The sequence below is a fragment of the Thermococcus sp. Bubb.Bath genome, from assembly GCF_012027595.1.
GTDB lineage: Archaea > Methanobacteriota_B > Thermococci > Thermococcales > Thermococcaceae > Thermococcus.
Map to the genome: position 1 here is coordinate 1 of NZ_SNUR01000006.1, position 88035 is coordinate 88035.

Genomic DNA, 88035 nt, shown 5'->3' on the forward strand with positions numbered 1-88035 from the left:
TGCTCAGTGTTTTGGGCATTCTTGTGAAAAGAGCATCTCTTGATAAAACTTTGCAGGCAAAGTTTCTTTGGTAGAGCCTCAGTGCTACCCCCCATTACAAACCACGTATCTCCGCCTCAACGTCGGGGTCGCTCAAGAGAATGAGTATCAGAGTGGAGAGCACGAACAGGGTTGCACCCTGGATTATAACCCCCAGCATCATCCAGAGGAGGGCGAACAGCATGTCGAGGAATGCCAGGTACTTCGACGGACTTATGCTCCACTCTCTCCCACCGAGTATCCCCCATGCAAGGAGCAGGTGAAGGGAGCCGATGAAAACGCCGCCGGCAACCTGGAGGTTGTCCCCCCAAGATATAGCGGCTATCCCGAGGAAGTACGCCGCCACAAAAACAAATGAAAGGGTGATGAGGCCCTTCGCCCTCATCAGGCGCCCTCCACTGGGAGTTTCATCTTGAACGACACTAAGGGGAGAAGTATACCCAAGAGGGCCATGGCGAGGTAAATCACCATTCCTGTGCTGAACCCGCTAACCAGGACGAACATGACGTTCGGTGCGACGGCGTTGGCGCTGTTAGAGATGAGTCCAAGCGCGAAGCTGGCCTCCGGATAAATCTCCTTTGGATAAGTTGCTGGAGCAGTTGTCCAGAAAGCTGGGCCAGTTCCTTGGACTATTCCCGCTATGACGAAGCCCAGGAGGGCCAGCGCGTACTCGCTTCCAGTTACACCCTTCCAGACCACGAGAAGGCCGAGGAAGGTAGCGGCATAGGAAAGCGTCATGACGCTGACTATCGCCTTGAAGAGTCCCCTGTTGGAAGTGTTCCTCACAGAGAGACGGTAGCCGAGGTAGCCCATGATGATTGACCAGAGACCCATCGAGACTTCGAGGGCCCTGACGAGATTGTCGTTCTGGGCGTCGGTGAAGCTGGCATGGTTGAGCGTGAAGGAGCCGAACGTGAAGATTATCCAGAGAGCCGGGAAGAAAGTGAAGCCAAAGATCCAAGTGAACGGCATCTTCCAGACACTGGCCCCGCTTGATGAGTTCTTCTCCTTCGGTATTTCGAAGTCCTCAACGAGGGCCCACCATATAGCCAGCATAACGTACATAACCACCGCGGAGAGCAGGAAAGTGTTCCTGACGGCTGACCAGGAGGCGTTGCTCCCACCGGCCAACTTAGCCAGGCTTATGCCATAGAGGCCGCCCCAGAATATTCCGGAGAGTATTATACCCTTTGCAAAGGGTCTCTCCGCTAGGAACAGCCTAGCTATCTGGTTGCTGAAAACGGCTATGAGGGCAACGATGAACCCCTGGAAAAAGCGCAGGGCGACGACGAGCCACCAGTTCCCCACGAAGGGTATCAAGAACTGAGGGATTGCCGCGAAGCTCACTATCAGGCCCACGCTCCTTTTGAACGAGCCTTTGAAGAGGCTGGTACCCCCAAGCAGGAACGCGACGAACAGGCCGACAACGTAAGCGTCCTGCTGGTAGGCGAGTGCACTTTCAGCTATCCCGTAGTGCGCTACAACGGCGTCCTTAAACTTCTCAAGCATGTGCATGGTTCCGAATCCTGACGCAACAACGAGCATGTTAATTAAGACGGTACCCCACCTGTTGCTCCCCATGTGTTTCCCTCCCAATCCTCAGAGTTTTTCAAGTGCTTTCTTCATCCTCTCAAGTGCCTCAAGCAGGAGCTCCTTTCTGGTGGCGTAGCTTATCCTTATCCAGCCCTCACCGCCCTTTCCAAAGGCGGTTCCCGGGATAACGACGACTCCGGAATTTTCGAGGAGCCAGTTCGCAAAATCCTCACTGGCCATGTCGAGCTCTGGATCGATCTTGGCCCATATGTAGAAGGCTCCCTTCGGCTTGAATGCCTCAACGTGCGGAACGTCCTTCAGCCCCTTCAGAACGAGCTTTCTCCTCTCCGCGTAGGTGTCCCTCATTACCTTAAGGGCATCCCAGCTGCGCTTGTCGCGGAGGGCCGTGATTCCCGCTATCTGGATGAAGGAGGTGACGTTTCCGATGACATAGGCGTGGAGTTTTATCATATCCTTTATGACCTGACTGGGGGCTATAGCGAACCCAAGCCTCCATCCAGTCATCGCAAAGGTCTTGGAGAAGCTGTTTGCGAGTATCGTATTGTCAGGCGCATACTTTATCATCGGGTGGTGCTTTGCTCCCTCATAGAGGAAGTGCTCGTAGGGCTCGTCGCTGAGGATGTATATGTTGTAGTCCTCGGCTATGTCTGCTATCGCCCTCGCCGTCTTCTTGTCTATCGTGGCCCCGGTTGGATTGTTGGGGTAGTTCATCACGAGCATCCTGGTCCTCTTCGTTACCATCTCAACGAGCTCGTCCGGATCGATGCGGAACTCGTTCTCCTCGCGGAGTGGAATACGGAGGATTCCCGCCTCTGACATCTTGGCATCTTCAACGTAGCATACGAAAGCTGGATCCGGGATTATAACGTCATCCCCCTGCTCGAGAAGGGACTCAAAGGCCAGATACGTCGCCTCGTAAGCCCCCGCGGTGACTATGATGTTTGATGGATCCACATCTACGTTATAAAAATCCTTATAATATTCGGCTATAGCCTCGCGGAACTCCGGTATTCCAGCGTTTGGGGTGTAGTGAGTGTAACCCTCATACATGGCCCTCGTGGCAGCTTCCTTTATCACATCCGGAGTGTCGAAGTCAGGCTCCCCGATTCCCAAGGAGATAACGTCCTCCATCGTCCTTGCCTTCTCAAAAAGCTCCCTAATCTTGGAGCGCTGAAGGAGGTTTATCCTCCCGGCCATGAAGTATTTGCGCTTTTTATACCGCATGAGCATCACCCCTGACATCCCAGAACTGCATAGGAGACTCTTATAAAGTTAACCTGAATGAGGATGGGAATGAATTTGGTAATATTCTCTTTTATCCTATAAAACTTCGGTTAGGGCCGATTTTTCAAAAAGACTTTTTGAAACCTCTTTACTGCAGTGAACCGCCTTCTCCTCCTCCAGACCGTGTTCCTTCAGGAAAGCCTCCGCTTCCTCGACCCTCCCGAACACCACGAGATAGTTGAGACCTTGAGCAACGCCATACTTCTTTATCGCCTCCTTAATCTGTAGGGTTCCAGCCAATCTCAGGAGGAACTCCCCACCGAGGGTTTTTGCGTGGTTGGTTCCCCTCTCAAAGGCCCTCTTTACCAGTACCGCCGCATGAACGACTGCCTCATAACAGGGGGCCCTAACCACCTGCACGTTCCCACCGAGGCTTTTGATAAGCCTTTCTGGCTTCTCAACTTTAACTGCCCCTACCACTATGCCTTCAATGACCTCCTCCATTCTACCACCCGTTCCAATTTTAGGGTGGGAGTTATAACCTTTGTTGTACATTCACCTCCTATTCTAAAAATTCTTTTGATTTTATAAAAATTTTCAAAATTTTTTTGAAAAAGATATTTTTATGATATTATTTCAGAGGCGCAAAGTATTTAACTACTTAATGCACTAACTAAAGTAGCGACCCACTGGACTGGGTGATACAGGGAATGACAAAGATGCGCATCGTGAGCGTGCAGCTCCCCCAGAGCTTTGTGAACGCGATGGACCAGCTGGTCAGGCGGGGAGTGTACCCAAACCGTAGCGAAGTTATAAGGACCGCAATCAGAGAGTTCCTCAAGAAAGAGATGCACTTTGAAGTCCAGGATGACGAGGTTCCCGAATATGTGATAAGGTGAAAAGGCCACCCGTATAGAGGAGAGGGGGTATAAGAATGGTGTTTAAGCTCCTGGAGCAGGCTGGAATTAAGCTGGACTTGGACGAAGGGCCGAAGGTAGAGAAGAGGGAGGATCTCACCGGCGATGAGTTCGACGAGGATTTCATTAAAATCGCTATCGTTGGTGTTGGTGGATCCGGCAACAATACTATAACAAGGCTTTACGAGTTGGGCGTTGAGGGTGCAGAGTTAATAGCAATGAACACCGATGCCCAGCACCTCGCGAGGATAAAAGCCCACAAGAAGCTTCTTCTGGGGAGGGAAATAACGCAGGGTAAGGGCTCTGGCGGCGACCCGGAGGTTGGCTATCGTGCTGCCGAAGCCAGCGCCCACGAGATATCCGAGACCATAGGGGATGTTGACCTCGTTTTCATAACCGCCGGAATGGGCAACGGTACCGGAACCGGTGCTGCCCCTGTGGTTGCGAAGGTCATAAAGGAGCGCGCCAGGCACAGCGGGCGCTTCAGAGAGCCCCTGGTTGTCAGCGTCGTTACCTTCCCGTTCAAGACCGAAGGGACCATAAGGGTGGATAAGGCCAAGGCTGGAATAAAGGCACTCCTGCATTACTCTGACACGGTTATCATAATCGAGAACGACAAGCTCCTCAAGCTCGTGCCAAACCTCCCGATAAACGCCGCCTTCCGCTTTGCCGACGAGATAATAGCCAGGATGGTCAAGGGCATAACCGAGACCATAAAGCTCCCCTCGATGGTGAACATCGACTTCGCTGACGTTTACAGCGTCATGAAGGATGGCGGAGCGGCCCTCATAGGCATCGGAGAGAGCGACTCCAAGAACAGGGCGGTTGAGGCCGTTAAGGCTGCCCTTGAGAACAAGATGCTTGATGTGAAGTTCGGAAGCGGCAACAAGGCCCTGGTCCACTTCACCGTCGGCCCCGACGTCAATCTCGGCGAAATAAATGAGGCCATGGAGATCGTTTATAACAACCTTGGGACGAAGTCTGAGATCAAGTGGGGCGCGAGGGTCGACGAGGACATGGGTAAAGTCGTCCGCGCCATGGTTATAATGACCGGTGTGGAGAGCCCCCACATAATAGGAGGAGAGGCCGCAGCCCTTCAGACGAAGGCAAACGTCGTCGTCCCAAAGAGGTCCGCACCGCTCCCGTTCGAGAAGAAGTCCTCTGCAGATTTTGACGACATCTACAAGATTCTATCAAGGCAGGAAGAGCCCAAAAAGGTAGCAGGGAACGACGAACGCAGAAAGCGCATCGAAGAACTCTTCGCCGACATAGAGTTCTGAGCCTTTTGTCTATTTAAAAATTTCTTTCCATAACTTTTAAATGCATCGAGGATGACGGTTAGTGGGTGATAGAATGGCAGTTGTAATCAGCGTTGCCAACCAGAAGGGCGGCGTTGGAAAGACAACTCTCACGCTGAACCTTGGATACGGACTCGCCCGAATGGGCAAGAAGGTTCTTCTCATAGACGTTGACCCCCAGTTCAACCTGACCTTCGGCCTCATAGGAATGGAAGTCATGAACTATGATAACAGCAACGTCGGCACCATAATGACCCGCGAGAGCGATATTGAGGACACTATAGTAGAGGTCTCGGAGAACCTTCACATAATCCCCAGCCACCTCAACCTCTCCGCCAAGGAGATAGAGATAATAAACGCGTACAACAGGGAGAGGAGGTTACAAAAGGCTATCTCCCCGATTCTCCCGGACTATGACTACGTTCTCATTGACAATCCTCCCAGTATGGGCATATTTCTCGTTAACTCGCTCACAGCCTCAGACTACGTCCTCATACCCCTTGAGCTCAGTTACTTCGGAGTTATAGGGATGCAGCTCATGTTCAACCTCATGGCGATGATAAGGGAGGAGACCAACGAGAACCTTTCCCTCATGGGATTGGTTCCGAACAAGTTCACCCGACAGACTAAAGTCCCGAAAACGAGGCTCAAGGAGCTCAAGGACGCTTACCCGGATGCTCCGATTCTGACGACGATACCGAAGGCCGTTGCCCTTGAGAAGGCACAGGGTGAGGGGTTGAGCATATTCGATTATGAGCCGGAAGGTAGGGCCGCCAGGGCCTTTGAGAAGCTTACCAGAGAGGTGATTTCAATTGTCGAAGGAGAGTAAGGGCAAAATTCCGAAGCTTTTTGCCGGTTCGGTTAACGACCTGACCAAGCCTTCAAAGCCCAAGAAGGAGAAGGAGAGGGAAGACCTCAAGCACCAAAAGAAGCAGAAGACCCTCTACATAAGCCTCGACATCAACAAAAAGCTCATCGAGCTCTACGGCGACGAAGGAAGGAGGCAGAGCATAATCGTGGAAGATGCCGTGAACCTCTACTACTATCTCCGCCAGGCCCTCGGGGAAAAGAAGTTTGACGAGCTTATGAGCGCGGTCAGAAAGGAGGATCCGGAGTTTCTAAGGGAGTACCTGGGGAAGTTCCGCCTCTGATTTTTCCCTCACTCGCAGAACTCCTCGACTATGCGCTGGAGGATTTTGCTCGTCTTAGCCCTGTCCTTCTTGTAAAGGTATGGGATTCTAATGACCTCCGCATCTATCCCGTTCTTCCGGAGCTCCTCCTTGAGGCGGTCGCAGTTGAAGGTCTGGTCGGGCCCAATCGCCACTATATCCGGGTCTATCTGCCTGACGAGCTCGTAGTCGATGGCGTTGGGGGAACCCACGTAAACCTCGTCGACGTATCTGATGGCCCTCAGGAGCTCTGCCCGGTCCTCAGCGGTGTTTACTGGCTTCCTGCCCTTGTTTCGCTCGACCGTGGCGTCGTTGGCAACTATCACCACTAACTCGTCCCCCAGGCTCTTTGCCTGCTTCAAAAAGTGTATGTGGCCGACGTGGAGGATGTCGAAGACTCCCCCCACGAGAACCCTAATTCTATCCTTTTTTCCTTTTCCGGATTCTTCCACCATTTCAGCCCACCGTGAGCTCCCATATCCTGTCCTTGGCGTGGTGAATGTTCTTCACAGCCTTCCCTTTCGGTTTTTCCTTCATGGCCTTCCCGTTCATAAGGGCGATGCCTATAGCGAGAGGCCTACCGTAGTCCTCCTCGACCACAAAGACGAAGTCCCCCTCCTTTATGTTTTCATCGGTATCGGTTATTCCAGCAGCCATAACGTCCGCCCCCTTGAGCACGAAGGGAACGGCCCCCGCATCGACCACGACGCGTCTCGGCCACTTCCGCAGGTCTTCCTCGTTGGAGAGCTCGTAGAGGGCTATCACAAGCGGAAAGACAAGTCCTTTCCGCCTTATGAAGAACGGTTTACCGTTCACGAGGAGAATTTCGGTGGTTTTATCGAACTCCGCCACATCCACCCTGTCCTTCTTGCTGACCATCCTGACCGCTATCTCCTCACCGAATACTTCGGCCATCTCCCTGGCTATCTCCTTTATTTCCTTTTTACTGAGGGGATGTTTGACCTTCAGCTCCACTCTCTCAACCCCCTAATCTCTTCGTATATCTTCTTCGCCGCTTCCCGCGGATTCTCACTCCCGTAGATCGCGCGCCCGACGATTATGTAATCTGCACCCGCGTTGAGGGCTTCCCTGGCGCTTCCACCCTGTGCTCCAACTCCTGGAGTGATAACCTTAATTCCAGGCCCGAGCTTCGAGCGGATGTACCTTACCCGCTCCGGTCTCGTTGCTGGGGCTATGACACCGAAAGGTTCAAGCTCATTGGCCAGTTCGATCAGTTTGTCCACGACAGGCTGAATGAACTCCTTAGCTCCGGGATGGCTCATCTCGACAACGATGATGGTTTTTCCAAGCTTCATAACGGCTCTGACACTGTCCCTTCCGACGAAACCATGGGTGATTATGTAGTCTGCTCCAGCCTCAAAGACCTTACCCGCTATCAGCCTGTTCGTGTTAGGAATGTCGGCGAGCTTCAGGTCGGCTATGATCGGAAGTCCGGTTCTTTCCTTCAGCTCGGTAATGATTTCCAAACCGGAGCCTATAATCAGCGGCCAGTTTACCTTGATAGCCCGGAGATAGTCCGAGGTCTCCTTAGCTATTTTAAGTGCCCTCTCTCGCTCGTAGACGTCGAGGGCAAGGATAAGTCTGCTCTCCCCCATGTCCTCACCTCATTATCCTGAGAAGATCCTCCGGGAGGGAGTCTCCCTTCAGTGCTATAGCAACATGGTATGCGCTCTTCATGGCGGCGGCTTGGTTCTCTGCCCACGTCACCACGATGACATCCCCCTCTGAGAAATCCAGGAGGCTCTCCAGCCTGTCGGCCAGTTCGGGCATGGTCTCCCGTAAGGGCCTCCCGTCCTCAGGGAAGGCTGGCTCACCATTCTTAACAGTCAGTATCATAGCTCCCCTCGCTAGGAATCTTATCGCCTCATCCCTGAGCTCTATGCTCTTAAATTCCCCAGGTTTTCTCACCACGAGGGCGTACGCGGGAAGACCCTCTATCTTCCCCACACCCTGGACTTCCGAGAACTCCTCCAACAGTTTCTCAACCAGTTCCAATCCTCTCTCACTCAAAGAGTGCCCCCTTTGGGTGGACTGGATCAGCTCGAGTCCGTTGAGCTTCCTTAGAAGTGTCCGAATGCTCCCTTCCCCCAGGTCGAGCATCTCTGCAAGGGCCTTCCTCCCCATCGGCTCCTTGAGAATAAACAGCGCCGCAACGGCATCTTCAACGGTGAATTCAGGATAAGCTCCCCTCTTCCAGCTCATCGACTTCCCTCCAAGAAAACTAAGGGTAGGGAGAATTAAAAGTTTGTGGAGAAAAGGGGGGGAAATTCAGAGCCACTTGGGCTCCAGTCCAGCCCACATCCTGGCCTTCTCGTGGGCGATTATCCTCGGTATGTTCGGCCTCTCATTCGGTCCAGGGTTCTTCATGTAGAAGGCGTTGACATCGTAGACCGTTCCGAACTCCTTCTTCTCAACGGCCATCTTTCCAAGCCTTACGAGGTCGACGAGCAGGCCAGCAAGGGCGGGACTGTCGTTTATCCTGCCGGTTATGACGAGCTCATCATGGGCCCCGTTGAAGCTGACGTACTCGATGTGCATGGCGATGAACTTCTTGTCGCTGAGCGGTTCAAGGAAGCCGGTCGGCTTGATGTAGTGTGGAGCGTCGTAGCCGAGGAGATCTTTAACGATTGAGCTCTTCGTGAACTCCTTACTCTTGTTCCTCTCCTTGTCGGTGAGTGCTAAGAAGTCGTTGTTGCCGCCGATGTTGAACTGGGCCACGTCCAGAACGTAGCGGTTCCTCTGGGCAAGGTGGCTGAGGACGTCGGCGGTGAGCGGCGTGGCACCGGTGGCACCGTCGTCGCCGAAGACGACGAGGTTGCTCTCCTTCGCGAGCTCAACGAAGACCGGGCTGTTAGCGATGAGGGTTGGAATGGCGTTCACGAAGGCCGCTCCGCCAACTTCCTTGGCGTACTTGGCTGCTGCATAAACGTAAACCTGGGTGGCGGTGAGCTTCTCGCGGTCGTCTTCTTCTATGGCCTTCTCAAGCTCCTCCCTGCTCTGGAACATGTGGAAGGCTTCAGTGGTGCAGACGTTCACAAAGACGTCCGGTTTGAGCTCCTTCCACTCGCCGATAAGGTGCTCAACAGCTTCCTTAAGCGTCATCTCGTCGTCGAGGCCGGTGGCCTTAATCGGGAGGTTCCTAAGGCTCCTTAGGTGAATTCCCTTTCTCACGGTTATCCCCTTGAGGCTCTCCGGGGCCTCGGGGTCGTATCTCCTGACGACATCATAGAGATCCTTTCCGACCTTAGAAGCGTCGACGTCGTAAGAACCGACGATCTCAACCTCCCGTATCTTAATCGGGAGCTCGTCGGCCATTGGGACGCCGTAGGGCTCCATCTTTCCGGCCTTTACCTTCTCAAGACCGCTCGCAAAAATGCTGGCAACGAATCCCTGTCCGAGTATAACAACCCTAACCATTTCATCCACCTCCTGTGTTGGTCTAAAATATTTCATGACAGTTAAATAGTTTTCGCTTGCAAAACTTTCTTCGAGATGAAATATGCTACCAAGAAAACACGGATGTTAGTTAGCAAGGCCAGCGTGAGGAAAAGGGCTTTTATGGAAGCGTCCACTGGGTAGAGGAGGAACATCATGGTCAGAAACATCCTCTCATCCCGCTTTCCTGGCAGTTTTCTAAGGGTAGATACCTCAGCATAGGCGTCCCTGCAGAAGGCCCCCTTAAATCTCTCTGTTGAGTAGCTGACCATGACCGAGCCAAGAAGAGCGAGGAGTGCCACTAGGTACCACACCGGATCTTTCAGAGACGCGTACGCGAGAAGCGCAAGGAAAGAGCCGTCAACGTAGCGGTCGAGGAGGGAGTCTATGTAACCGCCCAATCTGCTCGCTCTCAGCTGAGCCCTTGCCAGCTCCCCGTCAACGCCGTCTAGGATGGAGCTGAGCTGGTAGAGTATTCCTGCCAAGGGGAGGTTAACTAGCGCCAGCAGAGCTGAGAAGATTCCCAACAGGAACGTCACCACTGTCATCTGGTTGGGTGTAACTCTCTCAACGAGCCTCTCACTTATCCACGTTGAAACCTTCCTGTTCAGGTGCCTGCTGATGAAGCCGTCTCCCGTTCCTTTCACGGCCGTTTTAACGAGCATTCTTCTTGCTCTCTTGATGTCCTTTGGAGTATCGACGTCCATCCAGTCGAGGCCGTCAACGAAAGTCACCGGGACTTTTGCGCGCTCAATAACTTCACTGAGTGAGTAATCACCATTTTTCTCCATCTCAAGAGTTTCCGTGATCTCAAATATCCCCTCGTCGAGCACGAAGAAGCCGGTATCAGCGGCGTCCCAGTCATTGAAGTTCTTCCCGATTTTCCAGACCCTTCCGTCCTTTACCCGAACTTTTGTGGCCTCATCAACCTCAATCCACGTGGGTTCTCTGTCAGCTATGAGACCATTTCCCTTCACAGCCTTTTCAATGAAGGCCACACTGTAAACATGGTCGCCCGCCACGAGGACGAACCTGCCAGAGACCCTCTCCTTAGCAAGTTGGAGAGAGTGACCGTTCCCCTTCCCCGGCTCCGGGTTTATGATGAGCTCAGCGTCGAAGCCGTGCTTCTCTATGAACTCCTGATAAAAGGGCGCATACCTCTCGTTTGTGACGATTACAAAGCGCCCGACCCCGGTCTCCTGGAGTAACCTTATCGTCCTGTACAGAATCTCCCTTCCCGCTACCATGACCAGGCCCTTAGGTTTTCCACCCATCCTCGTCCCGAAGCCAGCGGCGAGAATTACTGCCGTCTCTGGTGCCATTCCCATCACCTTTTTAAGCGTGGTTCTAAGTCTGGTAATGTTAAGGTGGCTATGATTTGAAGCTTTCGGGTGAGAAAAATGCGCGTTGCAGTCCTCTATTCAGGCGGGAAAGACTCGAACTATGCCCTCTACTGGGCGCTCAAGCAGGGGTTTGAGGTGGGGTACCTCGTGTCAATGGTGAGCGAGAGCGAAGAGAGCTACATGTACCACGTTCCAAACATCCACCTTACTGAGCTCCAGGCGAGGGCTGTTGGAATACCCCTCGTCAAGGGCTTCACTTCCGGAGAGAAGGAGAAGGAAGTCGAGGATATGAAGGCCGTCCTTGAAGGACTGAAAATTGAGGGTGTCGTTGCCGGTGCACTGGCCAGCGAGTACCAGAAGCAGAGGGTGGATAAGGTGGCGAAAGAGCTCGGAATAGAGAGCTTCGCCCCCGCCTGGCACCGCGATCCGGTTGAATACATGAGGGAAATAATTGGCATTTTCGACGTTGTGGTTGTTGGAACGGCGGCCTATGGCCTTGACGAGAGCTGGCTTGGGAGAAAAATAGATGAAAAGGCTCTGGAAGAACTGATAAGGCTTAATGAGAAGTACAGGGTTCACGTTGCCGGCGAAGGTGGTGAGTTCGAGACCTTCGTAAGGGACGCGCCGTTCTTCAGGGCGAGGGTTATCTTCGACGAGGTCGAGAAGAAGTGGAACGAGTGCAACTACTCCGGTGTGCTTGAAGTTAAGAGGGCGCACCTGGAGTGGAAGCCCTAAACTCTTTCTTTGTTCTGTTCTTCAATGTCAATCTTTCTTATGACTGCCTTTCCGTTTTCCTCCAACCATTTGAGCAGCTCCACGGCAAACTCGAACTTCTTCCTCTTAGTTTCCCAGACTGGTGAGTGTTCCCTGAGGAAAGGCTTGCTCCATTTGCCCACGATATCACCGAAATCAAAGCCAACGAGGAGTATCTCCTTAGCCCCAAGCTCTTCCGCGAGGAAAGCTGCCCTATCCCCATCTGTAAAACCACCGAAGTTGTAGACGATGTCGAGCGGCTCTACCTGAGTAGTTCCAAGTATTCTGGAAAAGAAAGGCACGTATGAAGTCAGCTTATCAATGTTGTCCCCGTGAGCATGGATAACCATAAAAGCCCCCCTATCGTTGGCTATCTTCAAACCGGGAACCCTACCATCGAGGTCAGTGACAACAATGTCGGGAATGAAGTCGTTCTCAAGGAGGGCGGAGGTAGCGCCGTCAGCCGCTATGAGTGTTCCGTCGGAGAAGTCAAACTCTCTCAAAGCAGTCCCAAGGCTCGGTCCAGCCCCGAAGACGTAAACTTTCCTCCCGACGACCATCTCAAGCTCCTCACGGAGGATATAGTCGTCTCCTTTCAGCAGAAGCGCACGAAGTATTTGGGCGGCTTTTCTGTCCTCCTCTATTGAATAGCCCATCTCCCTCACTATCCTCCGGTAGAACGGCTCCCACTCTTCCCACTTCATGTGCCTCACTTCTCCCGGAATATTAAACCCTTTTCTTCGGACTTTATGTCCTTTGACGAATTTTAATTCACATTGAACAGATGACAAGACCACTGTAGAAAGATTTAAATGCATGCATGAACTTAATAATACACTGGTGAAAACTATGAAAAGGCGGTATCTGCCAGTAGTTTTAGTGTTTTTGGTCGTTTTTTCTGTAGTGGCCAGCGGCTGCCTCGGTGGAGGTGGCACCTCGTCAACTACATCAAGCCCCTCGCAGGGGACAAGTAGCTCCCCCCAGGTTGCGGCCCAGCTGATAATAGGAGTGACAGACAAGGTTACCGACCTCGATCCGGCCAACGCCTACGACTTCTACACCTGGGAGGTTCTCAACAACGTGATGGAGGGCCTTGTGAAATACAAGCCTGGGACCCTGGAGATAGAACCCGGCCTCGCCAAGAGTTGGGATGTCAACAACGACTCAACTGTCTGGACCTTCCACCTGCGGCAGGGGCTTAAGTTCGACGACGGAACCCCGTTCACAGCGCGGGATGTGGTTAGGAGCATCAACAGGGTTATGACCATAAAGGGGGACCCCTCCTGGCTTGTAACCAGCTTCGTTGACCACGTCGAAGCCAAGGACAACTACACCGTCGTCTTCTACCTCAAGCACCCAACGGCCTACTTCCTCTCCCTCTTAACGACCCCGCCGTACTTCCCGGTGAGCCCGAAGTATGACAACGATAAAATAGACAGCGACGCTACTTACGGAGGAATCGGCCCGTACAAGATAACCAAATGGGTCCGCGACCAGGAGCTCGTCCTCGAGGCCAACCCCTACTACTACGGCTCCAAACCCAAGACTAAGATGATAATAGTCAAGTTCTACAACGACGCCTCGACCATGAGGTTGGCCCTCCAGAACGGCGAGATCGACATAGCTTGGAGAACCCTGAGGCCGACTGACATAAAGAGCCTCGAGCAGGATAAAAATGTAAAGGTCATAGAGGTTCCTGGAGCGTTCATAAGATATATATGCCTAAACACCAAGATCAACCCGACGAAGAACATCAAGGTCAGGCAGGCCCTCGCGGCGGCCGTTAACAGGTCTGAAATAGCCAGCGTTGTCTTCCAGGACACCGTTGAGCCGCTCTACAGCCTCATTCCAAACGGGATGTGGAGCCACAAGGACGTCTTCAAGGATGTTTACGGCGACGCCAACCTCGACCTCGCCAAGAAGCTCCTCAGCGAAGCCGGTTACTCCGAGAGCAATCCACTCCAGATAACGCTCTGGTACACGCCGACTCACTACGGTGACACAGAGGCCTCACTCGCCCAGGTTCTCAAGAGCGAGTGGGAGAAGACGGGTATGATCAAAGTCGAGATAAAGAGCGCCGAGTGGAACACCTACACCGACTACGCCAGGAAGGGCCAGATGATGGTCTACCTTCTCGGCTGGTACCCGGACTACCTTGATCCGGATGACTACACCACCCCGTTCCTTGACGGAGACGCCAACGGCTGGGCTGGAACCGGCTACAACAACACCCAGATGAACACCATACTCAGGAAGGCCCAGACTATAACGGACCAGACCCAGAGGGCAAGCCTGTACGAGCAGGCCCAGGACATCCTGGCCCAGGACGTTCCATACATACCGCTGATCCAGGGCAAGCTCTTCGTCGTGACCCAGAAGAACGTTGAGGGCGTTACCATCGGACCGGACATGATATTCCACTACAACACCGTCTACAAGACGGGATGATTTCTCTTTTGTTTTCCTTTTTGTCTGTTGTATCGAACTAAAGGGGTGATTAACTTGGCCAGGGGATTGGGTCGCTACATAGTAATAAGGGCCCTTATGATAATCCCAATGATACTCATCCTCTATACGATAGTTTTCCTATTCCTCCGCGTTCTCCCCGGAAATCCGATTCTGGCCGTTGTGGGAACCAAAAACATCCCACCCGAGCAACTCCACCACTTGGAGCACATGGCCGGTCTCGATAAACCGCTCTACGTCCAGTACTTCGACTATCTCTGGAAGATGCTCCACGGTAACCTCGGCGTTACCCTCGCCTCGCCGATGGGCAAGCCCGTTTCGAGTTACATAGCCCTCCGCCTTCCGGCGACTATAGAGCTCACGATCTTCGCCTTCACAGTGAGCGTTCTCCTGGGCCTTGCCACAGGCGTTTGGGGAGCCGTTAGGAAGGGAACGAAGATAGATACTAGTATGAGGGTATACAGCATAGTCGCCTACACCCTCTTCATACCGTGGTTTGGAATGATGCTCCAGTACCTCTTCGGGGTCAAACTCCACTGGCTACCCACATCCGGAAGGATTGACCCGGGCATAACCTCGTTCCACTCCATAACCGGCCTTTATCTCCTTGACAGCCTGGTTGAAGGGAACTGGGCGGCTTTCGTGAGCGTGGCCGAACACCTCATCCTGCCCAGTTTAACCCTCGGAATAGTGCTCAGCGGAGCCTACACCCGTCTCGTCAGGAACAACATGATCGACGTCCTCAGTCAGGACTTCATACGCTCCTACAAGGCGAGGGGAGTCCCGGACCGGAAAGTCCTCCGGTACGCCCTCAAGAATGCGTTTATCCCCGTTGTGACGCTCATGGGCCTCCAGTTCGCGATACTCCTCGGCGGTGCGGTCCTTACCGAGACCACCTTCAACTGGCCGGGAATGGGCACCTTCATCATGGACAGGATTAACTACCGCGACTACAACTCTATCCAAGGTGCGGTGATAGTCTTCGCCCTCTTCGTCGGCCTGATCAGCCTTATCGTGGACATAATCTACGCAATCCTCGATCCGAGGGTGGAGTACTGAGGAGGGATAAGAATGAGAGTTATCGACTACCTGCTGAAACCGCTCAGGGAAAGGAAACCCGGCAGGGGGCTTCTCATATTCGGTCTCATTGTAGTCTTCACTGTCATACTACTGGCCCTCCTAGCCCCAGTGATATCCCCATACAATCCGACGGAGATAGGACCGGACGTCTTCTCGCCCCCAAGCTGGAAGCACCCGATGGGAACCAACAACCTGGGTCAGGATGTCTTCTCCAGGATAATCTGGGGCTCCAGGATAATCCTCTACGTAGTGGCAGTGGCCACCACACTTTCAATAGTCATTGGGGTGCCCCTCGGCCTCCTCTCCGGATACTACGGCGGAAAAACCGATAGAACCCTCAGCATGATAATGGACAGCATCTACTCCTTCCCGTCCCTCATCCTGGCCATAGTGATAGCCGTTGTCCTCGGCCCCAGTCCCATCAACACCGCGGTGGCAATAAGCTTCGTCTACGTACCGACCTATTTCAGGATGGTGCGCGGTCAGACGCTCAGTCTCAAGGGCCAGCTCTTCGTCGAGGCCGCCAAGGCCATAGGGACCAAGAACAGAGAGATAATGCGCAAGTACATCCTGCCCAACGTCATGCCGACCGTTCTGGTCGTGTTCACCCTCAGCGTTGCGGATGCCATCCTAACGGAGGCAGGTTTGAGCTTCCTCGGTCTTTCAGTGACCCCGCCGACTCCCGACTGGGGATACGACCTCCACGTCGGCCAGCCCTTCCTCCTCGACGGTTACTGGTGGCTTGCCTTCTTCCCGGGGATAATGATCATGCTCCTGGCCATGGGGTTTGCCATGATAGGCGAGGCCATCAACGAGAGGCTTTCCCTTGGAACGAGGTGAGGAGAATGTTGCTAGAAGTCAAAAACCTGAGCGTTTACTACTACACCCTCTCCGGTGTCGTCAGGGGCGCTGAAAACGTCTCCTTCAGCGTCAAGGAGGGAGAGTGGATAACCTTCGTCGGAGAGAGCGGAAGCGGCAAATCAACGGTGGCCCACGCGGTCATGAACATCGTCCCGTCGCCGGGGAGGATCGTCTCGGGGGAGGTTATCTTCAACGGGAAGAATCTGCTGGATATGGATAAGGAAGAGCTCCGGCAGATCCGCGGGAAGGAGCTCAGCATGGTCTTTCAGGACCCGATGACGAGCCTTGACCCCCTGAGAAAGGTCGGCGACCAGATAGTGGAGACGATGACGGTTCACGGCGTTCCCGAGGAGGAGGCTAAGGAGCAGGCAAAGGAACTCCTTGAAAAGGTGAACCTGCCCGCGGACAGGCTCGACTACTACCCCCACCAGCTCTCCGGAGGGCAGAGGCAGAGAATAAGCATAGCGATGGCCATGGCCTTCAAGCCCAAGCTCATTATAGCAGATGAGCCTACAACCGCCCTCGACGTCATAGTCCAGGACGCGATAATGGACCTGATAGACGAGATGAAGGCGGAGGGGACGAGCATCTATTTCGTCACCCACGATATCTCATTGGCGGCGGAGAGGAGCGATAGAATAGCTGTCATGTACGCGGGAAAGCTTGTGGAGATAGGAACGACGGAACAGATAATCGAGAACCCCCTCCATCCCTACACGAGGGGATTGGTTCAGAGCGTTCCAGATCTATGGAAAGAAGGGGAGGTAAAACCCATAGAGGGCTACCCGCCGGACTTAAGGAGCCCTCCCAGCGGCTGCCGCTTCCACCCGCGCTGTCCAGTGTTCAAGGAGAAAGCAGAGCTAAAAGGCCTGTGCAATGCCGTTGAACCGGAGCTTATAGAGGTTGAACCGGGACACCTCGTCGCCTGCCACCTCCACGGGGGTGCGAGAAATGAGTGAACCGCTCCTGTCGGTCAGGAACCTCAAGAAGTACTTCCCGATAAAGCAGGGCCTCCTCGAGTCGTTCAGAAAGAAGGAACAGCGCTATGTAATGGCCGTTGACGGGATAACCTTCGATATAGCCCGCGGCGAGGTTCTCGCCCTCATAGGCGAGAGCGGCTGTGGAAAAACGACCGCGGGAAGGACCATCCTGAGGCTCATAGAACCAACTAGTGGGAGGATAATCTTCGATGGGACGGACATAACAAAGCTCTCCCAGGAGGAGCTCAGGCCCTTCAGGAGGAGAATGCAGATAATCTTCCAGGATCCGTACTCAAGTTTAAGCCCGAGGATGAAAATAGGCGACGCGATAGCGCACCCGCTCCTCGTCCACGGGCTCGCCACAAAGGAGGATACAAAGGAAGCCGCCTTACAGATGCTCAAGCGCGTCGGCCTGACTCCCGAGGACGAGTTTTACGACCGCTATCCGCACCACCTAAGCGGCGGCCAGAGGCAGCGTGTGGTGATAGCGAGGGCAATGATACTCAAGCCGAAGTTCGTGGTTGCAGACGAAGCCGTCTCGATGATAGACGTCTCAATGCGTGCCTCTATACTGGAGCTTCTGGAGTCCTTCAGGAAGGAGTACAACCTCAGCCAGCTCTTCATAACCCACGACATAGCCGTCGGAAAGCTCATAGCGGACAGAATTGCCGTCATGTACCTCGGGAGGATAGTCGAGATAGGCCCAACGAAGGAAGTCCTGAAGAACCCCGCCCACCCCTACACGGCGGCCCTCATAGAAGCAGTTCCATCTATAGCCAGGCGGAAGAAGGAGAAGAAATTCAGAATAACTGGTGAAGTTCCGAACGCCGCCCACATACCGCCGGGATGTCGCTTCCACCCAAGATGCCCATTCGCGGACGAGAAGTGCAGGAGCGAGGAGCCGAAGCTGGTTGAGGTTTCTCACAACCACTTCGTGGCCTGCCACTACCCGCTCGGGTGAGACCTTTTCGTTTTAATTTTCCTTCTCCGATTTTCCGAGTCTAAGCTTCCTGTCGATTTTAAGCATCTCTCTCCACTGCCTTCCGGGCCAGTAGATTTGACCGCATTTCTTGCAGACGTAGAACTCATCGTAGCGCTCGTAAACACTCCCCGGAACTTTGTCCTTAACGTATTCTTTAGGAACCCGTTCTATCGGCCCGTTGCACTTGGGACAGCGAGCATTCGCCGGAAAGAGCTCCTTGAACCCAATCCCAAACTTTTTCAGCTCCTCGACCTGGCCCTCAAGGGAGTTCGAGGAGAGAAGAAAGACCTCTACCCCTGCCGTCCTGGCCCTCTGAGCGAGTCCACCATCGCGAGTTATAATTACCCTTCCCTCCTCGAGGGCCCTCTTAATGATGTCATCATCGTCCACTACCCCGTAGAGGGTGTCGTAGCCGTAGAGGCGGAGCCAGCGTGCTAGGCGGCCGAGCATCATGTCGGCGATGAACTTCATAGCAATCGCTGAGAGTTTAGTAATTAAGTTAAAGTGTCTTCCGGTGGGAACGCTTATAAATCGGTTGTATTTTACAGTCATAAAACATCTTGATGCCTGGTGATGGAGATGCTCGTCTACTTTATCGGCACGGGCGGGAGCGAGGGAATTCCAGCTCACCTCTGCACCTGCTCAACGTGCAATGAAGCCCGGAAGTTCGGCTTCGCCCAGAGAAAACCCTCGACGCTCGCAGTAATCACCGAAAACCGGAAGGCCGTTCTCTTCGACGTTGGGACTGATATAAGGGACTTCCTCAACGTTCCGCTTGAGGCGATCTTCCTGACCCACTGGCACCACGACCATATCTACGGTCTCTACAAGCTCCGCTGGATGGCGATGGAGACACCTCTCTACGCGCCGGAGGGGCACGCAGATGCCCTAATCCTCAACGACCCGAAGAACCTGCGGCCAAAGACGCTGAAGCCCGGCGATACTTTAAGAATGGACACGCTGAAGATAACGGCCATAAGACTCGACCATGAGGTAGAGACACTCGGCTACCTCATCGAGGAGGACGGGAAGAGCGTGGCCCTGCTCTACGACACGAAGGGCCTCCCCGGGGAGACCTGGGAGTTTCTGAGGGAGAAAGCACCGCTGAGGCTCGCTATTGTCGATGCCACTTATCCGCCCGGCTTCGACGATCCTAACCACAACAACGTGAACGAGGCCGCTCAGATAGGTCTCCAGCTGGCAGAGAGAACCGTTTTAAGCCACATCTCCCACAAGAACCTGCCATTCCTTGAGCTCGTCGAATACGTGAGGAAAAGATGGGGAAATAAAGTCCTCGTTGCCTACGACGGGATGGTGTTTTACGTCTGAGAGCGGAATTTCTCGAAGTCCTTTAAGTCCCAGACCAGATATCCCTCTTCCCTCAGGGTTTTCTTTCCAGTTATCCCCCTTGCAATGAGTCCGTAGCTCCCCTCCCAACCATCCAGCCCCACTAGTCCCGACTTTCTCATGAGGTCTTTCAAAATTCCCCGCGCTTCCCTCTCCCTCAGCTCCTTCCACTTCACCTCAATGAAAAGGGACTTCCTCTCCTTTTCATTAAGGGCTATGAGATCTATCTCCTCACCCTTGTGCCACCACCGGCCAATTTTTGTGAACCTAAACGGAAGCCCGCTAGTTTTGTTTAGCTCGATCAAAAACTGTCTTGCAACCTCTTCAAAGGCCTTCCCGACGTAGGCGTTGAACTCCTCCCAGTCCATCTCGAACGTTCCGATTTCCATCCTTCCCCTGTTTGGTTTTACAAAGCGGAACCAGAACTCAAAGAAGCGGTCGTTGAGATAATAACGCGCCTTTCTGCTCCTCTCACTCTCAGTTATTGGAACTTCCCGTCTCACTAGATCTAGGGAGATGAGCGTTCTCAAGTACTTGGGCATGTCCTTTGCGTCTATTCCCGCCCAGTTCGCAATCTCACTCACCCTGTGCTTCCCGCTCGCCATCGCTTCGAGTATCAAATAGTAGCGGTGAACATCTCCAAGTTCCTCCCGGAGAATGAACTCCGGCTCCTCATAAAGGATTGAAGTTGGTGAAAACGCAGTCTCCAAAAGCTCCCTCCTGAAGTTCTCTCCGTGGAAGAGCCTGAAGTACATCGGAACGCCGCCGGTAACTGAGTAAATCTGAACCACCGTCTCAAGGGGCCTATCGCTGAAGTATTCCGCCACGTGGAAGAAGCCGAGAGGTTTCAGCTTCAGCTGGGCCGTTCTCCTTCCATAGAGGGGGTTAGTGTAGCCCATCAGGCCCTCCATCAGACCCACAAGGGAGCCGCTCAGTATCAAAAAGAACCTATCATCGAGTATTTCATCTATTATTGCCTGGAACACGGCCGAGGTGTTTTTGTCCGCCAGGAGCAGGTACGAAAACTCATCTATTACGACCACCAGCCTCTCGGGAGCCTTCAGTTTTATTAACTCAAAGGCTCTTCTGAAGTCCCTGACTTCGAGATCGGGAAGGTCGAGCCTTTCAGCGGCTTCTTTGTAGAAGCGCCTCGCGTTGGCCTCCAGTCCGCCCCTGTCGGCCAGAAAGTATATTGCATCCTTCCCGGCAATAAACCGCTTTATCAGTTCGGTCTTCCCAACGCGCCGACGTCCGTAGATTATCAGCACCTCTTTTTTGTCGGAGCGGTGGAGCCTCTCCAAGAAAGCCAGTTCATTTTTACGGTTAACAAACATTATCTTCACCAGGATAATCTTTGTTAGTATAAAATTTAAAGGTTTTGAGCATCAGGTAGGAGTAGGGTAAACGGCAAGAACGACCATGGAGGTCGTTTCTGTGTTCGTGTCTCCGTTAGGGATTATCCCCCCATTTTCAATGCGATATCCGGTTCTTATCCCGCCGTTGGGGGCCTGGAGGCGGGAGATTGCCTCCATACACCCATCAAAGACTTTTTCTCCTTCCCTCGGTTTTCCCAAAATTCTGTGGAGGTAAACGAAGAGGGCACACTTGTAAGTCTGATAAACGCCTTTGAATGCTTTATCCCGAAAGCCGTTTCCGTCCCACATGCCGATAAGGGAGCGGTAAAACTGCATTGCTTTGGTTCTATCCCTATTTAGGGTCTCGTTAAGGGCCGCGTAGGCTAACAGGTCTGCGTAGTCCTGCCAGTCGTCCATCCTGCAGGAGAGGTTCGCCCGCTCATATTTTATGGTGAACTCCGAGTGGAACTTTTGGGAGTAGATCTTCCCAAGAACTTCCGTTTCAGAGCAGAAAAACCCCTTTATTGGCCGTCCTAATAAAACATCAGCCTTCCCGTTCCAGCCGCCAGAGTAGTTCTCGTCAAGGTTTTCCTTGATCCTTTTCCCGAGCGGCGAACCGAGGAGGGTCAGTGCTCTCGCCGCCAGCAGGTTGTCGTTGGCGACATAGATGGTCTCGTTATCGGGGTAAGCCGTTACCGCCGCCCTCAGCAGCCCCGCCTCCGGAACGTACTGCGACTCGAGGAAGGTCCTAAGAGCAGAAGCGTTTACAGTAAGTTTCTCCTGTTTGCTCTTCCAATGATAAGTTATGAATGATGTTGAGATTAGTAACACGACAACAATGAACACAATGGACGCTTTAATTGACCATTTCATGGTACAGGGTCAGTGAAAAGACCTAAAACTTTTTCTGGAGAGCAACAACATTCAATAGGTGTGGTTCAATGCGCGTCCTCGAGCTGGCGAAGAGACGAAAGACCGTCAGGCGGTTCCTACCGGATAGACCGCCAAAAGAAGACATCCTGAATGCGATTAAAGCAGCCAAGGAAGCCCCCTCCGGGATGAACGCTCAGCCCTGGAAGTTCGTGGTTGTTGATGACGACTGGCTGAAGGCCAAAATCCGTGAAGTCTGCGAGAGGGAAGAGGAGAAGTTCTACTCAAAAACTAAAGGTGACCTGATGGCCTGGCTGAACTCGGAGGGCTTTAAGCCGGAGAAGCCGTTCTTGAGCGAGGCACCGTGCCTAATTCTCGTCTTCGGCCACACGAAGGCCCCTTACTGGCTCCAGTCAACGTGGATAGCCGTCGGCTACCTCCTGCTCGCACTCGAAGAGCTCGGCCTCGGGACTGTAACCTACACGCCACCCAATCCAAAACCCGTGGAGGAAGTCCTAAACGCCCCCGATGGGTACAAGCTCCAGACGGTACTGCCAGTTGGATATCCAGCGGATCCAAAGCCAAAATACGAGAGAAAGAAGCTGGAGGATGTGGTGAGCTTCAACGGCTTTTAAAGCCTCTTCGAGAGTATCCTTGACTTTTTGGTGGCGGCGTCTATAGCCTTCATCACGGCCGTCCTTACCCGACCTTCTTCAAGCTCGAAAATCCCATCTATCGTCGTTCCACCGGGGGTTATAACCCACTCCCTGACCTCGGCGGGATGCTTATCCGTCTCCATGAGGAGTTTTGCGGTTCCGAGGAGGGTCTGGAGGGAGGCTATCCTCGCAACTTCCCTTGGCAGGCCAACTCTCAAACCACCGTAGATCATGGCCTCAAGGAAGACCGCAACGTAGGCCGGTCCAGAACCGCTGAGTCCAGTTATGGCGTCCATGTGCTCCTCCTCGACATGGATACATTTTCCAAAGGAGGAGAAGAGGGTCTCCACAAGTTCAACATCCTTTCCATTGAGGTCAGTTGAATAGGCTGTAAATGATTCCTTCACGAGAACGGCTATGTTAGGCATCGCCCTAACGACCCTGGAACCCGGCGCGAGCCTTTTGAGGTGGTCAAGCCCTATTCCGGCTGCGAGCGACACAAGAAGCTTCCCCTTGAGGTTCCTCCCTATTTCCCCGAGAACCTGGGAAACCTTGTTGGGCTTAACGGCCAGAAACACGACCTCCGCCCATTCGCTCGCCCTGATGTTGTCGTCGGTAACCTCAACGCCGTATTCCTCAAGCCACTTAGCCTTCTCTACTTTCCTCCTGGTGGCCACCACCTCGTGACCGGCCTCGCTCAGGGCCTTCGCAACGGCGCTCCCAATGGTTCCCGCACCTATAACAGCCACCTTCATAGCTATCACTCGGGATGGTATGATGTCAGTGCAAATAAGACTTCCCCAGTTTCAGACATCACCATGACGAAAATTTGAGTATTTTCTGATTATTTTTGTCGTTTTGACAGAAAAGTATCGAGCTCTTTTAAAACTCCCATCTGCTCCCATGTCTCTACTGCCCCCGGACGGAGTGAGCGAACCCTCATCAGTGCCTTTCTCAAAGACAGCCCCTTTGAGTACATGAGCCACGCGACCGCCACCGTTCCGCTCCTCCCCAGGCCGCCCATGCAGTGGATTAGAACTTTTTTGCCAACATTAACCCGCTTCTCAATCCAGAGGAGAATTTTGAGGAGCTGCTCAAGGGACGGGGCCGTGAAGTCTGCTATCGGGCTGTGGAGGACTTCTACACCCCTCTTTTTCCACTCATCAATCGAATAAGGAAGCTCGTACTTTCCAACGAGAACCACCACCGCATCGAAGTCCTCAGCAACCTCGTCGAGCTCCTTCTCCGTCGGCATCCGTGAGAAGGCTACATTATTATCCACGAACTTGGCGGAAAGCCACATCTCACCACACCCTCGTCCCAACAGGCACCTCTTCGGGAACCGGTAGGAGGTAGACTTTTCCTTCCTCCGTTTCCGCAACGATGAGCATTCCCCAGCTCTCGACTCCGGAGAGCTTCTTCGGCTTCAGGTTAAGGACGAAGACGAACTTCTTTCCCTCAAGCTCTTCCGGTGAGTACTGGTCGGCTATGCCCGTTATTATCGTCCGCTCTTCCTTGCCTAAGTCAACGTCGAGCTTGATGAGCTTCTTCGTCCTCTTCAGCTTCTCGGCCCTCTTAACGAGGCCGACGCGGAGGTCAAACTTCCAGAATTCATCAACGTCGTAGAGCTTCATAAGACCACCGGAAAAAGTTGGGAGAGGGGATATTTTAGGGTTGCCCATCCCAGAGGAGGATTTCATCTCCCCTGCTCTCGGCAACCAAGATCCCATCATTCTCAAAGACCCACGCGCCGCCGGGCGGGAAGCTGTTAACGATGAACGTCCTAACTCCAAGGGCCCTAACACGCTCGGACATGGCCTCGATGTCCTCTTCGTTTAGTTCTCCGTATTCGGGCGAATACTCCATGGGCACGAGGAGGATGTCCGGCTTTTTCCTCCGCACCCACTTGGCTATGCGCTTGTTGTATAGGTCGCCGCAGATGATGATTGAAACCTTTCCAAACTCCGTTCTGACAGTCCTCACCGTGTTGCCAGTGCAGAACTTGTAGGGCTCCTGGAACTTGCGGTGCTTTAGAAGGATTTCTCCGCTCCGCCCGATGAGCAGGGCGGAATTGTAGACGCAGTTCTTGTAGGGCTCAAGAAGGCCGAAGACTATGTAAACACCGTTCTCTCTTGCCAGCTCGCTCACCCTCTCGACAATTTCATCGTAAAGCCTCGCTCCAGAGAAGTCCCACTCCTCAAAGCCGGTGAGGCAGTACTCCGGAAAAATGAGGAAATCTGGGTTGTATTCTAAGGCCTCGATGAAACGTCTTTTGAACTCCTCCCAGTTGGCCTTGAAGTTCCCATCCTCAACCCTCATCGGGATTAGCACTACCTTCATTTTAGCTCCTCCGAAAGGTTAAAGAGTTCTTCCGCCAGGCTTTCGGGGATTTCATTGGGTTTCTGATATCTTAAAAGCTCCCCAAAGCATTCCTGAATGCGCTCGAGGCTTTTAAGATTCCTTTTCACCATTTCCTGCATTTGCGGAGGTTTGTCGTTTAAGGCAGCGGTGAAAAAGCCAGCAATGTTATATGCGGCCGTGTGGATGAAATAGTATTTCCTCTCCCCCGTCTGCTCATACAGGTTGAAAAATATTTTTCCAAGAAAGATGGAATGCTCATCATAGAGAACCAGCTGAGACCAAAGGTAATCACTGGAAGCATTTGCTTTGATGGAACCATTAAGAGAGTCTGCCATGTCCGAGAGGAAAACTTGAGATCTGGTGGAATCAACGTATATACTTTCAAGAAGTCGCTCATTCTTTCTCCCGCACTCCCACCACCCGTAGGTGGAAGCGACGAGGGCAAGGGCCAGTATAAGTGCAACTATCTTAAGGACATCTTTCTTCCCCACCATAAATCACCTGCTTACTACTACTGACAAAAACTTTAAAACTTTTTGTCCACAAAAACGCTTAGCTAAAACTGGAGGTCCTGAAATGAAGACGTACTCCTTCGGCGTCGAGACGGTTCCGGTCGCTTTAGCTGACGATCTGCTCATCGGGAGCGTCCACGATGGAAGGAACTACAGAATCATGCTGGCGAGGATGACGGGCGAAGAAGTACTCGAAACCCGCTTTCTGGGTGAGAAAAACGACTGGGAAGGGCACTCAATAGCGCGGATCGAGGGCGGCTACATGATAGGGGGCGCCGTTGAGGGGGAAGCAACTCCCGAGGGGGGCAAAGGGTGGAAGGCCTACGTCGCGAGGCTTGATGAGGAGTTAAACGTCCTCTGGGAGCGAAAGATCGAGACAAGGGGCAACGAGTGCGTTTACTCAATCCTTCCGGTAGGAGATTCAATCTTCATAGCCGGTGAGAGTGGAAGGACTGGAAACAGGGGCTTCTTCGTGGGAATGCTCTCAATGGACGGTGAGCTGCTGTGGCTGAAGGACTTTGGGGGCTGGGAGGACGTTGTAACGGCATCTCTCCTTTTAGGGGAAAGACCCAGACTTGTAGGGAGTGTCAAAGATAGGTACTGGAAAGTCGTCGCCTTCGACTTCGATTCCGATGGGAACTTAGCAGGTCATGAGACCATCACAGAAGGAGGGATATCTTTAACCGCGGTCCTCTGGAACGGTAAGCTTCTCCTGGCTGGCTATTCTGATGAAGACCTCTGGATCTGGGGCGGGGAGTGGGAGGTAACCCTCCTCAACGGGGCCGCCACTTCGCTCCTACCGCTTGAGGACGGCATCCTCGTCGGAGGAGAGGTTGGGAGAACTGCTCTCCTTATGGAACTCGACTCCAGCGGGGAAATTCTCTGGAAAAAGCCCCTCTGGGAGCGTGGCTGGGTGGAGGTTTTGACTTGGGAGATTGGGGCGGGTGTAAAAGGAGAGGACGAAAAGACGGTTATGGCCGTCGAAGCGATAGAAAAATAAACCCCAGTCCTCTAAAACGCCGGGAGGGATTTGATATGGATTTAATCAAGAAGTTCAAGCTCCTAATAGCCTTGATAAACACGGGCTTCCTTGGAAACCTGCTCGTTATCTACTTCCTCTCCAAAGGTTTCAGCTACGCCCAGATAGGCCTTGAGACCTCAGTGGGGGTTTTAGGAGCTTTCCTCTTCGAGGTCCCCACGGGGGTCGTCGGCGACAAAATAAGCAGGAAGCTGAGCGTCCTCATAGGCTTCACTATACACGCCCTCGGAACGGTTGTTCTTCTCTTCCTCAGGAACTTTCCTATGCTCCTCTTATATGTGCTCATCTCCTCCCTGGGCGCCGCCTTTGTCAGCGGGAGCTTTGAAGCGTGGCTTTTCGACGACCTGAAGCACATCGGCAGGGAAAAGGAATACAGGAAGGTAATGAGGGACGCGAAGAGCATAACCATCCCCCTCTTGGCAACGGCGCTGGTAACCGGTGCCTTTCTGGCGCAGTTCTACGGCTTCACCCTGCCCCTCGTCCTGAGCCTCATCGTTGAGCTTTCGGCGGTGGTATTAATCATCTCAATCCCGGAGTACGAGTTCAAGAAAACGGAGAAGGCTTATCTGGGTCACGCTCTCTCTTCACTAGGGGAGCTCTTTCAGCCGAGGCTCTTCTGGCTCATCCTCCTTTCGATCGTCGTGAGCATGCAGGCCAACCAGTTCAGGAAGTTCTTCGAGCCTTACCTTGGGGAGGTACTCGCAAGAAGTCTCAGAACTACGCTCATGGGCACCCTGGGGCTCTTAGGTGTGGTCGAGGTCACCGTTAGGACGGTTCCAAGGCTCATCGGCGTCCGCCTCCGCGACCCCTGGAGCAGGCGGGCGTACTCATTGGCTCCCCTTCTCCTTCCTATACTAACAGTTCTATCCGTGGTTTACACCAACCCTCTCTGGATAGTCATCCTCGGAATAACCCTCACAATCCTAACGGCGGCCTTCGGCTTCAACCTGAACGTGGAGTTCCAGCACAGGATACCGAGCGAGAAGAGGGCTACCCTGCTTTCCCTTGACAAGATGCTCGCGGGCCTTGTGATGGCGGTTTTCTACGCCGTCTACGGCTTTGCTGTGGACAAACTGGGCCTGCCGGAGGCAAGGCTGACGTTCGCCGTGGTACTGCTGGTGCTTGGTGCCGGCTTCAAGGCGGGGGAAGTCATGGGATTCCTGGGGGAGCACCTGAGATTGAGTCATCTGGAGGAGGGAAGCTGAAGCATACCCTGATTTCTTTTTTCCATTTTCATAATTAATCTCAAATCTTTGGAAAATCCAATACTGTTATATCTTCGCATTATTGTGAGACGTTACATACTGCCCTGGATTGGGAGAAAACCTTTTCTGATGCACATCACAGATAGTTATATGGGGTAGCTCGAAACGCCCGACATAGTCGTGACCGGAAGGGGAGGTGCAGGGAAAACAACTACCACGAGCAACTTAGGGGTATACTTTTCTGGAAGGGGCATTGATACCCTCCTTATCGACGGCGACCTATTCCTCCCCAAACTATCGCTTCACTTTGGTATTGATAATCCCGCAGTGAACGTCCACTCAATTCTACGGAATCCTCGAATAAACCCTTTTGATGCCATTTACAGGGACCCCAGGACGGGAGTCCATCTCGTACCTGGGAGCCCCAACATTTACGACGTCCTCCACCTCGATCACAGTCATCTTGTGGAGATTGTCTCAGAATACTCGAAGAGCTACAACGTTGTTATTGTGGACTCCCCGGTAGGGATACCCTTCGACGCCCTTCCCACGTTTAACATTATGGAATACCAGATTGTAGTTCTGGAGCTTGAGAGATCCCCAATTTACAGCCTCAAAGTGATGCTTGAGAACGAGTTGTTGAAGCTAAAGGCAATAGGGGACGAGTTCGGGCTCAAAGTGGGGGTAGTCATAAACAAAGTTCGAGAGGCACGGAGGGATATAGATGATGTTGTGGACTTCATTGAAGAAGTCGTTGGAGTCCCCGTCCTGGGTGTCGTGGCTCTGGACGACCACGTTCCCCTCGCCATCAACTATGGCATGCCCGTTCTTGCAAAGTTCCCCCGCGCCCAGGCGTCAAAGGACTTTAGGGCACTGGGTGAGAACGTGTATCAATGGCTCTTCAAGGGCGAGGGAGGAAGTGAGAAGAGAAGAAAATTAAGGCACTTTCTTTATGACCTCTCTGACGTCCTACATCGCATCACTCACTGGAGTTGAAGGAGAGAAGCTCTGATACCCTAATGAGTGGAACAAAGGAGTACCCTTTTTTGGTTATGGCCCTTTCTGCGCCTTCTTCCCTGTCCACTACCACGGATATCGCGGCTATCTCTCCACCAAGGGACTCGATAATGCCTGCAGCCTTTAAGACGCTTCCACCCGTGGTCGTCACGTCCTCAACGAGGAGAACCCTTTCCCCAGGCTTTACCTCCCCCTCTATCTGACTTCCGGTTCCGTGTCCCTTGGGCTTTTTCCTGACTATAACCAGGGGCTTTCCGGTTTCAAGGGCGAGCGCAGTTGCTATCGGGACTGCCCCAAGCTCCGGGCCGGCAACGCGGTCGAACTCTATTCCAGCTTCTTCTATCCTCTCGGTCATGAGCTTCGCTATAAGCTTCAGAGCCTTTGGATTGGTGGTGAGCTTTTTTACGTTGATATAATAATCACTCTCCTTCCCTGAGGTCAGGACGAAGCGGCCAAATAGTATAGCACCCTCATTGAAGAAGGACTTTATCAGCATCTCCCTTTTTCCCGTTTCCATTTCAGAATTCATGGCAACATTCCTCCAGTCAACGGTTCAAATCAACACTAAAAGGGCAAAAAGGAGAGGGTTTAAAAAAATAGCGGCCTCACTCGGAGGCCTCTTTCTCCTCGACGAGCTTTTTAAAGGCCTCTCCCGCATCTGAGAAGCTCTTGAAGAGCTTGAGCATCTCCATCGGGAGCGGCAGGACGATAACGTTGCTCTTATCACTGGCCACGTCGCTGATGGTCTGGAGGGTTCTGAGCTGGAGCGCCATCGGGTGCTGGGACACTATCTCGGCTGCATCGCGGAGCTTCTCAGCGGCCTGTCTCTCGGCTTCTGCCAGAGTTATCCTTGCCCTCCTCTCACGCTCGGCCTCCGCCTGCTTGGCCATAGCCCTCTGCATTCCAGCGGGAAGCTCGACGTCCTTTATCTCGACGGTGGACACCTTTATGCCCCAGGGGTCGGTAGCCTCGTCAATTATCTTCTGGAGCTCCATGTTAAGCTTCTCCCTCTCGCTCAGGAGCTCGTCGAGGTGAGCCTGACCTATAACGCTCCTCAACGTTGTCTGGGCTATCTGACTCGTGGCCATTATGTAGTTTGCAACCCGAGTGACGGCCTTTACCGGGTCGACAACACGGAAGTAGACTACTGCATTCACCTTAACCGGAACGTTGTCCTTTGTGATAGTCTCCTGAACTGGAACGTCGAGAACGCGCGTACGCAGGTCAACGATGTATGCTTTTTCGAACACCGGTATGATAAAGAACAGCCCGGGTCCCCTTGCACCGACGACTCTACCAAGCCTGAATATCACTGCCCTCTCGTACTCCTTCACTATCTTTATGGCACTTGCCAGAATTATCAAAACAAAAAGCAAAATTGTTCCAAGAACTATAGTTCCAATTCCCATACATCACACCTCCTTTCTTTCAGGTTCCCCGAAGGAGGGTTCATTGTTATTCTCCCCCTCTCTTTCGACTATGAGAGTGAGCCCCCTCATTCCAACGACCTTAATCCTCTCCCCGGGTTTTATGGGCTCCCCGTTCCTGCTCTCCGCCTTCCACAGCTCCCCGTGTACCTTAACCATTCCCTCAGGGTTCAGCTCCTGAACAACCTTTCCAACCTCACCTATCATCTCCTCCTTTCCGGTCTGGACTTTCTTGCGTCTGTCCCTAACTATCGTCGCAACGCCGAAGGCAAAGAACAGGCCAAGGAGGACTGCGATTAGGATTATGACCAGGCGCAGGTTTGAGAAAGTAGATTCTTTGATGAGATACTCATTGCTGCTTCCGAAGAGCAGGATACCCCCAAGTATCATGGTAATCACCCCCGCAACGGTGAACAGGCCAAACGTCGGTGTTAGTGCCTCAGCTATGAAGAAGATCACCGCGAGGAATATCAGCACAAGACCAGCGCTGTTGTATCCAAAGTAGCCCAGCCCTATAATGCCCAGAACCAGGAGAATGGCTCCAACTGTCTCAGGAACGTGCCAGCCGGGCGTTATAAAGCCAAATATTAGGCCAAGGATACCTATGTTGAGAAGAACGTAGGCCACCGTTGGATCTGAGATGTACCTGATGACATCGTCCTTGAGAGAGGGGCCCACAGTGATTATTCTGGTGTCCGTGAAGTTGAGGGTTACGTAGCCCTTCCCGGCCACGGGAATCTTGGTTCTCATCCCGTTGGCCTTTTGAAGGAGTTCGTCGACGTTGCTGGCGGTTATCTCGATTACATGGTCTTTGAGAGCTTCCTCTGGGGTTAAGCTCAGGTCCTCCGTTATGAAGAGCTCCGCCGCAGTTTCGTTCCTTCCGCTGGCCTCCGCGAGGCTCCTGATGTAGGCGATGTAGAAGTTCCTGATCTTCTGGGGCGCCTTTATTATGCTCCCGTTCGACGCGTAGCCGAGTATCGGCTCGCAGGCGCCTATGCTAGTTGCCGGGGCCATCGCTATGAGGTGGGATCCCAGTGCTATGTACGTCCCGGCCGATGCCGCGATGGCGCCCCTTGGGTAGACGTAGATTATCACCGGAACTTTTGACTCCTGAATCCTCTGGATTATTTCCTGCATCGCGTCCCCCTGGCCTCCGGGAGTATCAATCTCAATGATGAGGGCTTCAGCGTTGTTCTCCTCGGCGAGGGAGATGTACCTGGAGAACTGGTCAACGGAGTAGCTCGTTATCACCCCCTCGAACTTGGCCACGTATACCTTCCTTCCCCCACCATCGGACGAGCTCACCGGGAGGGCCAGAACTGTAAACAGAAGGAAAATTGAGAGGATTATTAAGAGGGAGCGCTTCATGGTTATCCCTAACACCATGTACTCATTAGAGTTTAAAAACCTTCATCTTTTGGTGTGTTTCCCTGACTTCGAAAATGGTTTATACTTTTCAACATACAGTATCCGGGGCAGGAGATGAGGGAAATAGCAAAGAAATACAAGGCGTCGAGAAGAAAAGAGAGACTTTTCTGGGCGTGGAAGCTCGTTCGGAGTGCCGCCTCGCTCCCGGATGCACCGCGCTTCTGGGAGGAAGTTAAGAGCCAAGGAGTCAAAGAGGAGGACGTTAAGGACGCCCTGCGCTTTTTGGAGGAGATGGGAGAACTAAAGATTAAGCGCTCTGTTGACGGAAGAAGGCTCTACGTTTCCACGCTCAAGGGGATCCGCAGGAACCCCTCAACCCTCGACAGATGGATTAGAACAGCTAAACCTCAAGCCCCGTAAGCATTGCGTACTCCTTCTCGTTCCATACGTCCTTGTCAGTTACTAGGTACACCCTGCCGCCGTTGAGCATGGCGTAGTCTCTGACCGTATGGAGGAACTTCAGCAGGGCCCTAAACCCGTTGTAGAGGGCCAAGTATTCCGGGCAGGTTATAACTACGGCCCGCTTCGGGTTCTCCCTCAGGCTTTTCACTATCTCCTCAAGTATTCGAGGGAACTCCCCGGGGTCGATGAAGCCCGGGGCTGAGCTCACAAAAAGGGGACTCCACGCTGGAGGCACTCTCACGCCGGGCCTTCCCACCAGAAAAGCATCCTCCTCTCTTACCTTCCCCGGGGAGCTCACTATCTGGAAGTTGTCTCTAGCTGGTAGGCGGGGATAATCCTGAATCGCCCCAACGATCGCACCAGTGACCAGAGACAGTAGCACCTTCACAGCGTTCATAGCCATCGATCTTTAATGCGAAAGTGGGATATAAATCCCTTTTTTGTAAGTGGTTGTGTAGGTGCATATGCAGCCCTCGGATTCCTGGACTGATCATCACGGCTCAGCCGGTTGATCCATCGCCATCAGGCATGGAAGAAAATGGGAATGAACTTAAAAACCTTCAGAACAGCTCTTCAAGCTTTACATCTATCTTGTCCGGGTTGAACGGAAGGACGTGCCTTGTGGTCTTGGGTGAATAGACCTCACCGCGCTTGACGAGCTCCATAACCTCTTCCTTGCTCGGGGACTTTCTGATGAAGACGTAGTCTATCTCGCCCCTGTTCATGTCCTCCCTCGCATCTTCCTTGAGGCCGTAGTAGATGAGCTCAATCTTGCCCTCGACGCTCATCTCGTCGAGGACTTTGCTGACCTTCTTCTGCTCGTCAAGACCGCCGGGAACGGCGAAGCTCTTCTCTCCAACTAGGGCGAAGGCTATCTCGCCCCTCTCTGCTTTCTCCTCCGCTTCTGGGTCCTCGATGACATCAAGACCCTCCACATTAAGCCTCTCAACCACCTCGTTGAGGTCGCCCTTGAAGGCCGGGTACCAGGTGTAGACTTTCACATCGTCGCTGAAGTAGTCGAGAATGACTGACGGGGCCTTCTTGGCTCCGAGCTTCTGGAGACCGGCCCAGCGGTGGTGACCGTCGACGATGAGGTAGGTATCCTCGCCGGGAACCTTCGCGAGGAGCATGGGCTTCCAGAAGATTCCGGAGCCGGTGACGCTCTCGATGAACGCTTCAAGCTCCTTCTGAACGAGCTGCTCGTGGGGCTTCATCTTGTCAAGCTCGATAAAAACGTAATCAACCTTCTTCGTGGGTATGTCGTACTTCGGAACCTTTTCAACTCCCATTCTTGACCCTCCGTAATCTTAAACCTGCAGACGGGAATCGAAACGAGGGGATAAAAGGCTTTCCATTGAGGACATGGTGAAATTAAATGCCATTGAAGAACATTTCCGTCCATCCCAGCAAAGGTTAAAACACCGGGAGTATAGAGCAGAAACGATGAGGAACGTCGCTGACCTGCCCCTCCACGGCGGTCACGTTCCACCGTGGCTCGCCCGAAGGATGAGGAAATTAACGCGCTTAGTCCTCCTTCTCGCGGTGGACGAGTACGGCACAAAGGGTCTCCTCGAGAGGCTCTCTGATCCTGTGTGGTTTCAAGCATTTAACAACGTCATAGGCATGGACTGGGACTCATCGGGCTCGACAACGGTAACTGCAGGAATGATAAAGGAGGCCCTCTGGAAGGAAGAGCTCGGCGTTAAAGCAGCCGGCGGAAAGGGAAAGAAGAGTCGCGCAACCCCTGAGGAGCTGAAGACTATATCAGAGCTCCACGACCTCAACCCGGAGCCGTACGTAAGGACTTCCCGTTTAGTTGCGAAAGTTGACACGGTAGCGCTTCAGACGGGCTACCAGCTCTACCACCACGTCTTTTTCTTGGACGAGGAGGGGAACTAGGCGGTCATCCAGCAAGGAATGAATGAGCGGGAAAGGCTCGCAAGGCGCTTTCACTGGTTCGATGCCGAGACTTTCACCCTCGATCCCCACAAAGCAATCGCGGGCTTGCAGAGGGAGTTCGCGCTCAATACCGTCTCAAAGGAAGCCAAGGGGTACCAGAAGACGCTTCTTGACGTTGTCCAAGAGAGCCCGGTGAAAATCAAGAGGGACCTTGAAAGTCTAAAAGCCATCGTAAAGGGCTACCGTCCGCTCGTTTACTACAAACCGCGGGAGCCGTGGGAGAAAGACGTCATAAAGCGCTACAAGAGCCTTGGACGGTTAGAGCTCAACAAGAGGGCCCTTGAGTTCGCCAGGGAGCTGAGCGTTAGCAACTACGAAGAGTTTCTGCTTTTGAAGGGCCTCGGGCCGAGCACGTTCAGAGCACTCTCACTGGTTCTTGAGTTGGTTTACGACGTCCACCCAAGCTGGAAAGACCCGGTTACTCACCCGCCGGACCCCTTTAAGTTCACCTACGCCATCGGAGGAAAGGACAGAGTTCCGTTCCCGATAGACAAACCAGCTTACGATGAGCTGATCTCGTTCCTAGAGGAGCTCATGTCGAGGCATCCTGACGAGAGAACACTTGTGAGGAACGTAACAAAGATAACGAAGAACTGGAAGTTTCCGGAAGGGGAGAAGAGGGCAACTTAGAGATATCCCATTCTCTGTGACCCATATCCATGTGGTATTCTCAGTAGGTTCTACCCGTTTTTGTCCAGTAATGCTTTTAAACGATTAGGCTGCCCTAGAAATGAAATTAAATTAGGATGAAAAAATCGCCACATGAGGTGATGTCCATGTTCCGGAAAGTACTGTTTCCAACGGATTTCAGCGAAGGCGCCTACAAGGCCGCCAAACGCTTTGAGAAGACGAACGAGGCCAGGGTCGGTGAGGTCGTCCTGCTCCACGTCGTAGACGAGGGGACCATCGAAGACCTCATGAACGGCTACTCCCTTCTCTACGATAGTGAAGAGGTTGAGCTAAAGGACGTCGAGGAGAAGCTAAAGGAGAAGGTCATGGAAAAGCTCCAGGCCAAAGTGGAGGACGTCAAGAGGGTCTTCAAGACCGAAAACGTCAAGCCCGTTGTGAGGTCCGGAATCCCCTGGGAGGAGATAGCCAAAGTGGCAGAGGAAGAGGATGTCTCGCTCATACTCTTACCCACCCATGGGAAGCTCGGCTTCTCCAAGGAGCTCCTCGGTTCAACGGCCATGCGCGTCGTAAAGAAGACCTTCCGGCCCGTTCTGCTCCTCAAGCCAAAGTGCAGGTGCGGAGGTGAAGAGGAATGAACTGGCTAAAGCTGAAGAACCACCTTGACAAATACCTCCCGGTTTATGTTATCCTTGCCATGATAGCGGGCTTCTACGTTGGAAAGAACGTCAACCTCAAGCCATACCACGAGACGCTTAAGACCCTTAATATGCTCGTCGTCATCAGTATGATTTACCCGATGATGATTAATCTGCGCCTCGGCGAGCTCAAGAACAGTGCGAAACTTGGAAAGCAGCTGGCCATAGCGCTGGCGATGGGACTGGTTATCTCACCCCTCATTATGTACGGCGCGATATGGCTCACAGAGTTGTTCCGCCCAGTAAACCACATGCTCGCTCTCGGTCTCCTCCTGGCCACTGTTGTTCCGTGCTCCTCGATGAGCATAGCATACACCGGCTTCACCAAGGGCAACCTTGAACTGGCAACCATAGTCGTTGCCCTTAGCTTCACGCTGGCAATAGTCACCGTCCCCGGATGGCTTAAAGTCTTCGCTTCCAGCTACCACGTCAGCATCTCAGTCTGGCTCCTTGTCAAGACCATTCTCATAGTCGTCATAACCCCAATGATACTCGGAGTTCTAACGAGATGGTACCTCCTCAACAAGCTCGGCCCGGAGGGCTTCCTGAGGATAAAGCCGGCCTTTCCGGCCATCTCGCTTCTCGGCATGTACACGATAGTCTTTCTCATCTTCATGGAGAAGGCCAAGATGATAGCCAGCAAACCGAGCATAGTTGCCCTCGCCCTTGTCCCACTGACCCTCTACTACCTCATCGCCCTCCTCTTCATGACCCTGACGGATAGGGCAATAGGGATACCCTACAAGGACCATATGGCAATGACCTTTACCTCCGTTGGAAAAAACGAGGGGACGGCAATGGCAATAGCGCTCGCAGCCGGAACCGGACTAATGGCCATCGGCCCTGCAGTTACTCCAATCATCCAGCTACCCTTTCTCGTCGGCTACGTGAAGGCATGGAGGGGGATAGCTCACTTCTGGAAGTGCAAGGTTGAGGAAAAGGAGGTGCCCACAGCAGCATGAGCTTCTCCATTTACACCCTTAACTTTTTTACGTCTTCTGCGAAATCTAAATGCTAGGTGATAGAAATGCAGATTCTCCTCATCCTCCCCCCAACCGACAGCGCGATAAAGAAAGTTGTTGGAACGACCGGCCCACCCCTGGGACTCGCTTACCTGGCATCGATGGTTCGCGGAGACCATGACGTCAGGATTATCGATGGCATAGCCGAGGAGCTTACCTTCGAGGACGTCATGAGGATACTGAAGAAGTACGACCCCGATGTCGTGGGCATAACCGCGACAACCTCTGCAATGTACGATGCCTACGCAGTCGCAAAAATAGCGAAGAACCTCAACGAAAACGTCTTCGTCGTCATGGGCGGACCCCATGTCACCTTCACCCCGGAGCTCACCATGAGGGAGTGCCCGTGCATTGACGCGGTGGTTAGGGGAGAGGGGGAGCTAACCTTTAAAGAGCTCGTTGATGCCCTCGACAAGGGGAGGCCACTCAAGGGAATACTCGGCCTCTCCTACCAGGATAAGGAAGCGGGCAAGATAAGGAACGAGCCCCCAAGGCCCCTCATACAGAACGTTGATGAAATTCCAATTCCCACCTACGACCTGCTTCCGATGGACAGATACCGGGCCGACGGAACCCCCTTTGGAACGATAATGACGAGCAGGGGATGCCCGTTCAACTGTGCTTTCTGCTCTTCCTCCCTTCAGTTCGGCAAGAGGTGGCGCGGGCACAGCGTTGAGCGCGTCATCGAGGAACTGTCGATACTGCGCAACGAGTACGGGAGAAGGGAGATAGAGTTCCTCGATGATACCTTCACGCTCAACAAGGTCAGGGCTGTTAAGATAGCGGAGGCGATAAAGCGGGAGGGGCTGGATATAACATGGACGGCCTCATCGAGGGTCAACACCTTCAACGAGAAGGTCGCGAAGGCCATGAAGGAAGGCGGATGCCACACCGTCTACTTCGGAATCGAATCGGGCTCGCAGAGAACCCTGGACTTCATAGGAAAGGGCATAACTCCCCAGCAGTCGCTCGATGCCGTCAAACTGGCCAAGAAAATGGGACTTCATGCACTGGGTTCCTTCATAATAGGCTTCCCGGAGGAAACGAGGGAGGAGATAGAGCGGACGATAAAGTTCGCCAAGAAAGTTGGGGTTGACTTCGCCCAGTTCACGGTGGCAACACCATACCCTGGGACAAGGCTCTGGCAGTACGCCATCCAGAACAACCTCCTCCTGACGAGGAACTGGAGGAAGTACACCACGATTGACCCGGTGATGAAGCTGAAGTACTTCACGCCGGAGCAGATAGCCAAACTCCTAAGGAAGGCTTACCTCTCCTTCTACCTCCGCCCGAAGGTTCTCCTCAGGGATATCATAGAGAGGCACGGCTTCATCTTCAGACGGGCCATAAGGGGAGTCCTCAACATCTACTACGGGGCAAAAAGGAATAAGGATGCCGGGAGGGTCCCACTCAAGACGGTTTCCTTTGACTAAGCCTCAGCCTTTGCCTTCTCACGTACCTCTGGAGTGACCTCTCCCATCGTTTTTTTATCGCAGCCCATCTCGAGCATTTCGGTTACTGCATCAAAATTGGAGCGGAACTTAATCAAGTTCTCCATAACAACGAAGAACCGACGAAGAACTGAAAAAGGGCGGGAAAAGGGAAGGCTTCAGAGCCTCTTCCCAACCTCATAGCCCTCGTGAACAGCGCTGGCGATGTTCCTGACGGATTTTGCATCACCTATTATGTGGTAGTCGATTCCGTCTATGACGAAGGGAACGTAGGGGCGCATGCCGAAGGCTCCCACTATGACGTCACACTCTATCATCTCCTTCTCTCCAGTCTCGGTGTTCTCCACTATCGCGTAGCCCTCTCCTGCGCTCACGAAGCGTCTGTTTACGATTATTGGGATTCCCTTCTCCTCAAGCTCCCTTAAGAGGTAGCCGCGGGTGATCCTCTCGACGTTCGGAAGGATGGCTGGGCTGCGCTTGATGATCTTTATCCTGTTGTTGAACTGGGAAAGGTAGACGGCCGTCTCAACGCCAACCAGGCCGCCGCCTCCGATGAGAACGTTCTTGTTCTCTACCTTGACCTCCCCCGTGAGGATTCTGTCAAAGGGCGTTATCAACCCGCGCTCCCCGCTGCATGGAAGGAACGGCTTCGCCCCGGTGGCTATAACGACCGCATCGGGCTTTACCGCCAGGATGTCCTCCTTCGCCGCCTTCCCCTCGTGGAGATGAACGTTCGGGAGCTCGCTCAGGACGTTGTGGTAGTACTCTATGAGCCAGCCTATCTTGTCCTTCCCCGGCGGGACCTTGGCGAGAACGAGCTGGCCGCCGAAGGTCTCGTAGAACAGGTGAACCTCGTGGCCCCTAAGAGCAGCAACCCTCGCCGCCTCGAGCCCACCGGGTCCGGCGCCTATGACAGCAACCACGCGCTTCTCAGGGGCGGGCGTTATCTCCTCCTCGTTTCCGACGTTCGGGTTCGCACCGCACCTTATCGGCCCCTTTTCGTCGTGGACAGCTTTGATACACTCGCTGCAACCGATGCATCTCCGTATCAGATGCTCCTTCCCCTCAGCGACCTTCTTCACCCAGTCGGGGTCTGCTATGAGCGTCCTCCCGAGGACGACCAGGTCGGCCTGCGTCTCAAGAACCCTCTCCGCAACGGCCGGCTCCCGTATCATTCCGACAGCTGCAACTGGAACCGGAAGCGGGCGGATTTTCTCCGCGAGGTAGGCGCGCCAGGCCTGCGGATAGTGCATTGGCTCAAGGCGCTTCTCCTTCGGCCCCAGACCAATGTCCGCCTGTATCATATCGTAGCCGGCTTTCGCCAGCTCCAGCGCTATCTCCCTACCCATTGTTAAGTTTATTCCTCCTTCGAGGAAGTCATCAACGGCCAGCCTTATCGTTACCGGGAAGTCCCAGCCGCACTCCTCGGCTATCCTCTTCCTGATGACCTTTGCAAAGCGCGTTCTCTGCCCCCACTCGTCGTCACGGTGGTTGGTCAGCGGTGAGAGGAACTGGTTCACGAGGAGCCCATGGGCAGCCTGTATCTCCACCATGTCGAAACCGGTTTCCATCGCCAGCCTGGCGGAGTAAGCGTATTTTTCAACCAATTCCTCTATCTTCTCGGGGGAGAGGTAGTCAACGCCGTCCTTCTTCCAGCCCTCATGGGCGAGCTCTATGGAGAGCTTAACTCCCTCATGTTTGTGAACTTCAAATGTAAGCCATTCCCAGTCCTTGAGGACAGCCTTCGAGTCGATCCTTGGCTGGAATGGCATGTGCTTGCCCTCTGGGAAGTCTATCGACGTGTTCTCAATGATTATAAGGCCAACCCCTCCTCTTGCCCTCCTCTCGTAGTGTTTAATGAACTTCTCGGTCAGGCGGCCGTTCTCAAGGGCGAAGTTCGTCGATATGGGTGGAAAAATGGCCCTGTTCATGAGCTGGACCTTTCCTATGTTTATCGGCTCGAATAATTTTGGATAATCGTCCTTCATTAGGCTCACCGAACAAGAGGAGTCGGAGGGGCTTATAAACATTGGTTCGATTGAATTGGGATTGACATGAAAAATTTTTGAAAAATTAAAAAGAGAATAAGAAAAACACGAGGATGAACCCCGGTAACCTCACAGTAGGTACCCGGGAAATGCCCGCAAAAGGTTTAAACATGTGAAAATAGATTTATCCCTGTGGTAACGATGAAGGCAATAGAAGCAGTTAATCTGACCAAATACTACGGGTCCTTTCTTGCCGTTGACAACGTGAGCTTTGATGTCAAGGAGAACGAGATTTTCGGCTTCCTCGGGCCCAACGGGGCCGGGAAGACCACCACCATAAGGATGCTCACGGGCGTTCTAAAGCCAAGCTCAGGTGAAGTGAGAGTTCTTGGTTACAACATGCTCAACGAGGGCGAGAAGGTAAAAGCGAGGGAGAGAACGGGTATAGTCCCAGAGCTGGCCAATCCCTACGTGGATTTGACCGCCATGCAAAACCTAAGGCTCATGGGTGAGCTGTACGGGATGCCAGGGCGGGAGATAGAGAAGCGCTCAATTGAGCTCCTCAAGCTCTTCGACCTCTACGAGAAGAGGAATACCAAGGTGAGGGGCTTCTCAAAGGGCATGCGGCAGCGCCTGATTCTCGCGATGGCGATGATAGCCGACCCGGAGCTCTACTTCCTTGACGAGCCAACGAGCGGGCTCGACGTTATCAGCGCGCGTATGATAAAGGATATAATTCGGGAGGAGAGAAAGAACGGAAAGACAATCTTTGTTACGAGCCACAACATGGCCGATGTGAACGAGCTCTGCAACAGGGTGGCGATAATAAGGCGGGGAAAGCTGATAGCGATAGACACGCCTGAGAGGCTCAAAACATTGAGCAAAAAATACCTCTTCGTCGAGGTGAGCCTTGAGCCCATGCCCAAGGAAATTCGGATCTCCAGCGCGTCGAGGATCGAGAGGAAAGGAGACAAGCTAAAAATCCAAACGGAAGATCCTAACGCGACGGTAAAGGAGCTCGTCCGCTATGCTGAGGAAAAGGGGCTGAGGATAGTGAGCCTGAAGACGCTGACGCCCTCCCTTGAGGACGTTTTCGTCGAGCTGGTGGGTGGTAAAAATGAACGCAATTGACCAGTTCAGGCGTTCCTTTGCGATAGCGAAGAAGGACATGCTCATATTCTACCTCAAGGGTCCGGTCGTGATAATGGGATTGCTCTTCCCGTTCTTCCTGTTCCTGGCCTTTGTAATCGGAAGGAACCTGGGCGGGGAGACCCTCTTCGCCGGACTTATGGGAATGACCGTCTTTTTCACCTCAACCGCCGTTGGACCGACGATAATCCCATGGGAGTGCCGCGGAAGGACCTTCGAGAGGCTGATAACTGCCCCTGTCTCGCTCGCCACGGTCCTCCTAGGTGACTTTCAGGCTTCGTTCTACTTTGGGTTCGGTGTTTCCCTGGCAGTCTCGATACCGACGATGCTCTACCTTGGAATACGCCCAGGTTTTGCCCTCTTCCTTGGGGCCACACTCCTCGCTCTGGCATGCTTCTCGGCAATGACCATACTGATGTCCTCATATCCCCCCACGGATGTTCCAGCCGACGTCATGATGCTCTCCTCTCTCGTCAAGTTCTCGCTCCTCTTCATAAGCGGCATCTTCGTCCCATTGGATAAGCTACCGACCTACGGAAGGGCCCTCTCCTTCGTATCGCCGCTGACCTACTACGTGGACGCGATAAGGCACTCCCTTGGGGGAGGATACCTACCAGTCTGGCTCGATCTGGTGATGCTGACCCTATTTGCGGTTGCCTTCTTTTTAACTGGGTCCTGGGTACATACCAAAGTGCTTGAGAAGAGGTTCACGTGAGGTTCGGACTTTTATGGGAATGAGCTGGTACCAGCATGAAGTACTCCCTGAACTGCCGTTAAAGTTAAGGTGGGATACGGTAACTACCGGTGGTGGGTTACATGCCCCTTAAAATTGAGAACGTCGTGACCTCCATTGATCTTCATGGTCCGATAGATATCGAGCGGGTCCCCAGGGAGCTTGACCCCGTCCGTTATGATCCATCTGTCTTCCCTGGGGCGGCGTACAGGATGGGCTCATTCGGGGTTACTTTCCTGATATTCAACTCCGGAAAACTCGTCTGTACGGGGGCCAAAAGTGTCGAAACGGTAAAACAGGCTACGGCGGAGCTTAAACAGACACTCGAAGGGATGGGGATGAAGTTCAAGGGCGAGCCGGAGATAACCGTTCAGAACGTCGTGGCAGCGGGGGACATCGGCCTCGGACGGGTGGAACTCGAAGAGGTGGCGCTAACGCTGCCCAACGTGGAGTATGAGCCGGAAATATTTCCAGGAGTGGTTTACAGGGTCAGAAACTCCAGAATGACCGTACTCATCTTTAACAGCGGAAAAGTCGTGGTCTCGGGGGCCAAAGACGAGAACGACATTACAAGGGCGGTTGAAGAGCTTAAAAAGGACCTCTACAAGTATGAACTTCTGGAAGAAGACGACGAGTGGTAAAAAATCTAGAGATCCTTGGACTGCAGTAATTGGGAAATTTATAATCTTTCCCCATGTCTGCGTTTCCTGCAAGAGACGGAAGCTCATCAGGATCAGGGTCTGACAGGGAGGCACAGTAAAATGAAACGCCTTAAAAACTTCATCAGACGTGAGTGGTTCCTTACCGTTCTCCTGCTTCTCTACTCCATCCTGGTTATCTCCGATAGCAATCTCCTAAAAAGGACCCCCAACCTGATTGACTGGGAGAGCCTCTCCCTGATAACTTCTCTGATCATGGCATCAAAAGGCCTTGAGCTCTCTGGGATTTTCTCAAAACTCGGTCCCCACATTATAAGGGCCGCCAATCACTCCGAAAGGCGTCTCGTGATTCTGTTCATCCTGACAATCTCACTTTCCTCCGCTGTGATTATGAACGATACCGCCATGCTGGTCTTCATTCCCCTTGTCTCAATCACGTTGGAGATGGCGGGGGTGAACACGGCAAGAGCGGTAACACTCTCAGCCATTGCGGCCAACGTGGGCTCCTCTCTTACGCCAGTGGGAAACCCCCAGAACGTCATAATCTGGCATCACTATTCCCTAGGCTTCTTCGAGTTTATTCGCACGTTATTACCGTATGTAACCCTCTGGCTCGCCCTCCTTCTGGCTTTTACAATGACCGTCAGGGATAGGAAGCTCTCCATTGAAACTGTTCCTGATACTGTGCTGAAGAAAGATCTCCTCGCCGTTTCGCTTATCTCGCTGGTTATTGATGTATCCCTGGCGGAGGTAGGGAAGCCATTGGTCGCGTTCCTATTCACTCTCATTGCGTTTTTGGCCCTGGGAAGGGAAACGCTCCTGAAATTCGACTGGGCGCTCGTTCTAATCTTTGCCTTCATATTCGTTGATTTCAATGAACTTGCCCTCATGTTGCAGCGGGCGGGCTTAAACCTCCCGACTTCTGGGGTTTTGCTGTTCTTGGCCTCCGCTGGTTTAAGCCAGCTCGTCAGCAACGTCCCGGCCACCGTCTTTCTGTCCTCAGCCAACCCGAAGTGGCTTCCACTAGCACTGGGAGTCAATGTAGGCGGGACGGGTAGCATCGTTGGCTCCCTGGCAAATCTCATCGCCATTAGAATAGCTGGAGTCAGAATCCGGGAATTCCATCGCTACTCCATCCCGTACTTCATCTTAGCTCTACTTCTTTCCCTGCTTCTCTTTTTGTTGTGATTTTGATGAGGGAAAGTATAAATGTATAAAAACCTCCGGAATAGCCCACGTCACGGTCCAGCTTGAGGCCGGGAGATGTGAGGACAAAAGCACAATCTGTGGTGAGAAAGGTGATTAGGGTTGCAGTTCCAACTTTGGAGGGCGGACTCGAGGATAGGGTTCATGAAAGCCTCGTTAGGGCGGAGACTTTCACGCTGGTGGATTTAGGGAACGGGGAAGTAAAAAACGTGGAAATCGTTGAAAACCCATACAGAAAAGAACCCTACGGCGCAGGCTCCAAGGTAGCCCTGTTTCTGGTTAACATGAGAGTGAACGTTCTTCTAACTCCGATGGACTGCCCGAAGGGGAAGGCGATACTGGAAATAGGCAAGGTCAGGATAATCAAAGTAGAGGCAGGGAAAAAGGTTAGAGACGCCCTGAATACCCTCATGGGTTGAACACGCTCTCTGCCCCGTTTGTGCTCTCTTCCTTCTTCGTCAGGGGCTTCGTTATTTCGAAGGCTTTTCTTATGACTCCATGCTCCACGACGAGCTTTTTGACGTACTCCTTCGGCGGGAACTCAATGGCGTTGCAGGGGCAGACCATTGAGCATGTGTTACATCCCACGAGACAGTTGTAGGGCCTCGCAACGACGGGCTTCCCCTCCTCAGTGTCCCAGTCAAAGACCCTTCTCCCGCAGGTAACAAAGCAGAGCCCGCAGCGGGCACAGACACTGTAGTTTATCTTTGGATACCACTCTACCTCTTTTCTGTCAACGCCCCACCATGGGATAACGCTCAAATCCTTAACCTCCCTCCCCAAGGCGTCCTTTCCTATGACGGGGGTCTTAACATCGGCCATTTCGCTCACCCCAGCTAATGCTAAATTACCTTCATTTAAAATCTTTTTCATATGTATTGGTTTCCAACCAAGGGTTTTGGGCAGAACTGTCCAGAAAATTTTAAATTTCTTTCATATGAGGTTCTCTTGATGCCTATGCTGTGCTTGAGGAACATCACCTACGGAGTGAACGGCAGGAAAATAATAGAGAGAGTTAACATGCGCTTTAAGGATGGCATGAGCTGCTCCATCCTAAGCTCCAATGGGGCAGAAAAATCGACTCTCGCTTACATCATAAAGGGGGTTGCAAAGCCCAGTGGTGGCAAAGTCCTGCTCGATGAGAATGATATAACCAAGCTAGGCGTAACGGAACGGGCAAAACCTGGAATCACGCTCCTCTGGCAGGAACCGACACACTACGACGGGATAACCGTTGGTGAATACATAACCCTGGGTGGAAAGATCAAAGCGGACAAAAACGAGATTAGAGAGGCCCTTGATCTAGTCGGGCTTCCCTACGAACTTTACGCTCACCGCTTCGTTGACAAGAGCCTAAGCGGGGGCGAACGTTGTGAACGAGGCCTACGGCCTTGGGGACTACGCGAAGGGACACGTTGAGTGCCACGAGATAGTTAAGGGGAACGCCGACGTCCAGACCATCCCGCTCCTGAGGGTGAAGAACGACAAGGCCGAGCTCACCCATGAGGCCTCGGTAGGTAGGATAAATGAGGCCCAGCTCATGAAGCTTATGACGATAAGGATTAACTGAAGAAGAAGCAGCGGAGCTGATAATAAAAGGACTGCTGGGTGGATGAAAGAGATGTAGTTCCAGAAAAAAGAATTAGGAAAATTCAGAGGCGGTAGGCCTTAACTCCCTGAGCTGCTGAGGCAGGAGAGAGAAGCTTCTCTCCCCTCACCTCGACGGCATTGTAGTAGCCGGGCACATAGAGGGCCGGGCCGCGCATGATGACGCTCTCGTCCACCCAGTTGACCTCGCTGATGCCTTTAGGCTTCCCTTCCTTCACAATCTGCTCCCATACATTCTTATTGAGTACACATCCGGGGTCGTCTCCGAGAAGGTCGAGGGTGTAGTGGTATGCCCTCGCGCGGCAGCCTCCGCAGATGTTTCTGTAGGGGCACGTCCTGCAGTTGCCTGTGAAGTTGTTCCTGTCCCTCAGTAGGTTGAATATTTTGCTGTTCTCCCATATTTCCTTGAAGTCTCTGGTTCTCACGTTCCCAACCGGCAAGGGCAGGAAGACGCAGGGGACAACGGTTCCGTCCGGCTCTATTCCAGAGTATATTCTACCGGCACCACATCCACCAATGAACTCAGCGAGGGTCTTCACGGCGCTGTTCTCTCCGATGTAGAAGTGGGCGGGGGTTACGTTCTTACCCTGCGACTCTTGGAGGGTCACAGGGGCATACTGCGGGGCCGTCGTCAGGACCTCCAGTTTCCTCTTCTTCATTTCGTGATAGAGTACCCTCATGTACTCATCGCGCTCCTCTGGGGTCAGGTCAACCTTAACCATCTCCTCTGCCCTTCCCGTTGGTACGAGGTTGAAGAAGATGACGCGCTTCACGCCGATGTTCTCGGCCAGGTCGAGAATGTCGTCAATCTCGCCGTAGGTGTCTTTGTCCATAACCACTGCCATCCCATGGCTGATGCCCAGCTCCACAGCGTTCTCAAGGGCTTTTGTGGCGTGCTCCCAAGCACCGGGAATCCCGCGGAACTCATCGTGCTTCTCGGGCTTTGCCGAATCAACGCTCACCTCGACGTACTTCAAGCCGAGGTCAACCGCCTTCTTGAGGTTCTCCATGTTTGCAAAAGTCCAGCCGTTTGTTGCCACTGAAGTGTGTATCCCCCTGCTCGCGAGCTCCTTGACGATGCGGTAGAAGTCCGGGTGTATAGTTGGCTCGCCACCACTAATGGCCACAGCCGCAACTCCCGCTTTATCTAGCTGTTCAACGAGGTTCAGCTTCTCCTCCAGCGAGAGCTCGCTCGGAAGGGGCCTGTCCGCCCTCTGGTAGCAGTGCTTGCACCTGAAGTTACACATATTGGTGAAGTTCCAGACTATGAGGAACGGTCCCGCCAGCCTCTGTGGAACAGTTACCCCGTACTTTGCTATTCCCTCCAGAACGACCCAGATACCGCGCCTTATGTGCGGATCCCTCAGCAGGGCCTCCTTCACTGCTTCCTCGTCACCATGGGCGAGCTTTATGCCGAGTTTTAGAAGAACCTTGAGGACATCCGCCTGAAAGCGTATCATCATCGGCTCGTTGAGGCTCTCGCCGGCGTAGACACTGAGGGCCCAGTAGAGGGCTGGAAGTTCTCTACCGTTTATGTTGTACTTCTTCAGAGTAGGCCGTATCAGGGCCCTCGCCAGGGGGTTCCCGAGTATTAACTTGAACGCGGTGAGAGCAGTGCCAAGCTGGTTCCCTCCAGACTCCTTAATTTCGGCCTCAACGCCCTCTCCAGCACTCATTTTCACCACCAGTAAGAGTTGGTGGTAATCACGTATAAAGTTTTCGTTTATGTTAGAAATTTTTGATATTTTTAATATATTCGAAATAACCGAAAAGTTTAAATAGTTAAAGGTGAAGTGTAGAATGAAAACCCTCTGGAGGTGACCAAGAATGGCCTCTGCGAAAACCGGCCTCTGGACCGCCCTCTGCGGTGCCTGTTTGATCTTGATAGATGGTATAGTCGTTCTGGCCAACAAAGCCTTCTACGGATGGCACTACGGGAGCTACACAACAGTCGGCTGGGTTGAGATAATCCTCAGCCTTATCATGATGGGCCTAGCTTACTACTACAAGAAGAGCCCATCCGCAGTCGGATGGAGTATCGTCATCCTGGCCTTCATAACGATGCCCTTCGATGGCGGCTTCTGGACCATCGGTGCATGGATTGCCGTGATTGGCGGTGCCATCATAGCCACTGCCAAGGAGTGATTCCTTCGATTTTCAAACCCCTTTCGTTTTCTTTCTTTGGGAAGATCTTATAAAGGGGTGTCCTACGGTTAATCCGGGGGACTAGAATGACCGGGAAAGCTAGTGACAAAGCGGAGTTCATAGAGATCGTGGAAAGAATGCTTGCACGGTGGGGCTATGGCTCCACTGAGTCCAGGGTTTATGCCGCTCTCCTCTTCCACGGGAAGCCAATGACAATATCCGAACTCGCAGAGGAAACCGGGCTCAGCAGATCCTCGGTTTCAATAGCCCTCAGCAAGCTTACAAGGGAGTACTTCGTCACCTGCAAGAGGAGGGGCAGGGTAAAGTACTTCACCGCCATTCCAATATTCCTCGAGAAGTTCCTTAAGATACCCAAAGATACTCTAGAACGGGAGATAGAGCCGCTGAAGATTATCGTTGAGAGGCTCGTGGATGAAGCAGATGAGGGCAGAAAGCGCCAGCTTGAGGGGATCAAGAAGGAACTCGACGTTCTTGGGTGCATGCTCAGAAAGATAATAGAACTAGAGGAAAAAGAGAGCGGATACATCAGCTCTTCCCGCTCCTCTTAAGGCTCACCATTTTTATTATAGTTGCCAGCCAGATTGCCAGAAGGGGCCAGAGAAGGAGAAAACCAAAGTGGGACATGAGCTTCAGCTCAAACGTGCCTCCCAGGTCTTTTGTGGCGTTCACAAAAGCCCCCAGCGGGAAGATAAAGGCCCACCACGAGCCACTGTATGGAAGGCTCAAGTTCCTAACGTAGTGGAGGGTCATCGCCGTTGCCATTACCAGCCACCAGAAGCCGAGCCCCCAGAGAAAAAAAGCGAACACCATGAAGGGCTCTTTTGGTATTGATATTGTAGAATTCTCTATCAGGGCGAAGAGGGCCGTTATGCTCGCTCCAATGGGGCCGAGGTTCATCCAGATTAGGGGGGCCATCTGGGGAGGCATTAGCTCGTGCCTGATGAAGCGCAGTGTGACAACGGCGTAGAGCACAAGGTAAAGGAAGAAGCCCGCTCCCCAGCCGAGGTAGTTAACTATGACTGTTAATTCCTGGATATAACCCATCGTCATTCTCATGAAGGCCGCTCCAAAGGGAATTATCACTAGGGCAACTGGGGGGATGTACCAGGCAGGGGAGAGATGCCTGAGGTCAACCTCACCCGCTATGAACACCTCGTAGGACATCCAGAACGCGAATATGAACGTCAGAACAAGTCCCCAAAGCCACAGATACCATGCAAGGGTCTGGTTTTTCAGTATCACCAACGCCTGCGCGGAGAGAACTATGGTGGCAGCTCCGCTTGTACCGTAGAAGTGCCCCTTGGAAGGGTGCCTGAGGTCTTCCAAGGATTCCTTCTGGTAGAGCACCCACCTTAAAAGCCATGGAATGAGCAGGACGAAGTACAGGATGAAGTTTAAGTAAGTCAGCCCAATTCCAATTTCTCTTAACCAGCCTAAGTATCCTGCATAACGGTATGACGCTATGGCCACTGCTCCTGTCCCCATGACGCTGGCAAAGGCTGCTGGGTTGAACTCTCTCAGCTTTTCCATGAACTTCCCTCCACCTGTTTTTTCTTTCATTCACAGATTTTAGGTAGGCTTAAAAAAGTTTTGTGACTGAAATAAGCCAATGTTTCAAAAACTTTTTAAATGAGCACCATTTCATTCGGTGAGACAAGTAAAATGAGGTGAGCCTAATGGACTACATAACCATTGGCATTATAGCGTTCATTCTGAGCGTCGTCTTTTCCATCGGTGGGGTCGGAAGCGCGATAGCCATAGTCCCGACTATGACGTGGCTCGGGATACCGCTCATGGTGGCGAAGCCTACGGGCCTTTTCATAAACACCCTCTCCATGCTCTCGGCAACGATTAAAAACATCAAACACGGCAAGCTCGACCACCGCTTCGGCCTTCCAATACTGATTATGGCGACAGTTTTTGCTCCCCTCGGTGCCTACTCAGGGAAGTTCATACCCAAAGAATACGTCCTTTGGGTCTTCATCGCATTCCTCCTGTACTCTGGCACAATGATGATCTTCTTCAAGCCGAGGTCGAGGGATGGAAACGGGAACCACATTGTCGAGGGCTCTCTAATTGGAAGTCTGGCCGGATTTCTCGGAGGCCTACTTGGCGTTGGGGGAGGGGGTATAATCAGTCCGACCCTCATAATGCTCGGTTACGAGCCGAAGAAAGTGGCCGCGACAACCGCTCTAGTGGTCTTCTTCTCGTCGCTGAGCGGCTTCTTAACTTACTGGGGTATGGGCGCTCTCGACTGGAAGCTCCTCGGGGTTGTTTCCATCTCTGCGATAGCGGGCGGCTGGCTCGGGACCCATCTCATGCACTTCAAGATGAGCTCGGAGCAGGTGAAGAAAGTAATTGGTATTATCCTCTACCTGATAGCACTGAAGATGGTTCTCAAGGTTCTTTAAATTGTCAGACCCTTCAGTATTTTCATCATTCAATCTTGCACCGTATCTAAAATCCTGTTTAGGGCCACAGGCAGCAAAAGAACATCAAAAGTTGCCAAAAACAAAACAATGGGGGCAATCAACCCTCACGGTGCCCTTCCTTCTCTTTCTCCCGCTCTATCCTCTCCTTCCAGTATGGATCGACCCTGAGAACCTGCTCTATGAAGGCCCTGACAACGTCCCCAACCTTTCCATAGGCACCGGTTACGACCGTTATCCCAAACTGGTTGAAGTATTCCATCGCCTTCCTTCCCATCCCGTAAACGATAACAACCTCCACCCCGTTCTCCTGCATGAAGTTCGGTAGATCGCCAGAGCTGTGCTCCTCAAAGGGAACTGGGAGGACTTCAACTCCCCTTATCTCATTATCTTCTACGTCCACAAAGGTGAAGTACTTGGCCCTTCCAAAGTGTCCACTTATGGGACTTTCAAGTCCGAGGTTTTCATCAACCGGGAGCGCGATCCTCATGATATCACCACTATCTCTGAAAGTTTTTTCAGATATAAACTTTGTGCATATGCACGCCTTCACTCCTTGAATATCTCCCAATCACAAGGTTCATGCTACCTTTCAGCTCAGCCCCGAATGCACACCAAACTGCCCTGGGGAACGTTGAGCTCCCTTGATATCGGCCTGCACTTCGCCTTGAGGAGGTAGAAAACCCTGCCATCTTTTATTTCGCTCAGCGTCTCGAAGTTGCCCTGACCCTTCGCGATTATCACATCAGCCCCCTCAAAGACAGCCTTGAACTCGTCTGAGACTATGTTAATCGGGACTCCTACAATCCTTGTGCCCGTTGAGATTACCTCCCCAAGCTCTTCAAAGCCAGCATTCTTTAGGTCTTCAACTGTGGCATCGTTTATTATCGGTCCTTCCTTGCCAGCTATGTAGACTTTGAAATGCGGAAATACCTCTTTAAGCTTTTTCAGGAATAGCCTGTCAAAGTATATCTCCCCACAGTTGTCCGTGAGGTAGAGAAGGCTCTTAGCGTTTTTGAGGGCATTGAAGAGCTCCTCAGAATGGTCGATGTAAAGCTCCTCTTTGAGCATTGTCCTAACGTCCTCCTCAATCTTCTCAGGGGAGTAGCCAACCGCAAAGTCTATCACGTTTCCAATGATTGCGAGCTTCAGGGCAGTTTTGAGGTCGAGTTCCTCCTTTTCGAGTTCTTCCACCACTCTCTCCGCGAGCTTGCTGGAGAGCTCCTTGTACCCCTTAAACGGGTCGTCATTGTCTATAACCCCGTAAACGCCGAGGAAGACCTCGCTCCCAAAAATCGCTGGAACGGAGTCCTCACGGATGTTTGCCATCAGCTTCGCCGCCTCGATAACTCCCCGCTTTCTCAGTTCAAGGTCATCGGTCCCCATCTCAACTATTCTTTGGCATTGGTCTGCAGCACAGGCAAAGCACTCGTAGTGAATCTTCATGCCCATCCCCCTTTGAGTTATTACTGCAGATTAAACGGGTTTTGCTTTAACTGTTGGCGTATCAACTTTGCCCCTTAACGCATATTAACCGAAGAAACTTTGCCATGCAAAGTTTTATCAAAGGTTGTGGTTCTTGTTTGTGTGATTTTTGAGTGAGTTTTCCTTAGAAATTTGCCGTTTCTTCGTGGATTCTGGCTTTTAGTGAGTTTGTTTGAGCGAGTTTGCTTTGTAATCGACGCCCAAAGGGCGTCAAGGAGAGAGAAACTCCTTTAAAAAAGCCAGTGCTTGTTGAATTCTGTATCAGGAGAGCTTTTTAGAATGAAAATCCGCGTAGAAAGGCCATTTTAAAGGAACCACGAGCCTTGATCAAACTCAATGGGACTATCGTCCCGTGCGTTGAAGCGAAGCTTCAACGTCGCGTAGGCGAAGTTTGTTATGGTGCGGTGGCCGGGATTCGAACCCGGGTTACCGGCTTGGGAGGCCGGTGTCCTAGACCAGGCTAGACTACCACCGCGCGAAGGGTGTATCGAGAACTACGTTTAAAAATTTTGCGCAGGGGAGGGTCCTGCCGCAACGACCTGGATGTACATTGATGTCCTCCATGGCATCTTTTCGCTCAAAAACTCCTTCTTAAACTTTTCGTAACCTCTATAAACCCCTCACCGCAGTCCGACCACGAAAAGCTTATATAGGTGAACCCAGACCGGGGGGTAGTGGCAATCATTCTGAAAAACTGTAAGGGGGCATTTCTCGGTGGCGGCGAAGAAAGAATTTAACGTGTTCATGCATGAGCTGGTGCCGGAACATAGGATACTCGGCGAGGAGGAGAGGGAGGAGCTCCTCAAGAAATATCGTATCAAGCTCTCTCAGCTTCCGCAGATACTCGCTTCTGACCCGGCGGCCGTTGAGCTTGAGGCCAAACCCGGTGATGTGATCGAAATCAAGAGAAAGAGTCCCACCGCGGGCGTTTACTACTACTACCGCCTCGTGGTCGAAGGATGATTCTGAGGTGAGAACATGAGTGTTAGAGGACCTACCGTCGTTGATGTTACTCCGGACGACCTCTGGCTCGTTATGGAGTCATACTGGAAGGAAATGGGTCTTGTGCGGCAGCACCTTGACTCTTACAATGCATTTATCGATCACGGCCTCCAGGAGGTCATAGACGAGTTCGGCGGCGTGAAGCCCGACATACCAAACTTCGAGGTTAAGTTCGGTAAAATACGCATCGGGGAACCCATCTTTCAGGAAGCCCAGGGACAGAGGAGGCCCCTTTATCCGATGGATGCAAGGATAAGAAACCTGACTTATTCAGCGCCCCTGTTCCTTGAGCTCATTCCAGTTATCAACGGCATAGAACAGGAGCCCACTGAGGTCAGGGTTGGGGAGCTTCCGATAATGCTCAAGTCCAAGGTCTGCAGGCTTAATGGCCTCAGCGATAAGGAGCTTGAGGAGCTCGGCGAAGACCCCAAGGATCCCGGTGGATACTTCATTATAAACGGTTCTGAGAGGGTTATAGTCTCTATCGAGGACCTCGCCCCGAACAAGGCCCTAGTTGAGCGCGATGAGAGGCAGAACAGGATATTGGCTAAGGTATTCTCATACAGGCACGGTTACCGCGCCCTTATCACAGTTGAGAGGAAGAAAGACGGCCTGCTCTACGTTAACATTCCTAACGTTCCTAAACCTGTTAAGTTCGTCTATGTTATGCGTGCCCTCGGTCTCATTACCGATAAGGAGATAGTGGAGGCTGTAAGCGACGACCCAAGGATACAGCAGGTTCTCTTCGACAATCTTGAAGATGCAGGGGACATCAGGACTCAGGAGGAGGCCATGGACTACATAGGCAAGCTCGCACTTCCAGGTCAGCCAAAGGAGTACAGGCTCAGGAGGGCCGAGCACATCATAGACAACAACCTCCTACCCCACATGGGCGTTGAGTCCGAGAACAGGCGCGCCAAGGCTTACTACCTCGGCATGATGGCACTTAAGGTTCTGGAGCTTTCGCTGGGCCTCCGCGGCGAGGACGATAAGGACCACTACGCCAACAAGAGGCTCAAGCTCGCTGGAGACCTCCTAAAGGACCTCTTCCGCGTTGCCTTCGGCCAGCTTGTCAAGGACATGCAGTATCAGATGACCAAGACCTACCAGAGGAAGGGCGAGAGGTACACCTTCGAGAACATCCAGCGCTTCGTGAGGAACTCCGTAAGGCCTGACGTCTTAAGCGAGAGGATTGAGCACGCCCTGGCGACGGGTTCATGGCCCGGTGGGAGAACCGGTGTCAGCCAGCTTCTCGACAGGACGAACTACATGTCTACACTCTCCCACCTTAGGCGCGTTACCTCCCCGCTGAGCAGAGAACAGCCCCATTTCGAGGCCCGTGATCTACACGGAACTCACTGGGGTAGGATATGTCCTACCGAAACCCCAGAAGGCCCGAACTGTGGTCTCGTCAAGAATCTCGCCCTAATGTCTCAGATAACCACTGGAATACCCGAGGAGGAGATACGTGAATACCTCAACAGGCTGGGCATCGTTTCTATTGAGGAGAGGCGTCCCGGACCAGGCCTTTACAGGGTCTACCTCAACGGCATTCTCATCGGAACGGTTGAGGACGGCAGAAAGCTTGTGGAGACCATACGGAAGGACAGGAGAAGCGGAAAGATAAGCGACGTTATAAACGTGGCCCTATATGAAGAGGAGGACGTTAGGGAGGTTTACATCAACAGCGACGACGGTAGGGTCAGGAGGCCGCTCATCATAGTCGAGAACGGAAAGCCAAAGCTCACGAGGGAGCACGTTGAGGCCATAAAGAGCGGTGCCCTAAGCTGGAGCGACCTTGTGAAGATGGGCGTTATCGAATACCTAGATGCCGAGGAAGAGGAGAACGCCCTCGTCGCCACCTGGCCGTGGGAGGTCACGGAGGAGCACACCCACCTTGAACTCATGCCCGCCGCTATCCTCGGTATCCCCGCTTCACTCGTTCCCTACCCTGAGCACAACGCCGCCCCGCGTAACACCTACGGTGCAGGTATGGCCAAGCAGAGCCTCGGTTTTGGTGCGGCCAACTACCGCATAAGGGTTGACACACGCGGCCATCTCATGCACTATCCACAGGTTCCGCTTGTTAACTCAAGGATAATGAAGGCCGTCGGTTTCGAGGAGAGGCCGGCCGGTCAGAACTTCATCGTCGCGGTGCTGAGCTACGGCGGTTACAACATGGAAGATGCGGTTATAATGAACAAGGCCTCGATAGAGCGCGGGCTCGGCAGGAGCACGTTCTTCAGGACGTACGAGGCTGAGGAGAAGCGCTACCTCGGAGGTCAGACCGACCGCTTTGAGAAGCCGGACCCGACGATAAAGGGCTACCTGGGAGACAGGTACTACCGCAACCTTGATGAGGATGGTATAATATTCCCCGAGTCAAAGGTTGAGGGCAAGGACGTCCTCGTTGGCAGGACCTCTCCACCCAGGTTCCTTGAGGAGCAGAGCGGCCTCGGCGGGGTAACCCTCCAGGAGAGGCGTGAGACGAGCATAGCGGTAAGGCCGAGCGAGAGGGGTGTGGTCGACAAGGTTATCCTGACTGAGACCGGGGATGGGACCAAGCTCGTCAAGGTCACCACCAGGGACCTCCGCATTCCCGAGCTGGGCGACAAGTTCGCCTCAAGGCATGGTCAGAAGGGTGTCATAGGCATGATAATCCCACAGGAGGACATGCCCTGGAGCGAGAGTGGAATAGTGCCAGATCTCATAGTCAACCCGCATGGTATCCCGAGCCGTATGACCGTAGGACAACTCATTGAGGCCATCGGTGGAAAGGTTGCCTCACTAACGGGAAGGAGGGTTGACGGTACTGCCTTCATCGGTGAGCCGGAGGAGAAGCTCAGGAAGGAGCTTGAGGAGCTTGGATTCAAGCACAACGGAAGGGAAGTCATGTACGATGGCATAACCGGAAGGCGCTTGGAGGCGGAGATATTTGTCGGCGTCATCTACTACCAGAGACTTCACCACATGGTCGCGGACAAGATGCACGCGCGCTCCCGTGGTCCGGTTCAGGTGCTCACCAAGCAGCCGACAGAGGGTAGGGCCAGGGAAGGTGGTCTCAGGTTTGGTGAGATGGAGAGGGATGTGCTCATTGGCCACGGTGCCGCGATGCTTATCATTGAGCGTCTTTTGGAGGAGAGCGATAAGACCGAGGTCTGGGTCTGCGAGAGCTGTGGGCACATTGCCATAGAGGACAAGCGCAGGGGTAAGGTGTACTGCCCGGTCTGCGGTGAGGAGGAGAGGATAAGCAAGGTCGAGATGAGCTATGCGTTCAAACTCCTCCTCGACGAGCTGAAGGCTATGGCCATTAGGCCTTCCCTCAAGCTTAGGGATAGGGTGTGAGAGCCATGCAGTCGATGAAAAAGGTCATTGGGAGTATCGAGTTTGGAATCCTCTCACCGCAGGAAATAAGGAAGATGAGTGCGGCCGAGATAAGCGTTCCCGACACCTACGATGATGACGGCTACCCCATAGAGGGTGGCCTCATGGACAAGAGGCTCGGTGTCATCGACCCAGGTCTTCGCTGTGAGACCTGTGGTGCCAGGGCTGGGGAGTGCCCCGGTCATTTTGGTCACATAGAGCTCGCCCGTCCGGTAGTCCACGTTGGATTCGCCAAAACGGTTCAGAGGCTCCTTGAGAGCACGTGCAGGGAATGTGGAAGGGTAAAGCTCACCGACGAAGAGATAGAGGAGTACATGCAGAAATTCGAGGTCATCGGCGACAGGAAGAAGGCCAAGGACAAGCTTATCAAGGAGATACACAAGAAGGCCAAGGAGAGGATGGTCTGCCCCCACTGCGGCGCCCCACAGTTCCCCATCAAATTCGAGAGACCAACGGTCTACTACGAGCTCAGGAAGGACGAAGAAGGCAAGGAGTACAAGCACAGGATGATGCCCAGCGAGATAAGGGAGCGCTTTGAGAGGATACCCGACAAGGACCTCCCGGTTCTGGGCCTCGACCCTGAGAAGGCTAGGCCGGAGTGGATGATACTGACGGTCCTCCCGGTTCCGCCGGTTACAATGAGGCCCTCAATAACACTTGAGAGCGGCATTCGTGCCGAGGACGACCTCACCCATAAGCTCGTCGACATTATCCGTATCAACAACCGCCTTAAGTCCAACATCGAGGCCGGTGCGCCACAGCTCATCATTGAGGACCTCTGGGACCTCCTCCAGTACCACGTTACCACATACTTCAACAACGAGACCTCCGGTATTCCACCTGCCAAGCACAAGAGTGGAAGGCCGCTTAAGACCCTCGCCCAGCGTCTAAAGGGTAAGGAGGGCAGATTTAGAGGAAACCTCAGCGGTAAGCGTGTCAACTTCTCCGCTCGTACGGTCATCAGCCCCGACCCGATGATAAGCATCAACGAGGTTGGTGTTCCACTCGCCATAGCTATGGAGCTCACCGTTCCGGAGAAAGTCACCGAGTTCAACTTTGAAAAGCTGAAGCAGAGGGTTCTCAACGGACCCGAGAAGTACCCCGGTGCCAACTACGTAATCGACCCTGAGGGAAGAAGAATACGTATAATGGAAACCAACCGCGAGAAAATTGTCAATGAACTCCTCGACCTCGGGTGGACGGTTGAGAGGCACCTTGAGGATGGCGACATCGTTCTCTTCAACCGTCAGCCTTCGCTCCACAGGATGTCCATTATGGCCCACCGCGTTCGCGTTATGCCCTACAGGACCTTCCGCCTCAACCTGCCGGTCTGCCCGCCATATAACGCCGACTTCGATGGTGACGAGATGAACCTCCACGTCCCGCAGACGGAGGAGGCTCAGGCCGAAGCAAAGATACTCATGGAAGTCCAGAACCATATCATATCCCCAAGGTACGGAGGCCCGCTCATCGCCGGAATCCAGGACCACATCTCAGGTGGATACCTCCTCACGCGCGAGGGAGCGTACTTCACCAGAATAGAGGTCGAGCAGATGCTCACCTTCGCCGGCGTTGAGATTGATGAGCTCCCGGAGCCAGATAAGTTCGAGAACGGTCAGCCCCTCTGGAGCGGGAAGAGGATATTCTCACTCCTGCTTCCTGATGACTTAACTATATGGTACAGGAACAAGCTCTGCGACGAGCCGGAGCGCTGTGCGGCAATAGAGAAACTCATAGAAGAGAAGCTCGTTCCGGATCCGGAGGAAGTTAGGGCGATCGCCTACGATGGCTTCGTCTACATCCAGAACGGGAAGCTTCTCAGTGGTGCTATTGACAAGAAGGCCTACGGAAGGGAGGACGGAAAGCTCCTCGACCTTATAGTGAGGGAGTACGGCGCCGACAGGGCTAGACAGTTCCTTGACCAGGTCACGAAGCTCACCATCTGGGTCATCACTCACAAGGGCTTTACAACGGCTATTGACGACGAAGATCTTCCAAGAGAGGCCCTCGACAGGATACACGAGATCATCCGCGAGGCGGAGGAGAGGGTTAACAGCCTCATAGAGGCCTACAAGAGGGGGGAGCTTGAGCCCCTGCCTGGTAAAACCCTTGAGGATACCCTTGAGAGCAAGATCATGGCAGTCTTGGCTGAGGCGCGTGACAACGCGGGTAAGGTCGCCGAGCGCTACCTCGGTATGGGCAACCACGCGGTCATCATGGCCAAGACTGGAGCTAGGGGTAAGATACTCAACATCACCCAGATGGCTGCTATGCTCGGCCAGCAGTCCATCCGTGGTAAGCGTCTCTACCGTGGCTACCGCGGAAGGGTTTTGAGCCACTTCAAGCAGGGAGACCTCGGCGCCAGGGCTAAGGGCTTCGTTACCAACTCGTACAAGAGTGGTCTAACGCCACAGGAGTACTTCTTCCACGCAATGGGTGGAAGGGAAGGTCTCGTCGATACTGCGGTTAGGACTGCCCAGAGCGGTTACATGCAGAGAAGGCTGATCAACGCCCTTCAGGACCTCAAGGTTGACTACGATGGAACGGTCAGGGATCCGACGGGAATCATAGTCCAGTTCAAGTACGGAGAGGACGGCGTTGATCCAATGCGTAGCTGGGGTGGAAAGACCCTAGACGTGGACAGAATTATCGTGAGAACACTCGCAAAGAAGAGGAGCGGGAAGGCGTGAGGTGAGGAAGATGGTTGCCGCAAAGACGATAAAGGGAATGATTGACAAGTCAGAGCTCCCCGAAAACATCAAGGAAGAGCTGTACAACAAAATCCTGGAGTACAACAAGAAGTACAAGCTCAAGAAGGCCGAGGTGCAGGCGATAATTGACGAGGCAATTAAGGAGTACGAGAACGCGCTCATCGAGCCGGGGGAGTCCATCGGAACCGTCGCCGCTCAGTCGATAGGTGAGCCATCAACTCAGATGACCCTCAACACCTTCCACTACGCTGGTGTTGCCGAAATCAATGTCACCCTCGGTCTGCCGAGAATCATTGAGATTGTTGACGCCAGGAAGAACCCATCGACTCCAATCATGACTGTCTACCTCGACGAGGAGCACCGCTATGATCAGGAGAAGGCCCTTGAGGTGGCCAGGAGGATTGAGGGAACCACCATCGAGAACCTAGCCCGCGAGACGACGATCGACATACTCAACTTTGAGTTCGTTGTCGATATCGACCCCGAGAGGCTTGAGAAGAGCGGGCTGGACATGGAGAAAATCCTTAGAAAGCTCAACGGCTCTTTCAAGAGCGCGGAGTTTGAAGCTGACGGCTACACTCTGATAGCTCGTCCGAAGAAGGTCGGTAAGCTCTCCGACCTGCGGAAGCTCGCCGAAAAGGTTAAAAAGCACCGCCTTAAGGGTCTATCGGGCGTTGGAAAGACCATCATCAGGAAGGAAGGCGACGAGTACGTCATCTACACCGAGGGTTCAAACTTCAAGCAGGTGCTCAAGGTTCCTGGTATCGACCCCACAAGAACAAGAACCAACAACATCTGGGAGATAGCGGAAGTCCTTGGAATTGAGGCAGCGAGAAACGCCATCATTGAGGAAATCGTTAACACGATGCGCGAGCAGGGTCTCGAAGTCGACGTCAGGCACATAATGCTCGTCGCCGACATGATGACGCTCGACGGCGTGATAAGGCCCATTGGAAGGCACGGTATCGTTGGTGAGAAGTCGAGCGTGCTCGCAAGGGCCGCTTTCGAGATAACCACTCAGCATCTATTTGAGGCCGCTGAGAGAGGAGAAGTCGACCCCCTCAACGGCGTCGTGGAGAACGTGCTCATTGGTCAGCCCGTTCCGGTCGGAACCGGAATGGTACAGCTGAAGATGAGCCTTCCCCTGAGACCGAAAAGGGAGTAGGGAGGTGTGAAGTATGGATCTAGCTTTCGAACTTAGGAAGGTCCTTGAGACAGGAAAGGCCGTGCTCGGCTCAAAGAAAACTGTCCACCTCGCAAAGACGGGTGGCGCGAAGCTCATTATAGTTGCCAAAAACGCTCCGGCAGAGATAAAGGAGGACATAGCCTACTACGCCAAGCTCAGCAACATCCCCGTTTACGAGTTCGACGGAACGAGCGTTGAGCTGGGTACACTCCTGGGTAAGCCCTTCGTCGTGGCTTCCCTTGCCATAGTTAACCCTGGCGAGAGCAACATACTCGCCTTGGCTGGGGGTAAGGAGTAATGCCGCTGAAGCTCAACACGGACCAGATCAAGTACATAGCCCTCTTCGAGAGCATGACCGGAGCGACGGTCTTGGACTGTCTGGTGGACAGCAGCAAGAACAGGCTGATCTTTGTAATAAAGAAGGGTGAGATGGGGCTCGCGCTTGGCAAGAAGGGAGCCAACGTTAAGCGCGTTCAGGACATGCTTGGTAAGGATATAGAGCTCATCGAGCACTCCGAGAATCCCGAGGAGTTCCTGAGGAACATTTATAAGAGCCTCGGGGTTAAGGTTAAAAAGATCCACATCACGGAAAAGAGGGATGGGAAAAAGGTCGCCCTCCTTGACATAGGCCCGCGCGACAAGCCGAGGGCCATCGGAAGGGGCGGCCAGAACATAAATCTCGTGAAGGACCTTATGGAGAGACACCACGGTATTAGTGACGTTGTGATAATCTGAGGTGATGATCATGGCTGGAAAGAAGGCTCCGTATGGAGAATTTGCCGGAAGGAAGCTCAAGCTCAAGAGGAAGAAGTTCCGCTGGAGCGACATAACCTACAAGAGAAGGGTTCTCCGCCTCAAGGAGAAGAGCGACCCGCTCGGAGGCGCCCCACAGGCGAAGGGAATAGTCCTTGAGAAGATAGCCGTTGAGGCTAAGCAGCCGAACTCAGCTATGCGTAAGGCAGTTAGGGTTCAGCTCATCAAGAACGGCAAGGTCGTTACCGCTTTCACCCCCGGGGACGGTGCCATCAACCACATAGACGAGCACGACGAGGTCATCATAGAGGGAATCGGTGGTCCAAAGGGCGGTTCAGTCGGCGATATCCCGGGAATCAGGTATAAGGTCGTCAAGGTCAACAGGGTCTCCCTCAAGGAGCTTGTCAAGGGCAGAAAGGAGAAGCCGAGGAGGTGAAAGAGATGGCCAAGGCAATCACCGAGCGCTTCTATCAGCCGAAGGAGCCCAAGGTCATGGGCAGGTGGAGCGTTGAGGACGTTGAGGTCGCCGACCCGTCCCTTAAGCCCTACATAAACCTCGATGCCAGAATCCTCCCCCACAGCCACGGGAGGCACGCCAAGAAGTCCTTCGGCAAGGCCAACGTTCACATCGTAGAGAGGCTTATCAACAAGGTCATGCGCAGCGGTGCCAGCCACTCCAAGGTTGGCAGCCACTTCATGAGAAGGGAACACCGTTCCCTCATGAGCAAGAAGATGAAGGCCTACGAGGTCGTCAAGGAGGCCTTCACTATCATAGAGCGCAGGACAAAGCAGAACCCGCTTCAGATTCTCGTCAGGGCCATCGAGAACTCCTCCCCGAGGGAGGACACTACAACCATCGCCTTCGGTGGAATCCGCTACCACATGGCCGTCGACGTTTCCCCGCTCAGGAGGCTCGACATAGCCCTCAAGAACATTGCCCTTGGAGCCAGCGCCAAGTGCTACAGGAACAAGACCACCTACGCTCAGGCCCTCGCCGAAGAGCTCATAGCCGCCGCCAACAAGGATCCGAAGAGCTTCGCCTACAGCAAGAAGGAAGAGATCGAGAGGATTGCCCAGTCCTCACGCTGAGGGCTGGAAGTCTTTTCTCTACTTTCTCCAAATTTCCTCTTACTCACTTCCAAACGCTTTTTAAATCCTTAATCGGAGTTTTCTCGGTGGTAAAATGATATTCCTGATAGGATTCTCCGAAGATGAAGTGAAGCTGATAAGAGATGCCTTTGATGGGGTTCCCGTCTATGAGATACCGAGCTACTGTGGGGTCTGGGTTCTTAGCGAGGTCATTGAGAAGGCTGACTCCCTCGAGGGAAGCGGGAACTGGCACGAGAGGAAGTTCTTCCTGATGCATGACCTGAGCAACGAGGAGGTCAAGGAAGCGCTGAAAAAGATGAAGTCTCTCGGCTTCAGAGGAGTCATCTACGCCACCACAACTCCTAACTCCCTGACTATGAAACTCAACGAGCTGATAGAGGAGTGGCTCGAGGAGGACGCCTACTTCCGCCGGCTCAGGAGGATGAAGAAGGGGCCGTATTTGAATATCAAAGGAAGCTCTGGTTAAATCTCAATCGGTATCCCCTCGGTTTTTACCGTTCTTATGAAGCTGTCGTTTCTCTTTTTAAACTCATCCGGCTTGAGAAGTATTGGACTTATTAACTCCCCGTATTTGAGCAGCACTTCTGTTACCAGCTCAATTATCTCGTCAAAATCAACCTCCCCAACTATCAGAACATCAATGTCGCTCTCTTCATCGTAGTCTCCCCTGGCGTAGGAACCGAATAGAAAGACTTCATCTATCGAGCTTCCGAATCGTTCCTTTAAAAGCTTTAAAAACGCGTTAAGGGCCTTAGCTTTTCTGTCCATATCTAATCTCCTCCAGGAGGTTATTACCAAGGGCATTGAAATCGGCATGAAGAAAGCAAGAGAGCGCTAACCTTTTCCATCAACATTTTCAAACGGGTTGTAAATTCTAAGTCCTCCAATGCCTTCGAAGTCTCTAACGTTTCTTGTCACGAGGGTGTAGCCGTATTTCAGGGCAGTGGCCGCTATTACTGCATCTGGGAGCTTTATGCTCTTCCTTCTCCTAAGCTCGATTGCGAGTTCAGCAATATCGTCGGTAAGAGGAATTACATGGGCGAAGCTTATGAACTCCTTCGACTTTTCAAACCCCTCCGGGGTGTGTCCCTTCCAGCCTAGAAACTCTATTTTGGTAATTATGGAGATGTTGAAGCTCTCCTTTAGGATTTTCTCTATCTTGGGTATCTCCTCCGTAGGAATGGCATCGGCGAGGTAGTATATGAGGATGTTGGTGTCTATCAGAAATCCCTCTCCCATTCCGACCTCAGCTCCCGGAGGCTCTTTTCGAGGTCTTTTCTCCCCTTGTAAATTCCTCTGTACTTTGAAGGCTCAAAGATTTTCTCCCTCACCTTTTCCCATAGTTCTGGAGGCACTATTACTCCCTTTATCCTACCGTGCTCATCGTAGATGTACTCAACTCCTTCCATAACTCATACCCAGGGGAATGTTGTTGGAGGGTGTATTTAACGTTTTCACCAAGTTTATCTTATTAAACTCCTCCCTACCATGTTTGCCGGCTTCTCAACTCCAAAGAACTCCAGAACAGTAGGCGCGATATCCATCAGGCTCGGCCCCTCAAGTTCAGCGTCCTCAAAGCCCCAGAGTATAAGGGGCACTTTCATCACAGGCTCGTTCATCGACCCGTGCATTCCCTTTACCCAATGGCTTGTCCCCTTTACACCCCTACAAATCCGATGGGAGCAGAACCAGTAGCCGGGCTTCGCCGAAACTATGAGCTCGCCGCTGTTTGGAGTGTTCAGGTGGGGAAGCTCCTCACGGAAAAAGACCTCCTTAACCCCTGGGGCCCTCCTGAGTGCCTCAAATGCATCTTCGCTTTGATTGGGGTCTTTAAGGTAGACATGGACGCCTCCACCGGAGGATACTCTCAGAACGTCAATTCCTTTCTCCCTAAGGTAGGTCTTCAGGTTCACCCAGGTGTGCACCTCTTCTTGCCCGTGGTCGGCGAAGATAATGAAGGCGTACTCGTCCTTCAGCCTCTCCCAGAGTGTCCTTACCGCAGTATCGACGGTTTCAACGGCCTTCATCGCGCCTTCACTGAGAGGTCCGTGGTCGTGCTGCATTCCGTCTATCGAGGCAAAATGTACGAGAAGTAAGTCCGGTTTGCACTCATCGTAGAGGTAGAGCGCCGAATTGAGAACCCAGACGTCCTTCCTCCAGTCCCGCCCGTGCTTCCTGTACATCCCGTTGCTTGCGAAGAAGGGAGGAAAGATTCTGACATCGGTTCCGCTGAAGGGCGGCATCGTGTAGCCCGAAACTGACGCCGTTCTAACTCCCTTCCCCCTCAGAACATCAACTATCGTCGGAGCCTTGATGACCTTATGGGGATTGAAGGCGACCTCGTATTCGTAGAAGTTCACCTTCCTGTCGGCTATCCTGTCGTAGTAGCCGTTCTCGACTACCCCGTGATCCCTTGGCCAAACACCGGTCATGACGCTCGTGTGAACTAAGTCTGTGAGTGTGGGGAATATTGAATCGACAACCGCAAACTCCCCGTTTTCGGCGAGCTCGCTCAGGAAGGGCATGTGCTCGAGGTTGTAGACCCCGTTACCATCGAGGCTTATGAGGGCGAGTTTTTTCCTCACTCTTCCTCCTCCTTCTGGGCTTTCTCAATCTTTTCAAGGGTCTTGCTGAGTCTTTCAAGCTCTTCCCTGAGCTTTTTCACTTCCTCGGCCATCCTTTTGAGCTCTTTAACGTTCTCATCCATTTTCCTCACCGTCAGCCTGACGTGCACTCCTCACCAATCAGTGGGATGGAAGGCTCATCATCCGGTTGGGCAATCACGTTAAAACCTTTCCCAGCCATTGGTCTAAAGTTTTCTGCCTCGCGAGGGCGCCAAGGACGTAGCTCCGCTGGAGGTATCTCTCAAATGGGTGTTCCAGCCTTCTTTTGATGGCTTCCAACGCATCTTTTAGGGTTTCAAAGCGGCCTATTGGATTGTTCATGGCTTTCTTAACCCCGACCCGTATCTGCCACACGCCGACGGGGGCGTAGTATTCTGGGGTGACCTCGCGGAATACTATTATCCTGGCCTGCCTTCTCCTCGCCCTCAGGCTTTCCAGCACGCTTAAGCGGGCCGCGTAGTAGGCACCGGTTGTCTCGTTGGCGTAGCCTTTGATTCCCCTGAAGTCCTCGTGGTCGTGGATAACCTGGGGTTCTTCACTACCGAAGAGCGAGCCCTTCAGCCAGACTTCAAGGAGTTCGAAGGCGTAGCTCTCCGGCATCAGCAGGACGGCGTAGCGGTTCCCCATGAAGCGGTAGAAGTAGACCTCGTAGGAGTTTATCTCAGGGTAATCCAGTATTTCCCTCCGTAAGTTTTTCCCAATCGTGTCTTGGACGGCGGTTATGCTCCACCTCGTCGGCACGAGCTTCTTGTCCATTCCGAGCAGTCCAGCCGAGAGGAGCCTTATGATGTAGTATTCGTCAAAGCCCCAGTTGTAAAGCCTCATTATCGCCCCTTCAGCCTTCAGCTCGTCGCTAACTACGTAGTCCGTCCTCCTCGGAATTTTTGGGTTCTCAGTCAGCTCGAAGTCGAGGAGTTCAGCCCTCGGGCCGAGTGGAGGGGCAAACTCACTCGGGACGACTTTCATAACGGGTTTTCTCTTGAGTATTACTTCGCTGTCCACGGGCTTTATGCTCATAGCCAGTTCCTGAACTTCGCCCAGAATTCTCTCGCTCTTTCTGACGCTGACGTCCGCCCTTGTCTCACCCATAACGAGGAGGGAGCGGTAGTAGAGGATGTCCTTTATCGTCTTGTCGTCCCATTTGAGCGGGCTGTCGAGGTACTCGGTCTTCCCCTCGATTGGGGGCACGAGGGGGCCTATCCTGACCTTTGGATAACCGTACTCCCCGACGAAGATGCTCGGTGGTGAGGAGCCGAAGATGTGCCTCTTGTTCACTTTTTCCTCGGCTTTTTTGGCCACCCTGAACCTCTCGAGTATTGGGCAGGTCGGCCTGCCGCAGAGCAGTTTTCTCCCCTTGCATATCGCGCAGAGTTTTGAGTTGAAGAGCTCGACCATCATACACCCTATGGCCTTCCTCGTTTAAAACTTGTCCCGCATTTTTTTGGATAATAAATCTGTTTAACATTCCGGGTGTATGTCCCTTGTTGTGTTTTCATAAACTTTTATATACTCAAATGTACTTACATGTCCTGAGGTGTTTTTATGTACGGCAACTGGGGAAGATTTCTGCGCGTGAACCTCTCCACTGGGGAGGTGAAGGTTGAGGAGTACGGCGAAGAACTGGCCAAAAAGTGGCTTGGGAGCAGGGGCCTGGCGATATACCTTCTCCTGAAAGAGATGGATCCGAAAGCAGACCCGCTTGGGCCTGAGAACAAGCTCATTCTAACCCCCGGCCCACTCAGTGGTACAAGCGCTCCCACGGGCGGCAGGTACAACGTCGTGACAAAGAGTCCACAGACGGGCTTTATAACCATGGCTAACTCAGGTGGTTACTTCGGTGCCGAGCTTAAGTTTGCCGGTTACGATGCCATCGTTGTAGAAGGACAGGCGGAAAAGCCCGTCTACATCTACATCAAGGACGACCACGTTGAAATACGTGATGCATCTCACCTCTGGGGCAAAATCGTTAGCGAGACTGAGGAAACCATAAAAAAGGAGATTGGTAGCAAGAAGCTCCACATAGCGAGCATTGGGCCCGCTGGTGAGAACCTCGTCAAGTTCTCCGCGATTATGAACGATGGCCACCGCGCTGCTGCTAGAGCTGGTGTTGGTGCGGTGATGGGAAGCAAGAAGCTCAAGGCCATAGCTGTTGAGGGGAGCAAGAGGGTTCCGATAGCGGATAAGCAGAAGTTCATGCTCGTTGTCAGGGAGAAGATCAACAAGCTGAGGAACGACCCGGTAGCTGGCGGCGGCCTTCCCAAGTACGGTACCGCCGTTTTGGTCAACATCATCAACGAGAACGGTCTCTACCCAACAAGGAACTTCCAAACCGGAGTTTATGAACACGCCTACGAGCACAGTGGAGAAGCTATGACAGCCAAGTACCTTATCAGGAACCAGCCGTGCTACGCCTGTCCAATAGGCTGTGGAAGGGTGAACAAGCTTCCGACAGTTGGTATTACTGAGGGACCTGAATATGAGACCATCTACGCATTTGGATCCGACTTGGGTATAAATGACCTTGCGAGCATAATCGAGGCGAACCACCAGTGTGACGAGTTCGGTCTCGACACCATATCAACCGGTGGAACTCTCGCTGCCGCGATGGAGCTCTATGAGAAGGGCTACCTCACTGATGAAGAGCTTGGAGACGCTCCGCCCTTCAGGTGGGGCAACACAGAGGTTCTCCACTACTACATCGAGAAGATAGCCTACAGGAAGGGTCTCGGCGACAAGCTGGCAGAGGGAAGCTATCGCTTCGCCGAGATGTACGGTCATCCTGAGTACTCAATGAGCGTCAAGAAGCTTGAACTCCCGGCCTACGACCCGCGTGGGGCAGAGGGACACGGCCTCGGTTACGCCACCAACAACCGCGGTGGATGCCACATTAAGAACTATATGATAAGTCCAGAGATCCTCGGCTACCCGTACAAGATGGACCCGCATGACATAAGCGACGACAAGGTGAAGATGCTTCTCCTCTTCCAGGACCTCACAGCGGTGATCGACTCCGCCGGCCTCTGTGTCTTCACGACCTTTGGTCTCGGCGCCGATGACTACCGCGACATGCTGAACGCTGCCCTCGGATGGGACTTCTCCACCGAGGACTACCTCAAGATTGGAGAGAGGATATGGAACGCCGAGAGGCTCTTCAACCTCAAGGCCGGCCTCGACCCGAAGGAGGACACGCTACCCAAGAGGTTCCTTGAGGAGCCGATGCCTGAGGGACCGAACAAGGGATACACCGTCCGCCTGAAGGAGATGCTTCCACGCTACTACGCCCTCCGCGGCTGGACGGAGGACGGAAGGGTTCCGAAGGAGAAGGCGGAAGAGCTCGGCATCGCCGAGTTCCTCTGATTTTGTTTCCCATTTTTGTCCAGCAACTCTTTTATGCCACTATGTGGAGAACCCAGTTTAAGGTGATTTACGTGCTGGTCAAGCTGTTCGCCACTCTCATCGAATTTACCGGGAAGAGGAAGCTCGAGATAAGCGGCCCGAGGACAGTGAGAGAGCTCCTCGACGAGCTTGAAAAGACCTTCCCCGGGTTCAAAAAAGAGCTTGAGCAGGGCTACATAATCCTCGTCAACGGGAAGAACATCGAGCATCTTCAGGGCCTTGACACACCCCTGAATGAAGACGGTACGGTGAGTATATTCCCACCAGCAGGGGGCGGTTGAAGTGGCGATAAAGTTCATCCCGAACAAGGAGTACACATTCACCCTCTGGGATGGCAAAGTTATAGTGAAGCCGAAGCTCGATATGAAGTATCTCTACATTGAGACCACCAGCAGATGCAATCTTCACTGCGAGATGTGCTTCAAGCAGTACTGGGATGACACAGAGGGGGACATGGACTGGGACCTTTTCCTCAAGATACTCGACGACGCTGAGGAGTTCCCTGAGCTAAGGATGGTTTACTTCGGTGGCATTGGAGAGCCAACGGTTCACCCGCGCTTCATGGACATGGTGAAGGAGGTTAAGAGGCGCGGCTTTGCCCTCGGGATAAGCACCAACGGGACACTGCTTACGGATGAAATGATGAGGGAGTTTGCAAAGCTTGGGGTCGAGTTGATTTATTTCTCCATGGACACCGTCCCAACCGTTCAGAATGCTATAACACTTGGCCACATAGCCGCTGCCGTAACCGCAGACAAAATACGGAAGCTTGTCAAGTACCGCGAGGAGTACGGGACTCACAGGCCGAGCGTGGGCGTTGAGGTGGTTGTTACAAAGGAGAACTACAAGCAGCTTCCAGATATGGCGAGGTTTTTGCTCAACATGAAGGTCGACGCAATGCTCGTCTCAAACCTGCTCCCCCTGACCCCCGAACAGGTCGATGACATAGTCTACGACGGAAGCGTCGACATGACCCCTATCCTCGACGAACTCTACAAGATTGCCAACGAAGGGATTTACATAAAGCTCCCCAACTTCGAGCTCAGAACCGAGAGACAGTGCGACTTCGACGAGAACAACGTTGCAGTGGTCAGATGGGACGGGGAAGTTGCCCCCTGCTACCGCTTCCTCCACAGTTACAAAGAGTACATCTTCGGGAGGGAGAAGAAGGTCAACGCCTACTCCTTCGGCAACGTGAGGGAGCAAAGCTTGGCCGACATCTGGACGAGCGAGAAGTACACATGGTTCCGCTTCACGATGAAGAACTACATGTATCCCTCGTGCACGGACTGCCCCCTTAGGGATGCCTGCGACTTCGTGAAGACGAGCGACATCGACTGCTGGGGCAACGAGCCAAGCTGCGCCGACTGCCTCTGGTCGAGGAGAATAGTCCAGTGTCCAATTCCACAGTACATGTTCGGGAAGTTCTTCTGAGGGCTAAGCTTTTAACCCCTCCCTCCTTCTTTCTCCGGGTGTGAGAATGATAGTGGCCTTTGATTTCGACGGGACGCTCGCCGATACTTACTCATGCATAGGAGAGGCCTTCAAACGGACGCTTGAGCGGAGGTGCCGCTGGCTTCCTGGGAAGGGGCTCTGGGCAAAGCTCCTCACGAAGATCGAACTCCAGTTCGAAAGACCTACCTTTGGAAGACACAAAAGGAAAAGTAAACCGCCATTCTTTCTCAGAACGAAGTTTTTTGAGAAGTGGTTTGAGGAGAGGGCAAAGCTAACGAAGCCGATAGATGACTCCCCGGAGCTCCTTAAAAAACTCAAAGAGCATGGACACATCGTAATCTCCTTCTCGGCCGAGGACTTCATAGACGGTATGAAGGCCAGAAGGCTGAAGGAGATGGGAATCTACGACCTCTTCGACGACGTCATCGTCTTCGGAAGGGAACTCACCATAGATGAGGCTTTCCGGCTGGTTCGCGAGAAGTACGGGGATGAAGTATTCATCTGGGTCGATGACAAGCCTTGGCGCTTCATAGGCCACGGGGATGAAAACACCGAGTACGTCTGGTACTACTTCCCGTTCACGGCCAAGTTCGTGGAAAAGAACCGCGAGAGGCTCACCCTTCTCCCGCACCTACACGTAATAAGGGATCTCTGGAGCATCTTTGACGTGATAGAGAGGGTAAAAACGGAGCGCTCATCCTGAGTCGGCGTTCGTGTACTCCACAGTGTCCTCAACGAACTCGTCGAAGGTCTCCCTGTCAGTCTCTTCGAGCTCGAAGGTGAACTCCCGCCCCAGCGACCACCTTATTGCCACGTGTCCACCGTCAGCCTCAGCTACAATGAGCCCGAAGGGCAAATCCCCCGCCCAGTGATGTTTTGAGAAGTTTATCTTGAATCCCCTCTTCTCCAGCTCTTCCAGGATCTTCTCGTACGTCTTTCCGGGACCGTGAGGGCTTCTGACTTTACCGATATAATACATCGTTACTCACCGGTGTCCAGTTTTCCACATAGACTTAAAACCTTTTCGGTTCCCCTAATAAGTTTAGCGGGGACAACGTTTTAAGGGGGAGTCCTTCAATGCCCCCCGATGAAGACGAGAAAACTCTTACCGCTGTTGCTCCTTCCGTCGGTAGCTTTCCTCATCGTCTTCTTTTATTATCCCGTAGTTCTGATTCTAAAGGACGGGCTGTCCCTTGGGGCCCTCCGCGGCGTCCTATTCAACGCTTACTACCGTCACGTGATATCCTTCACCGTAGAGCAGGCCATCGCATCGACCCTTCTGACGCTCCTTTTAGGTCTCCCTGGGGCTTACATCTTTGCCAAGTACGATTTTCCGGGGAAGCGCTTCGTCAAGGCCCTCCTAACTGTTCCGTTCGTCATGCCCAGCATAATGGTCGCCCTTGGATTCATACTGCTCTTCGGCCAGGACGGACTGGTAACCAACCTCCTGGGCAGGGATCCGGGAATACTCTACTCGTGGAAGGGCATAATCCTGGCCCACGCATTCTACAACTTTCCGGTCGTCGTCAGGATGGTCTCCTCGCTCTGGCAACGCATCAACCCCCACTACGAAGAAGCTGCGATGAGTCTCGGCGCGAGGGGCTTCACTCTCTTCCGGAAGGTTACCCTCCCCATGCTCTACCCCGGAATCCTTGCATCGGCCATGCTGACCTTCATATTCTCCTTCCTCAGCTTCTCAATCCCCCTCATAATCGGCGGATACCGCTACGGGACGATTGAAGTGGCAATCTTTACTGAGATAATGACCCTCCTCGACTTCAGAACCGGCTCGGCCCTTGCGGTGATTCAGCTTTCGATGAGCTTCATCTTTATGTACCTCTACCTCAAAAGCCTGGAGCTCTACTCCCGCGCTGAGGAGCAGCGGATTTTCCAAAAACCGCTCAGACTTTCCCCCCGTGACCTCCTGGGAGTTAAGGGGATTGCGATGCTCGCTTACTCCTTTTTAGTTGCCCTCTTCATAGTGGCCCCGCTCTTTGCAGTCCTGTACGATTCGCTCACCTACGGCGGTCACTTCACCCTTCAATGGTACGAGCACCTTATCGACTCGCGCTACAACCCACTCTTCGCCTCGGACAGCCTCCACGCGGTTGGTTACACCTTCCTCTTCGGTTTCTCGACCGTGTTTTTAAGTCTCCTCGTTTCCCTTCCCCTGGCGTATGCACTCGGGAGGTGGCGTTTCCCAGGAAAGAGGATTTTTGACGCCCTTGTTATGCTCCCCCTCGGCTCCTCCGCCATTGTCATAGGCCTGGGCTACATAAAGGCGTTCCATACTGGCCCCCTCCGGCTCCTTGGCAGTCCCTACCTCATAGTTTTTGCACATACAATAATAGCTTATCCCTTCGTCCTCAGAGCGGTTTCCGCGGCCCTCGGCAAGATAAAGCCCAGCCTCCGCGAGGCGGCGATGAGCCTTGGGGCGGGGGATTTGAGGGCCTTCCTAACGGTTGAGCTACCCCTAGCCGCTGGGGGTCTCCTAGTCGGTGCAATATTTGCCTTCGCGATGAGCCTTGCCGAGCTTGGGGCGACCTACATGATATACATACCGAAGTACACAACAGTTACCATCGCGATATACAGCTACCTTGGAGCTAGGCAGTTCGGCCCCGCGTCGGCGATGGCCGTGGTTCTTATGCTGGTTAGTCTGGCTGGATTTCTCATCATAGAGAGAACGGGTGAGGAAGTATGGTGAGCGTAACCCTGCGCGGAATAAATCTCTCAAGGGAAGGCTTCACACTCAGTATTCCAGAACTTGAGGTGAAGGACGGTGAGCTTCTTACCCTGCTCGGGCCGAGCGGCTGCGGGAAGACCACAACGCTGAGAATCATAGCTGGGTTTGAGAAGGTAGAGGGGGACGTATTCTTCGGTAATGAAGATGTCAGTGAAAAGGAACCCTACGAGAGGAACATCGGGATAGTCTTCCAGGACTATGCACTCTTCCCCCATATGACGGTTTTCGACAACATCGCCTTCGGGCTGAGGCTGAGACACCTTCCCCAACCAGAAATCGAGAAGCAAGTTAGAGAGGCGCTTGAACTCGTGGGTTTGAGTGGCTTTGAAAAGCGTTACCCGGAGCAGCTCTCAGGGGGACAGCAGCAGAGGGTTGCGCTGGCTAGGGCACTGGTTATTGAACCGAGCGTTCTCCTTCTGGATGAGCCCCTTAGCAATCTTGATGCTAAGATAAGGGAGAGGCTTAGGGGTGAGATAAGGAGGATACAGCGCGAGACCGGGACAACGACGATATATGTCACCCACGACCAGGAGGAGGCTATGGCCATAAGTGACAGGATAGGCGTGATGAAGGACGGGAGGATACTTCAGGTCGGGGAACCTCTGGAGCTCTACTATCATCCGGATAACGAGTTCGTGGCTAAGTTCCTCGGAACGGCCAACATCCTTGAGCTGGAAGCGAAGGGGGGGAAGGCATGCCTTGGAAGCCTCTGCTTTGATGCTCCCTCCGAAGGTAGGGTAAAGGTGTTCTTCAGGCCAGAGAGCGTCCTCCTCACTGAGGGCACCAGCGCGGAGGTGCTGAACTGGGAGCTCCTCCCGGGGAGGATGAGGTTGCTCCTAGAAATCGAGGGAAGAACCATCACAGCGGAGAGGCCACTTCCTGAGCTTCCGTTCAGTCCGAGAAAAGTTCCAAAAAAGATAGGGATAAATGTGGTAGGCTACTCTATACTCAGCCAGTGATGTTCATGACTTCCTCCGGGCTCTTGCCCTGCACCATTAGTGCAACCCACTGCTTGAGCCAGGTTTGGTATTTGCTGGCTATTTCAGAGGGCTTAAGGGTAACTGGGTTCTCCACTTTGGCCGCGTACTTGTATGCCTCCGGGAGCTTTGCGTTGGGGTTGACCGGGTACATCCACTGATGAGTTGGCACCTCATTCTGGAAGTCCGGTGTGAGGAGCCATTCGATGAACTTCTTGGCTAGCTCCGGATGTTTAGCCCCTTTGACTATACCCGCTCCCTCTATCTGAATGTACGCGGTTCCGTTCAGAAGGATGGCGCCTATGTTGGGTTCGCTGTTGTTGGCGTAGTAAGAAGCATACGCTGGGTCTGTGGCGTAGCTCACGAAGAGCATACCCTTACTTTTGTCCCACATCTCCCATCCCGCGTCCCAGCTGTCCACTATCCTAACGTCGTTTTCCTTGAGTTTCTCCCAGTAGTAGGGCCATCTGTCCCCGTACATCTTTATTGTCCATAGTAGGAACGCCATCCCTGTGGAGCTGGTCCTGGGGTCCTCAACTATGAGCTTGCCCTTCCACTCCGGCTTCGTGAGGTCTTCAAACGTCTTCGGTGGGTTGCTGATCTCGTTCTTCTTGTATACTATGGCTATCGCACCATAATCGTACGGTGTGAGGTGGAAAGTTGGGTCGAAGTCTTTCACAATCCATTTTGGAATAACATCCGCGTTCTCTGGCTTGTACGGCTCAAGGATTCCAGCATCGAGGGCCTTCTGGAGATAGCTGTTGTCTATGCCCACTACAACGTCCGCCTGCGGGTTGTCCTTCTCGAGGATGAGCCTGTTGAGAACCTCCCCAGCGTCTCCCATTGTCACCAGCTGGACCTTAACCCCGTACTTCTTCTCGAACTTGGGTATCGTGGCTTTTGCTACACTGGCAAAGCTCGTGTATGAATAGACCACGAGGGTCTGTGTCCCCGTTGTACTCGATGTGCCGGAGTTTGATGTGTTGGTTTTCAATGTATTCGAGTTTAATGTGCTGGAGTTTGATCCCGAACCCAAGCATCCTGCCGCCACAACCAGCAGGATGAGCACGGATATGGCCAGGATTTTCTTCATACATCTCCCCCCAACAACAAAGTTTTCAATTTTCAGTAGCGGCTATTAAAAATTCCTTAATAAACTTACCGGTGCGGTTCGATGGCCGTCTCTCCATGGTTCTTGTTCCTACTCAGCTAGTGATTACTCAGTCCCTATTAGTGAAGAGCGTCCAATTGACACCGTTTCGAATAAAATTTGATTTAGTAATTCCATTATCCAAATTCTCTGGGCATAACTCGCCGTTTCTCCGAAAGGATTTTAAAGTAGTTGGTCGTAGATACCAGTGCACATGTTTGAACTGAGGGGCACCTTTAGTCATCTTGGTGCCATACTAAATCGGGGGTGAATAAAGTTGGAGCAAAGGGATCAATGGGCAAGTAAAATTGGATTGATTCTGGCAATGGCCGGAAACGCAGTCGGCCTTGGTAACTTCGTCCGATTCCCAACGCAGGTCGCCCAGAACGGTGGCGGCGCCTTCATGGTGCCGTACTTCATAGCACTGTTCTTCCTTGGTATTCCAGTGATGTGGGTCGAGTGGGTCGCCGGTCGCTATGGTGGGAAGTATGGTCACGGTACACTCGGTCCAACGTACTACCTGATGTCCAGGGAGAGCGTCAAGCCGAGAACCGCCCTGTGGTTCGGTGTCTTTGCAGGAATGCTGGCGTTTGCACTGACGGTTCTCCTGAACAGCTACTACTTGCACCTCATCGGATGGTCGGCGGCATACACGTACTTCAGCGCCGCGGGCTCATATTTTGGGCACAACAGCGGTACGTTCTTCAACAACTACCTGAGCAACCACGGTGAAGTGTTCCTGTTCTGGGGTATCACAGTGGTCCTACTAGCTATAGCAGTTGGTCAGGGTGTCAGTAAGGGTATCGAGCGCTGGGTCAAGGTAATGATGCCGCTCCTCTACATCTTCGCCATCCTTATGGTGGGCTACGTCTTCGTCCTTGGCTCACCGATCGACCCCAACTGGAGCACCATAGACGGCTTTAAGTTCATCTGGACTCCGAACTGGAGCTACCTAGGTGCCCACCTATGGAGCGTCATGCTCGCGGCAACGGGGCAGATATTCTTCACGCTCTCGCTCGGTATGGGTATCATCCAGAACTACGCCAGCTACCTAGGTCCGAAGGATGATGTTGCCCTCAGCGGTCTCGCAACCGTTTCACTCAACGAGTTCGCTGAGGTCATCCTTGGAGGTTCACTGGCCATACCCATTGCTACTGCCTACGCTCCTAATATTGTCCCGGCCGATGTACTTGCGAAGGGTAAGAGCGCCGCACTTGCATGGATCGGTCACAACTTCGGACTCGGTTTCTCGTACACGAGTCTGCCAAACGCCTTCGTTAGTATGGGGGGCATCGCCGGCAGGACCTTTGGTGCACTCTGGTTCCTCCTGCTCTGGTTCGCGGGATTCACATCCGCAATAGCCATGTACAACTACCTCGTGGCCCTTCTTGAAGAAGACCTCCACATCAAGAGATCGATGGGAACCTGGGTTGTCTTGGTACTATACTTCATCATGGGACTGCCAGTTATATACATCAGCGGCTACATGAACCAGCTTGACTCGTGGGTTAGCTTCCAGCTCACGCTGCTGGCCCTCGTTGACATCATAGTTGCAGTGTACCTCTTCAAGCCCGACAACTTCTGGAAGGAGCTCCACGAAGGTTCTTGGATGACGGTTCCGGGATGGTACAAGCCGATTATCCTTTACATCGCGCCAATACTCCTCCTCCTACCACTGATTGGAACCTTCAAGAGCTTCGTTACTGGAAGGATAGGAGTCGCACCGTGGACTGCGATAATAACAATGTTCATCATTGGTGCAATCGAGAGCTACTATGCCATCAAGAAGAAGTACGGCGAAGAGCTGGAGAAGAACGAGGTAATCATCAAGGTCTGAGGTGATGACGATGGGAAGCTGGGTAGTCTACATGTTGATCGCATGGGCCATCATCCTCTGGTTGGTCTACTGGAGCATCACAAAGCTCATGAAGTCGGAGAAGGAATCGCAAGGGTCTTAAGCCCCCTCTTCTTTTATATTTTGGAGGTGTTCTCGTGAAGAGTAAGGAAGTTCTTCTTGAGACAGCCGAGGTTCTGGAGTCAGCTCTGGATAGAATCGATAGACTAAAGGTCCTCTCTCAGAAGGAGAAAGAAACCGTCAAAAGAAGAATAGGAAATGCGGCTTCGAACTTTAGGAAGGTGGCAGAAGAGGCAGAGAAGGAAAACGAGGAGCTCGCCGAGTTCTTCTTCAAGAAGGCGAAGGAGTTCAAACTGAACAGCACCGATAAGAGAATCGAGGAGATGGGAAAGCGGAAGTACATAAAGCTGGCGGGCAGGATAGAGCTCTACTCCCTCTCCGCGGAGTACGACTTTAAGCCGGAGAAGATCAAAGAGCTCAAAAAGGAGTACAGGAAGTATCTGTTCGGGATGACGTCGTTCTTCGTCCTGACAGGGGTCTATCTAAACCAGTTTCTGGCGATAACTGCCCTGATCCTGGCGATACCCATAATCCTCTCAATGCTCTCCCTTCAGCGGAGGGGGTACCTGGGCCTTCTCCTCGCGTATTCAGCCATTCCGATACCTGTGATAGTAGGGGCTATGGCGCTGAGCTACGGGATGAGAAGCCTAAACGACCCCGCGAAGATAGCGAAAATAGCCCAGAATCTCAGCAAGAGCACGGCCTTCGCGAAGGGTTACCTTATCGTCCTAATACTGCTGGCGGCCGTCGAGCTCTACCTGGTGCTGAGTTCCTCAGTGGGCCTCTACAGGCACAGACACGCTTTCCTTTAGCGGAGGGCTTCTTCTCCCCTCTCCCCTGTCCTTATTCTCACGGCGTTGTAAACCGGTAGGATGAATATCTTTCCATCGCCGGGGATACCTCTCTTCGCGTGTCTCACGATGGTTTCGATGACACTCTCAACGTCCTTGTCAGGGACAACTATCTCAATCTTCATCTTCGGCAGGAGATCGTAGGGTGGAATTCCGCCCTGAACGCCCCTCCCTCGAACTGGGTGGGCCGTTAGAGAAACGTAGCCAGCGCTCTTTAGTGCTTTCTTAATTGTCTCAAAATCCTCTGGCCGGAGGACTGCCTCAATCATTTTCATATGGGATCACCAAACAGGTAGTTGAAAAAAAGTTGCTAAAAAGGTTTTGAAAAGAAAAGGTTCACTTAATCTGTGCAATGAACTTTCTGAGTATCTTTGGCGATATGCCAGCCTTTTTGGCAACTTCATCAGGGTTTGCCTTCTTCAGGTCTTCGATGCTGGTGATCCCTGCTGTCTGGAGCTTTTTGAGGGTCTTGGGACCGATACCCTTAATGGAGAGTAGGTCGGAAGATTCCTCTGCTAGGGTCGTCTTGCCTGCTTTGGCCTGTTTTGAGGCACTTGCATTTTTGGTTGGCTTCTTTGACTTTGAGGGCTTTCTTTTCTGTTTCTTTGAAGCTTCAACGGTCTTCTTTTTCTTTCTCTCCCTGGGTTCCTCCCTGGCGGGCTTGGCCTTCTTCACTATCATAGCCACGGAAGTTGCCTTCTCCGTGAGAACTTTGGGCTCCGCTTTGCTATCCTCTCTCTTCTCTGGCAGAACCTTCGGAGGCTCAACGTACTCCTCAAGCTCTGGCGGATTCTCGCTAACGTACGGTTCAACGAGGACGGGTCTGAATGGATTGTCGCGCTCTTCCAACTCTTCGAGGAGCTTAACGTCGAACTTGCGGGTCTTGAGGTATTTTACCAGCTCGTTGGCCAACCTGTGGAAGTCCCTGCTGTGGGTTAAGACCCTTCTCTTGGCATACTCCTTTGCCTGCCCCGTCGTTATGAGGAACTGCCAGTCGCTCGCCTCAAGTATTAGAAGCTCCCTCGCCAGCTGCTCTATCGCCCTGCTGGTTAGCTCATCCCCTCCATGGAAGCGGCTCGCTATCGCCACCATCCTGTCCTCTGCGCGGTAGATGTGTGGCCATGTCCACTCGGTTTCCTCGTTCCACCATGTCGAGTGGTCTGCGTTAGCTCCCCATGAACCCTCTGGGAGCTTTATCTCGTGCTTCTCTCCTGAGTAGTCCTCGAGGAACCTCGAAAGCGTCGGCGTCGCTACCCCCCTCTGGTAGAGCAGCTCAAGGACCCTGCCAAGCCACTTCACACCCTCAAACCACCAGTGGCCGAAGAGCTCTGTGTCGTATGGGGACACGATGATGCCTTTCTCGCCGAACTTTGCCTCATGCTCCCTCAGCAGTCTCTCAACGAGCGAGGCGAAGTGCCTGGCGTGCTCCTCCACGCGCTCCATAGCCACCTCTGGGTCGTAGAACTCCTTCTCGCCTATGTCAGCATCCTTGCTCGTTATCCTCCAGTACTGGCCGCCGCTCTCCGGTGCTTTCTTGTGGAACTCACGGTAGTAGAAGTCACCGGGGTAACCGTAGTGTGCGCTCCAGACCTGGTGGCCCGTCTCCCTGTTGCGGGCGAAGACTACCACGCTGGAACCTTTTATCCAGTAGGGCCTCAGGGTCGTTTTTTCAGTATCAGCCAGGAGAACCTCTCCGTAGACCTTGCTAGCCGGCCCCTCGTCGATAAGTCTGCTCTCGACGAAGAAGTACTTCAGTCCGAACTCTTCCAAAAAGCGCTCTATTCCCCCCCTCTTTACCTTTCTCCCGCCCGGAAGCTCCCACTCGCCGGTGGCCCTGTATGCACACTCCGGGAGCCATATCCCTCTAGGTTTTCTTCCGAAGTGCTTCTCGTAGGTTGCAACGCCGTTCGCTATCTGCGCCCTTATTGCCTCGTCCCTTCCAAGGAGCGGAAGGTAGCCGTGGGTGGCCGCCGAGGTGATAATCTCGATGTATCCCTGGTCCTGAAGCTCCCTGAGCTTTCCGATTATATCCCCGTTTATCGCCTTCCAGTAGTCGTGGACTTTCCTGAAGTAGTTCAGCATGTATGAGACGGCCTTCTCGTCGTACTTCCCCGACTTCAGGTCTTCTCCCATCGCCTTCAGCTTTCTCTCCATGTACTCCTCGAATCCCCGTTTCATGTACTCGTCCGTTAGCTGCTCCGCCAGAACAGGGGTCATGTTTATCACTATGCCGAACCTTACCCCTGAGTCCCTGAGCCTCTCGAACTCCATGAGTAGCGGGATGTATGTCTCGCTTATGGCTTCGAAGACCCATTCCTCCCCGAAGGGCCACTTTCCGTGCTTCCTTACGTAGGGAATGTGCGTGTGAAGAACGAAAGTGAGGTATCCTTTCATAGTATCACCAGGAGTGGTTACACATTTGAGTATTTAACGTTAGCGTGTCCTCACCTGAGCCTTAGCATGAAAATGTGCATCCATGCCCAGAGGGAAAGGTTAATTTAACCTAACGCCCTTGAGTACTACTGGTGGTTTCAATGGAGTCGATAAAGAAAGAGGTCGGAAGCGGGTTGCTGATGGGGATTATAGGTATACTCCTGCTCGGTGCCATAGTAACTGTCCTCGGAATGCCTCTTAGCGCCATGACCAAGCTCGGAAAAATCCTGTTCGATATAGGCGTTGCCGGTATTGCTTGGATCTTCCTGGACGAGACCTTCGAGGGCGAAGGTTCCGACATTTACAGGGCCGCCCTCGCTATAGCCGCCGCGATAGTTGTGGCTTTTGCGTGGTGATTTTCACCCGATGGAGACAAGCTCTTTAAACCTCCCCTCCAACTCTTTTTAGGTGGGAGAATGAAGGAAGGGATGAGTTCCGTTGACATACGTTACATAGTCAGGGAGCTCCAGTGGCTCGTTGGCTCTCGAGTTGATAAAGTCTATCATGACGGCAACGAGATAAGATTCAAGTTGAGGACTAAAGAGGGAAGGGCCGACCTCATTCTGGAGGCTGGGAAGAGGCTCCACATTACGAGCTACATCAAGGAGGCGCCGAAACAGCCCTCAAGCTTCACGATGCTTCTAAGGAAACACCTTGGCGGGGGCTTCATAGACGCCATCGAGCAGCATCAGTTCGACAGGATAGTCAAAATCCGGATTGGGGATTACACCCTCATCGGCGAGCTCTTTAGGAGGGGAAACGTAATCCTCGTCGATTCCGAAAGCAAAATTGTCGCTGCTCTCCGCTACGAGGAGTACAAGGACAGGAGGATAATGCCGAAGGCAGACTACCGGTATCCACCGGCCAGAGAGAACCCTCTGGAGGTAACATCAGAGCGCTTTCTGGAGCTGATGCGCGAGGAAGAAGGCCTTGAGCTCGTCCGCACCCTTGCCAGGAAGCTCAACATGGGTGGCATGTACGCCGAAGAAATCTCAATCCGCGCCGGCTTCGAGAAGACTACGCCCGTGAGGGAGCTCAGCGATGATGACCTGATGAAGGTTTACGATGCAATGATGAGAACATTCAACGACGAGCCGAAGCCCAACATAGTCTTCAAAGATGGGGCGATGCACGACGTCGTCCCGATAGAGCTGAAGATATACGAGGGGCTTGAGAAGAAGTATTTCAACACCTTCAGTGAGGCTCTCGACGAGTATTTTGGAAAGATAACCATCGAAAAGGCCCGGTTCGAGCAGACAAAGAGACTGGAGGGTAAGAAGAGACAGCTTCTCATGACGCTCAAAAAGCAGGAGGAGATGCTGAGGGGCTTCAAGGAGGGAGCAAAGGCCAACCAGGAGATAGGCGACCTCATCTACGCCAACTTCTCACTCGTGGAGCGCCTTCTGGAGGAGTTTAGAAAAGCTACCGAAACGCTCGGCTGGGACGAGTTCAAGGAACGTATAGAAAAGGGCAAGAAGGCAGGAACCAAAGCGGCGCTCATGGTTAGGGGAACCGACCCTAAGGAGAAGACGGTAACGATAGAACTCGATGGCAAGAAGGTGAAGCTCTACCTAAACAGGAGCATAGGCGAGAACGCCGAACTCTACTACGAGAAGGCCAAGAAGTTCCGCCACAAGTATGAAGGAGCCCTAAAGGCCTATGAGGACACTAAGAGGAAGCTCATCGAGGTGGAGAAGCTCATCGAGGAGGAGATAAAGAAGGAGCTCAACGTCAAGCGCATCGAGCGGAGAAAGAAGAAGTGGTTCGAGAAGTTCCGTTGGTTCATCTCGAGCGAGGGCTTCCTAGTTCTGGCCGGGAAGGACGCCAGTACGAACGAGATGCTCATTAAGAGGCACATGGACGAGAACGACCTCTACTGTCACGCCGACGTTTACGGGGCACCGCACGTCGTCATCAAAGATGGGGGGAAAGCGGGGGAGAAGACCATCCTCGAGGCCTGCCAGTTCGCGGTTTCCATGAGCAAGGCCTGGAGCAGGGGCGTTTACAGTGAGGACGCCTACTGGGCCTACCCCAACCAGGTCACCAAGCAGACGCCGAGCGGCGAATACCTCGGTAAGGGTGCCTTCATGGTGTACGGAAAGCGCAACTGGATGCATGGACTTCCACTCAAGCTCGCGGTGGGGGTGGTGAACTACGAAGGGGAGGACTATGTCCTCTGCGCCCCGGTGGACGCTATAAAGGCTCACACGGACAGGTACATTGTAATAAGGCCCGGCTCGATGAGGAAGGGTGAGCTGGTGAAGAGAATAAAAGTCCTGTTCAAAAAGTGGGGCTACGAGCTAAGGGAAGAGGACCTAAACGCTATCCTTCCACCTGGAAGGGGGGAGGTGGTGGAAGTTGTGGGAGGTGAGTGAATGCTGGTCAGGGCCTTCGTTCCAGCGCACATAACGGCGTTCTTCATTCCGGTCTTCCACGGTGAGCCCCTTAAAGCGGGCTCCCTCGGCGCGGGGATAAACCTCTCAAAGGGCACCACTGTCTTCGCGAGCATTGAAACTGGAACGCTTGGGAGGCACATACACGCTGCTTTCAACGGGGAGCCCGTGAAGAGAGAAGGTGCCGAGATAACATACTACGTCGCTGAAAAGCTTGTTCCGCAGGACTTCATTGGAGAGGTTGAAATCTGGCAGTACTTCGACTTTCCGAACGGCTACGGCTTCGGAAACAGCGCCGGCGGTGCCCTCGGAACTGCGTTAGCTTTGAGCTACGCCTTTGGAGGGACCTGGCTCAAGGCCGCTCAGCTCGCCCACGAGGCCGAGGTGAAATACAGAGGTGGCCTCGGCGATGTGATAGGCCAGCTCGCTGGGGGAATCGAGATGAGGATAAAGCCAGGCGCCCCTGGCGTGGGCGTTACCGATAACCTCTTCTTTGAGGACTACAAAGTCTTGGTTGTTCCACTCGGTAGACTCTCCACGAAGGAAGTCTTAGATAGCGATGTGGTGAGTGCCATCGAAGTTGAGGGGAGAAACGCCCTCGATGCCCTCCTCGGAGACCCCAGGCCGGAGAGGATGATGGTTCTGGCCAGGGACTTCGCTGAAAAGACGGGCCTCCTGTCGGGGGAACTCCTTGAGATGGCAAGGGAGCTTGATAAAGTCCTGGAGAACCCGAGCTCAATGATAATGCTCGGGAAGGGCCTCTTCACCATCGTCCGCGGAGATGAAGTTGAGAAGGCAAAGGATCTGCTGGCCGACATAGGGCTGCCCTACGACGTTGCGGAGATACACCAAGAGAAGCCCAAGGTCGGGCGGTGGGTTGGTTAGTACACCCTGATGCCCTCACTGAAAATCGCCTTGTGGAAAGAGCTTTCCTTCCATTTTTCAAACTGCCCGGGCAGTTCCACTATGACATTGAGGAGGACACCGTATTTCAGCAGGACTTCGAAAACATCGTCCATAACCCCATCAAGGGTGAGCTCACCGACTATTAGGATATCAATATCGCTTTCCTCGTCGTAGTTCCCCCTGACGTAAGAGCCGAACAGATAGATTCCATCGATTCTATTGTAGAATTTATCCTTCAAGCGTTGGAGGAACTCATCAACCGCCGCCTTTCTTGGATTCATGTTCAATCACCTCTCGGAGCTTCTCAACGAACCTCTCTGCGTCCTCAGGAACGGCCTCCGCTTCCTCCCGACTGGGAGCGTAGAGGACGTTGTAATCCGCTAGTGTTCGCATCTGGAAAGCTTTTGTCAAGATTTTGCCATATTCATCTTCAACTGTGCCCTTTAGCACTGCTTCCTTCCCGAACAGTGAAACAACGCCCGAATGTTTGCGCGGTGAGAGGCCCTTAATGAGCAGAAAAGCCCTTGCGGCATGGAATACCGCGTAATACGCCCTGCTTATGGTGTCCCTGTATTTACCATAATCAAAAAGTATGAACGCTGATGAGAGTTCCTCCTCTGCAACTTCGAGTTCTCGGAGTATCTCCTCCATCATCGATGATATCTTAGTTTCCCCATATTTAAACCTCCCGCTACCCTTTTATCCCCCTTTGCCGTATCTTATCCGGTGGTGAGAATGAGTGACATGCGCTACTCCGAATTGGCCGACCTCTATCGCAGGCTTGAAAAGACCACACTCAAAACGCTCAAGACGAAGTTCGTCGCCGAGTTCCTGAAGAAGACCCCCGATGAACTCCTCGAGATAATCCCATATCTGATCCTTGGAAAGGTCTTTCCTGACTGGGACGAGAGGGAACTGGGGGTTGGCGAAAAACTCCTCATAAAAGCTGTCTCCATTGCAACCGGAGTCCAAGACAAGGAGATTGAGGATTCGGTTAGGGACACTGGAGACCTCGGTGAGAGCGTGGCCCTCGCCATAAAGAAAAAGAAGCAGAAGAGCTTTTTCTCCCAGCCCCTCACGATAAAGCGCGTTTATGACACCTTCGTTAAGATTGCCGAGGCGAGCGGGGAGGGGAGCCAGGACAGGAAGATGAAGTACTTAGCCAACCTCTTCATGGACGCTCAACCTGAGGAGGGGAAGTACATGGCGAGAACCGTCCTGGGGACGATGAGAACGGGCGTTGCCGAGGGCATACTGAGGGACGCGATGGGAGAGGCGTTCAGGGTAAAGCCGGAGCTCGTTGAGAGGGCCTACATGCTGACCAGCGACTTCGGCTACGTCGCCAAGGTGGCGAAGCTCCAGGGGGACGAGGGTCTCTCCAAAGTGGAAATCCAGGTAGGGAAGCCAATAAGGCCGATGCTGGCACAGAACGCTGCCAGCGTGGAGGACGCACTCAAGGAGATGGGCGGCAAGGCTGCCTTCGAGATAAAGTACGACGGTGCCCGCGTTCAGGTGCACAAGAACGGCGACAGGGTGGTCATCTATTCCCGCAGGCTTGAGAACGTCACAAAATCAATCCCGGAGGTTGTTAAGGCGATAAAGGAGGCCCTCAAGCCGGAGAAGGCCATAGTGGAGGGCGAACTCGTGGCCATCGAAGACGGTGGAAGGCCGAGACCGTTTCAGTACGTCCTGAGGCGCTTCAGGAGAAAGTACAACATAGACGAGATGATTGAGAAGATTCCCCTGGAACTCAACCTCTTCGATGTTATGTTCGTCGATGGTGAGAGTCTCATAGAAACGGAGTTCGTGGACAGGCGAAAGAAGCTTGAGGAGATAGTAAAGGAAAGCGAGAGGATAAAGCTCGCCGTGCAGCTTGTAACCGACGATGCAGGTGAAGCTGAGAAGTTCTACAAGCGCGCCCTAGAACTCGGACACGAGGGTGTCATGGCGAAGCGGCTGGACTCAATATACGAGCCAGGAAACCGCGGGAAGAAGTGGCTCAAGGTTAAGCCTACGATGGAAGACCTAGACCTTGTAATAATCGGTGCGGAGTGGGGCGAGGGCAGGAGAGCGCACGTCCTTGGCTCCTTCCTTGTTGCCGCCTTCGACCAGCACAGTGGCGAGTTCGTCCCCGTCGGAAAAGTCGGCAGCGGTTTCACGGATGAAGATTTGGTGGAGTTCACGGAGATGCTCAAACCTCTCATCGTCAGGGAGGAAGGCAAATACGTTGAGATAGAGCCCAAAGTGGTGATAGAGGTTACCTACCAGGAGATACAGAAGAGCCCGAAGTATAGGAGCGGTTTTGCACTGAGGTTCCCGCGCTACGTTGCTTTAAGGGAGGACAAGAGCCCGGAGGAGGCCGACACCCTCGAGAGGATAGTGGAACTCTACGAACTCCAAGAGAGGTTCAAGGCGAAGAGATGAAAAAATCAGGGAAGGGAATCCCCGGTAATTCCCATATCCTCCCAGAACTGTTGTGCTTCCCTCTTTTTCTCTTCTATTCTCTCCATTGCCATTTTGTATGGTCTCCTGAAAGCCCAGTCAACGCTGTTGTACGTGTAGATGACGCCTGCAGTTGAGATGAGGACTGTTAAGAGCGTGACGAGGTCGCTTCTGAGGGCAAGGAGAACGAAAACCGGGGCGTCATAAAGAGCGTGGAGGATAGAAGCTTTCAGGTAACCCTCAAGCGCGAACCCCCTGAGGGCACCCCAAAGTGCTATTGCCGTGAAAGAAACATGGAACATGATGACGATTACCCTGAGGATTATGCCTAGGATGTTGCCCGCCAGGAGGAGGAATATCGAGTACAGAACCGCTTCCACGATGGCAAAGGAGAGGGCGACTTTGATGGATAACCTCCACCGGCGGAGGACATCCCCCTTCCATACAAAGTAGGGAAGGAGCTTTGACCCCTCCTCTGTGAAACCCACTATGAGAGGGAACACGAAGGCTAGGAGAATCGGGGAATTTCTAAACCCATAAAAGGCACCGAGCTCAATGATTATCGAGAGAGCCAGGGCGATAATGGTGTACCCTGCCACGGCCCCACCCTCGGCGGGGGGCATAACCCTGTCCACTTTTTTAAGCCAGGAATCGGCTTTGAAGTATAGCTTTATCCCGACGATGACAACAACCAGAACGTACGTAACAAGTGCAAGCGCCCCAAGAACTCCAGCCACTTCGTATCACCGATGTTTTTATGGACTAATACTTTTTAAAGTTTTCCAAGCGTACTCCTAAATAGTAGAAGAGGACCAAAGGGGCACAAGACATGAAGGATTGTAGAAAAAGGGGGCAGAACCCTCACTTGAGCCTTATGGCGTCGAGGTTGCTCGGGGCCCTTGTGGAGAGGTTGAACTTCTTGTGTACGCTTGAAGCGAGGTCAAGGCACTTGTGAGCCTCACCGTGGACGGTGATTATCCTCTCCGGCCTTGGCCTGAGCCTTGCGACGTAACTTATCAGCTCCCTTCTGTCCGCGTGGCCGGAGAAACCGTCTATGGTGTGTATCTGCATGTTGACGTTGACGACCTCCGTCTTGCCATCCTCTCCAACGAGCGGTATTTCGCGGAGACCGCGCTGCACCTGCCTTCCGAGGGTTCCCTCGGCCTGGTAGCTGACGAATATCATGCTGTTCTTTGGATCCGAGGCGAGCTGCTTGAAGTACTCCACGCTCGGTCCGCCGACGAGCATACCCGACGTTGCTATGATTATTGCCGGCTCTCCTGAGTCTATGATGTCCTGCCTCTCCTTGCTGTTGGCGACGCTCTTGAACACGGGGTTCAGGAAGGGGTTGTAGCCCTCGTGGAATATCTGCTCCCTCAGCCTCTTACTCAGGTACTCCGGATAGGCCGTGTGGATGGCGGTGGCCTCCCATATCATTCCGTCGAGGTATATCGGGACTTCGAGGCCTCCGACGCGGGCGTACTCTTCGAGAACCATCATTATCTCCTGGGCCCTTCCAACGGCCATCGCTGGGATGAGAACCTTCCCACCGCGCTTTATCGTGTCGTGAATGACCTCTATGAGCCTCTTCTCGGCTTCGTCGCGCGGCATCTGGTAGTCGTTGCTGGCTCCGTAGGTCGACTCCATTATGAGGGTCTCAACGCGCGGGAAGCGCGAGACTGCTGGTTCAAGGAGCCTCGTCGGAATGAACTTGAAGTCGCCGGTGACCGCTATGTTGTGAAGGCCGTTTCCAATGTGGAGGTGAACTATGGCCGAGCCCAGTATATGGCCAGCGTTGTGGAGGGTGAGCCTTATGTCCGGTGCTATGTCCCTGACCTCGCCGTAGTCGAGCGGAATGGTGTGCTTCACGACCTCCTTGATGTCCCTCGGCCTGTAAAGCGGTTCAACGCCGTTCATGTGCTGGATTTCAATGAAGTCCTGCTGGAGGAGGGTCATGAGATCCCTTGTCGGTGGAGTCGTGTAGATCGGCCCATCGAAGAGCTTGTAGCGGAAGAGGTACGGGAGCATACCGCTGTGGTCTAGGTGAGCGTGGGTGATGATTATGGCATCGAGGAGGCCCTCATCGAGGACGTAGCGGAACTCCGGGGCCTCAAAATGCGGGAAGGCTTTGGTGGGGTCTTTGAGGGCGGCCACGTTGACACCAAAATCCACCAGAACGTAGCTCTCATCCGTCTGGACCAGGAGGGCGCTCCTGCCGACCTCGCGGAACCCCCCAAGGCCAGTGACCCTTATCCATCTGCTCTTGTACTCCGGCTTGCGGTAGATGTTCCTGCCGACCTGGCGGAGGAACTTTCTCCTGTCCTTCGCCTCGGCCTGGAGGATCTGCCTTATCGAATAGATGGTCTGGCTCTGGATCGGCGGGGTTCTCACGGCCCTTGGGGCCCAGTGAACCCGTTGCGTTATCTCCCTGAGGGTCTCGCCGTTCTTTCCTATGACGAGACCGGGTTTTCTGGCCTCTATTATGACCTCCCCGACAGAAGGGTCGAAGCTTATATTCGTTATCTCCGCCTCCGGCGGCACTATTTGCATTATCATCTCCTCCGCCTTCTCCGGCGGAAGGAGTATTTCTGGGTCAGGGCGAACGCTTATGCGCTTCTTCAGAACCTTGGCGAGGTTCTTTATCAGGTCCCCATCGCGCATTATCTCCTCGGGGTTTTTGACGTATATGACGAGCTCTGGCCCTTCGAACTCCACCTCCGTGACCCTAGCCTCTCTGGGCACCATCTGGCTTATCACTGCCCTAATATCCTTGAGAATGTCATCGACAAAAGTTTCCCTTCTGATCAAAGCCATCACCTCACTCCAGAAGAGCTTTTACCTTCTCCCTGTCAAGCTCTTTGTAACCTTCCTCCGTGATAGTAACAACCGTTATGCCCTCTCCAGTATAAACATCGCGCTTTATGGCAGCGTTAACTGCCCTCGCGGCGAGCTTCATTCCCTCTTCAAGGTTCATACCCTTTGAGAAACCGTTTTCAAGTATGGCCAGGGCGAACTCCATTCCAGAACCGGCCGCCACGAAAAGCTCCTCGGTAATTCCCCCGGCGGCGTCGACGGAGTACAGGCCTGGCTTCAAGTCGTAGCCCCCTATTATGAACCATGCGAAGTACGGTGCGTATCTGCTCCCGTGGAGGATGTTCGAGACGAGGTTGGCCAGTGCCCTTACTGACATCACCTTGCCCACTTCCGCCCGGTAGAGCTTTGCTTCGGCCTTCAGAAGCCTCGCAAAGCTGAGTATGTCCCCGACGAGCCCCGCTCCGGCCATGGCTAAGTGATCGTCTATCTGGAATATCTTGGTGACTTCCTTTGATGTGATCATGTTGCCTAGGGTCGCCCTTCTGTCTGCCGCCAGTACAACGCCTTCTCTACAAACTACACCAACGGTTGTGGTGCCTTTTGCGCCGTTTGCGTTTCCGCTCAACTGTAACACCCCTTGTAGTCTGTATAGAACAGAGAAAACCTGACAATGCCCCGTTGTTCAAAGGGTATTTAAAGGTTTCGCAGATTTCCGTTGGAGCCCTTTGAGATAATCCTTGGAAAATGACACACGATTGTCTTCATCCGTTGAGGACGCTGGAATGGTAAAAAAATGAGTGCTGAAACTTTGCAAGCAAAGTTTCATCAAAAGACACCCTCCTCGTGAGAACACCGAGCACTAACCG

95 protein-coding genes, 1 tRNA gene and 2 pseudogenes are annotated in these 88035 nt (G+C 53.1%); 51 read left to right on the forward strand and 47 right to left on the reverse strand.

What is annotated here, in order from left to right; all coding sequences use genetic code 11:
• Positions 1–94: 94 nt before the first annotated feature.
• The 4 genes from E3E29_RS10325 to cgi121 all read right to left on the reverse strand — a co-directional run bounded on the left by E3E29_RS10325 (position 95) and on the right by cgi121 (position 3321).
• Complete coding sequence (locus E3E29_RS10325; protein ID WP_167910924.1) at positions 95–424, reverse strand: hypothetical protein; 330 nt, start codon at positions 422–424, stop codon at positions 95–97.
• A complete protein-coding gene (locus E3E29_RS10330; RefSeq protein WP_167910925.1) occupies positions 424–1620 on the reverse strand; it encodes an MFS transporter in 1197 nt (398 codons plus the stop codon). Before E3E29_RS10330 ends, E3E29_RS10325 begins: the two co-directional genes overlap by 1 nt.
• A gap of 18 nt (positions 1621–1638) precedes the next feature.
• Positions 1639–2817: an aminotransferase class I/II-fold pyridoxal phosphate-dependent enzyme gene (locus E3E29_RS10335; protein WP_167910991.1), complete on the reverse strand. Its 1179-nt coding sequence runs from the start codon at positions 2815–2817 to the stop codon at positions 1639–1641.
• 96 nt (positions 2818–2913) lie between these two features.
• The gene (gene cgi121 / locus E3E29_RS10340; protein WP_167910926.1) at positions 2914–3321 is read right to left on the reverse strand and encodes a KEOPS complex subunit Cgi121; all 408 of its coding nucleotides are present in this window, start codon (positions 3319–3321) and stop codon (positions 2914–2916) included.
• Between the two features lie 206 nt (positions 3322–3527).
• On the opposite strand from cgi121, the gene E3E29_RS10345 reads away from it, so the two are divergent.
• From E3E29_RS10345 to E3E29_RS10360, 4 genes are all read left to right on the forward strand, one after another.
• The gene (locus tag E3E29_RS10345; protein WP_167910927.1) at positions 3528–3716 is read left to right on the forward strand and encodes a ribbon-helix-helix domain-containing protein; all 189 of its coding nucleotides are present in this window, start codon (positions 3528–3530) and stop codon (positions 3714–3716) included.
• 35 nt (positions 3717–3751) lie between these two features.
• Positions 3752–5014: a cell division protein FtsZ gene (gene ftsZ / locus E3E29_RS10350; protein ID WP_167910928.1), complete on the forward strand. Its 1263-nt coding sequence runs from the start codon at positions 3752–3754 to the stop codon at positions 5012–5014.
• Positions 5015–5087: 73 nt separating this feature from the next.
• The gene (locus tag E3E29_RS10355) at positions 5088–5861 is read left to right on the forward strand and encodes a ParA family protein (protein ID WP_167910929.1); all 774 of its coding nucleotides are present in this window, start codon (positions 5088–5090) and stop codon (positions 5859–5861) included.
• Positions 5845–6183 (forward strand): CopG family transcriptional regulator, encoded by a 339-nt coding sequence (locus tag E3E29_RS10360; protein ID WP_167910930.1) that lies wholly within the window; start codon positions 5845–5847, stop codon positions 6181–6183. The genes E3E29_RS10355 and E3E29_RS10360 overlap by 17 nt, the downstream gene beginning before the upstream one ends.
• An 8-nt stretch (positions 6184–6191) precedes the next feature.
• Here the strand turns inward: E3E29_RS10360 and E3E29_RS10365 are convergent, their stop codons facing one another.
• From E3E29_RS10365 to E3E29_RS10390, 6 genes are all read right to left on the reverse strand, one after another.
• Positions 6192–6656, reverse strand: coding sequence for an adenylyltransferase/cytidyltransferase family protein (locus E3E29_RS10365; protein WP_167910931.1), 465 nt, complete (start codon positions 6654–6656; stop codon positions 6192–6194).
• Position 6657: 1 nt separating this feature from the next.
• Complete coding sequence (locus E3E29_RS10370) at positions 6658–7176, reverse strand: RNA-binding protein (protein ID WP_167910932.1); 519 nt, start codon at positions 7174–7176, stop codon at positions 6658–6660.
• Positions 7167–7817, reverse strand: coding sequence for an orotidine-5'-phosphate decarboxylase (gene pyrF, locus E3E29_RS10375; RefSeq protein WP_167910933.1), 651 nt, complete (start codon positions 7815–7817; stop codon positions 7167–7169). The genes E3E29_RS10370 and pyrF overlap by 10 nt, the downstream gene beginning before the upstream one ends.
• A gap of 4 nt (positions 7818–7821) precedes the next feature.
• Entirely contained in the window at positions 7822–8424 is a 603-nt protein-coding gene (locus tag E3E29_RS10380) for a DUF4443 domain-containing protein (protein ID WP_167910934.1), read from the reverse strand.
• A 66-nt stretch (positions 8425–8490) separates the two neighbouring features.
• Complete coding sequence (locus tag E3E29_RS10385) at positions 8491–9639, reverse strand: inositol-3-phosphate synthase (protein WP_167910935.1); 1149 nt, start codon at positions 9637–9639, stop codon at positions 8491–8493.
• Between the two features lie 41 nt (positions 9640–9680).
• On the reverse strand, positions 9681–10979 hold the full coding sequence (locus tag E3E29_RS10390; protein ID WP_167910992.1) for a bifunctional L-myo-inositol-1-phosphate cytidylyltransferase/CDP-L-myo-inositol myo-inositolphosphotransferase: 1299 nt from the start codon (positions 10977–10979) through the stop codon (positions 9681–9683).
• Positions 10980–11057: 78 nt separating this feature from the next.
• On the opposite strand from E3E29_RS10390, the gene E3E29_RS10395 reads away from it, so the two are divergent.
• Positions 11058–11735 carry a TIGR00289 family protein gene (locus tag E3E29_RS10395; RefSeq protein WP_167910936.1) on the forward strand — a complete coding sequence of 226 codons (678 nt, stop codon included), beginning with the start codon at positions 11058–11060 and terminating at the stop codon, positions 11733–11735.
• Here the strand turns inward: E3E29_RS10395 and E3E29_RS10400 are convergent.
• Entirely contained in the window at positions 11732–12457 is a 726-nt protein-coding gene (locus E3E29_RS10400) for a 6-hydroxymethylpterin diphosphokinase MptE-like protein (RefSeq protein WP_167910937.1), read from the reverse strand. The two genes, E3E29_RS10395 and E3E29_RS10400, sit on opposite strands and share 4 nt — an antisense overlap.
• A 145-nt stretch (positions 12458–12602) precedes the next feature.
• Here E3E29_RS10400 and E3E29_RS10405 point away from each other — a divergent pair, with 145 nt between their 5' ends.
• The 5 genes from E3E29_RS10405 to E3E29_RS10425 are packed head-to-tail and all read left to right on the forward strand — an operon-like array spanning position 12603 to position 18101.
• A complete protein-coding gene (locus E3E29_RS10405; RefSeq protein WP_167910993.1) occupies positions 12603–14201 on the forward strand; it encodes an ABC transporter substrate-binding protein in 1599 nt (532 codons plus the stop codon).
• Between the two features lie 45 nt (positions 14202–14246).
• A complete protein-coding gene (locus E3E29_RS10410; RefSeq protein WP_342764717.1) occupies positions 14247–15278 on the forward strand; it encodes an ABC transporter permease in 1032 nt (343 codons plus the stop codon).
• A gap of 12 nt (positions 15279–15290) precedes the next feature.
• Positions 15291–16139: an ABC transporter permease gene (locus tag E3E29_RS10415; protein WP_167910938.1), complete on the forward strand. Its 849-nt coding sequence runs from the start codon at positions 15291–15293 to the stop codon at positions 16137–16139.
• A 5-nt stretch (positions 16140–16144) separates the two neighbouring features.
• On the forward strand, positions 16145–17119 hold the full coding sequence (locus tag E3E29_RS10420; RefSeq protein ID WP_206205888.1) for an ABC transporter ATP-binding protein: 975 nt from the start codon (positions 16145–16147) through the stop codon (positions 17117–17119).
• Positions 17112–18101 (forward strand): ABC transporter ATP-binding protein, encoded by a 990-nt coding sequence (locus tag E3E29_RS10425; protein WP_167910940.1) that lies wholly within the window; start codon positions 17112–17114, stop codon positions 18099–18101. Before E3E29_RS10420 ends, E3E29_RS10425 begins: the two co-directional genes overlap by 8 nt.
• 12 nt (positions 18102–18113) lie before the next feature.
• On the opposite strand, the gene E3E29_RS10430 is transcribed toward E3E29_RS10425, so the two are convergent.
• Positions 18114–18593: a Mut7-C RNAse domain-containing protein gene (locus E3E29_RS10430; protein ID WP_167910941.1), complete on the reverse strand. Its 480-nt coding sequence runs from the start codon at positions 18591–18593 to the stop codon at positions 18114–18116.
• 108 nt (positions 18594–18701) lie between these two features.
• On the opposite strand from E3E29_RS10430, the gene E3E29_RS10435 reads away from it, so the two are divergent.
• Positions 18702–19451, forward strand: a complete 750-nt coding sequence (locus E3E29_RS10435) for an MBL fold metallo-hydrolase (protein ID WP_167910995.1) — start codon at positions 18702–18704, stop codon at positions 19449–19451.
• Here the strand turns inward: E3E29_RS10435 and E3E29_RS10440 are convergent.
• On the reverse strand, positions 19442–20803 hold the full coding sequence (locus E3E29_RS10440) for an ATP-binding protein (protein WP_167910996.1): 1362 nt from the start codon (positions 20801–20803) through the stop codon (positions 19442–19444). The two genes, E3E29_RS10435 and E3E29_RS10440, sit on opposite strands and share 10 nt — an antisense overlap.
• A 51-nt stretch (positions 20804–20854) precedes the next feature.
• Entirely contained in the window at positions 20855–21697 is an 843-nt protein-coding gene (locus tag E3E29_RS10445; RefSeq protein WP_206205889.1) for a hypothetical protein, read from the reverse strand.
• A 68-nt stretch (positions 21698–21765) separates the two neighbouring features.
• Here E3E29_RS10445 and E3E29_RS10450 point away from each other — a divergent pair, with 68 nt between their 5' ends.
• Positions 21766–22329: a nitroreductase family protein gene (locus E3E29_RS10450; RefSeq protein ID WP_167910942.1), complete on the forward strand. Its 564-nt coding sequence runs from the start codon at positions 21766–21768 to the stop codon at positions 22327–22329.
• Here E3E29_RS10450 and proC read toward each other — a convergent pair.
• From proC to E3E29_RS10475, 5 genes are all read right to left on the reverse strand, one after another.
• The gene (gene proC / locus E3E29_RS10455; RefSeq protein WP_167910998.1) at positions 22326–23105 is read right to left on the reverse strand and encodes a pyrroline-5-carboxylate reductase; all 780 of its coding nucleotides are present in this window, start codon (positions 23103–23105) and stop codon (positions 22326–22328) included. The genes E3E29_RS10450 and proC overlap by 4 nt on opposite strands.
• An 89-nt stretch (positions 23106–23194) precedes the next feature.
• Positions 23195–23653: a dual specificity protein phosphatase family protein gene (locus E3E29_RS10460; protein WP_167910999.1), complete on the reverse strand. Its 459-nt coding sequence runs from the start codon at positions 23651–23653 to the stop codon at positions 23195–23197.
• Position 23654: 1 nt separating this feature from the next.
• Positions 23655–23984, reverse strand: a complete 330-nt coding sequence (metG, locus tag E3E29_RS10465; protein WP_167910943.1) for a methionine--tRNA ligase subunit beta — start codon at positions 23982–23984, stop codon at positions 23655–23657.
• A 34-nt stretch (positions 23985–24018) separates the two neighbouring features.
• Positions 24019–24690, reverse strand: a complete 672-nt coding sequence (locus tag E3E29_RS10470; protein WP_167910944.1) for a carbon-nitrogen hydrolase family protein — start codon at positions 24688–24690, stop codon at positions 24019–24021.
• Positions 24687–25202, reverse strand: a complete 516-nt coding sequence (locus E3E29_RS10475) for a hypothetical protein (protein WP_206205890.1) — start codon at positions 25200–25202, stop codon at positions 24687–24689. Before E3E29_RS10475 ends, E3E29_RS10470 begins: the two co-directional genes overlap by 4 nt.
• Before the next feature lie 85 nt (positions 25203–25287).
• Between E3E29_RS10475 and E3E29_RS10480 the strand changes: the two genes are divergently transcribed.
• The 3 genes from E3E29_RS10480 to E3E29_RS10490 all read left to right on the forward strand — a co-directional run bounded on the left by E3E29_RS10480 (position 25288) and on the right by E3E29_RS10490 (position 28463).
• A complete protein-coding gene (locus E3E29_RS10480; protein ID WP_167910946.1) occupies positions 25288–26223 on the forward strand; it encodes a hypothetical protein in 936 nt (311 codons plus the stop codon).
• 35 nt (positions 26224–26258) lie between these two features.
• Positions 26259–27467 carry an MFS transporter gene (locus tag E3E29_RS10485; RefSeq protein ID WP_167910947.1) on the forward strand — a complete coding sequence of 403 codons (1209 nt, stop codon included), beginning with the start codon at positions 26259–26261 and terminating at the stop codon, positions 27465–27467.
• A gap of 180 nt (positions 27468–27647) precedes the next feature.
• Entirely contained in the window at positions 27648–28463 is an 816-nt protein-coding gene (locus tag E3E29_RS10490; RefSeq protein ID WP_342764719.1) for a MinD/ParA family protein, read from the forward strand.
• Here E3E29_RS10490 and pyrE read toward each other — a convergent pair.
• The 3 genes from pyrE to E3E29_RS10505 form a co-directional block, all read right to left on the reverse strand.
• A complete protein-coding gene (gene pyrE / locus E3E29_RS10495; RefSeq protein WP_394352991.1) occupies positions 28447–29013 on the reverse strand; it encodes an orotate phosphoribosyltransferase in 567 nt (188 codons plus the stop codon). The two genes, E3E29_RS10490 and pyrE, sit on opposite strands and share 17 nt — an antisense overlap.
• Before the next feature lie 76 nt (positions 29014–29089).
• Positions 29090–29893: a slipin family protein gene (locus E3E29_RS10500; protein ID WP_167910948.1), complete on the reverse strand. Its 804-nt coding sequence runs from the start codon at positions 29891–29893 to the stop codon at positions 29090–29092.
• A 3-nt stretch (positions 29894–29896) separates the two neighbouring features.
• Complete coding sequence (locus E3E29_RS10505; RefSeq protein WP_240922857.1) at positions 29897–31297, reverse strand: nodulation protein NfeD; 1401 nt, start codon at positions 31295–31297, stop codon at positions 29897–29899.
• Between the two features lie 96 nt (positions 31298–31393).
• On the opposite strand from E3E29_RS10505, the gene E3E29_RS10510 reads away from it, so the two are divergent.
• Positions 31394–31699 carry a hypothetical protein gene (locus E3E29_RS10510; protein ID WP_167769485.1) on the forward strand — a complete coding sequence of 102 codons (306 nt, stop codon included), beginning with the start codon at positions 31394–31396 and terminating at the stop codon, positions 31697–31699.
• On the opposite strand, the gene E3E29_RS10515 is transcribed toward E3E29_RS10510, so the two are convergent.
• Both E3E29_RS10515 and serK read right to left on the reverse strand, forming a co-directional pair.
• Entirely contained in the window at positions 31680–32144 is a 465-nt protein-coding gene (locus E3E29_RS10515; protein ID WP_167910949.1) for a DUF835 domain-containing protein, read from the reverse strand. The genes E3E29_RS10510 and E3E29_RS10515 overlap by 20 nt on opposite strands.
• A gap of 157 nt (positions 32145–32301) precedes the next feature.
• On the reverse strand, positions 32302–33030 hold the full coding sequence (gene serK, locus E3E29_RS10520; RefSeq protein WP_167910950.1) for an L-serine kinase SerK: 729 nt from the start codon (positions 33028–33030) through the stop codon (positions 32302–32304).
• A gap of 154 nt (positions 33031–33184) precedes the next feature.
• Between serK and E3E29_RS10525 the strand changes: the two are divergent.
• The 4 genes and pseudogenes from E3E29_RS10525 to E3E29_RS10540 all read left to right on the forward strand — a co-directional run bounded on the left by E3E29_RS10525 (position 33185) and on the right by E3E29_RS10540 (position 37480).
• A pseudogene (locus E3E29_RS10525) lies at positions 33185–34330 on the forward strand (DUF763 domain-containing protein).
• Between the two features lie 146 nt (positions 34331–34476).
• Positions 34477–34965, forward strand: a complete 489-nt coding sequence (locus E3E29_RS10530; RefSeq protein WP_167910951.1) for a universal stress protein — start codon at positions 34477–34479, stop codon at positions 34963–34965.
• Positions 34962–35987 carry an arsenic resistance protein gene (locus E3E29_RS10535; RefSeq protein ID WP_167910952.1) on the forward strand — a complete coding sequence of 342 codons (1026 nt, stop codon included), beginning with the start codon at positions 34962–34964 and terminating at the stop codon, positions 35985–35987. The genes E3E29_RS10530 and E3E29_RS10535 overlap by 4 nt, the downstream gene beginning before the upstream one ends.
• Positions 35988–36052: 65 nt before the next feature.
• A complete protein-coding gene (locus E3E29_RS10540) occupies positions 36053–37480 on the forward strand; it encodes a B12-binding domain-containing radical SAM protein (RefSeq protein WP_167911003.1) in 1428 nt (475 codons plus the stop codon).
• Here E3E29_RS10540 and E3E29_RS11985 read toward each other — a convergent pair.
• Both E3E29_RS11985 and E3E29_RS10545 read right to left on the reverse strand, forming a co-directional pair.
• Positions 37477–37605, reverse strand: a complete 129-nt coding sequence (locus E3E29_RS11985; RefSeq protein WP_277346704.1) for a hypothetical protein — start codon at positions 37603–37605, stop codon at positions 37477–37479. The genes E3E29_RS10540 and E3E29_RS11985 overlap by 4 nt on opposite strands.
• Before the next feature lie 51 nt (positions 37606–37656).
• On the reverse strand, positions 37657–39486 hold the full coding sequence (locus E3E29_RS10545; protein WP_167911004.1) for an FAD-dependent oxidoreductase: 1830 nt from the start codon (positions 39484–39486) through the stop codon (positions 37657–37659).
• Between the two features lie 201 nt (positions 39487–39687).
• On the opposite strand from E3E29_RS10545, the gene E3E29_RS10550 reads away from it, so the two are divergent.
• The 5 genes from E3E29_RS10550 (at position 39688) to E3E29_RS10570 (ending at position 43652) form a co-directional block, all read left to right on the forward strand.
• Complete coding sequence (locus E3E29_RS10550) at positions 39688–40617, forward strand: ATP-binding cassette domain-containing protein (protein WP_167911005.1); 930 nt, start codon at positions 39688–39690, stop codon at positions 40615–40617.
• Positions 40604–41350 carry an ABC transporter permease gene (locus E3E29_RS10555; RefSeq protein ID WP_167910953.1) on the forward strand — a complete coding sequence of 249 codons (747 nt, stop codon included), beginning with the start codon at positions 40604–40606 and terminating at the stop codon, positions 41348–41350. The genes E3E29_RS10550 and E3E29_RS10555 overlap by 14 nt, the downstream gene beginning before the upstream one ends.
• 101 nt (positions 41351–41451) lie before the next feature.
• The gene (locus tag E3E29_RS10560) at positions 41452–42009 is read left to right on the forward strand and encodes a TATA-box-binding protein (protein WP_167910954.1); all 558 of its coding nucleotides are present in this window, start codon (positions 41452–41454) and stop codon (positions 42007–42009) included.
• A 120-nt stretch (positions 42010–42129) separates the two neighbouring features.
• Entirely contained in the window at positions 42130–43215 is a 1086-nt protein-coding gene (locus E3E29_RS10565; protein ID WP_167910955.1) for an SLC13 family permease, read from the forward strand.
• Positions 43216–43325: 110 nt separating this feature from the next.
• Positions 43326–43652, forward strand: coding sequence for a NifB/NifX family molybdenum-iron cluster-binding protein (locus E3E29_RS10570; protein ID WP_167910956.1), 327 nt, complete (start codon positions 43326–43328; stop codon positions 43650–43652).
• On the opposite strand, the gene E3E29_RS10575 is transcribed toward E3E29_RS10570, so the two are convergent.
• Positions 43642–44055: a ferredoxin family protein gene (locus tag E3E29_RS10575; protein ID WP_167911006.1), complete on the reverse strand. Its 414-nt coding sequence runs from the start codon at positions 44053–44055 to the stop codon at positions 43642–43644. The two genes, E3E29_RS10570 and E3E29_RS10575, sit on opposite strands and share 11 nt — an antisense overlap.
• Positions 44056–44271: 216 nt before the next feature.
• Between E3E29_RS10575 and E3E29_RS10580 the strand changes: the two genes are divergently transcribed.
• Positions 44272–44652, forward strand: a complete 381-nt coding sequence (locus E3E29_RS10580; protein WP_394352992.1) for an ATP-binding cassette domain-containing protein — start codon at positions 44272–44274, stop codon at positions 44650–44652.
• Positions 44591–44849: pseudogene (locus tag E3E29_RS12075) on the forward strand (SufD family Fe-S cluster assembly protein); the annotation flags it as partial. The gene E3E29_RS10580 and the pseudogene E3E29_RS12075, both read left to right, overlap by 62 nt.
• Before the next feature lie 36 nt (positions 44850–44885).
• On the opposite strand, the gene E3E29_RS10590 reads toward E3E29_RS12075, so the two are convergent.
• Entirely contained in the window at positions 44886–46517 is a 1632-nt protein-coding gene (locus E3E29_RS10590; RefSeq protein ID WP_167911007.1) for a radical SAM/SPASM domain-containing protein, read from the reverse strand.
• A 151-nt stretch (positions 46518–46668) separates the two neighbouring features.
• Here E3E29_RS10590 and E3E29_RS10595 point away from each other — a divergent pair, with 151 nt between their 5' ends.
• Positions 46669–46986 (forward strand): hypothetical protein, encoded by a 318-nt coding sequence (locus E3E29_RS10595; RefSeq protein ID WP_167910958.1) that lies wholly within the window; start codon positions 46669–46671, stop codon positions 46984–46986.
• Between the two features lie 86 nt (positions 46987–47072).
• Entirely contained in the window at positions 47073–47555 is a 483-nt protein-coding gene (locus tag E3E29_RS10600; protein WP_167910959.1) for a GbsR/MarR family transcriptional regulator, read from the forward strand.
• Here the strand turns inward: E3E29_RS10600 and tdt are convergent.
• Entirely contained in the window at positions 47533–48567 is a 1035-nt protein-coding gene (gene tdt / locus E3E29_RS10605; protein WP_240922858.1) for a tellurite-resistance/dicarboxylate transporter, read from the reverse strand. The genes E3E29_RS10600 and tdt overlap by 23 nt on opposite strands.
• Before the next feature lie 116 nt (positions 48568–48683).
• Here tdt and E3E29_RS10610 point away from each other — a divergent pair, with 116 nt between their 5' ends.
• Positions 48684–49418, forward strand: coding sequence for a sulfite exporter TauE/SafE family protein (locus E3E29_RS10610; RefSeq protein WP_167910960.1), 735 nt, complete (start codon positions 48684–48686; stop codon positions 49416–49418).
• 118 nt (positions 49419–49536) lie between these two features.
• On the opposite strand, the gene E3E29_RS10615 is transcribed toward E3E29_RS10610, so the two are convergent.
• From E3E29_RS10615 to E3E29_RS10625, 3 genes are all read right to left on the reverse strand, one after another.
• On the reverse strand, positions 49537–49926 hold the full coding sequence (locus E3E29_RS10615; RefSeq protein WP_167910961.1) for a NifB/NifX family molybdenum-iron cluster-binding protein: 390 nt from the start codon (positions 49924–49926) through the stop codon (positions 49537–49539).
• Between the two features lie 107 nt (positions 49927–50033).
• The gene (locus tag E3E29_RS10620; RefSeq protein ID WP_167911009.1) at positions 50034–50882 is read right to left on the reverse strand and encodes a damage-control phosphatase; all 849 of its coding nucleotides are present in this window, start codon (positions 50880–50882) and stop codon (positions 50034–50036) included.
• Positions 50883–51318: 436 nt separating this feature from the next.
• Positions 51319–51396, reverse strand: a tRNA-Gly gene (locus E3E29_RS10625).
• A gap of 239 nt (positions 51397–51635) precedes the next feature.
• On the opposite strand from E3E29_RS10625, the gene E3E29_RS10630 reads away from it, so the two are divergent.
• From E3E29_RS10630 to E3E29_RS10670, 9 genes are all read left to right on the forward strand, one after another.
• A complete protein-coding gene (locus tag E3E29_RS10630) occupies positions 51636–51884 on the forward strand; it encodes a DNA-directed RNA polymerase subunit H (RefSeq protein WP_167910962.1) in 249 nt (82 codons plus the stop codon).
• 15 nt (positions 51885–51899) lie between these two features.
• On the forward strand, positions 51900–55268 hold the full coding sequence (locus tag E3E29_RS10635) for a DNA-directed RNA polymerase subunit B (protein WP_167910963.1): 3369 nt from the start codon (positions 51900–51902) through the stop codon (positions 55266–55268).
• A 5-nt stretch (positions 55269–55273) separates the two neighbouring features.
• The gene (locus E3E29_RS10640; RefSeq protein WP_167910964.1) at positions 55274–57997 is read left to right on the forward strand and encodes a DNA-directed RNA polymerase subunit A'; all 2724 of its coding nucleotides are present in this window, start codon (positions 55274–55276) and stop codon (positions 57995–57997) included.
• A gap of 10 nt (positions 57998–58007) precedes the next feature.
• Positions 58008–59183: a DNA-directed RNA polymerase subunit A'' gene (rpoA2, locus tag E3E29_RS10645; protein ID WP_167910965.1), complete on the forward strand. Its 1176-nt coding sequence runs from the start codon at positions 58008–58010 to the stop codon at positions 59181–59183.
• Positions 59184–59196: 13 nt separating this feature from the next.
• Complete coding sequence (locus E3E29_RS10650) at positions 59197–59502, forward strand: 50S ribosomal protein L30e (RefSeq protein ID WP_167910966.1); 306 nt, start codon at positions 59197–59199, stop codon at positions 59500–59502.
• Positions 59502–59939, forward strand: coding sequence for a NusA-like transcription termination signal-binding factor (locus E3E29_RS10655; protein WP_167910967.1), 438 nt, complete (start codon positions 59502–59504; stop codon positions 59937–59939). Before E3E29_RS10650 ends, E3E29_RS10655 begins: the two co-directional genes overlap by 1 nt.
• Positions 59940–59949: 10 nt before the next feature.
• A complete protein-coding gene (locus tag E3E29_RS10660; RefSeq protein WP_167910968.1) occupies positions 59950–60393 on the forward strand; it encodes a 30S ribosomal protein S12 in 444 nt (147 codons plus the stop codon).
• Positions 60394–60398: 5 nt separating this feature from the next.
• Positions 60399–61046, forward strand: a complete 648-nt coding sequence (gene rpsG, locus E3E29_RS10665) for a 30S ribosomal protein S7 (protein WP_167910969.1) — start codon at positions 60399–60401, stop codon at positions 61044–61046.
• Between the two features lie 94 nt (positions 61047–61140).
• Positions 61141–61533: a DUF3783 domain-containing protein gene (locus tag E3E29_RS10670; protein ID WP_167910970.1), complete on the forward strand. Its 393-nt coding sequence runs from the start codon at positions 61141–61143 to the stop codon at positions 61531–61533.
• Here the strand turns inward: E3E29_RS10670 and E3E29_RS10675 are convergent.
• The 6 genes from E3E29_RS10675 to E3E29_RS10695 form a co-directional block, all read right to left on the reverse strand.
• The gene (locus E3E29_RS10675; RefSeq protein WP_167910971.1) at positions 61530–61835 is read right to left on the reverse strand and encodes a nucleotidyltransferase domain-containing protein; all 306 of its coding nucleotides are present in this window, start codon (positions 61833–61835) and stop codon (positions 61530–61532) included. The two genes, E3E29_RS10670 and E3E29_RS10675, sit on opposite strands and share 4 nt — an antisense overlap.
• A 66-nt stretch (positions 61836–61901) precedes the next feature.
• Positions 61902–62306 (reverse strand): type II toxin-antitoxin system VapC family toxin, encoded by a 405-nt coding sequence (locus E3E29_RS10680; protein WP_240922859.1) that lies wholly within the window; start codon positions 62304–62306, stop codon positions 61902–61904.
• Entirely contained in the window at positions 62288–62476 is a 189-nt protein-coding gene (locus E3E29_RS10685) for a hypothetical protein (protein ID WP_167910972.1), read from the reverse strand. The genes E3E29_RS10680 and E3E29_RS10685 overlap by 19 nt, the downstream gene beginning before the upstream one ends.
• A 54-nt stretch (positions 62477–62530) precedes the next feature.
• A complete protein-coding gene (locus E3E29_RS10690; protein ID WP_167910973.1) occupies positions 62531–63652 on the reverse strand; it encodes an alkaline phosphatase family protein in 1122 nt (373 codons plus the stop codon).
• Positions 63649–63774, reverse strand: a complete 126-nt coding sequence (locus E3E29_RS11990) for a hypothetical protein (protein WP_277346705.1) — start codon at positions 63772–63774, stop codon at positions 63649–63651. Before E3E29_RS11990 ends, E3E29_RS10690 begins: the two co-directional genes overlap by 4 nt.
• 73 nt (positions 63775–63847) lie before the next feature.
• Positions 63848–65086, reverse strand: coding sequence for an Nre family DNA repair protein (locus E3E29_RS10695; protein ID WP_167910974.1), 1239 nt, complete (start codon positions 65084–65086; stop codon positions 63848–63850).
• A 147-nt stretch (positions 65087–65233) separates the two neighbouring features.
• On the opposite strand from E3E29_RS10695, the gene aor reads away from it, so the two are divergent.
• The 4 genes from aor (at position 65234) to E3E29_RS10715 (ending at position 69245) form a co-directional block, all read left to right on the forward strand.
• Positions 65234–67048: an aldehyde ferredoxin oxidoreductase gene (gene aor / locus E3E29_RS10700; protein WP_167910975.1), complete on the forward strand. Its 1815-nt coding sequence runs from the start codon at positions 65234–65236 to the stop codon at positions 67046–67048.
• Positions 67049–67119: 71 nt separating this feature from the next.
• Positions 67120–67368: a MoaD/ThiS family protein gene (locus E3E29_RS10705; RefSeq protein ID WP_167910976.1), complete on the forward strand. Its 249-nt coding sequence runs from the start codon at positions 67120–67122 to the stop codon at positions 67366–67368.
• Between the two features lie 82 nt (positions 67369–67450).
• On the forward strand, positions 67451–68521 hold the full coding sequence (locus E3E29_RS10710; protein ID WP_206205899.1) for a tungsten cofactor oxidoreductase radical SAM maturase: 1071 nt from the start codon (positions 67451–67453) through the stop codon (positions 68519–68521).
• Between the two features lie 46 nt (positions 68522–68567).
• Positions 68568–69245, forward strand: coding sequence for an HAD hydrolase-like protein (locus E3E29_RS10715; protein WP_167911012.1), 678 nt, complete (start codon positions 68568–68570; stop codon positions 69243–69245).
• On the opposite strand, the gene E3E29_RS10720 is transcribed toward E3E29_RS10715, so the two are convergent.
• Positions 69237–69521, reverse strand: coding sequence for a hypothetical protein (locus tag E3E29_RS10720; RefSeq protein ID WP_167910977.1), 285 nt, complete (start codon positions 69519–69521; stop codon positions 69237–69239). The two genes, E3E29_RS10715 and E3E29_RS10720, sit on opposite strands and share 9 nt — an antisense overlap.
• Positions 69522–69629: 108 nt before the next feature.
• Here E3E29_RS10720 and E3E29_RS10725 point away from each other — a divergent pair, with 108 nt between their 5' ends.
• Both E3E29_RS10725 and E3E29_RS10730 read left to right on the forward strand, forming a co-directional pair.
• Positions 69630–71249 carry an iron ABC transporter permease gene (locus E3E29_RS10725; protein ID WP_167910978.1) on the forward strand — a complete coding sequence of 540 codons (1620 nt, stop codon included), beginning with the start codon at positions 69630–69632 and terminating at the stop codon, positions 71247–71249.
• The gene (locus tag E3E29_RS10730; protein WP_167910979.1) at positions 71243–72247 is read left to right on the forward strand and encodes an ABC transporter ATP-binding protein; all 1005 of its coding nucleotides are present in this window, start codon (positions 71243–71245) and stop codon (positions 72245–72247) included. The genes E3E29_RS10725 and E3E29_RS10730 overlap by 7 nt, the downstream gene beginning before the upstream one ends.
• Here the strand turns inward: E3E29_RS10730 and E3E29_RS10735 are convergent.
• Positions 72237–73358, reverse strand: coding sequence for a thiamine ABC transporter substrate binding subunit (locus E3E29_RS10735; RefSeq protein WP_167910980.1), 1122 nt, complete (start codon positions 73356–73358; stop codon positions 72237–72239). The two genes, E3E29_RS10730 and E3E29_RS10735, sit on opposite strands and share 11 nt — an antisense overlap.
• A 334-nt stretch (positions 73359–73692) precedes the next feature.
• Here E3E29_RS10735 and E3E29_RS10740 point away from each other — a divergent pair, with 334 nt between their 5' ends.
• Both E3E29_RS10740 and E3E29_RS10745 read left to right on the forward strand, forming a co-directional pair.
• A complete protein-coding gene (locus E3E29_RS10740; RefSeq protein ID WP_167910981.1) occupies positions 73693–75252 on the forward strand; it encodes a sodium-dependent transporter in 1560 nt (519 codons plus the stop codon).
• A gap of 155 nt (positions 75253–75407) precedes the next feature.
• Positions 75408–76142 carry an alpha-glucosidase gene (locus E3E29_RS10745; protein ID WP_167910982.1) on the forward strand — a complete coding sequence of 245 codons (735 nt, stop codon included), beginning with the start codon at positions 75408–75410 and terminating at the stop codon, positions 76140–76142.
• Here the strand turns inward: E3E29_RS10745 and E3E29_RS10750 are convergent.
• Complete coding sequence (locus E3E29_RS10750) at positions 76139–76456, reverse strand: P-II family nitrogen regulator (protein WP_167910983.1); 318 nt, start codon at positions 76454–76456, stop codon at positions 76139–76141. The genes E3E29_RS10745 and E3E29_RS10750 overlap by 4 nt on opposite strands.
• A gap of 61 nt (positions 76457–76517) precedes the next feature.
• Positions 76518–78575 (reverse strand): 1,4-alpha-glucan branching protein, encoded by a 2058-nt coding sequence (locus E3E29_RS10755; protein WP_167910984.1) that lies wholly within the window; start codon positions 78573–78575, stop codon positions 76518–76520.
• Between the two features lie 140 nt (positions 78576–78715).
• Between E3E29_RS10755 and E3E29_RS10760 the strand changes: the two genes are divergently transcribed.
• Genes E3E29_RS10760 through E3E29_RS10770 form a run of 3 tightly spaced genes read left to right on the forward strand, consistent with a single transcriptional unit; the run spans position 78716 to position 81892 of the window.
• On the forward strand, positions 78716–78970 hold the full coding sequence (locus tag E3E29_RS10760) for a hypothetical protein (protein WP_167911013.1): 255 nt from the start codon (positions 78716–78718) through the stop codon (positions 78968–78970).
• A 60-nt stretch (positions 78971–79030) separates the two neighbouring features.
• Entirely contained in the window at positions 79031–80989 is a 1959-nt protein-coding gene (gene rqcH, locus E3E29_RS10765) for a ribosome rescue protein RqcH (protein WP_167910985.1), read from the forward strand.
• Entirely contained in the window at positions 80990–81892 is a 903-nt protein-coding gene (locus tag E3E29_RS10770; protein WP_167910986.1) for a pantoate kinase, read from the forward strand. It begins immediately after the preceding gene.
• On the opposite strand, the gene E3E29_RS10775 is transcribed toward E3E29_RS10770, so the two are convergent.
• Complete coding sequence (locus tag E3E29_RS10775) at positions 81889–82194, reverse strand: nucleotidyltransferase domain-containing protein (protein ID WP_167910987.1); 306 nt, start codon at positions 82192–82194, stop codon at positions 81889–81891. The genes E3E29_RS10770 and E3E29_RS10775 overlap by 4 nt on opposite strands.
• Entirely contained in the window at positions 82169–82567 is a 399-nt protein-coding gene (locus tag E3E29_RS10780) for a HEPN domain-containing protein (RefSeq protein ID WP_167910988.1), read from the reverse strand. Before E3E29_RS10780 ends, E3E29_RS10775 begins: the two co-directional genes overlap by 26 nt.
• A gap of 90 nt (positions 82568–82657) precedes the next feature.
• On the opposite strand from E3E29_RS10780, the gene E3E29_RS10785 reads away from it, so the two are divergent.
• Positions 82658–84337, forward strand: a complete 1680-nt coding sequence (locus tag E3E29_RS10785) for an ATP-dependent DNA ligase (protein ID WP_167911014.1) — start codon at positions 82658–82660, stop codon at positions 84335–84337.
• A gap of 5 nt (positions 84338–84342) precedes the next feature.
• On the opposite strand, the gene E3E29_RS10790 is transcribed toward E3E29_RS10785, so the two are convergent.
• The 3 genes from E3E29_RS10790 to psmB all read right to left on the reverse strand — a co-directional run bounded on the left by E3E29_RS10790 (position 84343) and on the right by psmB (position 87794).
• The gene (locus E3E29_RS10790; RefSeq protein ID WP_167910989.1) at positions 84343–85092 is read right to left on the reverse strand and encodes a hypothetical protein; all 750 of its coding nucleotides are present in this window, start codon (positions 85090–85092) and stop codon (positions 84343–84345) included.
• A gap of 124 nt (positions 85093–85216) precedes the next feature.
• On the reverse strand, positions 85217–87163 hold the full coding sequence (locus E3E29_RS10795) for a beta-CASP ribonuclease aCPSF1 (protein WP_167911015.1): 1947 nt from the start codon (positions 87161–87163) through the stop codon (positions 85217–85219).
• A 10-nt stretch (positions 87164–87173) separates the two neighbouring features.
• Complete coding sequence (gene psmB / locus E3E29_RS10800) at positions 87174–87794, reverse strand: archaeal proteasome endopeptidase complex subunit beta (RefSeq protein WP_167910990.1); 621 nt, start codon at positions 87792–87794, stop codon at positions 87174–87176.
• Positions 87795–88035 lie beyond the last annotated feature (241 nt).

Excerpts from the sequence above, each read along its gene's own strand:
- E3E29_RS10365 (WP_167910931.1), bottom strand. The coding sequence starts at position 6,656 with ATGGTGGAAGAATCCGGAAAAGGAAAAAAGGATAGAATTAGGGTTCTC.
- E3E29_RS10430 (WP_167910941.1), bottom strand. The coding sequence starts at position 18,593 with ATGAAGTTCATCGCCGACATGATGCTCGGCCGCCTAGCACGCTGGCTC.
- E3E29_RS10405 (WP_167910993.1), top strand. The coding sequence starts at position 12,603 with ATGAAAAGGCGGTATCTGCCAGTAGTTTTAGTGTTTTTGGTCGTTTTT.
- cgi121 (WP_167910926.1), bottom strand. The coding sequence starts at position 3,321 with ATGGAGGAGGTCATTGAAGGCATAGTGGTAGGGGCAGTTAAAGTTGAG.
- E3E29_RS10530 (WP_167910951.1), top strand. The coding sequence starts at position 34,477 with ATGTTCCGGAAAGTACTGTTTCCAACGGATTTCAGCGAAGGCGCCTAC.
- pyrE (WP_394352991.1), bottom strand. The coding sequence starts at position 29,013 with ATGAATTCTGAAATGGAAACGGGAAAAAGGGAGATGCTGATAAAGTCC.
- ftsZ (WP_167910928.1), top strand. The coding sequence starts at position 3,752 with ATGGTGTTTAAGCTCCTGGAGCAGGCTGGAATTAAGCTGGACTTGGAC.
- E3E29_RS10420 (WP_206205888.1), top strand. The coding sequence starts at position 16,145 with ATGTTGCTAGAAGTCAAAAACCTGAGCGTTTACTACTACACCCTCTCC.
- E3E29_RS10580 (WP_394352992.1), top strand. The coding sequence starts at position 44,272 with ATGAGCTGCTCCATCCTAAGCTCCAATGGGGCAGAAAAATCGACTCTC.
- tdt (WP_240922858.1), bottom strand. The coding sequence starts at position 48,567 with ATGAAAGAAAAAACAGGTGGAGGGAAGTTCATGGAAAAGCTGAGAGAG.
- E3E29_RS10735 (WP_167910980.1), bottom strand. The coding sequence starts at position 73,358 with ATGAAGAAAATCCTGGCCATATCCGTGCTCATCCTGCTGGTTGTGGCG.
- E3E29_RS10615 (WP_167910961.1), bottom strand. The coding sequence starts at position 49,926 with ATGAGGATCGCGCTCCCGGTTGATGAAAACCTCGGACTTGAAAGTCCC.
- E3E29_RS10780 (WP_167910988.1), bottom strand. The coding sequence starts at position 82,567 with ATGATGGAGGAGATACTCCGAGAACTCGAAGTTGCAGAGGAGGAACTC.
- E3E29_RS10555 (WP_167910953.1), top strand. The coding sequence starts at position 40,604 with ATGAACGCAATTGACCAGTTCAGGCGTTCCTTTGCGATAGCGAAGAAG.
- E3E29_RS10545 (WP_167911004.1), bottom strand. The coding sequence starts at position 39,486 with ATGAAGGACGATTATCCAAAATTATTCGAGCCGATAAACATAGGAAAG.
- E3E29_RS10715 (WP_167911012.1), top strand. The coding sequence starts at position 68,568 with ATGATAGTGGCCTTTGATTTCGACGGGACGCTCGCCGATACTTACTCA.
- E3E29_RS10550 (WP_167911005.1), top strand. The coding sequence starts at position 39,688 with ATGAAGGCAATAGAAGCAGTTAATCTGACCAAATACTACGGGTCCTTT.
- E3E29_RS10640 (WP_167910964.1), top strand. The coding sequence starts at position 55,274 with ATGCAGTCGATGAAAAAGGTCATTGGGAGTATCGAGTTTGGAATCCTC.
- E3E29_RS10395 (WP_167910936.1), top strand. The coding sequence starts at position 11,058 with ATGCGCGTTGCAGTCCTCTATTCAGGCGGGAAAGACTCGAACTATGCC.
- E3E29_RS10325 (WP_167910924.1), bottom strand. The coding sequence starts at position 424 with ATGAGGGCGAAGGGCCTCATCACCCTTTCATTTGTTTTTGTGGCGGCG.
- E3E29_RS10760 (WP_167911013.1), top strand. The coding sequence starts at position 78,716 with ATGGAGTCGATAAAGAAAGAGGTCGGAAGCGGGTTGCTGATGGGGATT.
- E3E29_RS10695 (WP_167910974.1), bottom strand. The coding sequence starts at position 65,086 with ATGGTCGAGCTCTTCAACTCAAAACTCTGCGCGATATGCAAGGGGAGA.
- E3E29_RS10685 (WP_167910972.1), bottom strand. The coding sequence starts at position 62,476 with ATGGAAGGAGTTGAGTACATCTACGATGAGCACGGTAGGATAAAGGGA.
- E3E29_RS10505 (WP_240922857.1), bottom strand. The coding sequence starts at position 31,297 with ATGGTGTTAGGGATAACCATGAAGCGCTCCCTCTTAATAATCCTCTCA.
- E3E29_RS10750 (WP_167910983.1), bottom strand. The coding sequence starts at position 76,456 with ATGAAAATGATTGAGGCAGTCCTCCGGCCAGAGGATTTTGAGACAATT.
- E3E29_RS10620 (WP_167911009.1), bottom strand. The coding sequence starts at position 50,882 with ATGAAGATTCACTACGAGTGCTTTGCCTGTGCTGCAGACCAATGCCAA.
- E3E29_RS10660 (WP_167910968.1), top strand. The coding sequence starts at position 59,950 with ATGGCTGGAAAGAAGGCTCCGTATGGAGAATTTGCCGGAAGGAAGCTC.
- aor (WP_167910975.1), top strand. The coding sequence starts at position 65,234 with ATGTACGGCAACTGGGGAAGATTTCTGCGCGTGAACCTCTCCACTGGG.
- E3E29_RS10450 (WP_167910942.1), top strand. The coding sequence starts at position 21,766 with ATGCGCGTCCTCGAGCTGGCGAAGAGACGAAAGACCGTCAGGCGGTTC.
- E3E29_RS10480 (WP_167910946.1), top strand. The coding sequence starts at position 25,288 with ATGAAGACGTACTCCTTCGGCGTCGAGACGGTTCCGGTCGCTTTAGCT.
- E3E29_RS10400 (WP_167910937.1), bottom strand. The coding sequence starts at position 12,457 with ATGAAGTGGGAAGAGTGGGAGCCGTTCTACCGGAGGATAGTGAGGGAG.
- E3E29_RS10355 (WP_167910929.1), top strand. The coding sequence starts at position 5,088 with ATGGCAGTTGTAATCAGCGTTGCCAACCAGAAGGGCGGCGTTGGAAAG.
- E3E29_RS10590 (WP_167911007.1), bottom strand. The coding sequence starts at position 46,517 with ATGAGTGCTGGAGAGGGCGTTGAGGCCGAAATTAAGGAGTCTGGAGGG.
- E3E29_RS10380 (WP_167910934.1), bottom strand. The coding sequence starts at position 8,424 with ATGAGCTGGAAGAGGGGAGCTTATCCTGAATTCACCGTTGAAGATGCC.
- E3E29_RS10655 (WP_167910967.1), top strand. The coding sequence starts at position 59,502 with ATGCCGCTGAAGCTCAACACGGACCAGATCAAGTACATAGCCCTCTTC.
- E3E29_RS10540 (WP_167911003.1), top strand. The coding sequence starts at position 36,053 with ATGCAGATTCTCCTCATCCTCCCCCCAACCGACAGCGCGATAAAGAAA.
- E3E29_RS10610 (WP_167910960.1), top strand. The coding sequence starts at position 48,684 with ATGGACTACATAACCATTGGCATTATAGCGTTCATTCTGAGCGTCGTC.
- E3E29_RS10390 (WP_167910992.1), bottom strand. The coding sequence starts at position 10,979 with ATGGCACCAGAGACGGCAGTAATTCTCGCCGCTGGCTTCGGGACGAGG.
- E3E29_RS10440 (WP_167910996.1), bottom strand. The coding sequence starts at position 20,803 with ATGTTTGTTAACCGTAAAAATGAACTGGCTTTCTTGGAGAGGCTCCAC.
- E3E29_RS10720 (WP_167910977.1), bottom strand. The coding sequence starts at position 69,521 with ATGTATTATATCGGTAAAGTCAGAAGCCCTCACGGTCCCGGAAAGACG.
- E3E29_RS11985 (WP_277346704.1), bottom strand. The coding sequence starts at position 37,605 with ATGGAGAACTTGATTAAGTTCCGCTCCAATTTTGATGCAGTAACCGAA.
- E3E29_RS10335 (WP_167910991.1), bottom strand. The coding sequence starts at position 2,817 with ATGCGGTATAAAAAGCGCAAATACTTCATGGCCGGGAGGATAAACCTC.
- E3E29_RS10755 (WP_167910984.1), bottom strand. The coding sequence starts at position 78,575 with ATGAAAGGATACCTCACTTTCGTTCTTCACACGCACATTCCCTACGTA.
- E3E29_RS10635 (WP_167910963.1), top strand. The coding sequence starts at position 51,900 with ATGAGTGTTAGAGGACCTACCGTCGTTGATGTTACTCCGGACGACCTC.
- E3E29_RS10600 (WP_167910959.1), top strand. The coding sequence starts at position 47,073 with ATGACCGGGAAAGCTAGTGACAAAGCGGAGTTCATAGAGATCGTGGAA.
- E3E29_RS10500 (WP_167910948.1), bottom strand. The coding sequence starts at position 29,893 with ATGGGAATTGGAACTATAGTTCTTGGAACAATTTTGCTTTTTGTTTTG.
- metG (WP_167910943.1), bottom strand. The coding sequence starts at position 23,984 with ATGAAGCTCTACGACGTTGATGAATTCTGGAAGTTTGACCTCCGCGTC.
- E3E29_RS10330 (WP_167910925.1), bottom strand. The coding sequence starts at position 1,620 with ATGGGGAGCAACAGGTGGGGTACCGTCTTAATTAACATGCTCGTTGTT.
- E3E29_RS10575 (WP_167911006.1), bottom strand. The coding sequence starts at position 44,055 with ATGGCCGATGTTAAGACCCCCGTCATAGGAAAGGACGCCTTGGGGAGG.
- E3E29_RS10460 (WP_167910999.1), bottom strand. The coding sequence starts at position 23,653 with ATGTGGCTTTCCGCCAAGTTCGTGGATAATAATGTAGCCTTCTCACGG.
- E3E29_RS10560 (WP_167910954.1), top strand. The coding sequence starts at position 41,452 with ATGCCCCTTAAAATTGAGAACGTCGTGACCTCCATTGATCTTCATGGT.
- E3E29_RS10770 (WP_167910986.1), top strand. The coding sequence starts at position 80,990 with ATGCTGGTCAGGGCCTTCGTTCCAGCGCACATAACGGCGTTCTTCATT.
- E3E29_RS10515 (WP_167910949.1), bottom strand. The coding sequence starts at position 32,144 with ATGGCTATGAACGCTGTGAAGGTGCTACTGTCTCTGGTCACTGGTGCG.
- E3E29_RS10650 (WP_167910966.1), top strand. The coding sequence starts at position 59,197 with ATGGATCTAGCTTTCGAACTTAGGAAGGTCCTTGAGACAGGAAAGGCC.
- E3E29_RS10595 (WP_167910958.1), top strand. The coding sequence starts at position 46,669 with ATGGCCTCTGCGAAAACCGGCCTCTGGACCGCCCTCTGCGGTGCCTGT.
- E3E29_RS10730 (WP_167910979.1), top strand. The coding sequence starts at position 71,243 with ATGGTGAGCGTAACCCTGCGCGGAATAAATCTCTCAAGGGAAGGCTTC.
- E3E29_RS10785 (WP_167911014.1), top strand. The coding sequence starts at position 82,658 with ATGCGCTACTCCGAATTGGCCGACCTCTATCGCAGGCTTGAAAAGACC.
- E3E29_RS10435 (WP_167910995.1), top strand. The coding sequence starts at position 18,702 with ATGCTCGTCTACTTTATCGGCACGGGCGGGAGCGAGGGAATTCCAGCT.
- E3E29_RS10680 (WP_240922859.1), bottom strand. The coding sequence starts at position 62,306 with ATGGGAGAGGGATTTCTGATAGACACCAACATCCTCATATACTACCTC.
- E3E29_RS10510 (WP_167769485.1), top strand. The coding sequence starts at position 31,394 with ATGAGGGAAATAGCAAAGAAATACAAGGCGTCGAGAAGAAAAGAGAGA.
- E3E29_RS10535 (WP_167910952.1), top strand. The coding sequence starts at position 34,962 with ATGAACTGGCTAAAGCTGAAGAACCACCTTGACAAATACCTCCCGGTT.
- E3E29_RS10710 (WP_206205899.1), top strand. The coding sequence starts at position 67,451 with ATGAAGTATCTCTACATTGAGACCACCAGCAGATGCAATCTTCACTGC.
- E3E29_RS10775 (WP_167910987.1), bottom strand. The coding sequence starts at position 82,194 with ATGAATCCAAGAAAGGCGGCGGTTGATGAGTTCCTCCAACGCTTGAAG.
- E3E29_RS10565 (WP_167910955.1), top strand. The coding sequence starts at position 42,130 with ATGAAACGCCTTAAAAACTTCATCAGACGTGAGTGGTTCCTTACCGTT.
- E3E29_RS10470 (WP_167910944.1), bottom strand. The coding sequence starts at position 24,690 with ATGAAGGTAGTGCTAATCCCGATGAGGGTTGAGGATGGGAACTTCAAG.
- proC (WP_167910998.1), bottom strand. The coding sequence starts at position 23,105 with ATGAAGGTGGCTGTTATAGGTGCGGGAACCATTGGGAGCGCCGTTGCG.
- E3E29_RS10725 (WP_167910978.1), top strand. The coding sequence starts at position 69,630 with ATGAAGACGAGAAAACTCTTACCGCTGTTGCTCCTTCCGTCGGTAGCT.
- E3E29_RS10675 (WP_167910971.1), bottom strand. The coding sequence starts at position 61,835 with ATGGACAGAAAAGCTAAGGCCCTTAACGCGTTTTTAAAGCTTTTAAAG.
- E3E29_RS11990 (WP_277346705.1), bottom strand. The coding sequence starts at position 63,774 with ATGGATGAGAACGTTAAAGAGCTCAAAAGGATGGCCGAGGAAGTGAAA.
- E3E29_RS10345 (WP_167910927.1), top strand. The coding sequence starts at position 3,528 with ATGACAAAGATGCGCATCGTGAGCGTGCAGCTCCCCCAGAGCTTTGTG.
- rpsG (WP_167910969.1), top strand. The coding sequence starts at position 60,399 with ATGGCCAAGGCAATCACCGAGCGCTTCTATCAGCCGAAGGAGCCCAAG.
- E3E29_RS10425 (WP_167910940.1), top strand. The coding sequence starts at position 17,112 with ATGAGTGAACCGCTCCTGTCGGTCAGGAACCTCAAGAAGTACTTCCCG.
- E3E29_RS10385 (WP_167910935.1), bottom strand. The coding sequence starts at position 9,639 with ATGGTTAGGGTTGTTATACTCGGACAGGGATTCGTTGCCAGCATTTTT.
- E3E29_RS10415 (WP_167910938.1), top strand. The coding sequence starts at position 15,291 with ATGAGAGTTATCGACTACCTGCTGAAACCGCTCAGGGAAAGGAAACCC.
- rqcH (WP_167910985.1), top strand. The coding sequence starts at position 79,031 with ATGAAGGAAGGGATGAGTTCCGTTGACATACGTTACATAGTCAGGGAG.
- pyrF (WP_167910933.1), bottom strand. The coding sequence starts at position 7,817 with ATGGGGGAGAGCAGACTTATCCTTGCCCTCGACGTCTACGAGCGAGAG.
- serK (WP_167910950.1), bottom strand. The coding sequence starts at position 33,030 with ATGGGAGTTGAAAAGGTTCCGAAGTACGACATACCCACGAAGAAGGTT.
- E3E29_RS10485 (WP_167910947.1), top strand. The coding sequence starts at position 26,259 with ATGGATTTAATCAAGAAGTTCAAGCTCCTAATAGCCTTGATAAACACG.
- rpoA2 (WP_167910965.1), top strand. The coding sequence starts at position 58,008 with ATGGTTGCCGCAAAGACGATAAAGGGAATGATTGACAAGTCAGAGCTC.
- E3E29_RS10445 (WP_206205889.1), bottom strand. The coding sequence starts at position 21,697 with ATGAAATGGTCAATTAAAGCGTCCATTGTGTTCATTGTTGTCGTGTTA.
- E3E29_RS10670 (WP_167910970.1), top strand. The coding sequence starts at position 61,141 with ATGATATTCCTGATAGGATTCTCCGAAGATGAAGTGAAGCTGATAAGA.